This is a genomic window from Halopseudomonas sp. T1L2 (assembly GCF_055397385.1).
On record NZ_AP040865.1, the window covers coordinates 3416824 to 3530625 of the forward strand.

99 protein-coding genes, 1 tRNA gene and 1 riboswitch (1 of these 101 only partly in view) are annotated in these 113802 nt (G+C 62.4%); of the genes, 50 read left to right on the plus strand and 50 right to left on the minus strand.

Features of this window, described 5'->3' with window-relative positions; genetic code table 11:
• The 5 genes from gltB to ACZ5WQ_RS16170 all read left to right on the plus strand — a co-directional run.
• Positions 1-48: the 3' end of a glutamate synthase large subunit gene (gene gltB / locus ACZ5WQ_RS16150; RefSeq protein ID WP_338213074.1), read on the plus strand. It extends 4404 nt beyond the left edge of the window; only the last 48 of its 4452 coding nucleotides appear in the window; the start codon falls outside the window, past its left edge; the stop codon is at positions 46-48.
• A gap of 108 nt (positions 49-156) precedes the next feature.
• Positions 157-1575: an FAD-dependent oxidoreductase gene (locus ACZ5WQ_RS16155; protein ID WP_464382675.1), complete on the plus strand. Its 1419-nt coding sequence runs from the start codon at positions 157-159 to the stop codon at positions 1573-1575.
• Between the two features lie 114 nt (positions 1576-1689).
• A complete protein-coding gene (gene hemE, locus ACZ5WQ_RS16160; RefSeq protein ID WP_341709075.1) occupies positions 1690-2772 on the plus strand; it encodes a uroporphyrinogen decarboxylase in 1083 nt (360 codons plus the stop codon).
• 55 nt (positions 2773-2827) lie between these two features.
• Complete coding sequence (locus ACZ5WQ_RS16165; RefSeq protein WP_464382676.1) at positions 2828-3598, plus strand: ParA family protein; 771 nt, start codon at positions 2828-2830, stop codon at positions 3596-3598.
• An 85-nt stretch (positions 3599-3683) separates the two neighbouring features.
• The gene (locus ACZ5WQ_RS16170; protein ID WP_228245553.1) at positions 3684-4958 is read left to right on the plus strand and encodes a bifunctional O-acetylhomoserine aminocarboxypropyltransferase/cysteine synthase; all 1275 of its coding nucleotides are present in this window, start codon (positions 3684-3686) and stop codon (positions 4956-4958) included.
• Positions 4959-5171: 213 nt separating this feature from the next.
• Here ACZ5WQ_RS16170 and ACZ5WQ_RS16175 read toward each other — a convergent pair whose 3' ends face one another.
• Both ACZ5WQ_RS16175 and selO read right to left on the minus strand, forming a co-directional pair.
• On the minus strand, positions 5172-6959 hold the full coding sequence (locus tag ACZ5WQ_RS16175) for an SLC13 family permease (protein WP_088277097.1): 1788 nt from the start codon (positions 6957-6959) through the stop codon (positions 5172-5174).
• A gap of 131 nt (positions 6960-7090) precedes the next feature.
• Positions 7091-8515: a protein adenylyltransferase SelO gene (gene selO / locus ACZ5WQ_RS16180; protein WP_464382677.1), complete on the minus strand. Its 1425-nt coding sequence runs from the start codon at positions 8513-8515 to the stop codon at positions 7091-7093.
• Between the two features lie 187 nt (positions 8516-8702).
• Here selO and ACZ5WQ_RS16185 point away from each other — a divergent pair, with 187 nt between their 5' ends.
• The 3 genes from ACZ5WQ_RS16185 to ACZ5WQ_RS16195 all read left to right on the plus strand — a co-directional run bounded on the left by ACZ5WQ_RS16185 (position 8703) and on the right by ACZ5WQ_RS16195 (position 13659).
• Positions 8703-10493: an acyl-CoA dehydrogenase C-terminal domain-containing protein gene (locus ACZ5WQ_RS16185; RefSeq protein WP_269688119.1), complete on the plus strand. Its 1791-nt coding sequence runs from the start codon at positions 8703-8705 to the stop codon at positions 10491-10493.
• Positions 10494-10718: 225 nt separating this feature from the next.
• A complete protein-coding gene (locus tag ACZ5WQ_RS16190) occupies positions 10719-12497 on the plus strand; it encodes an acyl-CoA dehydrogenase C-terminal domain-containing protein (protein ID WP_269688118.1) in 1779 nt (592 codons plus the stop codon).
• 151 nt (positions 12498-12648) lie between these two features.
• The gene (locus tag ACZ5WQ_RS16195) at positions 12649-13659 is read left to right on the plus strand and encodes a class 1 fructose-bisphosphatase (protein ID WP_088277089.1); all 1011 of its coding nucleotides are present in this window, start codon (positions 12649-12651) and stop codon (positions 13657-13659) included.
• A 290-nt stretch (positions 13660-13949) separates the two neighbouring features.
• On the opposite strand, the gene ACZ5WQ_RS16200 is transcribed toward ACZ5WQ_RS16195, so the two are convergent.
• Together ACZ5WQ_RS16200 and ACZ5WQ_RS16205 are read right to left on the minus strand one after the other, a co-directional pair.
• Positions 13950-14723: a 2-keto-4-pentenoate hydratase gene (locus ACZ5WQ_RS16200; protein ID WP_464382678.1), complete on the minus strand. Its 774-nt coding sequence runs from the start codon at positions 14721-14723 to the stop codon at positions 13950-13952.
• On the minus strand, positions 14720-15628 hold the full coding sequence (locus ACZ5WQ_RS16205) for a TauD/TfdA dioxygenase family protein (protein ID WP_464382679.1): 909 nt from the start codon (positions 15626-15628) through the stop codon (positions 14720-14722). The genes ACZ5WQ_RS16200 and ACZ5WQ_RS16205 overlap by 4 nt, the downstream gene beginning before the upstream one ends.
• A gap of 127 nt (positions 15629-15755) precedes the next feature.
• Here ACZ5WQ_RS16205 and ACZ5WQ_RS16210 point away from each other — a divergent pair, with 127 nt between their 5' ends.
• The 5 genes from ACZ5WQ_RS16210 to ACZ5WQ_RS16230 all read left to right on the plus strand — a co-directional run bounded on the left by ACZ5WQ_RS16210 (position 15756) and on the right by ACZ5WQ_RS16230 (position 21984).
• Positions 15756-16820 (plus strand): AraC family transcriptional regulator, encoded by a 1065-nt coding sequence (locus tag ACZ5WQ_RS16210; RefSeq protein ID WP_464382680.1) that lies wholly within the window; start codon positions 15756-15758, stop codon positions 16818-16820.
• Positions 16821-16929: 109 nt separating this feature from the next.
• Positions 16930-17268 carry a YegP family protein gene (locus tag ACZ5WQ_RS16215; protein WP_088277081.1) on the plus strand — a complete coding sequence of 113 codons (339 nt, stop codon included), beginning with the start codon at positions 16930-16932 and terminating at the stop codon, positions 17266-17268.
• A 167-nt stretch (positions 17269-17435) separates the two neighbouring features.
• Positions 17436-18911, plus strand: a complete 1476-nt coding sequence (amn, locus tag ACZ5WQ_RS16220; RefSeq protein WP_464382681.1) for an AMP nucleosidase — start codon at positions 17436-17438, stop codon at positions 18909-18911.
• 105 nt (positions 18912-19016) lie between these two features.
• On the plus strand, positions 19017-19952 hold the full coding sequence (locus ACZ5WQ_RS16225; protein WP_464382682.1) for an SdiA-regulated domain-containing protein: 936 nt from the start codon (positions 19017-19019) through the stop codon (positions 19950-19952).
• A 115-nt stretch (positions 19953-20067) separates the two neighbouring features.
• Complete coding sequence (locus tag ACZ5WQ_RS16230) at positions 20068-21984, plus strand: metallophosphoesterase family protein (RefSeq protein ID WP_464382683.1); 1917 nt, start codon at positions 20068-20070, stop codon at positions 21982-21984.
• Between the two features lie 146 nt (positions 21985-22130).
• On the opposite strand, the gene ACZ5WQ_RS16235 is transcribed toward ACZ5WQ_RS16230, so the two are convergent.
• Complete coding sequence (locus tag ACZ5WQ_RS16235; RefSeq protein ID WP_464382684.1) at positions 22131-23444, minus strand: serine hydrolase domain-containing protein; 1314 nt, start codon at positions 23442-23444, stop codon at positions 22131-22133.
• Positions 23445-23564: 120 nt separating this feature from the next.
• On the opposite strand from ACZ5WQ_RS16235, the gene ACZ5WQ_RS16240 reads away from it, so the two are divergent.
• The 8 genes from ACZ5WQ_RS16240 (at position 23565) to ACZ5WQ_RS16275 (ending at position 31214) form a co-directional block, all read left to right on the plus strand.
• Positions 23565-24506 (plus strand): LysR family transcriptional regulator, encoded by a 942-nt coding sequence (locus ACZ5WQ_RS16240; protein WP_160003197.1) that lies wholly within the window; start codon positions 23565-23567, stop codon positions 24504-24506.
• Positions 24507-24746: 240 nt separating this feature from the next.
• Positions 24747-25208, plus strand: coding sequence for a (2Fe-2S)-binding protein (locus tag ACZ5WQ_RS16245; protein WP_088277069.1), 462 nt, complete (start codon positions 24747-24749; stop codon positions 25206-25208).
• Complete coding sequence (locus ACZ5WQ_RS16250) at positions 25205-27388, plus strand: xanthine dehydrogenase family protein molybdopterin-binding subunit (RefSeq protein WP_464382685.1); 2184 nt, start codon at positions 25205-25207, stop codon at positions 27386-27388. Before ACZ5WQ_RS16245 ends, ACZ5WQ_RS16250 begins: the two co-directional genes overlap by 4 nt.
• A 12-nt stretch (positions 27389-27400) precedes the next feature.
• A complete protein-coding gene (locus ACZ5WQ_RS16255; RefSeq protein WP_464382686.1) occupies positions 27401-28624 on the plus strand; it encodes a cytochrome c in 1224 nt (407 codons plus the stop codon).
• Between the two features lie 19 nt (positions 28625-28643).
• Complete coding sequence (locus ACZ5WQ_RS16260) at positions 28644-29819, plus strand: XdhC family protein (protein ID WP_269688111.1); 1176 nt, start codon at positions 28644-28646, stop codon at positions 29817-29819.
• On the plus strand, positions 29820-30113 hold the full coding sequence (locus ACZ5WQ_RS16265) for a putative quinol monooxygenase (protein ID WP_088277061.1): 294 nt from the start codon (positions 29820-29822) through the stop codon (positions 30111-30113).
• Complete coding sequence (locus ACZ5WQ_RS16270; protein WP_269688110.1) at positions 30113-30697, plus strand: nucleotidyltransferase family protein; 585 nt, start codon at positions 30113-30115, stop codon at positions 30695-30697. The genes ACZ5WQ_RS16265 and ACZ5WQ_RS16270 overlap by 1 nt, the downstream gene beginning before the upstream one ends.
• Positions 30698-30716: 19 nt before the next feature.
• Positions 30717-31214, plus strand: a complete 498-nt coding sequence (locus ACZ5WQ_RS16275) for a nucleoside 2-deoxyribosyltransferase (protein ID WP_269688109.1) — start codon at positions 30717-30719, stop codon at positions 31212-31214.
• On the opposite strand, the gene ACZ5WQ_RS16280 is transcribed toward ACZ5WQ_RS16275, so the two are convergent.
• The 10 genes from ACZ5WQ_RS16280 to rpsU form a co-directional block, all read right to left on the minus strand.
• Positions 31211-31705, minus strand: a complete 495-nt coding sequence (locus ACZ5WQ_RS16280) for a M48 metallopeptidase family protein (RefSeq protein WP_228245570.1) — start codon at positions 31703-31705, stop codon at positions 31211-31213. The genes ACZ5WQ_RS16275 and ACZ5WQ_RS16280 overlap by 4 nt on opposite strands.
• Before the next feature lie 114 nt (positions 31706-31819).
• Positions 31820-32770 (minus strand): sodium-dependent bicarbonate transport family permease, encoded by a 951-nt coding sequence (locus ACZ5WQ_RS16285; protein ID WP_088277053.1) that lies wholly within the window; start codon positions 32768-32770, stop codon positions 31820-31822.
• An 85-nt stretch (positions 32771-32855) separates the two neighbouring features.
• The gene (locus tag ACZ5WQ_RS16290) at positions 32856-33209 is read right to left on the minus strand and encodes a DUF7352 domain-containing protein (RefSeq protein WP_269688108.1); all 354 of its coding nucleotides are present in this window, start codon (positions 33207-33209) and stop codon (positions 32856-32858) included.
• Between the two features lie 75 nt (positions 33210-33284).
• Complete coding sequence (locus ACZ5WQ_RS16295; RefSeq protein ID WP_088277051.1) at positions 33285-34202, minus strand: LysR family transcriptional regulator; 918 nt, start codon at positions 34200-34202, stop codon at positions 33285-33287.
• A 153-nt stretch (positions 34203-34355) separates the two neighbouring features.
• Entirely contained in the window at positions 34356-35432 is a 1077-nt protein-coding gene (locus tag ACZ5WQ_RS16300; protein ID WP_464382687.1) for an ArsO family NAD(P)H-dependent flavin-containing monooxygenase, read from the minus strand.
• A gap of 202 nt (positions 35433-35634) precedes the next feature.
• A tRNA-Ile gene (locus tag ACZ5WQ_RS16305) sits at positions 35635-35711 on the minus strand.
• 21 nt (positions 35712-35732) lie between these two features.
• Entirely contained in the window at positions 35733-38765 is a 3033-nt protein-coding gene (locus tag ACZ5WQ_RS16310) for an EAL domain-containing protein (RefSeq protein WP_464382688.1), read from the minus strand.
• A gap of 150 nt (positions 38766-38915) precedes the next feature.
• Positions 38916-40772, minus strand: a complete 1857-nt coding sequence (gene rpoD, locus ACZ5WQ_RS16315; RefSeq protein ID WP_228245531.1) for an RNA polymerase sigma factor RpoD — start codon at positions 40770-40772, stop codon at positions 38916-38918.
• An 86-nt stretch (positions 40773-40858) separates the two neighbouring features.
• Positions 40859-42838: a DNA primase gene (gene dnaG / locus ACZ5WQ_RS16320; protein ID WP_228245530.1), complete on the minus strand. Its 1980-nt coding sequence runs from the start codon at positions 42836-42838 to the stop codon at positions 40859-40861.
• Between the two features lie 220 nt (positions 42839-43058).
• Positions 43059-43274 (minus strand): 30S ribosomal protein S21, encoded by a 216-nt coding sequence (gene rpsU / locus ACZ5WQ_RS16325; protein WP_088274353.1) that lies wholly within the window; start codon positions 43272-43274, stop codon positions 43059-43061.
• 208 nt (positions 43275-43482) lie between these two features.
• Between rpsU and tsaD the strand changes: the two genes are divergently transcribed.
• Entirely contained in the window at positions 43483-44520 is a 1038-nt protein-coding gene (gene tsaD, locus ACZ5WQ_RS16330) for a tRNA (adenosine(37)-N6)-threonylcarbamoyltransferase complex transferase subunit TsaD (protein WP_285677493.1), read from the plus strand.
• On the opposite strand, the gene plsY is transcribed toward tsaD, so the two are convergent.
• Positions 44510-45079 carry a glycerol-3-phosphate 1-O-acyltransferase PlsY gene (gene plsY / locus ACZ5WQ_RS16335; protein ID WP_464383661.1) on the minus strand — a complete coding sequence of 190 codons (570 nt, stop codon included), beginning with the start codon at positions 45077-45079 and terminating at the stop codon, positions 44510-44512. The two genes, tsaD and plsY, sit on opposite strands and share 11 nt — an antisense overlap.
• 69 nt (positions 45080-45148) lie before the next feature.
• Between plsY and folB the strand changes: the two genes are divergently transcribed.
• Positions 45149-45511 (plus strand): dihydroneopterin aldolase, encoded by a 363-nt coding sequence (gene folB, locus ACZ5WQ_RS16340; RefSeq protein WP_088274355.1) that lies wholly within the window; start codon positions 45149-45151, stop codon positions 45509-45511.
• Positions 45508-46050: a 2-amino-4-hydroxy-6-hydroxymethyldihydropteridine diphosphokinase gene (folK, locus tag ACZ5WQ_RS16345; RefSeq protein WP_335600723.1), complete on the plus strand. Its 543-nt coding sequence runs from the start codon at positions 45508-45510 to the stop codon at positions 46048-46050. The genes folB and folK overlap by 4 nt, the downstream gene beginning before the upstream one ends.
• On the opposite strand, the gene ACZ5WQ_RS16350 is transcribed toward folK, so the two are convergent.
• The 11 genes from ACZ5WQ_RS16350 to ACZ5WQ_RS16400 form a co-directional block, all read right to left on the minus strand.
• Complete coding sequence (locus ACZ5WQ_RS16350; protein ID WP_464382689.1) at positions 46029-47267, minus strand: multifunctional CCA addition/repair protein; 1239 nt, start codon at positions 47265-47267, stop codon at positions 46029-46031. The two genes, folK and ACZ5WQ_RS16350, sit on opposite strands and share 22 nt — an antisense overlap.
• Positions 47268-47559: 292 nt before the next feature.
• The gene (locus tag ACZ5WQ_RS16355; protein ID WP_338213093.1) at positions 47560-49113 is read right to left on the minus strand and encodes a SpoVR family protein; all 1554 of its coding nucleotides are present in this window, start codon (positions 49111-49113) and stop codon (positions 47560-47562) included.
• Positions 49110-50381, minus strand: a complete 1272-nt coding sequence (locus tag ACZ5WQ_RS16360) for a YeaH/YhbH family protein (protein ID WP_269688099.1) — start codon at positions 50379-50381, stop codon at positions 49110-49112. The genes ACZ5WQ_RS16355 and ACZ5WQ_RS16360 overlap by 4 nt, the downstream gene beginning before the upstream one ends.
• A 149-nt stretch (positions 50382-50530) precedes the next feature.
• On the minus strand, positions 50531-52453 hold the full coding sequence (locus ACZ5WQ_RS16365) for a PrkA family serine protein kinase (protein WP_088274360.1): 1923 nt from the start codon (positions 52451-52453) through the stop codon (positions 50531-50533).
• 517 nt (positions 52454-52970) lie between these two features.
• The gene (glpE, locus tag ACZ5WQ_RS16370; RefSeq protein ID WP_464382690.1) at positions 52971-53291 is read right to left on the minus strand and encodes a thiosulfate sulfurtransferase GlpE; all 321 of its coding nucleotides are present in this window, start codon (positions 53289-53291) and stop codon (positions 52971-52973) included.
• An 11-nt stretch (positions 53292-53302) separates the two neighbouring features.
• The gene (locus tag ACZ5WQ_RS16375; protein ID WP_088274362.1) at positions 53303-54115 is read right to left on the minus strand and encodes a symmetrical bis(5'-nucleosyl)-tetraphosphatase; all 813 of its coding nucleotides are present in this window, start codon (positions 54113-54115) and stop codon (positions 53303-53305) included.
• Positions 54116-54130: 15 nt separating this feature from the next.
• Entirely contained in the window at positions 54131-54514 is a 384-nt protein-coding gene (gene apaG / locus ACZ5WQ_RS16380) for a Co2+/Mg2+ efflux protein ApaG (RefSeq protein WP_464382691.1), read from the minus strand.
• A complete protein-coding gene (gene rsmA / locus ACZ5WQ_RS16385; protein ID WP_464382692.1) occupies positions 54511-55320 on the minus strand; it encodes a 16S rRNA (adenine(1518)-N(6)/adenine(1519)-N(6))-dimethyltransferase RsmA in 810 nt (269 codons plus the stop codon). The genes apaG and rsmA overlap by 4 nt, the downstream gene beginning before the upstream one ends.
• On the minus strand, positions 55317-56309 hold the full coding sequence (gene pdxA, locus ACZ5WQ_RS16390; RefSeq protein WP_464382693.1) for a 4-hydroxythreonine-4-phosphate dehydrogenase PdxA: 993 nt from the start codon (positions 56307-56309) through the stop codon (positions 55317-55319). The genes rsmA and pdxA overlap by 4 nt, the downstream gene beginning before the upstream one ends.
• The gene (locus tag ACZ5WQ_RS16395) at positions 56306-57595 is read right to left on the minus strand and encodes a peptidylprolyl isomerase (RefSeq protein WP_464382694.1); all 1290 of its coding nucleotides are present in this window, start codon (positions 57593-57595) and stop codon (positions 56306-56308) included. Before ACZ5WQ_RS16395 ends, pdxA begins: the two co-directional genes overlap by 4 nt.
• Complete coding sequence (locus ACZ5WQ_RS16400; RefSeq protein WP_269688093.1) at positions 57585-60251, minus strand: LPS-assembly protein LptD; 2667 nt, start codon at positions 60249-60251, stop codon at positions 57585-57587. The genes ACZ5WQ_RS16395 and ACZ5WQ_RS16400 overlap by 11 nt, the downstream gene beginning before the upstream one ends.
• 198 nt (positions 60252-60449) lie before the next feature.
• Between ACZ5WQ_RS16400 and ACZ5WQ_RS16405 the strand changes: the two genes are divergently transcribed.
• Genes ACZ5WQ_RS16405 through ACZ5WQ_RS16415 form a run of 3 tightly spaced genes read left to right on the plus strand, consistent with a single transcriptional unit; the run spans position 60450 to position 62923 of the window.
• Complete coding sequence (locus ACZ5WQ_RS16405; RefSeq protein WP_285677483.1) at positions 60450-61466, plus strand: aminoglycoside phosphotransferase family protein; 1017 nt, start codon at positions 60450-60452, stop codon at positions 61464-61466.
• Positions 61466-62131 carry an N-acetylmuramate alpha-1-phosphate uridylyltransferase MurU gene (gene murU, locus ACZ5WQ_RS16410; protein WP_285677482.1) on the plus strand — a complete coding sequence of 222 codons (666 nt, stop codon included), beginning with the start codon at positions 61466-61468 and terminating at the stop codon, positions 62129-62131. Before ACZ5WQ_RS16405 ends, murU begins: the two co-directional genes overlap by 1 nt.
• A gap of 3 nt (positions 62132-62134) precedes the next feature.
• Positions 62135-62923, plus strand: a complete 789-nt coding sequence (locus ACZ5WQ_RS16415) for a DnaJ domain-containing protein (RefSeq protein WP_228245517.1) — start codon at positions 62135-62137, stop codon at positions 62921-62923.
• 4 nt (positions 62924-62927) lie between these two features.
• Here ACZ5WQ_RS16415 and ACZ5WQ_RS16420 read toward each other — a convergent pair whose 3' ends face one another.
• Entirely contained in the window at positions 62928-63887 is a 960-nt protein-coding gene (locus tag ACZ5WQ_RS16420; protein ID WP_464382695.1) for a DUF3530 family protein, read from the minus strand.
• Positions 63888-63983: 96 nt separating this feature from the next.
• On the opposite strand from ACZ5WQ_RS16420, the gene rpe reads away from it, so the two are divergent.
• From rpe to ACZ5WQ_RS16460, 8 genes are all read left to right on the plus strand, one after another.
• Positions 63984-64658: a ribulose-phosphate 3-epimerase gene (rpe, locus tag ACZ5WQ_RS16425; RefSeq protein ID WP_088274372.1), complete on the plus strand. Its 675-nt coding sequence runs from the start codon at positions 63984-63986 to the stop codon at positions 64656-64658.
• Position 64659: 1 nt separating this feature from the next.
• Positions 64660-65340, plus strand: a complete 681-nt coding sequence (locus tag ACZ5WQ_RS16430) for a phosphoglycolate phosphatase (RefSeq protein WP_269688090.1) — start codon at positions 64660-64662, stop codon at positions 65338-65340.
• A gap of 176 nt (positions 65341-65516) precedes the next feature.
• Positions 65517-66995 carry an anthranilate synthase component I gene (trpE, locus tag ACZ5WQ_RS16435; protein ID WP_088274375.1) on the plus strand — a complete coding sequence of 493 codons (1479 nt, stop codon included), beginning with the start codon at positions 65517-65519 and terminating at the stop codon, positions 66993-66995.
• A gap of 12 nt (positions 66996-67007) precedes the next feature.
• Positions 67008-67604, plus strand: coding sequence for an aminodeoxychorismate/anthranilate synthase component II (locus ACZ5WQ_RS16440; protein ID WP_464382696.1), 597 nt, complete (start codon positions 67008-67010; stop codon positions 67602-67604).
• 18 nt (positions 67605-67622) lie between these two features.
• Complete coding sequence (trpD, locus tag ACZ5WQ_RS16445; RefSeq protein ID WP_285677479.1) at positions 67623-68669, plus strand: anthranilate phosphoribosyltransferase; 1047 nt, start codon at positions 67623-67625, stop codon at positions 68667-68669.
• Positions 68666-69460, plus strand: coding sequence for an indole-3-glycerol phosphate synthase TrpC (gene trpC, locus ACZ5WQ_RS16450; RefSeq protein ID WP_285677478.1), 795 nt, complete (start codon positions 68666-68668; stop codon positions 69458-69460). Before trpD ends, trpC begins: the two co-directional genes overlap by 4 nt.
• A gap of 589 nt (positions 69461-70049) precedes the next feature.
• Positions 70050-70625 carry a cytochrome b gene (locus ACZ5WQ_RS16455; RefSeq protein WP_228245512.1) on the plus strand — a complete coding sequence of 192 codons (576 nt, stop codon included), beginning with the start codon at positions 70050-70052 and terminating at the stop codon, positions 70623-70625.
• Entirely contained in the window at positions 70622-71197 is a 576-nt protein-coding gene (locus tag ACZ5WQ_RS16460; RefSeq protein ID WP_228245511.1) for a YceI family protein, read from the plus strand. The genes ACZ5WQ_RS16455 and ACZ5WQ_RS16460 overlap by 4 nt, the downstream gene beginning before the upstream one ends.
• A 205-nt stretch (positions 71198-71402) precedes the next feature.
• Here the strand turns inward: ACZ5WQ_RS16460 and ACZ5WQ_RS16465 are convergent, their stop codons facing one another.
• Positions 71403-72317: a LysR family transcriptional regulator gene (locus tag ACZ5WQ_RS16465; RefSeq protein ID WP_285677475.1), complete on the minus strand. Its 915-nt coding sequence runs from the start codon at positions 72315-72317 to the stop codon at positions 71403-71405.
• A gap of 234 nt (positions 72318-72551) precedes the next feature.
• On the opposite strand from ACZ5WQ_RS16465, the gene ACZ5WQ_RS16470 reads away from it, so the two are divergent.
• Both ACZ5WQ_RS16470 and ACZ5WQ_RS16475 read left to right on the plus strand, forming a co-directional pair.
• Positions 72552-73736, plus strand: coding sequence for an acyl-CoA dehydrogenase (locus ACZ5WQ_RS16470; RefSeq protein ID WP_088274389.1), 1185 nt, complete (start codon positions 72552-72554; stop codon positions 73734-73736).
• Between the two features lie 174 nt (positions 73737-73910).
• A complete protein-coding gene (locus ACZ5WQ_RS16475) occupies positions 73911-75089 on the plus strand; it encodes a CaiB/BaiF CoA transferase family protein (protein ID WP_335600274.1) in 1179 nt (392 codons plus the stop codon).
• Here ACZ5WQ_RS16475 and ACZ5WQ_RS16480 read toward each other — a convergent pair.
• The gene (locus tag ACZ5WQ_RS16480; protein WP_104738719.1) at positions 75079-75855 is read right to left on the minus strand and encodes a GntR family transcriptional regulator; all 777 of its coding nucleotides are present in this window, start codon (positions 75853-75855) and stop codon (positions 75079-75081) included. The two genes, ACZ5WQ_RS16475 and ACZ5WQ_RS16480, sit on opposite strands and share 11 nt — an antisense overlap.
• 203 nt (positions 75856-76058) lie before the next feature.
• Here ACZ5WQ_RS16480 and ACZ5WQ_RS16485 point away from each other — a divergent pair, with 203 nt between their 5' ends.
• The 3 genes from ACZ5WQ_RS16485 to ACZ5WQ_RS16495 all read left to right on the plus strand — a co-directional run bounded on the left by ACZ5WQ_RS16485 (position 76059) and on the right by ACZ5WQ_RS16495 (position 81800).
• A complete protein-coding gene (locus tag ACZ5WQ_RS16485) occupies positions 76059-77753 on the plus strand; it encodes an L-lactate permease (protein WP_269688083.1) in 1695 nt (564 codons plus the stop codon).
• A gap of 72 nt (positions 77754-77825) precedes the next feature.
• On the plus strand, positions 77826-78980 hold the full coding sequence (lldD, locus tag ACZ5WQ_RS16490; RefSeq protein WP_464382697.1) for an FMN-dependent L-lactate dehydrogenase LldD: 1155 nt from the start codon (positions 77826-77828) through the stop codon (positions 78978-78980).
• A gap of 12 nt (positions 78981-78992) precedes the next feature.
• A complete protein-coding gene (locus ACZ5WQ_RS16495) occupies positions 78993-81800 on the plus strand; it encodes an FAD-binding and (Fe-S)-binding domain-containing protein (RefSeq protein WP_464382698.1) in 2808 nt (935 codons plus the stop codon).
• Between the two features lie 59 nt (positions 81801-81859).
• Here the strand turns inward: ACZ5WQ_RS16495 and ACZ5WQ_RS16500 are convergent, their stop codons facing one another.
• From ACZ5WQ_RS16500 to ahcY, 12 genes are all read right to left on the minus strand, one after another.
• The gene (locus ACZ5WQ_RS16500; protein WP_104738723.1) at positions 81860-82897 is read right to left on the minus strand and encodes a hypothetical protein; all 1038 of its coding nucleotides are present in this window, start codon (positions 82895-82897) and stop codon (positions 81860-81862) included.
• Entirely contained in the window at positions 82894-84708 is a 1815-nt protein-coding gene (locus ACZ5WQ_RS16505) for a hypothetical protein (RefSeq protein WP_464382699.1), read from the minus strand. Before ACZ5WQ_RS16505 ends, ACZ5WQ_RS16500 begins: the two co-directional genes overlap by 4 nt.
• Before the next feature lie 39 nt (positions 84709-84747).
• The gene (locus ACZ5WQ_RS16510) at positions 84748-85635 is read right to left on the minus strand and encodes an SH3 domain-containing protein (protein WP_228245503.1); all 888 of its coding nucleotides are present in this window, start codon (positions 85633-85635) and stop codon (positions 84748-84750) included.
• 205 nt (positions 85636-85840) lie between these two features.
• Entirely contained in the window at positions 85841-86506 is a 666-nt protein-coding gene (locus ACZ5WQ_RS16515; RefSeq protein WP_464382700.1) for a lysophospholipid acyltransferase family protein, read from the minus strand.
• A gap of 7 nt (positions 86507-86513) precedes the next feature.
• Complete coding sequence (locus ACZ5WQ_RS16520; protein ID WP_228245501.1) at positions 86514-87470, minus strand: phosphatidate cytidylyltransferase; 957 nt, start codon at positions 87468-87470, stop codon at positions 86514-86516.
• A complete protein-coding gene (locus tag ACZ5WQ_RS16525) occupies positions 87470-88126 on the minus strand; it encodes a CDP-alcohol phosphatidyltransferase family protein (protein ID WP_285677469.1) in 657 nt (218 codons plus the stop codon). Before ACZ5WQ_RS16525 ends, ACZ5WQ_RS16520 begins: the two co-directional genes overlap by 1 nt.
• Positions 88123-88554 carry a hypothetical protein gene (locus ACZ5WQ_RS16530; protein WP_464382701.1) on the minus strand — a complete coding sequence of 144 codons (432 nt, stop codon included), beginning with the start codon at positions 88552-88554 and terminating at the stop codon, positions 88123-88125. The genes ACZ5WQ_RS16525 and ACZ5WQ_RS16530 overlap by 4 nt, the downstream gene beginning before the upstream one ends.
• Positions 88555-88692: 138 nt before the next feature.
• Positions 88693-89292, minus strand: coding sequence for a DUF3617 family protein (locus ACZ5WQ_RS16535; RefSeq protein WP_464382702.1), 600 nt, complete (start codon positions 89290-89292; stop codon positions 88693-88695).
• Positions 89293-89425: 133 nt separating this feature from the next.
• A complete protein-coding gene (locus ACZ5WQ_RS16540) occupies positions 89426-91063 on the minus strand; it encodes a DEAD/DEAH box helicase (protein ID WP_464382703.1) in 1638 nt (545 codons plus the stop codon).
• 421 nt (positions 91064-91484) lie between these two features.
• A complete protein-coding gene (locus ACZ5WQ_RS16545) occupies positions 91485-92222 on the minus strand; it encodes a substrate-binding periplasmic protein (protein WP_464382704.1) in 738 nt (245 codons plus the stop codon).
• Between the two features lie 71 nt (positions 92223-92293).
• The gene (gene metF / locus ACZ5WQ_RS16550) at positions 92294-93139 is read right to left on the minus strand and encodes a methylenetetrahydrofolate reductase [NAD(P)H] (RefSeq protein WP_464382705.1); all 846 of its coding nucleotides are present in this window, start codon (positions 93137-93139) and stop codon (positions 92294-92296) included.
• A 130-nt stretch (positions 93140-93269) separates the two neighbouring features.
• A complete protein-coding gene (gene ahcY / locus ACZ5WQ_RS16555; RefSeq protein WP_464382706.1) occupies positions 93270-94673 on the minus strand; it encodes an adenosylhomocysteinase in 1404 nt (467 codons plus the stop codon).
• 20 nt (positions 94674-94693) lie between these two features.
• Positions 94694-94776: riboswitch (S-adenosyl-L-homocysteine riboswitch) on the minus strand.
• Positions 94777-94879: 103 nt separating this feature from the next.
• On the opposite strand from ahcY, the gene ACZ5WQ_RS16560 reads away from it, so the two are divergent.
• A complete protein-coding gene (locus ACZ5WQ_RS16560) occupies positions 94880-95341 on the plus strand; it encodes a c-type cytochrome (RefSeq protein WP_228245494.1) in 462 nt (153 codons plus the stop codon).
• Between the two features lie 159 nt (positions 95342-95500).
• Here ACZ5WQ_RS16560 and metK read toward each other — a convergent pair whose 3' ends face one another.
• Positions 95501-96685 (minus strand): methionine adenosyltransferase, encoded by a 1185-nt coding sequence (metK, locus tag ACZ5WQ_RS16565; protein ID WP_088274415.1) that lies wholly within the window; start codon positions 96683-96685, stop codon positions 95501-95503.
• Positions 96682-97695, minus strand: coding sequence for an ArsR/SmtB family transcription factor (locus ACZ5WQ_RS16570; RefSeq protein ID WP_464382707.1), 1014 nt, complete (start codon positions 97693-97695; stop codon positions 96682-96684). Before ACZ5WQ_RS16570 ends, metK begins: the two co-directional genes overlap by 4 nt.
• Before the next feature lie 220 nt (positions 97696-97915).
• On the opposite strand from ACZ5WQ_RS16570, the gene tkt reads away from it, so the two are divergent.
• The 7 genes from tkt (at position 97916) to ACZ5WQ_RS16605 (ending at position 105426) form a co-directional block, all read left to right on the plus strand.
• Positions 97916-99916: a transketolase gene (gene tkt, locus ACZ5WQ_RS16575; protein WP_335600265.1), complete on the plus strand. Its 2001-nt coding sequence runs from the start codon at positions 97916-97918 to the stop codon at positions 99914-99916.
• 94 nt (positions 99917-100010) lie between these two features.
• Positions 100011-101048: an erythrose-4-phosphate dehydrogenase gene (gene epd, locus ACZ5WQ_RS16580; RefSeq protein WP_285677466.1), complete on the plus strand. Its 1038-nt coding sequence runs from the start codon at positions 100011-100013 to the stop codon at positions 101046-101048.
• A 59-nt stretch (positions 101049-101107) separates the two neighbouring features.
• Entirely contained in the window at positions 101108-102268 is a 1161-nt protein-coding gene (locus tag ACZ5WQ_RS16585) for a phosphoglycerate kinase (RefSeq protein ID WP_335600263.1), read from the plus strand.
• Positions 102269-102410: 142 nt separating this feature from the next.
• Entirely contained in the window at positions 102411-103475 is a 1065-nt protein-coding gene (gene fba, locus ACZ5WQ_RS16590; RefSeq protein ID WP_228245490.1) for a class II fructose-bisphosphate aldolase, read from the plus strand.
• Positions 103476-103523: 48 nt separating this feature from the next.
• Positions 103524-103808: a hypothetical protein gene (locus ACZ5WQ_RS16595; protein WP_228245489.1), complete on the plus strand. Its 285-nt coding sequence runs from the start codon at positions 103524-103526 to the stop codon at positions 103806-103808.
• A gap of 30 nt (positions 103809-103838) precedes the next feature.
• Positions 103839-104312 carry a hypothetical protein gene (locus ACZ5WQ_RS16600; RefSeq protein ID WP_088274429.1) on the plus strand — a complete coding sequence of 158 codons (474 nt, stop codon included), beginning with the start codon at positions 103839-103841 and terminating at the stop codon, positions 104310-104312.
• 19 nt (positions 104313-104331) lie between these two features.
• Complete coding sequence (locus tag ACZ5WQ_RS16605) at positions 104332-105426, plus strand: PQQ-dependent sugar dehydrogenase (RefSeq protein WP_464382708.1); 1095 nt, start codon at positions 104332-104334, stop codon at positions 105424-105426.
• Positions 105427-105430: 4 nt separating this feature from the next.
• On the opposite strand, the gene ACZ5WQ_RS16610 is transcribed toward ACZ5WQ_RS16605, so the two are convergent.
• A complete protein-coding gene (locus ACZ5WQ_RS16610; RefSeq protein ID WP_464382709.1) occupies positions 105431-106459 on the minus strand; it encodes a helix-turn-helix transcriptional regulator in 1029 nt (342 codons plus the stop codon).
• Between the two features lie 198 nt (positions 106460-106657).
• Here ACZ5WQ_RS16610 and ACZ5WQ_RS16615 point away from each other — a divergent pair, with 198 nt between their 5' ends.
• Both ACZ5WQ_RS16615 and ACZ5WQ_RS16620 read left to right on the plus strand, forming a co-directional pair.
• Positions 106658-107863 carry an alkane 1-monooxygenase gene (locus tag ACZ5WQ_RS16615; protein WP_464382710.1) on the plus strand — a complete coding sequence of 402 codons (1206 nt, stop codon included), beginning with the start codon at positions 106658-106660 and terminating at the stop codon, positions 107861-107863.
• A complete protein-coding gene (locus ACZ5WQ_RS16620; protein ID WP_228245484.1) occupies positions 107860-108027 on the plus strand; it encodes a rubredoxin in 168 nt (55 codons plus the stop codon). The genes ACZ5WQ_RS16615 and ACZ5WQ_RS16620 overlap by 4 nt, the downstream gene beginning before the upstream one ends.
• A 12-nt stretch (positions 108028-108039) precedes the next feature.
• On the opposite strand, the gene ACZ5WQ_RS16625 is transcribed toward ACZ5WQ_RS16620, so the two are convergent.
• The 5 genes from ACZ5WQ_RS16625 to ACZ5WQ_RS16645 form a co-directional block, all read right to left on the minus strand.
• Positions 108040-109908 (minus strand): SLC13 family permease, encoded by a 1869-nt coding sequence (locus ACZ5WQ_RS16625; protein ID WP_464382711.1) that lies wholly within the window; start codon positions 109906-109908, stop codon positions 108040-108042.
• A 28-nt stretch (positions 109909-109936) separates the two neighbouring features.
• Positions 109937-111313 carry an ATP-dependent RNA helicase DbpA gene (gene dbpA, locus ACZ5WQ_RS16630; RefSeq protein WP_464382712.1) on the minus strand — a complete coding sequence of 459 codons (1377 nt, stop codon included), beginning with the start codon at positions 111311-111313 and terminating at the stop codon, positions 109937-109939.
• 51 nt (positions 111314-111364) lie between these two features.
• Positions 111365-111529 carry a hypothetical protein gene (locus ACZ5WQ_RS16635; RefSeq protein WP_228245481.1) on the minus strand — a complete coding sequence of 55 codons (165 nt, stop codon included), beginning with the start codon at positions 111527-111529 and terminating at the stop codon, positions 111365-111367.
• Positions 111530-111673: 144 nt separating this feature from the next.
• Positions 111674-112633 carry a sensor domain-containing diguanylate cyclase gene (locus tag ACZ5WQ_RS16640; RefSeq protein WP_269688067.1) on the minus strand — a complete coding sequence of 320 codons (960 nt, stop codon included), beginning with the start codon at positions 112631-112633 and terminating at the stop codon, positions 111674-111676.
• A gap of 21 nt (positions 112634-112654) precedes the next feature.
• Positions 112655-113659, minus strand: coding sequence for a response regulator (locus tag ACZ5WQ_RS16645; RefSeq protein ID WP_228245479.1), 1005 nt, complete (start codon positions 113657-113659; stop codon positions 112655-112657).
• Positions 113660-113802 lie beyond the last annotated feature (143 nt).

Here is a 113802-nt window from a genome sequence, read left to right on the forward strand (position 1 = left end):
GCAAGCCTGCGGGCCCTGCTGACCAGCACGCGAGCGAACCCACAATAAAGCCGCCGCAGACAGGCTGCCGCGCACCGAGCGCCCCAGCCTGCCGCTGGCCCTGATGAGTCTTGCAGTGGTGTGATGAAGCCGCCGCTGCAGTTTAGAGGTTGAGATATGGCAGACCGTTTGAACAACGACTTCCAGTTTATCGATGTAGGTCGTGAAGATCCCAAGAAGCGCCCGCTGCGCGTGCGCAAGACCCAGTTCGTCGAGATTCACGAGCAGTTCAAGCCGGAAGCGGCGTCCGACCAGGCGCACCGCTGCCTCGGTTGTGGCAACCCCTACTGTGAGTGGAAGTGCCCGGTACACAACTTTATTCCGAACTGGCTGAAGCTGGTCTCCGAGGGCAACATCCTCGAAGCCGCCGAGCTGTCGCACCAGACCAACACCCTGCCGGAAGTCTGCGGCCGCGTGTGCCCGCAGGACCGTCTGTGTGAAGGCGCCTGTACCCTGAACGACGGTTTTGGTGCGGTCACCATCGGCTCGGTCGAGAAGTACATTACCGATACCGCCTTCGCCATGGGCTGGCGCCCGGACATGTCCGGTGTCGTGCCGACGGGCAAGCGCGTTGCCATCATCGGTGCCGGCCCGGCCGGTCTGGGTTGCGCCGACGTGCTGGCGCGCGCCGGTGTCAGCCCGGTGGTATTCGACCGTTACCCGGAAATCGGTGGCCTGCTGACCTTCGGTATCCCCGAGTTCAAACTCGAGAAGAGCGTGCTGTCACGCCGCCGCGAAGTATTCGAAGGCATGGGTATCGAGTTCCGCCTGAACACCGAGATCGGTAAGGACGTCATGATCGACGACCTGCTGGCCGAGTACGATGCCGTGTTCATGGGCATGGGTACCTACACCTACATGAAGGGCGGCTTCCCGGGTGAAGATCTGCCTGGTGTATACGACGCCCTGGACTTCCTGATCGCCAACGTCAACCGCAACCTCGGGTTCGAGAAGTCCGCTGACGACTTTATCGATATGAAGGGCAAGAAGGTGGTTGTGCTCGGCGGTGGTGATACCGCAATGGACTGTAACCGCACGTCCATTCGCCAGGGTGCGACCGCAGTGACCTGCGCCTACCGCCGTGACGAAGCCAACATGCCGGGTTCGCGCAAGGAAGTGAAGAACGCCAAGGACGAGGGCGTGAAGTTCCTGTTCAACCGCCAGCCGATCGCCATTGTTGGCGAAGACAAGGTTGAAGGCGTCAAGGTGGTGGAAACCCGTCTGGGTGAGCCGGACGCCCGCGGTCGCCGCAGTCCCGAGCCGATTCCGGGTTCCGAAGAAGTACTGCCGGCCGATGCCGTGGTCATCGCCTTCGGTTTCCGTCCGAGCCCGGCCGACTGGTTTGCTGACAAGAACGTCGAGACTGACAGCCAGGGCCGCGTTATCGCGCCCGAGCAAGGTCAGTACAAGTTCCAGACCAGCAACCCGAAGATCTTTGCCGGTGGCGACATGGTGCGCGGCTCCGATCTGGTGGTCACGGCGATCTTCGAAGGTCGTCAGGCTGCCGAGGGTATCCTCGACTTCCTCGAGGTGTGACAACCCGTCACACATGCAGGGGCGCCTTCGGGCGCCCTTGTTGTTTCTGGCCCTGATCTTTCCCGCCAATTGCCGCTACAATGGCCGCTGACTTTTTCGACTGGATGTGCCCCCATGACCGAACTCAAGAATGATCGTTTCCTGCGCGCGCTGATGCGTCAGCCGGTAGATGTCACCCCTGTGTGGATGATGCGTCAGGCTGGCCGCTATCTGCCGGAGTATCGCGCCTCGCGTGCACGGGCCGGTGATTTCATGGGGCTGTGCATGAATCCGGAGATGGCCTGCGAAGTGACCCTGCAGCCGCTGGATCGCTACCCGCTGGACGCGGCCATTCTGTTCTCCGACATCCTGACCATCCCCGATGCCATGGGCCAGGGCCTGTACTTTGAAACCGGCGAAGGTCCGCGCTTTCGCAAGGTGATCAACAGCCTGGCCGATATCGAGGCGCTGCCGATTCCCGATCCGGAAAAGGACCTGGGCTATGTGATGGATGCGGTGCGCACCATTCGCCGCGAGCTGAACGGCCGGGTGCCGCTGATCGGCTTCTCCGGCAGCCCCTGGACGCTGGCGACCTACATGGTCGAGGGCGGCTCCTCCAAGGATTTTCGCAAGACCAAGGCGATGCTGTATGACCAGCCCGAAGCCATGCACCTGCTGCTCGACAAGCTCGCCCAGTCGGTCACCAGCTACCTGAACGGCCAGATCCTGGCCGGCGCCCAGGCGGTGCAGATTTTCGATACCTGGGGCGGCAACCTGTCTGCCGACGCCTACCAGAAGTTCTCGCTGGCCTACATGCGCAAGATCGTTTCCGGTCTGATTCGCGAGCACGACGGCCGCAAGATTCCGGTCATCCTGTTCACCAAGAACGGCGGCCTCTGGCTGGAAAGCATCGCCGATGCTGGTGCCGATGCGCTGGGTCTGGACTGGACCATGGATATCGGCGTCGCCCGCTCACGGGTTGGTGCAAAGGTTGCATTGCAGGGCAACATGGACCCGACTGTGCTGTACGCCAAGCCGGCGGCGATTCGTGCCGAAGTGGCACGCATCCTCGCCAGTTACGGCAAGGGCAGCGGCCATGTATTCAACCTGGGCCACGGGATTACACCCGAGGTCGATCCGGCTCACGCCGGCGCCTTTATCGAGGCGGTACATGAATTGTCAGCGATCTATCACGATCCGAATGCTATCGTGGTCTGACGATTCCTGCGCCAAGATGGCGCACGACGGAAGCGACTGAACAAGGAGAAGGCGTATGCGCAGGGTAGTGTTCAACCAGAAGGGCGGGGTCGGTAAATCCAGCATCGCCTGCAACCTCGCCGCGGTCAGTGCCGCGGCCGGTTACAAGACTCTGGTGGTTGACCTCGATCCGCAGGCCAACTCCAGTCACTACCTGCTGGGCGAGCGCATGACGGATGTCGACACCACCATCGCCGACTTCTTCGCCCAGACCCTGTCCAGCAGCCTGTTCAGCAAGAAGGCCGAGCACTTTGTCACCGAGACGCCGTTCGAAAACCTCTGGCTGATGCCGGCCAGCCCCGAGCTGGCCGAGCTGCAGCACAAGCTGGAATCGCGCTACAAGATCCAGAAGCTGCGCAAGTTGCTGAACGACCTCAAGGACAACTACGAGCGGATCTATATCGACACCGCTCCGGCGTTCAATTTCTACACCATGTCGGCGCTGATTGCCGCCGATCGCGTGCTGATCCCGTTCGACTGCGACAGCTTCTCCCGGCAGGCGCTCTATGGCCTGTTGAGCGAGCTGGAAGACGTGCGTGAAGAGCACAACGAGGATCTGGCGGTCGAGGGCATCGTCGTCAACCAGTTCCAGCCGCGGGCGGCACTGCCGCAGAAAATGCTTGATGAACTGATTGCCGAAGGGCTGCCGGTGCTGCCGGTGCATCTGAACAGCTCGGTACGCATGCGCGAGTCGCATGAGGCGGCCACGCCGCTGATCTTCCTCGACGGTCGGCACAAGCTGACCCAGCAGTTTATGGCACTGCACGACCACATCGAGAGTCAATAAGTCGTGTCCGCCCGGATTGACCGTCCGGGCTTCCTTCTGCATGCTCGGCGCTGGGCTTGAACAACTCGATAACAAGGACAGCGCAATGAAGCTTGAAACGCTCGCCATTCACGCCGGCTATACCCCAGACCCGAACACCCACGCGGTGGCCGTGCCGATCTATCAGACCACCTCGTACTCCTTTGACAACACCCAGCACGGTGCCGACCTGTTCGACCTGAAGGTGCCTGGCAATATCTACAGCCGCATCATGAACCCGACCAACGATGTGCTGGAGCAGCGGGTTGCCGCGCTCGAGGGCGGCGTGGGTGCGCTGGCGGTGGCCTCCGGTATGGCCGCGATTACCTATGCGATCCAGACGCTGGCCGAAGCCGGCGACAATATCGTGTCGGTGGCCAAGCTGTATGGCGGCACCTACAACCTGTTTGCCCACACTCTGCCGCGTCAGGGCATCGAGACCCGCTTTGCCGCCCACGACGACATCGCCGCGCTGGAAAGCCTGATCGACGCGCGTACCAAGGCGGTGTTCTGCGAATCCATCGGCAACCCGTCCGGTAACGTCATCGACATTCAGGCGCTGGCCGACGCGGCTCACCGCCACGGCGTCCCGCTGATCGTCGATAACACCGTGGCCACACCGGCACTGTGCCGCCCGTTTGAGCACGGCGCGGACATCGTGGTCCACTCGCTGACCAAATACATGGGTGGTCACGGTACCACTCTGGGCGGCATCGTTGTCGATGGTGGCTGTTTCCCGTGGGCCGAGAACGCGGAACGTTTCCCGCTGCTCAATACCGCCGACCCGTCCTATCACGGCGTGGTCTATACCGAGGCCTTCGGCCCGGCCGCCTTCATTGGTCGCTGCCGCGTTGTGCCGCTGCGCAACATGGGCGCGGCGCTGTCGCCGTTCAACGCCTTCATGATCCTGCAGGGGCTGGAAACGCTGGCGCTGCGCATGGAGCGCCACTGCGACAACGCGATGGCGGTGGCCGCGTTCCTGAAGAATCACCCGCAGGTCGCCTGGGTACAGTACGCCGGGCTGGAAGACCATCCCGAGCACGCCCTCGCCAAACGCTATATGGGCGGCAAGCCGGCGTCGGTACTGTCGTTCGGGATCAAAGGCGGGCAGGAAGCCGGCGCGCGCTTTATCGACGCGCTCAACCTGGTGGTGCGACTGGTCAATATCGGCGACGCCAAGTCACTGGCCTGCCACCCGGCCTCCACTACCCACCGTCAGCTGAACGACGAGGAGCTGGCCAAGGCCGGCGTGCCGCGTGACATGGTGCGCCTGTCGATCGGTATCGAGCATATCGACGACATTCTTGCCGACCTGTCGCAGGCGCTCGACGCTTCGCTTTAGTCACCTCCCGCTTTGCGGGAGGTGACTAAAGCGGCAAGCCATAAGCCACAAGCAAAACCCGCGCGGTGTTGAATCGCGCGGGTTTTCTTTTGGTTGGGATAGCACCCTGAATGCTAAAAAGCGTTTGACTGCCTGTAGGCCAATTCATCCTGACTGCGCTTGCAGCTTGCAGCTTGCAGCTTGCAGCTTGCAGCTCGCGCGCGCCTGCGCGCGCTAGGGAAACAGCGGCCAGACGAGCGGAATGATCAGCGACCCGGCTGCCCACATGATCAGGTTCAGCGGTACGCCGATACGCATAAAGTCGGCGAACCGGTAGCCACCGGCGCTGTAGACAAAGGTATTGGTCTGGTAGCCGATCGGGGTGGCGAAGCTGGCGCTGGCGGCGAACATCACGGCGACAACGAAGGGCGTCGGGTCGGCACCGAGTTGCTGGGCTACACCAATGGCAATCGGGGTAACCAGTACAGCGACCGCGTTGTTGCTGACGACTTCGGTAAGCACCGAGGTCAGCAGGTAGATGAACGACAGCATGAACAGCGGGCCAAGCAGCGGTGCCAGGGTCATGACGTGGCTGACTACGGTGTCGACCAGGCCGACCTTGTTCATTGCGATGCTGATCGCCAGCATACCGAAGATCAGGGTCAGGATGCGCCAGTCGATGGCCTTGTAGGCGTCCTCGGTATCCAGGCAGCCGGTGGCAACTACCAGTGCGGCGGCGATCATTGCCAGCCCCTCGATCGGCATGACCTTGAAGGCGGCCAGCACCATCACGGCCAGCACGGCGGCGATGGCAATCGGCGCCTTGTCGCGGCGGTAGGCGCGTTCCTGTACCGAGTTGAGGCTGATCAGCTCGCCGTTGTCGGCAAACTTCTTGATCTGTGCGGGAGTACCTTCGACCAGCATGACGTCGCCGAATTGCAGCTCGAAGTCGTCCAGGTTGTCCTGGATATTCTCGTTATGGCGATGCACTGCCAGCACGTGAATACCGTAGCGCGCAGTCAGGTTGAGGTCGCGCATCGGACGGTGGCTGTAGCGTGAGTTACGACCGACGATGGCCTCGGCCAGCATCACGTCGCGGGTCGAGATGGTCTCGAAGCTGTCCGGGCGGTTGATCGCCAGCAGGCCGTTCTGGCGCAGTTCGACGAAGTCGCGCATGCCGGCATGCAGCACCAGCCGGTCGCCGGCCAGCAGCCGGGTGTCGTTGAGCGGGGTCGACAGTTCGTCGTCGCCACGGAAGATTTTCAGCACCCGGATACCGCTGTTGCCGTTCAGGTTGGCCTGGCTGATGGTCTGGCCAATCACCGGCGAGTCGTGCGGTACCAGCAGCTCGGTCATGAATGTACGGGACTGATCCGGGCGCAGCTGGCGCGACAGGCTCTCGCGTTCCGGCAGCAGGCGGTGACCAATCAGCAGCACGAAGGCCATACCGATACCGGCCAGAATCAGGCCGGGCAGGGTAATGTCGAACATGCCGAAGGGCTCCATGCCCATTTGCCGGGCTACACCGTCGACCAGAATGTTGGTCGAGGTGCCGATCATGGTCATGGTGCCGCCAAAAATGGTGGCGTAGGACAGCGGGATCAGCATTTTTGAAGGCTTGCTGCCAATTCCGGTGGCCAGCGCGATGGCGACCGGCGTGAGAATCGCGACCACCGGGGTATTGTTGATAAAGGTCGACAGCAGCAGGGCGGTCATCATCAGGCTGAACAGGGTGCGCCACTGGCTGCCCCCGCCCATGCGCGCGAGCCAGTTGCCCAGGGTTTCAACGCAACCGGTGCGCTCCAGCGCGGCAGACAGAATAAACATGCAGGCGATGGTAATGGGCGCGCTGTTCGACAACACACCCATTACCTCGGCCGGGCTCAGCAATTGGCTGACCAGCAGCACGGCAACGGCGATGCCGACGACCACGTCGGGGCTGAACCTTTCCCGTGCGAACGCGTAGAACACCCAGCACAACAGCAGTGCCACGCCAATCAGTGGCAGTGAATCCCAGCTCATCGGTACCGAACTCTCTCGTGAGGTATCGGGTCCATGCTTGGACCCTTGCAGGGCGTCACATTAAGAGGCGGCGCTATATTTGTCCAAGCACAAAAACTGATTTTTATATGCTTGCAAGGAATAAGCGAGGCTCAGGATGAACAGCTGATTTCCAGATGCCTGCCCCAGTCCGGCGGCGTCGCCGCATAGGCATCGGCACCGGGCTGTGGCTCGAACGGCCGGCGCAGGATGTGGTGCAGGCGACGTACTTCATCGAAGTCATCCTGTTCGGCGGCGGCGATGGCGTTCTGCGCCAGATAGTTGCGCAGCACATACAGAGGGTTGGCAGCCTGGCGCGCGGCCGGGCTGGCCTGGCAACGGCGCTGGTGCTCGCGATACCAGTTGTCGAAAGCGCTGCGGTCGATGAACTGATCACGCACCAACGGGTTGTCTTCGGCCAGCTTGCGCAGGGTCAGGTGGTAATCGGCGCCACTGGTTTGCATCAGTTGCAGCAGTGCGTCCAGTTGCTCGACGTCTTCCGGGCGGGCGTCGCCCCAGCCGAGTCGTCGGCGCATCAGCGTCAGATAGTGCTGCTCGAAGGTCGGCATGAACTGCGCCAGCTCGGCTTTCAGCGTATCGACCGCAATAAACGGCGTCAGCGTCTGAGCCAGACAGGCGAGATTCCACTGCGCGATCATCGGCTGCCGATGGAAGGCATGGCGGCCTTCGTGGTCGGAGTGGTTGCAGACATGCCGTGCATCGAAGGCGTCGAGGAAGGCGTAAGGGCCGAAGTCGAAGGTAATGCCCAGAATCGACATATTGTCGGTGTTCATCACCCCGTGACAGAAACCCCAGGCTTGCCAGTGGGCGATCATCTCGGCAGTGCGCTGGAGCACACTGCGAAACATCGCCAGCTCGGGTTCCGGCTGGTTGCGGCAGTCGGGGTAGCAGGTATCGAGGGTGAAATCGAGCAACTGGCGCAGCTCATTGTGTTTGCGGGTGTAATAAAAGTACTCGAAGTGGCCGAAGCGAATATGCGAGCGCGCCAGGCGCAGCAGCATGGCACCACGCTCTTCCCGTTCGCGGTAGACCGGGTTGTCGCCGACGGTCACGCACAGGGCACGGCTGCTGGGGATGCCAAGCGCATGCAGCGCCTCGCTGGCGAGGAACTCGCGGATCGACGAGCGCAGTACCGCACGGCCGTCGCCCATGCGCGAGTAGGGCGTGCTGCCGGCACCCTTGAGGTGCAGATCCCAATGCTCGCCGGCCTGGTTTACCGCCTCGCCCAGCAGCAGGCCGCGGCCATCGCCAAGCTGCGGGTTGTAGGCGCCGAACTGGTGGCCGGAATAGATCATTGCCCGTGGTTCGGCGCTGCTCCACAGCTTGTGGCCCGAGAACAGCTCGATGAACAGCGGGTCTCTTGCTTCGGCCGGATCCAGATCGAGCAGCCGCAAGGCGTCCTCGCTGCATACCACCAGTCGCGGGTTGTGCAATGGGTCGGGCAGGACCTTGCTGGAGAAGGTATCGCCCAGTGCGGCGAAGCGGTTGTCAAAGTGCAGATCGGCCAGAGTGGACACAGCGGGTTCCCGAAGCAATGGATGCAGTGCCTATGCTACAGCAGGATGCTTCCGGTGTTATGGCTCTCCATCAGGCGGGGTAATGGACGAGCCAAAACCTTGACCACAGGGACGGGCATCCCTAGTGTTCAAACACCTGTATGAAACCATGCTGCCAGTTCTGTCTGGCGCCCCCTGGAGAGTCGACATGCCTGAATATAACGCCCCCTTGCGCGATATGCGCTTCGTCATGGATGAACTGCTGGACATGACCGGCAGCTATGCTGCCTATGGTCTGGAAGATGCCACCCCTGATCTGGTCAGCGCGATCCTCGAAGAGGGCGCCAAGTTCACCAACCAGGTACTGTCTCCACTCAACCGCAGCGGGGACGAAGAAGGCTGCCATATCGAAAATGGTGTGGTTACCACTCCGAAGGGCTTCAAGGAAGCCTATCAGGCCTACTGCGAGAACGGCTGGGGTTCCATGACCGCATCGCCGGAATACGGTGGACAGGGTCTGCCGTCCTCGCTGGGTCTGATCATCAGCGAGATGGTTGCCTCGGCCAACTACTCGTTCAGCATGTACCCGGGCCTGTCCCACGGCTGTGCTGCGGCGATTGCAGCGCACGGTACCCAGGCGCAGAAAGACCTGTACCTGAGCAAGCTGACCCCCGGCACCTGGACCGGCACCATGTGTCTGACCGAGCCGCATTGCGGCACCGACCTGGGCCTGATCAAGACCCGCGCCGTGCCGCAGGCTGACGGCACCTACAAGGTCACCGGCACCAAGATCTTCATTTCGTGCGGCGAGCACGACATGGCCGAAAACATTGTCCACCTGGTACTGGCCAAGCTGCCCGACGCGCCAGCTGGCACCAAGGGTATCTCGCTGTTCATCGTGCCCAAGTTCCTGCCCGACGCCAACGGCGAAGTGGGCGAGCGCAACAGCCTGATCTGCGGCTCCATCGAACACAAGATGGGCATCAAGGCCTCCGCTACCTGCGTCATGAACTTTGACGATGCTACCGGCTTTTTGATCGGCGACATCAACAAGGGTCTGAACTGCATGTTCACCATGATGAACCACGCCCGTCTGGGTACCGGCATGCAGGGTCTGTGTCACGGTGAAGCGTCCTATCAGTCGGCGCTGGCCTACGCCAAAGACCGTCTGCAAATGCGTTCGCTCAAAGGCCCGGCTGCCCCGGAAAAAGCGGCTGACCCGATCATCGTTCATCCGGACGTGCGTCGCATGCTGCTGACCATGAAAGCGTTCAACGAAGGTAACCGCGCGCTGGCCTACCACACCGCCAGCCTGCTGGATCAGGCTCACTACGCGGCAGAAGAAGAGGCCCGCGCTGATGCCGAGGCCCAGCTGGCCTTCCTGACGCCGATCTGTAAGGCCTTTATGACCGATACCGGTCTGGAAGCCACCCTGCTGGGTCAGCAGATCTTCGGCGGTCACGGATTCATCCGTGAGTGGGGGCAGGAGCAGCAGGTGCGTGATTGCCGTATCGCCCAGATCTATGAAGGCACCAACGGCATTCAGGCCCTCGACCTGCTCGGTCGCAAGGTGCTGGGTAGCCAGGGCAAGTTGCTGAAAACCTTCACCAAGCAGGTTCACCTGCTGTGCAAGGAAGTGGAAGGCAACGCCACCTTTGGCGAGTACGCCAAGAAACTGGCCCAGCTCAACACCCAGTGGGGCGAGCTGACTACCGCCGTTGGTATGAAGGCGATGCAGAACCCCGAGGAAGTGGGCGCAGCGTCCGTTGATTACCTGGCGTTCTCCGGCTACGTTGTGCACGCCTACTTCTGGTTGAAGATGGCACTGGTCGCTCAGGCCAAGCTGGATGCCGGCACCACCGAGGTCGACTTCTACAAGGGCAAGCTGGCGACCCAGGCGTTCTACTACCAGCGTCTGCTGCCGCGCGCCCAGGCGCACGCCGAGGCGCTGAGCGCCGGTGCCTCTACTCTGATGGATATTGCTGTCGAGCAGTTCTGATCCATCCGTTGGTCCAGGAAACCCCGGCTTGCCGGGGTTTTTTATTGTCTGGCGTGCAGGCTTTGGGTAATGCTTGGCACGTCTGACCCTGATCTGCCGATGTTGCTTATGGTGACCAATCAATAATAAAAAGTCATAAAAAGACGCTACAGGTTTTTTTGTTGTCGATATACAATCTCCCGCCTGCGCCGGTATATCCCGGCACTGAATCATGAGGAGATATCCATGGCCGACTATAAAGCTCCCCTGCGCGACATGCGCTTCGTTCTCAACGAGGTCTTCGAGATCTCCAAGCTCTGGGCCGAGCTGCCCGGTCTTGCCGAGATTGTTGACGAAGACACCGCAGCCGCGATTCTGGAAGAAGCCGGCAAGGTAACCGGTGGTGTGGTCGCACCGCTGAATCGCAGTGGCGACGAGGAAGGATGCTCCTGGAACAATGGCGCCGTAACGACGCCGGCCGGCTTCCGGGAAGCCTACAAGACCTACGCCGAAGGCGGCTGGGTTGGTGTCAGCGGGGCGCCCGAGTTTGGTGGCATGGGCATGCCCAAGGTCATCGGTGCCCAGGTCGAGGAAATGGTCAACTCGGCCAACCTGTCTTTCGGTCTGTATCCGATGCTGACCTCCGGTGCCTGCCTGTCGATCCTCAACCACGCCAGCGAAGAGCTGAAGGAAAAGTACCTGCCGAATATGTATGCCGGTACCTGGGCAGGCTCCATGTGCCTGACCGAGCCGCACTGCGGCACCGACCTCGGCATCATTCGCACCAAGGCCGAGCCGCAGGCTGACGGCAGCTACAAGATTTCCGGTACCAAGATCTTCATCACCGGTGGTGAACACGATCTGACCGAGAACATCATTCACCTGGTACTGGCCAAGCTGCCTGACGCACCGGCTGGCCCGAAGGGTATTTCGCTGTTCCTGGTGCCCAAGGTCATGGTCAATGACGATGGTTCGCTGGGTGAGAGGAACTCCCTGTCCTGCGGCTCCATCGAGCACAAGATGGGCATCAAGGCCTCTGCCACCTGTGTGATGAACTTCGACGGCGCTACCGGCTGGATTGTCGACGAGCCGAACAAGGGCCTCAATGCGATGTTCACCATGATGAACTACGAGCGCCTGGGTGTAGGCATCCAGGGCCTGTCGCTGGGTGAACGCTCCTACCAGAATGCCATCGAGTACGCCCGTGATCGTCTGCAGAGTCGTGCGCCGACCGGCCCGGTCAACAAGGACAAGGCTGCCGACCCGATCATCGTTCACCCGGACGTGCGTCGCATGCTGCTGACCATGAAAGCGCTGAATGAAGGCGGTCGCGCCTTCTCCAGCTACGTTGCCATGCAGCTCGATACCGCCAAGTACAGCGAGGACCCGGCCACCCGCAAGCGCGCCGAGGAACTGGTTGCACTGCTGACGCCGGTTGCCAAGGCATTCCTCACCGACATGGGGCTGGAAACCACAGTGCACGGCCAGCAGATCTTCGGCGGCCACGGCTTTATCCGTGAGTGGGGTCAGGAACAGCTGATCCGCGACTGCCGTATCACCCAGATTTACGAAGGTACCAACGGAATCCAGTCGCTGGACCTGATGGGCCGCAAGATCGTCGGCAGCGGTGGGGCGTTCTACAAGCACTTCAGCGACGAGGTCAAAGCCTTCATTGCCAGTGCCGATGCTTCTCTGGCCGAGTTCACCGGCCCGCTGGAAGCGGCCATCGGCAACCTCGACGAACTCACCGCCTGGGTTATCGAGCAGTCGAAGGGTAACCCGAATGAAATCGGCGCGGCCTCGGTCGAGTATCTGCAGGCCTTCGGTTACACCGCCTATGCCTACATGTGGGCACTGATGGCGCGTACCGCCATGGCCAAGCAGGCGGAAGACGAGTTCTACGTGAGCAAGCTGGGCACTGCGCGTTTCTACTTCGCCCGTCTGTTGCCGCGTATCCACTCACTGACCTCGTCGGTCAAGGCGGGCAGTGATGCACTGTATTTGCTGACAGCGGATCAGTTCTAACTCGGATCGTGCCACGAAAGGCCCCGCTTCGACGGGGCTTTTTCGTTTCTGCGCGGCATTGTTGCTGTCGTCGGACCTATTCAGGAGGCGAAGCGCTGCCGGAGCGGGTAAACTGTGCGCGATTTTACTTTTCTCTCCCCGGAGCTTGCTCATGTCCCGTGTATCTCTCAGCCGCTACCTGATCGAACAGACGCGCAGTCACAATACCCCCGCCGACCTGCGTTTCCTCATCGAGGTGGTGGCGCGCGCCTGCAAGGAAATCAGCCATGCCGTATCCAAGGGTGCCCTTGGTGGTGTGCTGGGCAGCATGGGTACCGAGAACGTCCAGGGTGAAGTGCAGAAAAAGCTTGATGTGATCTCGAATGAAATCCTGCTGGAGGCCAACGAGTGGGGCGGCCACCTGGCCGGCATGGCGTCCGAGGAAATGGACAATGCCTATCAGATTCCGGGGCAGTATCCCAAAGGTGCCTACCTGCTGGTGTTCGATCCGCTGGATGGCTCCAGTAATATCGACGTGAACGTCTCGGTCGGTACCATCTTTTCCGTGCTGCGTTGCCCTGACAAGTATGTCGAGCAGACCGGCAGCCTCGATGAGCACGCCTTCCTGCAGCCGGGTACCGAGCAGGTGGCTGCCGGTTACGCCATCTATGGCCCGCAGACCATGCTGGTGCTGACCCTGGGCGATGGCGTCATGGGCTTTACTCTGGATCGGGAGATGGGCAGCTTCTTCCTGACTCACGAAAATCTCAAGGTGCCGACCAGTACCGCCGAGTTCGCGATCAACATGTCCAATCAGCGTCACTGGGAAGCACCGGTCAAGCGCTATGTTGACGAACTGCTGGCAGGCGTCGAGGGGCCGCTGAACAAGAACTACAACATGCGCTGGATTGCCTCCATGGTCGCCGATGTGCACCGCATTCTTACCCGTGGCGGCGTATTCATGTACCCGCGCGATGGCCGCGAGCCGGAGAAGCCGGGCAAGCTGCGCCTGATGTACGAGGCCAACCCGATGTCGATGCTGATCGAGCAGGCCGGTGGCGCCGCGACTAACGGTACTCAGCGCATTCTCGATATTCAGCCGGAGTCCCTGCACCAGCGGGTTGCCGTGTTCCTCGGCTCGAAGGAAGAAGTTGAGCGGGTTACCGGCTATCACCAGGGCTGAGCCGGGTCAGGCCGCCGGCCTGGTCGGGGCCTGATGACCCGATGTAAGCATTTGCTTACGCGTTGTGCTGGCGTTGGCCTATGGGCACACCCTGCGATGCTGCGTAGTATCAAAAGCGCTAGGAGCATCGCAGGAAGCGACCAGAACAACAGGGAACAGGGACGGTGCCTCGGAGGCACAACACATTAGGGATGATCAGGATCCTTTCTGCAAAACCTCGCCTCGGCGGGGTTTTTTCTTGCCTGCGATTTGTCCGGGGATACGTCAGCACGTACCCCCCGTTGCACCGCTCAGCCGCTGAAACGACAGCTCAAACTGCCCAGCGTGCCCATCTCTACTTCGGCCAGATCGCCGGCAGCAACCGGCTGCATGCCCGCCAGCGCGCCGGTCATGATGACGTCACCGTTGCGCAGGTGCTGCCCGGCAGTGACCATTTGATTGATCAGCCACAGGGCTGCATCCAACGGGTTGCCCATGCTGCTGCCGGTGTTTCCGCTGCCCACCTTTTCGCCGTTGAGCTTCAGGGCCACCGGCAGGTCATCCAGCTGCACGCTGTCTGCTGCAACGCACTGGCCCAGCACGTGGGCACCAAAGGACAGGTTGTCGGCTACCGCATCAGCCAGAGACTTCGGCCAGCCCTCATAGGCTGAGTCGCAAACCTCCAGCGCGGGCATCACACCTTCGAGCGCCGCGATCAGTTCGGCGCGATCGGCCAGAGGATCTTCGATATCGCGAGCCAGGCGCATCGCAACCTCAACCTCCAGTCGCGGCGCGATAAAGTCAGCGTGGCGCAGGGTGGCGCCGTCGTTATATTCGTTGGCCGCCAGCAGCACGCCGCGCAGCGGTTCGGCGACGCTGAGTGCCGCTCGGGCCCGGGCGTCGGTCAGCCCCAGCTTGTAACCGGCCGGCCGCGCGCCGTTCAGCTGGCGGGCGATCAGCGCGTGTTGTACCGCGTAGGCGGACGCCAGGTCGGTCAGGGCATACTCGGTGGCGATCGAGCCGCGCGGCATTCCGCTGCTGCGGGCTTCCAGCAGCGCCTCTGCGGCCTGTTCTATATGACTCATGCCGTTTCTCCCCGGCTCGGTTTTTCGCCGACAACCGTGGTGCGGAACATCTCGCGGCGCTTGCCGAAGTAGTCCGAAATGGGCTGATGCCAGACGCAGCGGTTGTCCCAGATCGCCAGTGTGCCCGGCGTCCAGCGCATGCGGCAAGTAAAGGCCGGGGCGGCGGCGACGCTGAACAGGTAGTCGAGCAGCGGGCGTGACTCCTCCGGCTTCATGCCGGCGATGCCGAGGGTATAGGCCGGATTGGCGAACAGTACCTCGCGGCCGGTTTCCGGGTGGCGAATGATCATCGGATGGGTGCGGACATCTTCATCGACGTTTTCGCCGAAGCGGATCTGCATGTTCTCGATGCCGGCGTTATGTACGGCCTTCGGGCCGTAACCGAACTCGGGGGTGTGGGTGCCGTCGAGCTGGCGCAGCAGATTGCGCAGGGTGGGAGACAGCCACTCGCAGGCCAGGTACATGTTGTTGAACAGGGTGTCGCCGCCGCTTTCCGGCACATCGTGGCCGTACAGCAGGGTGAAGGCCGGCGGCCGCTCCTGGAATGACCAGTCGCTGTGCCAGGCGCCGCCGAACACGAATGGGCTGCCTTCGCCGGCTTCCTTGAGCACATGCACCACATGCGGATGATCGGCCATCGGCTGCACATAGGGTTCCTTGCCGAACTTGCCGAAACGCAGCGTCACGGCTTCGAGCTGCTCGACGCTCAGGTTCTGGTCCCGGATGAACAGCACGCCATGGTCCATCAGTGCCTGGCGCAGATCGGCCTGTCCGGCGTCACTGAGGTTGTTGAGGTCGATGTCGTGGATGTCTGCACCCAGTGAGCCTGCCACCGGTACGGTGCGGAAATGGTTGCTGGAGCGGGCCTGATTATTTTTCGCCGTGGTGTAGAAGAACTCGGGCATGGCTGTCACCTGCAGTGGTCTGTCTTGTTGTTGATGTTTTTGTTCTGCCAGGCAAGATTGCGCCTGTGCGCGGTGGCTATCCATGATAATTTCTGCCATGACATGACAATAACTGCCACGAGGTTGTATGAACTGGCGTGAAGTACGTGATGCCACCAACGTGCGCCATCTGCTGAACACCGCGCGCAGTCTTGGCTGTTCCGTTGAAGCGTGTCTGCAGGGCAGCGGGCTGGACGAGGGCGTGCTGAGTGCCGGGGCCAGGATACAGCGCTGGCAGGAACTGGCCGTGATCCGCAATCTGGTGGCGCTGGCGCCGGAACCCGGTCTCGGGCTGCTGGTGGGCAGTCGATATCAACTGACCAGTCTGGGGCTGCTCGGCTACACCATGCTGGCCTGTCGCAATCTGCATGAGGCACTGGTGGTCAGTACCCAGTTTCGTGAACTGACGCTGTCGATCTGTCCGGTTCAGTTGCAGCCCTTTGACGGTGGCGTGCGCATGAGCCTGGACCACAGGGTACTGCCGCCGGATGCACAGGATATGGTTGCCGAGCGCGGGCTGGCAGTCTGGAAGCGCATCTTCGGTGAGTTGCTGCAGCGCCCCTTTGTGCCGTTTCGGGTGGAGCTGGCGCTGTCGCGCCCTGCCACCGCCGAGTGTTACGAGACCTACTTCGAATGCCCGGTGGTAATGGGTGCTGCCAGTAACGCGGTACTGATTGCGGACGCGGACCTGACCAGCGCCCTGCCGCTCGCCAACGAGCTTACCCGCAACGCCTGTGCGGCCCTGTGCCGGCAACTGTGTGATGGGCTTGAAGACGTGGTGTCGCCGTTCGCGCGGCAGGTTCTTCAGGTGCTGATCAGCCATTCGGGTGAACCTCCCGCCGCCGTCGAGGTGGCGGCGGCACTGGGTATATCCGAGCGTTCGCTGCATCGCCGGCTGGCGGCCGAGGGACAACCCTTTCGTCAGCTCGATGAGCGGGTGCGCGCGCGCCTGGCTGAACGCCTGCTGGGCGACAGTGATCTCGGACTGGATGCCATTGCCGCGCAGTTGGGCTACAGCGAAGCGGCCAGTTTTTCCCGTGCCTTCAAGCGCTGGACCGGCGTCTCGCCGTCGCACTGGCGTGCAGCTCAGCGGGCAGCAGCGCTGGGGCTTGAACCGTCTTCGCCGGCAGTTGTTCCGTCTCGGCAATATTAATAGGTCTCGATTGCGAGACAGTACGTATCTCCTGTCTATACTGACCAGGTCGTCCGCATCCGGGCGGATGCGCAGCTAGTCCACCGACGTTGGATAAGGAGTGCTTCATATGTCTGGTTGGTATGAATTGAGCAACAGCACGGACGGGCAGTTCCGCTTTGTCCTCAAGGCGGGAAACGCTGAAACCATCCTCACCAGTGAGCTGTACAAGACCCGCGCCAGCGCCGAGAACGGCATAGCGTCAGTACAGAAAAATTGCACGGAGGATGGGCGCTATGAGCGCAAGGAGGCAAAGGACGGACGCCATTTCTTCAATCTCAAGGCGGCCAATCATCAGGTGATCGGCACCAGCCAGATGTACTCCGCGGCGGCGAGCTGCGAGAAGGGCATCGAGTCGGTCAAGAGCAACGGCACCAGCGACGTCATCAAGGACAAGACCGGCAGCTGAGCTTGGCCTCGTTTTTGCCCCTGCCTGCTTGACGCGCCCTGTCCGGCAGGCTGGCCCGGTTGTGCCCGCTGTTGTCAGAGTGACTGGCCGGAATGTGCGGCCATCGCTTGTTGCAGACCGCACTGAGGGCGCAATATGGGGGCACGTGAACAACCCAGAGGCACCTCGTGAATCAAGTTTGTCCTGACGATTTTGTAAAGGTCGATTCCGCGGAAGCGGCGGTCGACCGCCTGGCCATGCTTTACCAGCAGGCCACCAATGCGCTGCGCAGCGCTCTCAAGCAGTACCTCAAGGATCGCACTCCGCCAAGTGCCGCGCACTGCGCGTTCCGCTACCCTGAGCTGCGGCTCACCTATCACTGCCAGGGTGAAGTGCCGAGCAGTGTGCGCGCCTACGCCAAGGTACAGGTGCCCGGCACCTACGCGGTAACCGTGACCCAGCCGGACGCCTTCCGTACCTACCTGCTGGATCAGCTGCGGCCACTGATGTCCGACTTTACCGTCACTGTGGAAGTGGGCCCGAGTCAGGCCAATATTCCCTATCCGTATGTGGTCGAACAGGGTGACGAACTGGGCGCCTCGGGCGTGACCGCTGCCGAGCTGGCGCGGGTGTTCCCGAGTACCGACCTGTCCGCCGCCAATGACGGCACCGCCGACGGCCTGTACGACTGGGAAGACCAGGACCCGCTGCCGCTGGCGTTGTTTGACGCCGCCCGCACCGACTTTTCGCTGCGTCGTCTGGTGCATTACACCGGCAGCGACTGGCGGCATGTACAGCCGTGGATTCTGCTGACCAACTATCACCGCTACGTGGATCAGTTCATCCGCCACGGGCTGAACATGCTGCAGGCCGACTCGCGCTTTCAGCGCATGGTGCTGCCGGGCAACGTGATGGTCGAGCGCGGTATGTCCGAAGGCGAAATGCAGGCGATCATCGAGTCGGTGGTCTGGCACCGTTTTCAGATGCCCGCTTACCACCTGCAGGGCAATAGCCCGAGCGAAGGCATCACCCTGGTCAACATCGGTGTGGGCCCGTCCAACGCCAAGAACATTACCGACCACCTGGCCGTGCTGCGCCCGCACTGCTGGCTGATGATTGGCCACTGTGGCGGCCTGCGTCAGTCGCAGACCATTGGCGATTATGTGCTGGCCCACGCCTACATGCGTCGCGACGGTATCCTCGACCGGGTGCTGCCGCCGAACATTCCGCTGCCGGCGCTGGCCGAGGTGCAGCAGGCGCTGCAGCAGGCCGCAGCCGAGGTCACCGGCGAGCAGGGCGATGATCTCAAGCGCCGCCTGCGCACCGGCACGGTGCTGACCTACGACGACCGCAACTGGGAGCTGCGCTGGGCCCAGGAGCGGCCGCTGATCAACCTGGCGCGGGCAATCGCAGTGGATATGGAAAGCGGCACCATCGCCGCCCAAGGCTATCGCCTGCGGGTGCCCTACGGCACCTTGCTGTGTGTATCGGACAAGCCACTGCACAGCGAGATCAAGCTGCCGGGCGCGGCGGGCGCCTTTTACGAGCGCGCCGTGACTCAGCATCTGCATATCGGCATTCATGCGCTGGAGCTGATGCGCAGCCAGCTCGATTCGCTGCATTCGCGCAAGCTGCGCAGTTTCGACGAGCCGCCGTTCCGTTAGCCAGCACTGCACTGTCACTGCCCTGTCACCGCTGTCGCCTAGTATCGGCCCGACAGCGAACAGGAGCAGGTTGGATGAAGCGGCATAACAGCAAGGGGCGTCTCCATGTCGGGCACGCTTGAATGGGGCGGGCCGCTCAGGCGCAGACGCTGGCCGCAACGCCTGCTGTTACTGCTGCTTGCCGCGAGTGTGATGGCGGCAGTCTTTGCGTGGCGATACACGCTGGTCGAGTTGACCGGATTCCGCTTCAGCGGTGCGGCGATCAGCGACGGGCGCGGCGTGTTCGGGCTTGCGGATTACCGGGTGAAGCATCAGGCACAGGTCATTGCCGGCATCGGCAATGACCTGTCCGGCATCACCCACGATGCCGATAACGACCGGCTGCTGGCGATCACCAACGCGGGCCCTGTTCAGGTACTGGCCCTTGACCGACAGGGCCGGCTGCTTGGCCTCTATCCACTGATCGGCTTCGAGGACCCGGAAGATCTGGCCTGGCTGGGCGACGGGCTGCTGTTGATTGTTGAAGAGCGGGTGCAGCGGTTGAATGTGGTCCGTCTTCCCGCGCATCCTGCCCCGATCAGGCGTGATCAGGCGCGGCAACTGACGCTGGGACTGGCCTTGTCGGATGACAACAAGGGTTTTGAAGGTGCCGCTTACGACCACCGGCGTGATCTGCTTTACGTGGTCAAGGAACGTGACGCCCAGCAGCTCTACCGCATCAGCGGCCTGCGTCCCACCCTGGCTGGAAATCTGCAACTCGATATCCGGGATCTGAGTGCCTGGGTCGATGCCGCCGGTGTGTCAAAAGACCTTTCCGCCATCACCGTCGAGCCTGACAGCGGCCACCTGTTGCTGCTCAGTGATGAGTCGCAGGTGGTGTTTGAACTGGGCTCTGACGGGGCGCTTCTCGACCGCCGCAGCCTGCGGGCTGGTGGCGGCCTTGATGCCGACATCCCGCAGCCGGAAGGCGTGGTGCTGGATAGCCGCGGCGAGCTGTTTGTCGTCAGCGAGCCCAACCTCTTCTATCGCTTCGTGCGGTAACTCCGCTGCTCCATGCAACATTCTTGTGATCAGAGTGTAACCGCTCTGTCTCGGGGCTTTCACAGCGCATCGGTAGCCTTTGCGACTCACTCATATGGTTCGTTAAGGATGCGCCATGTTTATTCGTACAGGATTGGTTTGTTTACTGGCGGCAGGTCTGTTGACCGGCTGCCTTTCGTCGGAAAGCAGTAGCAGCAGCGATGCTGGAGGGCCGCCGGTTGCGCCGGAGGCACCGACCCTGCGGGTCGGGATCATTCCCGATACCCAGGGCGGAGGTCAGAATGCGTCGGTGATGCCGATGCGTGCGTTGATGGAGTTTTACCGTGAGCAGGACGTCGACCTGCTGCTGATTGTCGGTGATCTGTCTGAGGAGGCCACTCCTGCCGAGTATGCCCAGTGGCGCAGTGTTGTCGACGATTACCGGGATGACTTCGTCATGCTGCCGTTGCAGGGCAACCACGATATCAAGGGCACTGATCAGGACTGGTATGACAACGTCAGTGACCTGATTCCGGACGACGCCATTCAGATGGCCGGTCAGGCAGACAAGAACTATGCCCTGGTGCGGGACAACGTGCTTATTGTCGCGGTTTCGTACGGACAGATTCCGTTCGCCTATGACTTTGTTCGGGAGATGATCGAAACCTACCGTGATCAGGTTGATCACATCATCGTGTCTTCCCATAACACCATGGTCGGCAGCCGTTACGGCAACATCCGCGAGCGTGCGGTAGAAGCCTATGACACCTCCGTCGGGGATCAGCAGTTTCTGCTGGTGCACGAGGATTATCGCCAGTTGTTTGCCGATAATGACGTCATCTATGTCGCCGGTCATGAGCATCAGTACCTTCGCAGTCTGATTTCGGGGTACTACGGTGGACACTACACCGAACTGGTCAGCGGTAACGCGTCCTACAAGGGCTACGACAGCCGCTATGGCGAGAGCGAACTGATCCAGCAGGTGGTCATGACCAAAATCAACGACGGCAGTGTCGATGGCACTCTCGACGTCAACGCCTCGATTCTGACGTTCAATGGCACACTGGTCGATTATCGCTCCTACTACGAAAGCCACACGATTCGCAGCAACGAAGATGGCATGCGCGAGCTGGCAACGCCGGACTGGAAGCTGATCGACCGCTTTACCCGCTCCGCCGAGCGTTGCGACAAGATCGTGTTTCCGGCGAGCATCCCCGCCGGCAATCAGTTGAACATGACCCATGACAAAAGTTACCGCACCAGTCTGTGTGTGGCCGGATCGGGAGAGGCGGCGCGGATTCTGGATGGCGAGAACCGTATATTCAATCGCTACGACACCCGCACCCGTACCACCAGCGTCGAGCCAGGTGTCTCAACCGCGCAGAGCAACTCTGCACTTGCCGCTCGCTACTACCGCTGGCTGCATATTCCCCATGCCAGCTATAACCCGAACCTGAACAACAGCCAGCGCGTGCGCCTGATCAACGCGGGCACGGAAGACGAAGAGGTGGAAATCCGCCAGACGACCATCGACCTCAAAAAGCAGGTATCGCTCAGCTGGGTAGCCGCGCGTGAGGGAGCAAAAAGTGCGGTTCTGCTGGTCAGCGGAATTCAGGGCCAGGATGGCACCTACAACGGTGCGCGTGGGGCGCAGAAGAGCCTGGCCGTCGACACCGGTTTCGCCGGCAGCTACGGAGATGGCAGCGAGCTGGGCAAACAGCCCTATTTGTTGCCGGAAGGCCGGGTCAACAGCAACTGGACGCTGGATGATGATTCGCGTGGTGATGACTTCGTGCTGCAATTCAACGTGCCGTCCGGCGCGGATGCCAGCAGCCTGCAGTTGGCTCGCTGGAATGATGCAGAGGGCAGCTGGGAGCCGGTGGTAGCAGCCGAGTGCCTCAGTGCACTGGACTACGACAGCAGCTATCTGACCAGCCTGCCGGCTGATGTGGGTGCCGAGTGCAGCACTGCTGCCGGCCTGGTGTCGGTAGGCGCGCCGCACTTCTGGGTGCGGCTGGATCGTGAGGGCGCCTTTGCCCTGATTGATCGTTGAGTGCAGCGGCTACCTGTGCGATGCAGGTAGCCCGGCTTTTTCCATGCCGCGCCGGATGCCCCTGGTATCCGGCGCGGTGCTTTTACGGGGCAACTGGATCGACCGGCAAAGCTGACCTTGCAGGCATGGCGCCTTTGCCAGTCCTGTTACGGTTTGCGCATCAGGTGTTGTGCCAGCGCGTTGTAGGCCGGTAGCGAGATCGGGTCGTTGGCGCCGTTGGCCGCCACCGGGTTGGAGGCGAAGCGGGCGATCACCATTTCTGCCTTGGGGTCGACGTAGATGGTCTGGCCGTGGATACCGCGCGCCGCAAACACGCCATGGTCGTTGTTCGACACCCACCACATACTGCGGTAGCTCCAGCCGGGCAGGGTGGCGTAACCGGCGGGGGCGAATTTGCTTTGATCACCGCCTCGGCGGATATCGGCAACCACCGCTTGCGGAATGATCTGCTGGCCGTTGAAGCGACCGTTGTTGCGCAGGGTTTCGCCGAACCTGGCCATGTCACGCAGGCTGGCATTCAGGCCGCCTCCAGCGAACTGGGTGCCGATCTGGTCAACCACGATGTAGGCGTCCTGTTCGGCGCCCAGCTTGCTCCAGATCCGCTGTTGCAACAGGTCGGCGAAGGAACTGCCGGTGGCGCGCTGAACGATCCACGCGAGGACGTCGGAGTTGACCGTCTTGTAGGCGAACACCTCGCCGTGCTGCCCCTCGGGCTGTACCTTCTGCAGAAAACCGTACAGGGATGTGGCGCCGTCATAGTCGGCCGGGCGCGGTATCAGGTTGCCGGCCCTTGAGTATTCCCAGATTTCGGCGCTCGGGTCGGAGTAGGTCTCGGAATAGCGAATGGCCGTGGTCATGTCCATCACCTGACGCACGGTGGCGTCGCCAAAGCCACTGTCTTTCAGCTCGGGAACGTAGTGCGAGACCGGAGCCTGCTCGTCCAGCACACCCTCTTCAACCAGCATCGCCGCCAGGGTGCCGATAAACGACTTGGTGACCGAGAAGGCCATGTGCGGGCGGTCGGCCTGCAGGGCGCCGAAGTACCGCTCATAGACCACCTGGCCGCGGTGCAGCACCACGATGCCGTCGGTGTAATTGGCTGCCAGCGATTGCTCCCAGCTCATCTGCGAGCCGTCGGCCAGCTTGAACTGCACCGCGTCAATGTCATCCCGGCGGGCGTCGGGCAATGGGCTGACGGCACCGGTGCCGCGGCCGACTGTCGCCGTCGGCAGCAGTTGGCGAATATGCGAGAAAGACCAGCGGGTCTGTGGAAACAGCAGGTAGTTGCGGGCGTTGATCTGTTTGTCGGCTGCCGGCGGGAAGCCCTGCATCCAGCCCATGACGTTCGGATCGCTGGCGCGGGCGTCGAGCGGTTGCTGGTCCGCCAGTGCCGGGCCGGCCAGCAGGCCGCCGAGCAGCAGGGACAGGCAGGTGTGCTGCCATCGGGTTGTGCGTTTCATGGGGTCCCCCCTTTTATCTTGTTGTTCTTGGCGGGCTGGCTGGGCAGCAGCCCCTTGGGTGGCAGTATTGGTTAGTGCTATACATCAGGTCCAATGCATATATTGCGAGTTATTGATGCAATGAGTTCATTAATTGATCTGAAGCGTCTCACTCACATGGTTCTGCTCAGTGAGGAGCTGCATTTCTCCCGGGCGGCCAAGCGTGCGCACCTGTCGCAAACAGCTTTCAGCCGCAGCATTCAGTCGCTGGAAAACGACCTGCAGCTGCGCCTGTTCGACCGGGGAACCCGCAGCGTGCAACTGACTGCGGCGGGCAGGCAACTGCTGGAGCAGGCCCGTGACCTGTTGCGACGGGCCGAGAGCCTGAGTGCGTCGGCGCAGTTTCTGGCCGATGCCGAGGGGGGCGAGCTGAACTTCGGCGTTGGTCTGCTGGCAGCGCACAGTTATATGCAGGAGGTGCTGCCGCGGCTGCGGCGTGATTGCCCGGGGCTGCGGCTGAATGTGGAGGTCGACCACTGGCAGAATCTGCTGCGTCTGCTGGAGCAGGAGCGCATCGAGTTTCTGGTCGGAGGTACCGGGCCGTTGCAGCCTCCGCCGGGTCTGGCGGTCACGCCACTGCCGGCTCGGGCCACCGCGATTTATTGTCGTGCGCAGCATCCGCTGCTGTCAGCCGGCCGTCCGGTTCGGGCCGAGCTGCTGGTTGACTACCCCTGGTCTGCCGCCTTGCTGGATGATGCCTCTTTGCCGCAGTTGCTGGCGTTGCTGGGGCTGTCATCCGAGGTCAGGCCACGGGCGTTGATGAGCTGCAACAGCCTGTCCCTGTTGCGCCATACCGTGCTTAACACTGACAGCCTGCTTTTTACCTGGGATGGCTGGCTGCAGGAGGATCTGGCTCAGGAAGCGCTGGTTGACCTGACGGCCTGGCTGCCGCCTGATCTTCCGGCGCTGCAATACCGTCTGCACAGCCACCTGATGCAGCTCGCCGATCGCAGTTTGTCACCACCTGCAAAGCGCGCCATTGCGATGATTCGCGAGGTCGCCGAACGGGAGTGTGGGCAGTAGTGCCAACGGGGCCGGCCGCTGGGCAATAGCGCAAGGCTTTCGGGGTTTTGTGCTATCGGCCCTGCCGTCGTGCTGGTTATCCTCCCTGCATTCTGTCCGTTTTTCACGACATTGGCGGCAGCTGTCCCGGCGTTTGTCATGCGTCTTGTTGAGGGCGTTCTGCGTCGCAACGTCCCATGCCTGCCTCGAGTGCTACAGTGAACGGAACTCCAATAACCTGCGTTGCCTGACGAGGTACTTATGATCCAGTTGTCCGTTAACGGCGAGCGGTATGAGCTCGACGTTCCCGCCGACATGCCACTGCTCTGGGTAGTGCGCGATGTGCTCGGTCTGACCGGCACCAAGTTTGGCTGCGGTATCGCCCAATGCGGCGCCTGTACCGTGCATCTGGACGGTGAAGCCGTGCGCTCTTGCGTGCTGCCGGTGGGTGCTGTGGCCGGCCGTGCGGTGACCACCATCGAGGCGGTTGGCGAGTCGGCGCTGGGCAGTCAGGTGCAGCAGGCCTGGCTGGAGCACGAGGTGGTGCAGTGTGGCTACTGCCAGTCCGGTCAGATCATGTCGGCCACCGCGCTGCTGCAGCGCCAACCCAACCCCAGCGATGCGGAGATTGACGCCGGTATGGCGGGCAATATCTGTCGCTGCGCGACCTACACCCGCATTCGTGCGGCCATCAAGGACGTCGGCAAGGGGGATCAGGCATGAGCAGGCAATCACGGCAGGTCTCTCGGCGCGGCTTCCTGAAAGGCTCCGGCGCAGTGATGGGCGGCCTGGTGCTCAGCACTTGGTTGCCGGGATTTATCCCGGACAGCGTCGCGGCCGAAGCGACCGCCGCCGGCCGTCTCGGTGATCAGACGCCGCGCGGCTACGGGGCCTATGTGCGCGTCGGCCACGACGGCAAGGTGACCGTCATATCGCCGAAAATCGAGATGGGGCAGGGGGCGCATACCGGTATCGCCATGATGCTGGCCGAGGAGCTGGAAGTGCGACTGGCTGATGTCAGCGTCGAGGATGCACCACCGGACGCCGAACTCTACACGGACTCGATCATGCAATTTCAGGCTACCGGCGGGTCGACGTCCACACGGCATGCCTGGCAGCCCCTGCGCGAGGCCGGTGCCACCGCGCGGCTGCTGTTGATTCAGGCGGCTGCTCAGCGATGGTCGGTCGACCCTGCCCAGTGCGAGGCGCGCGAGGGCGTGGTCTACGGGCCGGGCGATCGTCAGGCGGGCTATGGCGAGCTGGTCGATCTGGCCAGCACCCTGCCGCTGCCAGCCAGCATTACCCTGAAAACCCCGGATCAGTTCCGCCTGATCGGCACCCCGGCGCGCCGCATTGATACCCCGAACAAGGTCAACGGCAAGGCGAAGTTCACCATCGACCTGCAGGTGCCGGACATGCTGGTTGCCTCCAGCCTGGCCTGTCCGGTTTACGGCGGCACCCTGAAATCGGTTGATGCCAGCGCGGCGCGGCAGGTACCGGGTGTACGCGATGTGGTCACGCTGGATAACGCTGTTGCGGTGACTGCAACCAACTACTGGGCCTGTCAGCAGGGGCTCAAGGCGCTGAAGATCGAATGGGATTTGGGCGAGAACGCCTCGATCAGCTCGCCCGAGCTGGATGCGGCGCTGCAAAAGGCTTCCAGCGCAGACGGCGTGGTTGCTCACAGCAGCGGCGATGTTGCAGCAGCGCTGGAGGCGGCCAGCAGCCGTTTTGAAGCGGTGTACGAACAGGCGTTCCTGTCCCATTCGCCGCTGGAGCCGATGACCTGCGTAGCGCACGTGCGCCCGGATGGCTGTGACCTGTGGGTCGGCACTCAGGTGCCGGTGTTTGCCCAGCAGACTGCCGCCAGCATCACCGGGCTGAAGCCGGAGCAGGTGGTCGTGCACAACCAGCTGATTGGTGGCGCCTTCGGCCGCCGGCTGGATTACGACTTCATCGCCCAGGCGGTGGCGATTGCGCGGCAGGTGAGTTACCCGATCAAGCTGATCTGGAGTCGCGAAGAGGACATGACCCACGATATGTACCGTCCGCACTACGTCGACCGGCTGACCGCCGCACTGGACGCCGACGGCAAGCCGCAGGGCTGGCAGCATCGCATTGCCGGCGCGTCGGTGCTGGCGCGCTATGTCGGCAGCCTGCCGCCGAGCGGCGTGGATGCCGATGCGGTGGAAGTGGCCATTGACCCGCTCTATGCGCTGGACAGTCTGCAGGTCAATTACATCCGCGAGGAGCCCAAGGTGATTCCGGTCTCCTGGTGGCGCGGAGTAGGGCCGCTGCGCAGCACGCTGGCGGTGGAGTGCTTTATCGACGAGCTGGCGCACAACGCCGGCAAGGATCCGGTCGACTACCGGCTGGCGCTGATGGACAAGCATCCGCGGGCCCAGGCGGTGCTCAAGCTGGCTGCCGAGAAGGCCGACTGGCAAACGCCGTTGCCGGCCGGGCAGGGGCGTGGCATTGCGGTCAGCGCGGTGTTCGGCAGCTTCGTCGCGACCGTGGTCGAGCTGGAAATGCAGGCGGACAAGGGCATCCGCATCAAACGTCTGGTCAGTGCCATCGACTGCGGTCTGGTGACCAACCCGACCTCGGTGCTGGCGCAGATTGAAGGCGGCACCCTGTTCGGCCTGTCGGCCTCGCTGTTCAATGAAATCACGATTGAGCAGGGCCAGGTGCAGCAGCGCAATTTCAACACCTACCGGCAGTTGCGCATCGGTGAAGCGCCCGGCGTCGAGGTGCACATTGTGCCCAGCACAGAGTCACCCGGCGGAGTCGGCGAAACCGGGACCGCACTGATTGGTCCGGCGCTGCTCAACGCGTTGGCGGCTGCATCCGGCGAGCGTCTGCGGCGTCTGCCGCTGAGCCGCGCTGGTTACTTCCCGGTTTAAGGAGCTGAACCCATGCATCTGAGCAAATCCGTGATTCTCGGGCTGGGGCTGGCTGCCTCGGCGCTGTCCGTGCAGGCCGCTGACGATGAGCTGATCGCCCGTGGCAAGTATCTGGCCGCCGCGGCCGACTGTGTGGCCTGCCACACTGTCCCGGGCGGCAAGCCGTTCGCCGGGGGTGTCGAATTCAAGCTGCCGTTTGGCTCGCTGTATTCGCCCAATATCACCCCGGACAAGGCGACCGGCATTGGCGACTGGACCGACGCCGACTTCCTCGGCGCCCTGCATGAGGGCGTCGGCAAGGACGGCAAGCGCTACTACCCGGCCTTTCCGTACACCTCCTACACCCTGATGCCGGACGACGAAGTGAAGGCCATCAAGGCCTATCTGTTCAGCCTGGAACCGGTCAGCAATACGGTGCCGGAGAACACCCTGAGTTTCCCCTACAACCAGCGCTGGGGCATGTTCTTCTGGAACCTGGTATTTCACGATAACGAACGCTTCGAGCCTGATCCGAACCAGTCCGAGGAGTGGAATCGTGGCGCCTATCTGGTCGAAGGGCCGGGTCACTGCGGCGAGTGCCATACCCCGCGCAACTTTGCCCAGGCGCTGAGCAGCAGCCAGCCGCTGGCGGGCAACCTGGTGCAGGGCTGGCAGGCCTACAACATCAGTTCGGACGAGACCTATGGCATCGGTGCCTGGTCGCCGGCCGAACTGGTCAGTTATTTCAGCAAGGGGTATGCCCCGGGCAAGGGCGTGGCCAGCGGGCCGATGGGTGATGTAGTCAATCACAGCCTGCGCCATCTGACCCCGGACGACTTGTCTGCCATCGCGACCTACCTGCTCAGCACCCCGGCGCAGGCCACCGGCATCGCCCGGCCCGAGGTGGTGCCGGATGCGACCCCGGTAGCCGATGGTGCGCTCGGCAGCAAGCTGTTTGCCGGCAACTGCGCCGGTTGTCATGCCTGGGACGGCAGCGGCACCCAGTCGCCGATTGCCGCGCTCGGCGGCCTGAAAACCGTCAATGATCCGGCCGGCACCAACCTGCTGGGTATCCTGCTGCGCGGTCACGGCGGCCCGGGCGCACGGGTAGACCAGCAGATGCCATCCTTCGCTGCGGGCTATCAGGATGCCGAGCTGGCTGCGGTCGGCAGCTTCGTGCTGCAGCACTTCGGTCAGAGTGGCAGCAGCCTCAGTGCTGAGGATGTTGCGGCCAAGCGCGGTAACACCGGCCACTGAGCCGACAGCGGGAGGTGTGATGTCTGCAGTGGAACAGCTGCTCAAGGCGGTCGATGAGGCCGCCCTGCAGGGCGACGATGCGGTGCTGGCAACGGTGGTCAAGGTCGAGGGCTCGGCCTACCGCCGCCCCGGCGCGCGGATGCTGATCAACCCCCTGGGGCAGACCGAGGGGACTGTCAGCGGCGGCTGCCTGGAAAGCGAGGTGGCGCGCACGGCGCGCTGGTTGACCGAACGCGGGCCGGCGCTGCGCAGCTACAGCACCGCCGAAGATGATGAAGATGGCGATGCGGCAGTGCGTTTTGGCCTCGGCTGCAACGGTACCGTGCACCTGCTGTTCGAGCGTGTCGATTCCGCGGCCTGTCAGCTGTTGCTGGATGGCTGCCGGGCGCTGATCAATGGCGCTGTTGGACTCAGTGTGGCGACCGTCGTCAGCGCATCACAGCCTGAGTTGCTCGGGCAGCGACTGCTTCTGACTGCCGATGATCAGCTGCAGGGCTGCCTGCCCGATGCCTGGTCGGCGCCGTTGCTGCCACTGCTGCGCCTGGCGCGCTCTGCCCGACGTGCTGCGTTGCATCGCTTTCTTCAGCCCGGTGGCGCGGTTGAGGTGCTGATCGAGCACCTGCGCCCGGCGCAGCGGCTGGTGATTTTCGGTGGCGGGCACGATGCCCAGCCGCTGGTGCGGATGGCCAAACTGCAGGGCCTGCATGTGACGGTGATTGACAGTCGGGCGCATTTTGCCCGGGGCAGTCGCTTTCCGGAGGCCGATGCGGTGTTGCTCGGGCAGTTGGACAACAGCTTCGCACTGAAGGATTTGCTGGCCGACGCGGCGGTAGTGGTCATGACCCACAGTCTGCAGCAGGATGCCTGGTGGCTGGCGCAGGCGCTGGCGTCGTCGGCGTGCTACATCGGCCAGCTCGGACCGCGTGAGCGCACCGAGCGGCTGCTGGCCGGCATGGCGCAAGCCAACTTGCCGGGCGTCGAGCGGCTGCATTACCCGGTCGGTCTCGACCTGGGGGGCGATACCCCGGAAGCCGTCGCGCTGGCGATTCTGGGCGAGATCACAGCAGTACTCAACGAACGCGCCGGTGGCCAGCTGCAGCAGCGGCGGTCTGCTATCCACGAACCTTCTGCAATTCATATCCATGACGGGTGCGAGCAGGATTTGCCAGCACCCTCCACTATCGAGAGCAATTAAATGTCCGAAATCATTACCGTCGTAGCGGTGCTGCGCGCCGTTCCTGGCGCAGCCGAACAGGTCGCAGCCATCCTTGCCGACGCGGTCGAGCCGTCGCGCGCCGAGGCCGGTTGCCGAGGTTATGTGCTGCACCACGACCGCAGCGATGCCAGTCGCTTCGTGTTTGTTGAGCAGTGGGCCGGGATGGAGGCCATCGAAGCGCACCGTCAGGCGCCGCACTATCAGGCAATGGGCAAGGCGCTGGCAGGCCTGATTGCCGAGCGCGAAGTGATGCTGCTGGACGCCAAGGCCTGATGCCAGGGGTTGCCGCCCTGATGCTTGGCGCCGGGTTCTCCCGGCGCTTCGGCGGCGACAAACGGCAGGCACGTCTGGCCAGCGGCCAGACGGTACTCAATCGTGCACTGGAGAACGCACTGGCGGCCTTCGGCGCGGTAACTCTGGTGCTGCGCAGCGATGATGACCCGCAAGCACTGGCGCTGCCGGAGGCGGTCGACGTGCTGTTCAACCCGCATAGCGCGCAGGGCATGGCCAGCTCGCTGGTACTGGGTATTGAATATCTGCGGCACGGTGATGCGGAGGCAATCGCCGTGCTGCTCGCCGACATGCCGTGTATCCAGCCGACCACCCTGCAAGCGTTGGCGCAGCGGTGTGGTCCGGAGGATATTGTGCTGCCGAGCTGGCAGGGTCAGCGCGGCCATCCGGTGTTGTTCGGCCGGCGTTTCTGGCCGCAGCTGCTGACCCTCAGTGGTGACCGCGGCGGACGCGAGATTGTGCGCGCCCATGCCGATTGCGTTAAGGTGCTGGCGGTGGAGGATGCCGGTGTCTGTCTCGATCTGGACCAGGCCGCAGACCTTGCCACGCTGAATCCGCTTGTCTGATCCACGCAGGAGATCCCCGGTGCCATCGGTATATCTGGCCGGTTTTGACGTGTTCTATCCCGACGCACAGGCGCGCGGCGAGTATCTCAAGGCGCTGTGCGCCACGCATGGCCTGGAAGGGCTCTATCCGCTGGATGCGGCCCTGCCGGAGGGGCTGAGCGACCCGGCTGGCTGGATCTGTCAGGCCAACCTCGACAGCCTGCGCCGCGCCGACGCGGTGCTGGCCAATCTGGGCCACTTTCGCGGTAACGAGCCGGATTCCGGCACCGTCTTCGAGGTGGGCTTTGCCTGTGCGCTGGGCAAACCGGTGTGGGCGTACTTCCCCGATCAACAGCCTATGATCGAGCAACTGCCGCGTGATGAGCAGGGGCTGTGTCCGGACGGCTTTGTGGTCGAGAACTTCGGCCTGCCGCGCAACCTGATGCTGGCCTGCAGCTGGGTCGGTGCCAGCAGAACGGCGCCCCAGGCCGTTGCCGAGTTGGCCGCCTGGCTGCACGCCAACCCGCAAACGCGCTAGCCGTCTCGCAGGGTCAGGAACAGCCGCAGGTCCAGCTCCAGCTGGTGATAGTCCGGCTCCATGTGCCGGCACAGCTGGTAGAACGCCTTGTTGTGTTCCTTCTCGCGCAGGTGCGCCAGTTCGTGCACCACCACCATGCGCAGCAGCGGCTCGGGCAGGCTCTTGAGGATGGCCGAGATCTTGATCGCGTTCTTGCTCTTCAACTTGCCGCCCTGCACCCGGCTGACAAACTGGTGTTGCCCCAGCGCATTGTCGATCACGTGCATGCGGGTATCGAACAACACCTTGCTGATCGGCCCGCTACTGCGCATGTGCTGCTGCTTGAGGCGCTGGGTGTAGTCGTAGAGTGCAGCGTCGGTCTGGATCGAATGCTGCTCGCCGGACGGGTAACGTTGCTCAAGCCAGGCGCCGAGCTGGCCACGATCGATCAACTGCTGGACCTGCTGGCGCAGATCGGGGCTGTAGCCCGCGAGGTATTTCAGGGTTGCCAGGGTGTTGTCCTCCGCGGGTCATCCAGCTGTTGATGTGGATTCTGTTGCGCGCAGTATCGGTGCTCCGGCAGCCGCTGTCACGGGCAGCCTCCGGGCTGCCCGTACATTGAGCCGTTAGCCGGTCAGCCGCTGCAGGATGCTAGCGTACAGCTCAATGCCCACCAGCACGTTGAACGGGAAGGTGACGCCCAGCGAGGCTAGCATTACCAGCCCGATGTCGGCCTCTTCAATGGCGTGGCGCACCGCGACCGGAGCGGCGATGTAGGAGGCGCTGGCGGTCAGGGTCGCGAGGATTACCGTCGTGCCCGGAGCCAGCCCCAGCAGCAGCCCGGTCGCCATGCCCGGCAAGCTCAGCAGTGTGGGCATGCACAGGGCAAAGGCGATAACCCGCCAGTGCTGCAGTCGGACCTTGCGCAGGGTTTCTGCAGCTACCAGACCCATTTCCAGCAAGAACAGCGCAAGAATCAGGGAAAATCCGCTGGTCAGCGCGCCAGTGACCTGGCTGCCGCCTTGCTTGCCGTACAGCAGGCCAATCACCACACCGCCCACCAGCAGAATTACGCTGCGGTTGGTCAGCGTCTCCTGCCAGAGCGGCGTACTCGCAACCGTTTGGGCCGGGCCGGATGGGCTACCGAGTCGGCGATACAGCCACAGCCCGGTGATAATTGCGGGCAGCTCCAGCAGCACCAGATACAGCGTGACCTGCCCGCTGACCATCATTCCGCGTGACTCGGTCCAGGCTAGCGCCACCGCAAAGGTACCGGCGCTTACCGAGCCGTAGTGGGCGCAGAAACTGGCCGCATCCGCCCCGTTCAGGCGCACCAGATAGCGCAGCAATGGGTACAGCAGCAAGGGAATCAGAAAGCCCAGCGCGGTAACGGCAAGCACTTCCCCCAGCAGCGACCAGTGCAGGTTGCCGTGCAGGGCCATGCCACCCTTCAGGCCGATGGTCAGCATCAGCAGCAGCGACAGGATGTCGTAGACCGCCTTGGGGATGGCAAGGTCCGAGCGCAGGGAGCCGGCGATCAGACCAAGAATGAAAAACATGACGATGATATCGGGCATGAAGCATGTTCCGCAGGGGCTTGATTAAAAAGCGTAGGCCAAAAAAGAGCCCCTGTGCGGGGCTCTGGTCGGTGAGTTTCAGGCTTCAGGCGCTGAGCCTGAGTGCGTTCTCTGCAGGCGGTCTGTGCACCGAGCGTTCCTCGTCCGTTGCGCTGGCAGCATTGTTCACCACCTGATAGACATGGAAGGCCTCCGGGCCAAAGGGATCAACGGCCGTGTCTACGTAGCAATGGCTAACCGGCACCGGCACACCCGAGCCAACCACCATGAACTGATGCTCGCTTACCGGCAGGTCGATCTTCAGTGGCTCTTCGACCCACAGGTATACGCGTTTCTGGGCAACCACATACTCGCAGCGCACGATCCGGAACCCCTCGCGCAGGGCCAGGCTGGTCACCTGCTTGTCATTGGCCAGTTGATACTGATGGATGGTTTTCATGACCTGTCTCCGAACAGTTTTGACGGATTCAGGGTCAGCTAAATGAGGGTCTTTATAAATCGATCTATTTGGAATTTATAGTTCGATTTTTTCGATGCTATCGTCCAGCTCGGGCCGAGACTTCAACAGTGCCTCAATGGCCGGGTTGCCGCTGGAGCGCGCGCGGGTGACGGCGTAGAGCGTCTCTCTGACCTCGCCAATCGAGCCGATACACTCCACTTCGTACTGGCGACATACCTCATCGTGAATCACCGTCGGGGCGGCAAAGTAGCCCAGCCCTTGGCGGCCGAATACCTTGATCAACGCACTGTCGTCGACCTCGGCCACCACATTGATGCGGATCCGCTTGGCTGCAAACCAGTTCATCAGCTCGTTGATATAGGGCGCATTGAGAGAGGTCGTCAGAAAGGGCTGGCGGTCCAGGCTCAAGGGAAAGCCGGGCCTGAGCCGCGCGGCCAGCTCCGGGGTGGCAAACAGGGATATGGACGAGCTGGCCAGCCGCGTGGCGCGAAACTGGCCGGCGTCCTTGAAGTCGGGCTGGCGGTCGGTCAGCAGAATATCCAGCTCCCGTTGGCCGAGTTGGCGCAGCAACTGCCCCGTCTCCCCGGTCTGGCAGACCAGATGCACCGGCCGCGGCTGCGACAGCGCAGGCTCGGTCAAATGGTAGGCGATCAGTTTGTGGATGGAGGCGGCGATGCCGATAGCCAGCGTCAACGGGCGATTTTCCGGCGGCTGCTGCAGAACCTCGGTCAACGACTGCACAGACTGGAAAATGTCGTCGGCGTAGGAAAACACCGTCTTGCCGAAGTCGGTCAGCTGCAGCGAGCGGTTGGCTCGCTTGAACAGCGCACCACCCAGCGACGCCTCCAGCGTTGCCAGCTGGCCGCTCAGCGTCTGCGGCGACAGGTCAAGACTCTCCGCCGCCCGCACAATCGACCCCGTTCGGGCAATCATCCAGAAATACTGCAAATGGCGAAGATTCAATTGGTCCACGGGCCGCACTCTCGGTCTGTCAGGGGCTGGCTGCTTGTTGGGGCGATAGTATCAGCAGTTTTGCGGGAGTGGGCGAGGGGCGGCGTTAGTGCGGCGCTGAGGGTTGGTGGCTCGGCGTTCTTGCGCACTTGGGTTCCTAACAAGAGCTTGTCCTCAGCTCTCTCCGTCAGCCAGAAACTGCGCTATCTCGGTGGCCGTACTGCGGGCGGTGCGCGTGACGCCGATCAGGGTTGCGGAAGCTAGCCCGGTCCACTCGCCATAGCCCACCAGCCATAGCCTGGGTTCGTGGGTGGCGCGGGTGCCCTGAACCTCGACGCGGCCCTCATCGTTGATGAGCCCCAGACTCGCCAAGTGGCCCAATGCGGGCCTGAAACCGGTGCACCAGATCACGGCATCGACCTCGGTCTCGGAACCATCGGGCCACACCACACCGTTGCGGGTGAAGCGAGTGAAGGGGCGAATTGCGTGCAAAACGCCGCGCTCTCTTGCGTCGACTACGGGCGGCACCATCACCACATCACCCAGGCCACCCACCGGCTGGTCGATGACGCGGCCTTCCTGCTGGGCTTTCCAGCGTTCGGTTGCGCGCTCGAACAGCACGCGCCCGTCAACGTCATCAGGCAGGAACAGAGGCTCGGTAGCGGTCACCCAGGTGGCGTCTGCCACTTTGGAGACCTCGGCAAGAATCTGTGCGCCGGAGTTGCCGCCGCCCACAACCAGTACGCGCTTGCCGGCAAAGGGCTGGGCCTCGACATAGTGGGCCGAATGCAGTTGCTGGCCTTGAAACGACTCGGCGCCGGGATAGGCGGGAATATAGGGGTTGCTCCAGGTGCCAGTGGTGCTGACCACGGCTCTGGCCTGCCAGTGCTGCTGCCCGGCGCGTACGCGCAGCCCTCCCTCAATCCGTTCGAGTGCAGTGACACGCACTGGGCGCTGAAGCGGAAACTGGTAGCGCTCCTCGTAGCGGCTCAGGTAGTCGATCACGTGGTCGCGGGCAGGATGGCCGTCCGCTACCGGTGGCATCATCCAGCCGGCGATGGAGCTCCAGGTGGCGGGAGAGAACAGCCGCAGCGAGTTCCAGCCGTGCCGCCAGGCGCCGCCAGGCCCGTCTTCTGCATCGAGAATCAGGTATGACAGGCCGGTACGTCGCAGGAAGTACGCCGTAGCCAGACCCGCCTGGCCACCGCCGATGATGATGACATCCAATAGGGTCTCAGGGTTGGCTTGCATTCCGGCTCTCCTGCACATGAACGCTTGGAGTGTATCAACCTGCATGAACGCTTGGCTGATGTAAGGCAAGTGTGCGGTGATTCTTTGCTAGAGATATTGGTGCAGCGAAAGGCTTTGATTGACGTATGCGCGGTAGCTGGCGGCTATGATTAGAGGACAGTCTATGGTCCGGAAACCACGGGATGCTGCGGGGAGGGGAGAGTGGTGGGCCCACCAGGACTTGAACCTGGGACCAAGCGATTATGAGTCGCCTGCTCTGACCAACTGAGCTATAGGCCCACGCTGTTATAGCGTCGGGGATTATACGGGCTGTGATGGCTGGTGACTAGGCGCTCGGCGGAGGAAGGCGTTGGCAAATTCGTCGGCGGGAAGCGGGCGGCTTACCAGGTAGCCCTGGATGCTGTCGCAGCCCTGTTCAAGCAGCAGTTCGCGCTGCAGTTCGTTCTCCACGCCTTCGGCGATCACGGCCATGCCAAGGTTGTGCGCCAGTACGATGATGGTCTGGCTGATGGCGGCATCGTGGTGGTTGCCGGGTAAACCGGCAACAAAGCTGCGGTCAATCTTGAGGGTGTCGAGCGGTAGCTCCTTCAGGTACGCCAGTGAGGAGTAGCCTGTGCCGAAGTCGTCGATGGACAGGTGGATGCCCATGCTGCTGAACAGATCGAGCAGGACGATGGCTTCGCGGTTCTGGTTCATCACGAAGTCTTCGGTAATCTCCAGTTCAAGCTGGCTGGCGGACAGGCTGTGTTTGGCTAGGGCGCGTCGAATATCGTTTACCAGGTGGTCCCCGATCAGTTGGGCGCCGGAGACGTTGATGGCCATGCGCGGTGCGGTGAGGCCCTGGTCGTGCCATTGGGCGAGCTGGGCGCAGGCGATGTTGAGGATGGTGCGGCCCAGATCCACGATCAGGCCGGTTTCTTCGGCCAGAGGGATGAATTGGTCGGGTTCGACCATGCCCCGCTGGGGATGGTTCCAGCGTACCAGTGCTTCGGCGCCGTCCAGCTTGCCGCTGCTCAGGTCCAGTTTGGGCTGGTAGTGAAGCACAAACTCGTTGCGTTCCAGGCCGCGGCGCATGTCGTTTTCCATCTCCAGGCGCTGGTGGGCGCTGGCCGTCAGGTCGCTGGTATAGAACGCGTAGCGGTTGCGCCCCTGGTTCTTGGCCCGGTACATGGCGGCATCGGCATGCTTGATCAGGCTGTTGACGTCGTCGGCGTCGGTTGGGAACAGGCTGATGCCGATGCTGGCGCTGACGAAGAGTTCGTGGCCGGCGCAGATGAACGGGGCGCGGAAGACGGCAAGTAGCTTGTCGGCAATGGCGGCGGCGTCGGTGTCGGTACGCAGATTGGGAAGCAGGACGATGAACTCGTCGCCGCCGTGCCGGGCGACCGTGTCGATGTCACGCAGGACCGAGCACAGGCGCTGGCTGACCAGTTGCAGCAGGCTATCGCCAACCGGGTGGCCCAGGCTGTCGTTGATTTGCTTGAAACGGTCAAGGTCGATAAACAGCAGGGCGCCGATGTGTTCCTCGTGATTGAGTGCCTGGCTGTGCAGCGACTCTCGCAGTCGTGCCTCGAACAGGGTGCGATTGGGCAGACCGGTCAACGGGTCATGGTGGGCCTGATGGTCGAGTCGCGCCTGGGTGTGCTTGAGCGGTGTGATGTCGCTGAACACCGCAACCAGATGGCTCAGGCTGCCGTCGACGTTAAGCACCTGGCTGACGTTGGACCAGGAGGCGTAGAGTTCGCCGTTGGGGCGGCGGTTCCAGGACTCTCCCTGCCAGTGCCCCTGTTCCCGGATGGCGCGAGATGCCTGTGCGACTACCTCCTGATCTTCAACGTTGGCTGACAGCATCCGCAGTGGTTGGCCAATGGCGTCGGCGGCGTCGACACCTGTAATCTGGCTGAAGGCGCGATTGACTGCGGCGATATTGCCGGAGGAATCGGTGATGATCACCCCTTCGGTGGTGTTCTCGAAGACGGTTGCGGCCTGGCGTAACGAGTTCTCCATTTCCAGACGCTCGGTTACGTCACGGGCGATGCTGAGCATGCACTCCTGATCGTTGATGGTGAGCGCCTCGGTACAGATTTCGACCCAGCGTACCTGGTCGGTTGCCGTCGTGATCTGCGAGAGCATGTCGCGCACCCGTCCATCGCGTCGCAAGGTCTCCACCATGCGTGTTCGGTCAGCGTCATCACGCCAGATTCGCAGGGCGAGCGTGCTGCTGCCGATGGCCTGGGCTCGGGTGTAGCCGGTGATGCGGGTGAAGCCCTCGTTGACGTCGAGCAGCATGCCGTCGCTGGCCTTGGTGATCAGCAGGCCGTCCGGTGAAGCGTGGAAGGCGCGGGAAAATTTCTGCTCGGACAGGCGCAGTTGTTCCTGGGTGAGCTTCAGGGCCGAGATGTCTCGAATCACGGTAACCAGGACCGGCTGGCCGTCGATGCTCACCGGTCGGGCCGAGAGCAGACCGGTAAAGCGGCTGCCGTCAGCCCGCCGGAACTCCAGTTCAACGTTGCTCTTGGTTCGGGTCAGCAGGAGCGCGAGCAGCCTGGGCCCTGTGCCCGGTTCGTTCCACAGGTTCAGCTCCGTTGCGGTATGGCCGACGGCGTCGCTCATGCTGATGCCGAACTGCTCCTCGAAGGTCTGGTTGACGGCCATCAACCGGCCCTCTTCGGCGTCAGCCAGAACGATGGTGTCCGGGCAGTTGTGAAAGACCGACGAGAATTTCTGTTCCGAGCTGCGCAGGGCCTGTTCGGCGAGCTTCTGTTCCTGAATGTCGATCAGCAGGCCGTGCAGTGAGGCTGCCTCGTATTCCTGGCTGGTGACGCGGTTGATGATGGCGCGCACCCATACATAATCACCACACTCGCGATACAGGCGGAAATCGAAGCTTTGCTGCTGATGGGTCAGTGCATGGTCGCGCAGGCTGTCCAGAACGCGGCGATGATCCTCCGGGTGCAGGTGGTCGGCCAGAAAGTCGGGGCTTAGCCAGTTGCTGGCGGGGTAGCCAAGCAGGTCGGCTGCGTGGGGCGAGGTATAAATGAAACGCAGTGAGGGGTAGGACATTTCCCATGTGACGACGTGCAGCTTCTCAACCAGGGTGCGGTAGCGGTGTTCCTGCTGTCTGAGCAGCTCCAGTGCTTCCTGGCGCTGCATCACGGCGCGCCTGCGCAGCTGATTAAGGCCGTGCGCCGCCAGCAGAAGTATGCAGGACAGCAGCAGCACGCCAGCCTGCGTGATCTGCAGGTCGGGTGCCATGGGGATATTGATGGCACTGCATCCTGCGCCGGCCATTGCCAGCCCTGCGGCAACCAATCCCTTTGCGGCGATGTTCATTCGACGGGAAACCTGTATCCATGGCTACTCGATATTGTTTCGCCAGTTTAGCCCCAGGATGCGGTGCATGCCCACCCCCCGCTGGCGCAGGGCCACAAACAACAACGCCCGGCACAGGCCGGGCGTTGCTATTGACTGCATGCAGGTGACTCAGTCGTCGAGGAAGCTGCGCAGGTGATCGCTGCGGGTCGGGTGACGCAGCTTGCGCAGTGCTTTGGCTTCGATCTGACGAATCCGCTCACGGGTAACATCGAACTGCTTGCCGACTTCCTCGAGGGTATGGTCGGTGTTCATGTCGATGCCGAAGCGCATGCGCAGTACCTTGGCTTCACGGGCAGTGAGGCCGGACAGTACGTCGCGGGTCGCTTCCTTGAGGTTCTCCACGGTCGCCGAATCGATCGGTGATTCCATGGTGCCGTCCTCGATGAAATCGCCCAGATGCGAATCTTCGTCATCACCGATGGGGGTTTCCATCGAGATCGGTTCCTTGGCGATCTTCAGGACCTTGCGGATCTTGTCCTCGGGCATCTCCATGCGCTCGCCCAGCTCTTCCGGGGTCGGCTCGCGACCCATCTCCTGCAGCATCTGGCGGGAGATTCGGTTGAGCTTGTTGATGGTCTCGATCATGTGTACCGGAATACGGATGGTACGGGCCTGATCCGCAATGGAGCGGGTGATGGCCTGACGAATCCACCAGGTGGCGTAGGTCGAGAACTTGTAGCCGCGACGGTATTCGAACTTGTCTACCGCTTTCATCAGGCCGATGTTGCCTTCCTGAATCAGGTCAAGGAACTGCAGGCCGCGGTTGGTGTACTTCTTGGCGATCGAGATCACCAGACGCAGGTTGGCCTCAACCATCTCTTTCTTGGCACGACGCGCACGCGCCTCGCCGATGGACATGCGGCGGTTGATGTCCTTGATTTCGGAGATGGTCAGGCTGGCGTTTTCTTCCAGCTCGGCCAGCTTCTTCTGGGCGCGCAGGATGTCACCCTTGAGGGCTTCCAGGCCTTCGCTGTAGCGCGGGCTGTCAGCCAGCAGGGAGTCGACCCAGCCTTCATTGACTTCGTTGCCGGGGAAGCTGCGCAGGAAGTCGGCGCGCGGCATGCGTGCGTCGCGGACACACAATTGCATGATGGCGCGTTCCTGCTTGCGGATCTGGTCCTGGGCATCACGGACACGGTTGACCAGCGCTTCATACTGTTTCGGGATCAGCTTGATCGGCATGAACAGGGTGGCCAGGGCCTCTTGCTCGGCAACGGCTTTGGGGCTGTTGCGCGGGTGCTTCTTCAGCACCTTCTGCAGTTTTTCCAGCTGTTCCTTGATGGCGGTAAAGCGCAGGCGGGCCACTTCCGGATCGGGGCCACCATCGCCTTCGTTGTCATCGCTGTCGTCGTCCGAGTCTTCCTCGTCGTCTTCCTCGTCGTCGTCCTTCTTGGTTTCCTTGGAGGCGACCGCGGGTATGTCGTCGCTGTTGACGCCGGACATGCCGTCGTCATCGGGATCGATATAGCCGCTGAAAATGTCGGACAGGCGACCGCCTTCCTCAACCACGCGAGCGTAGTCGGCAAGGATGCCGTCGACGGTGCCGGGGAACATGGAGATGGCCGCCATGACTTCACGGATGCCTTCCTCGATGCGCTTGGCGATTTCGATTTCGCCTTCGCGAGTCAGCAGCTCGACCGTACCCATTTCGCGCATGTACATGCGGACCGGGTCGGTGGTGCGACCGATATCGGTTTCCACGGCAGCCAGGGCAGCGGCAGCTTCTTCGGCGGCAGCTTCGTCGGCATCATTATCGGCCAGCAACAGCGCATCGGCATCGGGTGCGGTTTCAAAAACCGTGATGCCCATGTCGTTGATCATGCGGATAATGTCTTCCACCTGTTCCGGATCGGAGATATCCTCGGGCAGGTGATCGTTGACCTCCGCATAGGTCAGATAGCCCTGCTCGCGACCGCGGGCGATGAGCTCTTTAAGACGGGATTGCTGTTGCGCTTTTCCGGACATAACAACCCTTGTGGATGCCTAGGTGTGCAAAAAATAAGCTGCGGATTATACCCTGATTTCGCCTGCTGACGCCACTTGAGGCGCGGTCAGCCGTCGTTTTTCCGGGTGTTTCGTGAGCCCAGCAGGTCTCGCAGCTGTTGCTTTTCCTCGGCAGAGAGCGGTTCGGTGACCGATTTGTCGAGGAGGTGCTGAAGTCGTCGCTCGTTTTGTTGAGCGGTTAGTCTGTTAATGGTGTCGAAAAACTGTTGTTCAAGGTTCACGCCGGGACTGGTCAGCAGCCACTCCTGTTCTGCCAGGCGATTCAACTGCTCCCCCATCGCCGTGCCGTGCCAGCGCGCCAGCAGTTCAATTGTAGTCAGCCCGGGCTGTTTCTGCGCAGCGTCAACCAGCGCTACCAGCAGCCTTGCCTCGTCGTCGTCCTCGTCGGCCATTTGATTGGCCTGTTGGGCATGTGCGGCCAGGTGCGGGTGGTGCAGCAGGGTTCGCACGGCTTGCAGTAACGGGCTGTCTACTTCCCTGCGCAGCGCCTTTTTGCCGCCGCTGCGACCTTTGCGTTCGCTGTCGCGCGGAGTGAAACGGCGGCTCTCCGATGTGGCCGGCGGTTTGCTGTCCATACCTTCCGGCAGGTAGTAGTCGCCGTCGGAGTCATCCCTTTCCGACCAGTCGCCCCAGGCGTCCATTGGTACGGCTTCGTCATGGCGCGGGTACGCATGGTTGCCTGCGTCGTTGCCCGCAGGCTGCTCTGTCGCCGTCGGCATCGCTGCCGGTTCAATGCTGTCCAGGTCAAGCCCGGTCTGTTGTTGCAGCGACTGCCTCAGCAGGCGGCGCAACATGCTGCCGGGGATCTGGTCAATCAGCGGCAGGGCCAGTGAGGCCATGTGCGCCTTGCCTTCCAGGCTGTCGGCGCCGGTTTCTTCGGCAAGGTGCCGGAACAGATAGTCGGTAAGCGGCAGCGCTTCACGTTCCAGTCGACGACGGAAGGCGTCGGTGCCTTCTTCGCGCACCATGGTATCCGGGTCCTGGCCATCCGGCAGGAACAGAAAGCGCACATGGCGACCATCTTCCAGCACCGGGAGCGCCGAATTGAGTGCGCGCCAGGCGGCTTGCCGTCCGGCGCGGTCGCCGTCGAAACAGAAAATCACATTGTGCACCAGTCGGAACAGGCGCTTGAGGTGCTCTTCGCTGGTGGCGGTGCCCAGTGTGGCAACAGCATTGGTGATGCCGTGCTGCGCCAGTGCGATCACGTCCATGTAGCCTTCGACGACCAGAATCTCGTTCAGTTGCCGATTCTGTTGCTTGGCTTCATAAAGCCCGTACAGCTCCTGTCCCTTGTGGAAGACCGTGGTCTCCGGGGAGTTCAGGTACTTGGGCTTCTCGTCGCCCAGTACGCGGCCGCCAAAGCCGATGGTGCGGCCGCGGCTGTCGCGAATCGGAAACATGATGCGGTCGCGGAAGCGATCGTACCGGCCGCCGCTGTCCGGGTTTTCCACTACCAGGCCGGCATCGATCAGGGCTTTTTGTTCACTGGTGTCGCGGGCCAGGTGCGACATCAGGTTGTCCCAGCCGGGCGGGGCGAGGCCCAGGTCGTACATTTTGGCGATCTGTCCCGACAGGCCGCGTCCTTTCAGGTAGCTGACCGCCCGCTGGCGCGCCGGATGCTGACGCAGTTGCTGCCGATAGTAGGCGGCAGCCTGCTCCAGCAGGGCGTATAGCGGGTTGTCCTTGCGCGGTGTTCGGTTGTTGCTCTTGCGGCCGTCGCTGCGTTCTTCGTGCGGCACCTCGACGCCGGCCTGGCGTGCGAGTTCTTCAACCGCCTGGGGGAAATCCAGGCGATCGAAATCCATCACGAAACTCAGTGCGCTGCCGCCGGCGCCGCAGCCGAAACAGTAGTAGAACTGCTTGTCCGGGCTGACGCTGAACGACGGTGACTTCTCGTTGTGGAACGGGCAGAGTGCAGAGTAGTTCTTGCCGGTCTTCTTCAGCTTCAGCCGCGCCCCGACGACTTCGACAATGTCGATGCGTCCGAGCAGGTCATCAATGAAGCCCTGAGGAATAAGTCCGGCCATGCTGTCTGCGGTGCCCCTGCGAGAGTACGTCGTTGCCGGCGTGCTGTACTGTTCGTGGCTTTATGCGCTGGCAAATGCACAAAGACGCAAAAATCCAGCCAATTCCTTTCGGAAGGCCGGAAAGATGCGTGTTCCAGTGCTGTTCAGTCTGGTGATGCGAGCGCGGTGCGCTGCATCGGTGGGCCTGTGGTCAGGCCCGATCAGAGCTGAGTATTGGAACTCAGTACAGGCGCTCGCGACGACGCTGTTCGCGCTGAACTTTCTTGGCGTGACGCTTTACAGCAGCAGCTGCCTTGCGCTTGCGCTCGGTAGTGGGCTTCTCGTAAAACTCGCGACGACGCACTTCAGCCAGAACACCGGCTTTTTCGCAGGAGCGTTTGAAACGACGCAGGGCCACGTCGAAGGGTTCGTTCTCTTTAACTTTGACGGCAGGCATTTCGTACCTTTCTCAAACGTTGGTAGTCATGGCCGTAGGCAATATTGCCTGCGGCGATTGCATTTCAAGGGACGCGGATGTTACCGCCTTCATCTGTAAAAAGCAAAGCCTATGACGTCCATCAGGGTAAAAAACTGGCCTGTGGGCGTCTGGCTGATTATGATGCGCGGCAGATGACATTCATGTAATTCGAGGCACAGGGCCAAGCATGCGCGTTCTGGGTATTGAGACTTCCTGCGACGAAACCGGCATCGCGCTGTACGACAGTGAGCGAGGCCTGCTGGCGGACGCGTTGTTCAGCCAGATCGACCTGCACCGGGTGTACGGTGGCGTGGTGCCTGAGTTGGCCTCGCGCGATCACGTCAAGCGCATGGTACCACTGATGCGCGAGGTGTTTGCCAAGGCCGGTTTGCAGCCGGGTGAGGTTGATGCGGTGGCCTACACGGCCGGTCCCGGTCTGGTGGGGGCCCTGCTGGTTGGCGGTGCCTTTGCGCGGGCGCTGGCCTTTGCCTGGGGCGTGCCGGCGTTGGGTGTTCACCATATGGAGGGGCATCTGCTGGCGCCCTGTCTGGAGGAGCATCCGCCCGAGTTTCCGTTCGTCGCCTTGCTGGTGTCCGGCGGCCACACGCAACTTGTCCGGGTAGACGGTATCGGCCAATACCAGTTGCTGGGGGAGTCGCTGGACGACGCCGCCGGGGAAGCCTTCGACAAAACCGCCAAGCTGATGGGGCTGCCGTATCCGGGCGGCCCCGAGATTGCACGGCTGGCCGAGCAGGGGCGCCCCGGTGCCTTTGTATTTCCCCGTCCGATGACTGACCGCCCCGGCCTGACCTTTAGTTTCAGTGGCCTGAAAACCGCCGTGCTGACGGCATGGCAGGCGTGTTCGCAGCAGGGGCAGCCGGATCAGCAGACGCTGGCCGATATCGCGCTCGGCTTTGAAACGGCGGTAGTCGAGACGCTGACCATCAAGTGCCGCCGGGCACTCAAACAGACCGGGCTCAAGCGCTTGGTCATTGCCGGCGGCGTCAGCGCCAACCGCCGCCTGCGACAGCAGCTGGAGAGCATGACCGCCGAGTTGAAGGGCAACGTGTTTTATGCACGCCCGGCGTATTGCACCGATAATGGCGCAATGATCGCCTATGCCGGATGCCAGCGGCTGCTGGCCGGCCAGCAGGATGAGGGCGGTATCGAAACGCGGGCGCGTTGGCCGATGGAGCAGTTGCCGCCGATTGCGGTCAAGGCCTGAAGCGGTTTTCTACTCCTGCCAGCAGCCGGCCGATGTTGAGGCGGTGGCGCAGCAGAATAAGCAGCACTATCAGTGTGACCGGCAGCAGCAGTGCCGGGGCCAGCCAGGCGAGGGCTGGTGGCAGCGTCAGGCTGGCCAGCAGCGATGCCAGTGAGGCGATCCGCTGCCAGTAAAAGGTCAGGCCCCAGGCCAGCGCTGCGATCAGGGCCGCAGGCCAGCAGAACATCAGCATGACGCCGGCAGCGGTGGCAACACCCTTGCCACCCTGCAGGCGATGAAAGATAGGCAGGATATGGCCGCACACGGCGGCCAGACCGACCCAGCCCTGTTGCAGCAGAGAAAGGTCGGCATAGCGTGCCAGCGCCACGGCCAGTGCGCCCTTGCCGAGATCGCCGGCCAGGGTGGCCAGCGCCAGAGAGCGGTTGCCAAGGCGCAGCATGTTGCTGGCGCCGGGGTTGCCGGAGCCCAGTTTGCGCGGGTCCGGCAGGTGACGCAGGTGGCTGATCAGCACGGCAAAGGAGACCGAGCCGAGCAGATAGGCGATGACCAGCCAGAACAGAAACTGGGTATGCATGCAGCGGATCCCGGGCAAAATGACGTTTGATTGTAGTCGACACGGGAGCAACCTGTGGATCAGGTTTTTATCAAAGGGTTAGCGGTAGATGCCGTCATTGGCGTCTATGACTGGGAGCGCACCATCCGCCAGCGGCTGGTGTTCGATCTCGATATGGGCTGGGACATCCGTCCGGCTGCCGCGGGCGACACGCTTGAGCACACCCTCAACTACGCGGCAATCAGCGAGCGCGTGCAGGGCTTTGTCGAGCAGAGCAGCTTCCTGCTGGTCGAGACGCTGGCCGAGCAGCTGGCTGCGCTGCTCATGAACGAATTCTCCATTCCCTGGCTGCGTCTGCAGGTCACCAAGCCGGGCGCGGTGCCGGCGGCATCCGGCGGCGTCGGGGTGTTGATCGAGCGGGGAGTCAAACCCGCGTGACCATCGTCTATCTGGGTGTGGGCACCAACACTGAACGCGAATATCACCTGCAGCGCGGGCTGGATGCGCTGGCCGAGTTGTGCGGCGAGTTGCAGTTGTCGCCGGTGTTTGAAAGCGACGCGGTCGGGGTGCTCGGCAAGCGCTTCTACAACATGGTGGTCGCCGTCGAAACGCGGCTGGCGCTGGCGGATCTGAATGCGGCGCTGAAGGCGATCGAGGCCGCCTGCGGCCGGCGTGAGTCGCCGCAACCCGGGCGCATCACGCTGGATATCGACGTGCTTTGTTATGGCGATCTGGCCGGTGTGCATGACGGCATTACCCTGCCGCGCCCGGAAGTCACCCGCAACGCCTTTGTGCTCTGGCCGTTGGCATTGGTCGCGCCGCACAGCAACCTGCCCGGCAGCGGGCAGACATTCGGTCAGCTCTGGGAGGGCTGGCAGGGGAACCAGGCGCTGTGGCCGGTCGCCTTCTCATGGCGTGGTCGGTCACTGACGCCGGTCGAACTGCTGGCGGGGTATCAGCCGCGCGAGGCCTTGTAGTCGCTTAACGCTTCCAGCCGCGCCTGCTCTAGGGCGCGGCCCATCTCGGCGCCCTGCAGGCCCTTATCCAGTAACGGCTGAATATCCACTGCGCGCGCGGCCAGTGCCGCGCCGCGCAGGTACTCGGCCTGCGGGTAGGGGCGTTGTTCAAACCCGGTGCGACCCTGGGCGTCGGCCACGCATACCGCCAGAAACTGCTCGAAGCGCTCGCCGCGGCGGTAGATATCCAGCGCCTTGAACAGCTTGAGCAATGTCTGCGGGCGCAGCTCCAGTGCTCTGTGACAGTGGGTGTGGTACTCACAGGCCAGCAGTGCCAGTTCCTGACACTCACGCGGTGCCTTGCAGCGCTGGTTGACGGCTTTGACGGCCTTCAGGCCGCTGGTCTCGTGGCCGTGATGCTTTGGCCAGTGCTCCGGGCGCGTCAGTCCCTTGCCAAGGTCATGCAGCAGGCAGGCCCAGCGGGCCGGCAGTGGCAGCTGGTCTCTGGCGGCGATCTGCAGTACCTGCAGGACGTGGACGCCGGTGTCGATTTCCGGGTGATGCGCTTCCGGCTGCGGCACGCCAAACAGGGCGTCGACTTCCGGCAGCAGTTCGGCCAGTGCGCCACAGTCGCGCAGTACCTGAATGAACACATCCGGGCTGGGTTCCATCAGGGCGCGGCTGATTTCCATCCAGCTGCGCTCGGCGGTCAGGCTCCGCAGCTCGCCTGATTCGCTCAGCTGGCGCATCAGCACCATGGTCTCATCGGCCACACGAAAGCCAAGGCTGGCGTAACGGGCGGCGAAGCGCGCAACCCGCAGCACCCGCAGCGGGTCTTCGGCAAAGGCGGGGGAGACGTGGCGCAAGACTTTGGCCTGCAGGTCGCGCTGGCCGCCGTAGGGGTCGATGATCCGGCCGTCCTCGGCCCGGGCCATGGCGTTGACTGTCAGGTCCCGGCGGATCAGATCCTCTTCCAGGGTGACGTCCGGGCTGGTGTGGAAGAGAAACCCGCCGTAGCCGACGCCGCTTTTGCGCTCGGTGCGGGCGAGTGCGTACTCCTCGCCCGAGGTCGGATGCAGAAACACCGGAAAGTCCTGGCCGACCGGACGGAAACCCTCCTGCTGCAACTGCTCCGGCGTCGCGCCAACCACAACCCAGTCGCGGTCTGTTACCGGCAAACCAAGCAGTTGGTCGCGGACGGCGCCGCCGACCAGGTAGGTGTAGTAACTCTCAGGCATCGACACGGACTCTGGCTAAAGGGGAGTAGCTTCAAGCTTCAAGCTTCAAGCTTCAAGCTGCAAGCTGCAAGCAAAACCCGCGCGGTGTCTAGTCGCGCGGGTTTTCTTTTGGCTGCACATGACCGCAGAAACTTGAGCAACACTTGACGGCATAGCCGCCGAACTCACCCTGATTAAGCTTGCAGCTTGCAGCTTGCAGCTTGCAGCTTGCAGCTTGCAGCTTGCAGCTTGCAGCTTGCAGCTTGCAGCTTGCAGCTTGCAGCTTGCAGCTTGCAGCTGGCGCATCGCGCCCCTATATGGGCGGAATATTCAGGTCGAAGCGCGGCAGGCGTTCTTCCTCCGGTTTGGGGCGGGGCGGGATGTGGGCTTCGGCCACGATTCGTTCTCCGTCGACGCTTTCCAGGTGAATGTCGAACCCCCACAGGCGATGCAGGTGGCGGAGCATTTCGTCGGTGGATTCGCCGAGCGGTTTGCCCTGATGGCGCTGGTGGCGCAGGGTCAGGGAGCGGTCGCCGCGGCGGTCCACCGACCAGATCTGGATGTTCGGTTCGCGGTTGCCAAGGTTGTACTGCGCTGCCAGCAGTTCGCGTACCGCGCGGTAGCCGCTGTCGTCGTGAATGGCGGCGACTTCCAGGTGGTCGTCGGCTTCGTCGTCGACGATGGCAAACAGCTTGAAGTCGCGGATCACCTTGGGCGACAGGTACTGCAGGATAAAACTTTCGTCCTTGAAGGTGCGCATGGCGAACTTGAGGGTTTCCAGCCAGTCACTGCCGGCAATGTCGGGGAACCAGCGGCGATCTTCGTCGGTCGGGTGTTCGCAGATGCGGCGAATGTCCTGCATCATCGCAAACCCCAGCGCGTAGGGGTTGATGCCGCTGTACCAGTTGCTGTCGAACGGTGGCTGGTAGACCACGCTGGTGTGGGACTGCAGAAACTCCATCATGAAACCGTCGGTGACCTTGCCTTCGTCATACAGGTGGTTGAGCAGGGTGTAGTGCCAGAAGGTGGCCCAGCCCTCGTTCATCACCTGGGTCTGGCGCTGGGGGTAGAAGTACTGCGCGACCTTGCGCACGATGCGGACGACTTCGCGCTGCCAAGGCTCCAGTAGCGGTGCGTTCTTCTCGATGAAATACAGCAGGTTTTCCTGGGGTTCGCTCGGGTAGCGGGGGTGTACCTGCTCATCCTGCGCGTGGTGCGGGTTGACCGGGATGGTGCGCCACAGCTCGTTGACCTGGCGCTGCAGGTGCTCCTCGCGCTCCTGCTGGCGTTGCCGTTCTTCCGCGGCAGAGATCGGGTAGGGCCGCTTGTAGCGGTCGACGCCATAGTTCATCAGGGCGTGACAGGAGTCGAGCAGGTCCTCGACGGCGTCAATCCCGTAGCGGTCTTCGCATTCGCTGATGTACTGCTTGGCGAACACCAGGTAGTCAATGATCGCGCTGGCGTCGGTCCAGCTGCGGAACAGGTAGTTGCCCTTGAAGAACGAGTTGTGGCCGTAGCAGGCGTGGGCAATCACCAGTGCCTGCATGCACATGGTGTTCTCTTCCATCAGGTAGGCAATGCAGGGGTCGGAGTTGATGACGATCTCGTAGGCCAGCCCCATGTGACCACGGCGGTAGCCTTTTTCGGTGGCGAGAAAATGCTTGCCGTAGGACCAGTGGTGATAGCCCAGCGGCATGCCTACCGAGGCGTAGGCGTCCATCATCTGCTCTGCAGTGATGACCTCGATCTGGTTGGGATAGGTATCCAGTCCGTAGACCTCATGGGCGATACGGCCGATCTCCTGGTCGTACTCGCGGATCAGCTCGAAGGTCCACTCCGAGCCGGTGGATATGGGGTTCCGGCTCATGTCGCCATCCTCTTCTGGAACAGCTTGCGAAACACCGGGTAGATGTCCCCGGCATCGACAATCTGCTGCTGGGCGAAACTGTCGGCAAAGTGCTCGGCGACCGCTTCATACTCGTGCCACAGGGTCTGATGCTCGCGTGGGGTGATTTCCACGTAGCAGTAGTACTGCATCGCCGGCATGATCTGGCGCACCAGCAGGTCGCGGCAGATCGGCGAGTCGTCGTTCCAGTTGTCGCCGTCGGATGCCTGGGCGCAGTACAGATTCCACTCGCCGGGCGGGTAGCGCTGTTCAATGATCTGCTGCATCAGCCGCAGGGCGCTGGACACGATGGTGCCGCCGGTTTCGCGCGAGTAGAAGAATTCTTCCTCGTCGACCTCCTTGGCGCTGGTGTGGTGACGGATGAACACCACTTCGATGCGCTCGTAGTTACGGCGCAGGAACAGGTAGAGCAGAATGTAGAAGCGCTTGGCCAGATCCTTGGTGGCCTGGGTCATGGAGCCGGAGACATCCATCAGGCAGAACATCACTGCCTTGGACGACGGCGTTGGCTGCTTGACGATCAGGTTGTAGCGCAGGTCGAAGGTATCGAGAAAGGGAACGCGCTCGATGCGTGCCTCGAGGCTGGCAATTTCCTCCTGCAGCTGCGCAATACCGGTAATGTCATCCGGATGCTCACGCTTGAGTTGCTCCAGCTCGGCGCGGGCCTCGCGCAGCCGCTTGCGGCTGCCGCCCGAGAGTGCGATGCGCCGTGCCTGCGCCGCGCGCATGGACCTTACGATATTGATCCGCGAGGGGTTGCCCTGCTGGCTGATGCCGGCGCGGACCGGCTTGAAGGTGTCTGTGCCGGTCAACTGGCGCTTGACCAGGTTGGGCAGGGCGAGATCCTCGAACATGAAGTCGAGGAATTCGTCCTGGGTTATCTGAAAGACGAACTCATCCATGCCTTCGCCGCTGTCGCCCGCCTGACTGCCGCCCTGGCCCCCACCGCCACCCTGCGGGCGGGCGATGCGGTCGCCGGTGGCGAACTCGCGGTTACCGGGGTGCACCTGGGTCTGGCGACCGCCCTTGCCGTGATGAAAGATCGGCTCGTCGATGTCGCGGTTGGGGATGCTGATACTTTCGCCGTGCTCTATATCGGTGATCGAACGACGCCCCACGGCCTCTTCAACCGCCTTCTTGATGTGTGATTTGTAGCGCCGCAGGAACCGCTGGCGGTTCACGGTGCTCTTGTTCTTGCCGTTCAGACGACGGTCAATCACGTAGCTCATTCAGGGCCCTCCGGGCCAGCCGCAAGCCATAAGCTGCAAGCTTGAAGCTGGCCGTGCTGCTTTGAGGCGCAGCGCATGGTCTCAGGCGGCGCCGCGCTGCTTGCCGCTTGTCGCTTGCGGCTTGAAGCTGCCCAGCGACGGCGCAGCCGTCACTGCGCCTTACGCACCCGCAGGTACCATTCCGACAGCAGCCGCACCTGCTTTTCGGTGTAGCCGCGCTCGACCATCCGGTGGACGAAGTCGTTGTGCTTCTTCTGATCTTCGGTCGAGGCCTTGGCGTTGAAGCTGATGACCGGCAGCAGGTCTTCGGTGTTGGAGAACATTTTTTTCTCGATCACCACGCGCAGCTTCTCGTAGGACAGCCAGCTCGGATTCTTGCCGTTGTTCTGCGCGCGGGCACGCAGCACGAAGTTGACGATTTCGTTGCGGAAGTCCTTCGGGTTGCTGATGCCGGCCGGCTTCTCGATCTTCTCCAGCTCCTCGTTGAGCGACGCGCGGTTGAGGATCTCGCCGGTTTCCGGGTCGCGGTACTCCTGATCCTGAATCCAGAAGTCGGCGTACAGGACGTAGCGATCAAAGATGTTCTGGCCGTACTCGCTGTAGGACTCCAGATAGGCGGTCTGGATTTCCTTGCCGATGAATTCGACGTAGCGCGGTGCCAGGTACTCCTTGAGGAAACGCAGGTAGCGCTCGCTCACGTCATTGGGAAACTGCTCCTGCTCAATCTGCTGTTCCAGGACGTAGAGCAGGTGTACCGGGTTGGCGGCCACTTCGGTGGTATCGAAGTTGAACACCTTGGAGAGGATCTTGAAGGCAAAGCGGGTCGACAGGCCGTTCATGCCCTCGTCGACGCCCGCCGAGTCGCGGTATTCCTGAATCGACTTGGCCTTGGGGTCGGTGTCCTTCAGGTTCTCGCCGTCGTAGATGCGCATCTTCGAGTAGACATTGGAGTTCTCCGGTTCTTTCAGGCGCGAAAGCACGGTGAACTGGGCGAGCATCTTCAGGGTGTCAGGTGCGCAGTGGGCATTGGCCAGCGAGCTGTTGGTCAGCAGTTTTTCGTAGATCTGAATCTCGTCGCTGACGCGCAGGCAGTAAGGCACCTTGACGATGTAGATGCGGTCGATGAACGCTTCGTTGTTCTTGTTGTTGCGGAAGCTGTGCCACTCGGACTCGTTGGAGTGGGCCAGAATTACGCCATTGAACGGAATCGCGCCCATGCCTTCGGTGCTGTTGTAGTTGCCTTCCTGGGTGGCGGTCAGCAGTGGGTGCAGTACCTTGATCGGTGCCTTGAACATCTCGACGAACTCGAGCAGGCCCTGGTTGGCACGGCACAAGCCGCCCGAGTAGCTGTAGGCGTCCGGGTCGTTCTGCGGAAACTCTTCCAGCTTGCGGATATCAACCTTGCCGACCAGTGAAGATATGTCCTGGTTGTTCTCGTCACCGGGCTCGGTCTTGGCGACAGCAATCTGCTGCAGCACCGAGGGGTAGAGTTTGACCACGCGGAATTGGGAAATATCGCCGTTGTATTCGTGCAGGCGTTTCACCGCCCAGGGCGAGATGATGCTGTTGAGGTAGCGCCGCGGGATGCCGAAGTCCTCTTCGAGGATGGCCCCATCCTCGGTGGCATTGAACAGGCCGAGTGGCGACTCGAACACCGGCGAGCCCTTGATCGCATAGAACGGTACCTGCTGCATCAGCTCTTTGAGCTTCTCCGCCAGGGAGGACTTGCCGCCGCCAACCGGGCCGAGCAGGTAGAGAATCTGCTTGCGTTCTTCGAGCCCCTGGGCGGCGTGCTTGAAAAAGGACACGATGTGCTCGATGGCGTCTTCCATGCCGTGGAAGTCGGCGAACGCCGGATAACGCTTGATGACCTTGTTGGAAAAGATGCGTGACAGGCGTGGGTCGAGGGAGGTGTCGACCAGTTCGGGCTTGCCGATGGCCATCAGCAGGCGCTCGGCGGCGGTCGCGTAGGCGGTAGGGTCAGTCTTGCAGAGTTCCAGGTATTCCTGAAGGCTGTACTCCTCTTGCCGGGTGGCTTCAAAGCGGTTCTGGAAATGGCTGAATATGCTCATGACACGACCTCGCTGTTACCAGTTAAGAGGTCTGGCGCTTCCGGGCAGCAGCCCGCATGACGCGCTTTACCGGGCGACGGCATTTCCTGATGCGTGAATCCCCCAAGGCGCAACTGCGAGCACGGTCAGGAGTCTGTCGGAGGCGCCGGGCGGCCAATCGATGACTGGTCGTACGGTGGATCCGGCAGGCTCCCGTGTTTATCGGAAGCCGGCAGACCGACGTTCTCTTTCTTGATTCGCCTGACCTCAGGATAGTTGCAAATACGCAGTGCAACAGAAGATTTCTCAGGAAATTTTGTTGCAGGAGTGTGACGGCACGGCTGGCGTGGCTTGCGGGCTATTCGTTCAGTGTGGGTCGGGTGAGGAGCGCGGGGCTGTAGGATGGAGAAAGCGCAGCGTCTCCACCGGATAGGCGTGGGATCGGCGCTGCGTTTGAGCAAGGGCTCGTGTGGCAGCGCTGGCGCTGGCGGACACGCTGCGCTTGGTCCGCCCTACTGGGCGGTCAAGAGGCTGGGCCTCAGCCGCAGCTTACCCGCTCCGGATAAGTCTGCCGCCATAGATCAAAGCCGCCGTCCAGGCTGTAGGTGTCGGCAAAACCGATGCTGGCCAGATAGGCCGCTGCGCCCTGGCTGGAGTTGCCGTGGTAGCAGCAAACGATCAGGGGCGCCTGCTGGTCGGCGTTGGCGACGAAGTCGGCAAGGTTATCGTTGTCCAGGCGGATGGCGCCGGGGATGTGGCCAAAGTCGAAACTTTGCGGGTCGCGGATGTCGACCAGTTGGGCGTTGCTGGCGATCAACTGGCTGGCGGTTTGCGGGTCGATGCGTTTGAAATCGCTCATGCTGGTTCCTCTCAGGTCGCGCAGTCGCAGTGATGCAGTTCGTGGGTATCCAGGTTCATCAGGGTCATGCGGCCACCCCATACGCAGCCGGTGTCCAGCGCATGTACGCCCTGCACACCGGTGCGGCCTTCGATCGCTGCCCAGTGGCCGAAGATGACCTGAATGTCAGGGTCGCGGCGCGGGTAACGAAACCACGGCGCAAAGCCCTTGGGCGTGGTATCCAGCCCTTCCTTGGATTTGAACTCCAGCGTCCCGTCCGGCTTGCAGAAGCGCATGCGGGTCAGGTAGTTGGTAATCGCACGCAGCCGGTCGATGCCCTTGAGGCCGGGCTTCCAGCGCGCCGGTTCGTTACCGTACATCTCGTCCAGATAGTCTGGCAGACGCTTGTCGCAGCGCAGGATGATTTCCACCTCGGCGGCCAGCTCCATTGTCTGCTGTACGCTCCAGATTGGCGGGATGCCGGCGTGGGTCATCACATAGCCCAGCTCTGCGTCGAGGTGGGCAAGCGGCCGCTCGCGCAGCCAGTCGAGCAGGGCGACACGGTCGTCGGCCTTGAGCAGGGGTTTGAGGGTGTCTGACTTGCGCAAGCGACTGCCAGCTCGGCTGGCGGCCAGCAGGTGCAGGTCGTGATTGCCCAGAACCGCAACGCAGGCGTTGTCGAGCTGCTTGAGAAAGCGCAGGGTGCCAAGCGAGTCGGGACCGCGGTTGACCATGTCACCAACGGACCAGAGCACGTCCCTGGACGGGTTGAAGCCTACCTCGCTGAGCAGGCATTGGAGCGGCTTGAGGCAGCCCTGGATGTCGCCAACGGCGTAGATGGTCATGGGCGTACGAGTCGATCAGTTCAGTGCGTTGGGTTGGGCCAGACGAAAGCGCGGAATGCTGGCGCTGAACGTGTGGCCATCGCTGGCGCGCATGTCGTAGCTGCCTTCCATGGTGCCAACCGGGGTCTCAAGCATGCAGCCGCTGGTATAGGTGTGCTCGTTACCGGGCTCGATCAGCGGTTGCTCGCCGACCACGCCGGGGCCATCAACACGCTGCTGCTTGTTGTTGCCGTCGGTGATCAGCCAGTGACGATGCAGCAGCTGCGCGGCCACCAAGCCCTGATTGCGGATGCTGATGGTATAGGCAAAGGCAAAGCGCTTCTTCTGCGGATCGGACTGCTCCGGCAGGTAGCGGGTCCGCACCGTCACCTCGACGGCATATTGCGGCTCGCCGCTCATGCGTCGCCTGCCCGCTTGCGAGTCAGGCGGTTGGCCAGACGCACGAAGCCGGCCAGGTCGACCTGTTCCGGGCGGGTGCCCGGGTCGATGCCTTCGGCTTCGATCTCTTCTGCGCTGAGCAGCGACTTGAGTGTGTTGCGCAGGGTCTTGCGGCGCTGGTTGAAGGCGTCACGCACCAGGATTTCGAGCACTTCCACGTCGTCGGCCGGATGCGGCAGGGTGGCGTGCGGAATCAGCCGGATGATCGCTGAATCGACCTTGGGCGCCGGGTTGAAGGCGCCGGGGCCGACGTCAAACAGGTGCTCCACCCGGCAGTGGTACTGCACCATGATGCCGAGGCGGCCGTAGTGGTTCATGCCGGCGGTCGCAGCCAGCCGTTGCACCACTTCCTTCTGCAGCATGAAGTGCATGTCTTCGACGCAGTCCGACTGCTCCAGCAGGTGGAACATCAGCGGCGTTGAGATGTTGTAGGGCAGGTTGCCGACGATGCGCAGCTTCTCGCCGTCGGCGGCCAGCTCGCGGAAGTTGAACTTGAGGGCATCGCCCTTGTGCAGGCGGAAGCGATCGAGAAAACCGAACTGGCCCATCAGGATCGGGTGCAGATCCTTGTCCAGCTCGACCACGTCAAGGCGCGCGCCGCTGGCCAGCAGGCCCGAGGTGATGGCGCCCTGACCGGGACCGATCTCGACCAGATGATCGGTTTCACGCGGACGGATCGAGCGAATGATGCGGTCGATCACGCCGGCGTCGTGCAGGAAGTTCTGACCAAAGCGCTTGCGCGCCTTGTGTTGGGGAAATTGACTCATACAGCCCTCCGGGCGTTGATCATCTGGATGGCGGTATCGATGGCAACCTGCAGGCTGCCCGGGTTGGCCTGACCGGTCCCGGCCAGATCCAGAGCGGTGCCGTGATCAACCGAGGTGCGGATGATCGGCATACCGAGGGTAATGTTGACGGCGTTGCCGAAGCCCTTGTGCTTGAGTACCGGGAGGCCCTGATCGTGATACATCGCGAGCACCGCATCGGCCTGATCAAGATGCTTGGGGGTGAACAGGGTATCCGCCGGCAGGGGGCCGATTAGCTCAACGCCCTCGTTGCGCAGGCGCTCGAGCGCCGGAATGATGATATCCAGTTCCTCGCGCCCCAGGTGGCCGTCTTCGCCGGCATGCGGATTGAGGCCGCAGACCAGGATACGCGGGGCGCTCAGGCCGAATTTGTTGACCAGATCGCTGTGCAGGATGCGCACCACGCGTTCGATCAGCGGCCCGGTAATGGCATCGGCGACCTGCCGCAGCGGCAGGTGCGTGGTTGCCAGGGCGACGCGCAGGCCGGGGCAGGCGAGCATCATCACCACCTGGTCGGTCGCGGTCTGCTCGGCAAAGAACTCGGTGTGGCCGGAAAACGGCACGCCAGCCTCATTGATGATGCCCTTGTGTACCGGTGCGGTCACGATGGCGTCAAACAGACTGCTCAGAGCGCCTTCGCCAGCGAGGCGCAGGGTTTCCAGCACGTAGGCCGAGTTGCCTGCGTCGAGCTGGCCCGGGGTACAGGCTGTGCCGAGGGTGACCGGTAAAACGTGAAGCTGGCCTGCGGCCTGGGCAACGGGCAGCGCGTCGGGATCAAACGGCAACAGCTCGACCGGGAGGCCGAGCTGTTGGGCGCGATCACGCAGCAGTTGCGGGTCGGCGATGATGACCCGTTCGCAGGGCGATGGGTGCTGCGCCAGCATCAGGCATAGATCGGGGCCAATACCCGCCGGCTCGCCGGCGGTTATGGCAAGGCGCGCTGTGCTCACCCGTTCTTGATCTCGACGTAGGCCTCGTCGCGAATCTGCAGCAACCAGGTCTGCAGTTCTTCCTCGTACTTGCGACTGCGGATCAGGTTGATCGCCTGCTGCTCGCGCATGTCGTCGGTCATGTCGACGCTGCGGGTGCCAAGCACCTCGAGAATGTGCCAGCCGTATTGGGTCTGGAACGGACGGGACAGGGTGTTTTCCGGGGTGGTGGTCATGACTTCGCCGAACTCGGGGGTCATGGCATCCGGGGTAACCCAGTCGAGGTCGCCGCCATTGAGCGCGGTGCCCGGATCTTCCGAGTAGGCCTTGGCCAGCGCGGCAAAGGACTCGCCAGCCCTGATGCGATCATAGAGGCGCTGGGTCAACTGCGCCGCCTCGCCTTCGCTGCGGATTTCGCTCGGCTTGATCAGGATATGACGGACGTGGAACTCCTCGACCATCTGACCTTCGCCACCACGGCGGTCCAGCAGCTTGAGGATGTGGATGCCGGCCGGGGAGCGCATCGGCTGGGTCACGCCACCAACCTCCAGCGCATCGACTGCACGGGCGAATGCGGGCGGCAGCTGCGCTGCCTTGCGCCATCCCAGTTCGCCGCCTTCCAGTGCGGTGTCTCCGGCGGAGCGGCTGGCAGCCAGGGTGTTGAAGTCGGTACCGCTCTGCAGTTGGCGGTAGATATCGTTGGCCGCGCGACCAACCTTTTCCACTTCGCCCGGGCTGGCGCTTTCGGCCAGCGGCAGAACGATCATCGCCAGGCGGTAATCCGCCGAGGTCTGATACTTGCCGACTTCGGAATTGAGGAAGTTGCGCACTTCCTGATCGGTCACCTGGATGTTGTCCCGTACCCGACGCTGGCGAACCCGGTTGATGATCATCTCGCGGCGGATCTGCTCGCGGACCTGATTGAAGTTGACGCCGTCACGGGTCAGGGCTTCACGGAACTGCTCCAGTGTCACGCCGTTGCGGGCGGCAATCTGCTGCACCGCCTGGTCGAGCGAGGCATCATCGATGGAAATGCCGGCACGTTCGCCCATCTGCAGCTGGATGCTCTCCAGAATCAGGCGGTCAAGCACCTGCGAGCGCAGCTCGCTCTCGGTTGGTGCCGGGGTATTGTTCTGGGCGAACTGCTGGCGCACGGTGGCCATGCGTTCTTCAACCTGGCTGGCCATGACCACGTCGTTATCGACGATCGCGGCAACGCGATCCAGCGGTTCTACGGCGGCCTGGGCTGTGCTGCTGAGGAAAATGCCCGCGCACAGGCTAAGGGCCGTCATCAACTTAAAATGCATTATCTTCACGCTCTCTGTAACCGGGGATACCATCGTCAAGGAGGCTGTCCACCTCATTGCCGCTCACACTGCCAAGCCCCTTGAGGACGAGCTGCAGGAAGATGCCGCGGTTGGCATCGTCAGTGGCGACGGATTCAAACTCGTTGTAATCAACCCAGTAGCGGTTGATGACACGCAGCTTCCAGCAGCAGCTGTCGTACTCCAGACCGCCAAACGCTTCGAGGGTTCGATCCTGGTCGAAGTCATGCTGCCAGCGACCGATCAGACTCCACTGCGGGTTCAGCGGCCACATGAACGACAGATCGGACTGATCGATACGGCTGTCCGGGTCGCGCTGGAAGGTGCCGGTCAGTGCGTTGTAGGTGTTGATGTTGTTGCGGTAGCGATAGCCCATGTTCAGCACCTTGCGGGGCTCTGGCTGATAGTGGGCAAATACGCTTCCCGCATCGCTGGTGCTGTCGTCCGGATCCCAGATGACGTCGGCGTTCACGCGCCAGGCGTCACTGACCTGGTACATGGCTTCAGCCGCGTAGGCTGAGGACGAGGATTTGTCTGCTTCACGCGCTACTCCGTCGGTATCAAGCAGCTGCACGTTGCGGTCGCGGAAATAGAACACCTGACCGAAACTGGCTCGGGCGCGCTCGGTGCCGTTTGCCTCCAGGGCGCGGCTGGTCAGGCCCAGAGACAGCTGATTGGCGTCGGCGACCCGGTCGTTGCCGCTGAAGCGGTTGTCGCGGAACAGCGAGCTGTAACTGAAGGTGTTCTGGTTGGTGTCGAACAGCGGCTGGTCGTCCTGATCCTCGTCTGCTGCGTACAGGTAGAAAGCGCGCGGTTCCAGCGTCTGGCGCAGGTTGCGGCCGAACCAGCTGGTGGCGCGATCAAAGTACAGCCCGGTATCCAGGCTGGCGACAGGGATGGTGCTGGACGGGGTGTTATTGGCACCGTCGTAGTCGAAGCCGTCGGCCCGCGAGTCGAAGTTCAGATCGTAATAGGTGCTCTGGGTGCGCAGCTTCGGTGTGATGAAGGCCCAGCTGTTGCGCCAGGGGTAGCTGATGCTGGGGCTGACTACCACACGGTGGCCGGTCGCTCGCTGCAGACCGACCAGGTTCTCGTCCGGAGTCAGGATCGGCTGGCCGGCGCTGTCGAGCTGGATGCCATCCTTGCCGGTCAGCAGGCCGCTGCCGAGATTGCGATCAAAGTAGGCGTATTCGGCGTTATAGCCAAAGCGCAGGCCGGTATCACCCAGCCAGTTGGCACCGTCGAGGCGCAGTTGCGGCAGGCGCTCGTAAGGGGTAACCGAGGTAATGGTGGCCAGCTCGTAGCCGTGAACGGCAGCCTGGAAGCGCCAGCCGTCACCGCGATAGGTCAGGCCTGCCCGCTGATTGACGTAGGTGCCGGAACGGGCATCCAGCGCGGTGTTCAGGTCCTGGAAGTAGAACGGGTCGCTGATGTCGGTGTAATCGACCTCGGTACTCCAGCGGCTCTGCAGCCCGCCTTCGTGCTGCCAGCCGTACAGCCAGCGATTCTCGCCATAGTCACTGTCGTTGAGGAAGGCGGCTGTCAGGGTGCCTTCGTTGTCGTCGTGCAGATAGCGGAAGTCGCCTTCCATCTGCAAGCCGCGCTCGGACAGATAGCGCGGATACAGGGTGGCGTCGTAGTTGGGTGCGATGTTGATGTAGTACGGCGTCTCGATCTCGGTGCCGTTGTCGGACGAGTAGCTGAACGAGGGCACCAGCAGACCGGTCTGACGGCGGTCGTCGATCGGGAAGTACATGTACGGGGTATAGAACACCGGTACGTCCTTGACCCGCAGGGTAACGTGCTTGGCTTCACCCCAGCCGGTTTCGCGGTCCAGCTCGATGTCCTTGCCGTGCAGGGACCAGGTGTTCTGTCCCGGCTCGCAGGTGGTATAGCTGCCGTCGCTGATGACGATGACGGCATCATCGCGGCGACGCAGGGTGTCGGCGGTGCCGCGGGCGCGGGCGTCGTGAACCACGTATTCGACGCCGTCAATGCGGGTTTCGCCATTGTCGATGCGCATCGATGCGCTGTCGCCGAGAACCAGTACGCCCTGGTCACGCAGGCGGACGTTGCCCTCGAGCACGGCCTGGGCATTGGCCTGGTCAAAGCTGGCCTGATCTGCGCGGGCCTGCAGGCGGCCCTGGCGCAGCAGCACATCGCCCTGCAGTACGCCGGTCTGATTACCCTGTTCAAAGCGGCTGGAATCGGCGGAGGCGTAGACCGGAAGCTGGTCGAACGGCGTAGAGTCGTCCCGGCCGCTGCGTTCCGGCTCCACATAGGTGCCGCCACAGTAGGGGGCGATGGCGGCCAGCTGCTCGCTGCTCAACTGCTCACGGGGTACCCAGTCAAGGCGACTGAAGTCCGTACTCGGGGTGGCCGGGCCGCCACTCAGCGTCGCTGCCGGTTCAGCTGCCTTGACCACGCTGTCGGTGACCGGGGCCGGCGCAGGTGCCGGTCTGGGCGGCCTTGGGGGCAGGTTGCCCGGTGCCTGCAGCGGCTCGCAGGCCCAGCTGTTGCCGGCTGGCCGGCATTGAACCTGGTTGGCTGCTACAGAGCTCAGCGGCTGCAACAGCAGCAACGAGCTGGCCAGCAACATCGGAAAGGAGGAGCGAAAGGGAGGAGTACGGTAGGCCATTATGTAATTGTCCGGGCTTCCAGTCGGTGCGTGCTCGCGACGCCTTGTGCGAGGAGAATGCAATCTGCATGCTGTGTCAGTCGAGCAAGATAACGGATAATAAAGCATCAAGCGATGCCTGATCTAGGAATGGACTGAATTAATGATGCTGCTTTCCGGCTTCGCCGGCGGTGGCGAAGACGCAGAAGTGGGAGAGCGATGGATTCACGACAGCAACAGATGCAACTTTGGCTGGATCAGGTATTGCCGCAGGCTGCCGCTGCACTTGGATGGACAGACCTGCCCGCCGGCGTGCTGTCTGCGGCCAGTGCCGATGCCAGTTTTCGCCGCTACTTTCGCTGGCAGGCCGGTGAGCGCAGCCTGATTGTCATGGATGCGCCGCCCGAGCACGAGAATACCGAGCCCTTTGTGCGCATTACCCGGCTGTTGCAGGACGCGGGCGTGCGGGTGCCGCGGTTGTTCGCCGAGGACCTGCCGCAGGGCTTTCTGCTGTTGGAGGACATGGGCGCCAAAACCTACCTGCAGACCATCGAGCAGGGCGTTGCGCCGGCAGAGCTTGAGCGGATGTTTGCCGCAGCGATCACCAGCCTGATTCGCTGGCAGCTCGCCAGCCGCCCCGGTGTGTTGCCCGACTACGACGAAGCGGTGCTGCGCCGTGAGCTGGCCCTGTTTCCGGACTGGTACGTCGGGCGCGAACGGGGGCGAAGTCTGTCTGCCGAAGAGCAATCGTTGTGGGATCAGGTACAGGCGCTGCTGCTCGACAGCAATCTTGGCGAGTCCAGGGTCTACGTTCACCGCGACTATATGCCGCGCAACCTGATGACCGCCGAGGGTGAGCCGGGTGTGCTCGACTTTCAGGACGCGCTTTACGGCCCGGTCAGTTACGACGCTACCTCGCTGTTTGCCGATGCCTTTTTCAGTTGGCCCGCGGCGGAGCGCAGCCAATGGCTATCGCGCTACTGGCAGCAGGCGCGGGCCGCCGGGGTGCCGGTGCCGGATGAGCTGGATACGTTCCTGGCCCAGGCGCGCCTGATGGGCGTGCAGCGTCACCTGAAGGTATTGGGTATCTTTGCCCGGATCTGCCACCGCGACGGCAAGCCGCATTACCTGCAGGATGCACCGCGCTTTGTCCGTTACCTGCGTGATGCCTGTGCCGCCGACACTCGGCTGGCCCCGCTGGCTGCGCTGCTCGACAGTCTTGGGCTGGAGCCATGATGAGAGCCATGGTGCTGGCGGCCGGCAAGGGCGAACGGATGCGGCCGCTGACCTTGCATACGCCCAAGCCGCTGCTGCCGGTAGCCGGTAAGCCGCTGTTGCAGTGGCACCTTGAGGCCTTGCGCGCGGCCGGGGTGAGTGAGCTGGTGATCAATCACGCCTGGCTGGGCGAGCAGATCGAGCGTTATTTCGAGGATGGCAAGCGCCTTGGCGTGAATATTCGCTGGTCTGCCGAGGGTGAGCCGCTGGAGACCGGAGGGGGGATTCGCAAGGCGCTCCCGCTGCTGGGTGATGCACCCTTTATTCTGGTCAATGGCGATGTCTGGACCCGCTATGACTTCGCGCAGCTGGCGCTGTCCGAAGGCATGTTGGCGCATCTGGTGCTGATCGATAATCCCGTGCATAACCCGAGTGGCGACTTTTTGCTTACCGATGGCATGGTCGGCAACCCGGCTGCCGGGCAGGCGGGCCTGACCTACAGCGGCATTGCGGTATTGCACCCCGAGTTGCTGGCGGGGCATCCGGAAGGGGCCTTTGCGCTGGCGCCACTGCTGCGTGCGGCAGCGGCGCAGGGGCGGGTCAGTGGCGAGCATTTTCGTGGTGCCTGGATTGATGTCGGCACGCCGGAGCGGCTGGCCGATGCTGAGCGTGTGGCGAGGGGCTGAGCGATGCTGTGGCCGGTAACCGTATTGGGTGCGCTGGTGGGCGGTCTCGGCGGCGCTGTGCCCGGCGCTGTCCTTGGCGCGGTAGTCGGGCACGCGCTGGATCGTCATTGGCAGCTGCGTCACTGGCGCGATCTGCCGGAGCGTCTGGCTCAGGTACGTGGCGCCGGTAACAGTTTCGAGCGTGTGCTGTTTCTGTGCGTGGGGCGGCTGGCCAAGGCCAGTGGCCGTGTGACCCAGGCCCATCTGCAGCTGGCGCGGGATCTGATGCAGCAGTATCGGCTGGACGGTGACGCCAGGCTGCGAGCCATGCACGACTTCAACGAAGGCAAGCGTAGTGATGACCTGGTCAAACTGGTACGCGCCCTGTGTCGCCGTGAGCCGGGGCGCGCGGCGGAACTGATGGATTGTTGCTGGCGGATGGCGGTGCTGCCTGGTCGCCTGAACGACGAGGTTCAGGGGCTGCTGGCAGGGTGGTCAAAGGTTGCCGGGCTGGGGCAGGCCGAGCAGCAGCGCATGCATCAGCGTCATCAATACAGTCGCCAGACTCAGGGCGGTCGTGCAGCGGTTGCGCAGGAGGACCGCATTCAGCAGGCGGCCAGCATACTCAAGGTCAGCCCCGATGACTCACCGGAGGCGATCAAGCGCGCCTATCGTCGTCAGCTCAGCTTGCACCATCCGGACAAGCTGGCCGCCCGTGGGGGCAGCGCCGCCCAGCAGCGCGGGGCGGGTGAAAAAATACGACAGATTCAGCAGGCCTACGAGACATTGCGTCGTCATCGCGGCTTTCGCTGAGCGCTCAGGGAGCGGCCACTGGCGGTGGCGGCGGTTGATAGTGGCTGGTGAGCCAGGTGCGCAGGTGCTTGTCCAGCATGTCGGCGGCAAAGGCGGATCGCTCCAGTGGCGCGAGATCCAATTGCTGGTAGGTCTGCTGCCCCTTGCGGCGGGCGATACGCAGGTGCTCACCTGCCATCAGCCGGTCGGGGGTGACTTCCAGATTCAGCATGTCCAATAGTGGACGCGTATTCGTTTCCAGCAAGCTGTCGAGGGTCGGCTCCGGGGCTGATGCCGGCTGCCGGGTCTGATACAGCATCAGGGTCGCTGGTGGCTGATCGGCAGCGCCGGTGCTGGCGGTCAGCAGCGCCCAGTAGGCTGATTCGTTGCGGGCAATGAGGTGTACCTGATGGGCGCCTTCACCCTCAAGTACTTGCAGGCCGGCGCGGATGAGCGCCGTGACCCGTTCGCTGTAGCGCGCCTCGGGCGGCGGCTCTGGTGCGGCATCGACCTGATCGCTGGCGGCCAGCATGGCATCGGCCGGCACGATCTCCGGCGTCGCCTCCTCGCTCGGTGCGGCCGACTCGACCGGTTCCGGCGGGACGTCAACAATGGGCTCGCGCGGCGCTTCGGGCAGGCTGATGGCCAGGGTGTGCCAGCCGGCGTCGCTGAGACTGATGCGGGCGGGGCCGATCAGCTCGGGCCAGTTGGCGTGCTCTCCAGCCCCGGCAATCAGCAAAATGCCGCCGAGTGGCTCGGGGCGTGCGGCAGGCAGAAACAGTCCCAGCCGTGACTCGCCGGCGAACTCGAGCTGCCGTTGTTCGCTGATTGGCGTTTCGCGCTTGAGTGTCTGCTGGTACTGAAGGTCGCGGGACAACGCGTGCGATCGCTCGGGGGCAGTTGCCTCCGGTGACGGCGTTGCTGGCTCCTGGGCCTGGGCGATACCGGCAAGGCAGAGCAGGGCAATGAGGATTGGCGCGCGCATGGGGTCCGTCTCGGTCCGAAGTCCTGATGAGTATAACCACGACGGATAGGGTAAACTGGCCGGCATTTCCGTGTCTGCCCCTGCCGAGGTTCTCCCATGCTCGATTACGCCATTGCGCCGTCCATTCTGTCCGCCGACTTTGCCCGCCTGGGTGAGGATGTTGATCGGGTGCTGGCCGCCGGTGCCGACATCGTCCATTTCGATGTCATGGACAACCACTACGTGCCGAACCTGACAATCGGGCCGATGGTCTGCTCGGCGCTGCGTAAGTATGGCGTCACCGCACCTATCGATGTGCACCTGATGGTCAAGCCGGTCGATCGCATCATTGGTGATTTCCTCGAGGCGGGTGCCAGCTACATCACGTTCCACCCGGAAGCCTCCGAACACATCGACCGCTCCCTGCAGCTGATCAAGGACGGCGGCGCCAAGGCCGGTCTGGTATTCAATCCTGCGACCTCGCTGGATGCGCTCAAGTACGTGATGGACAAGGTCGACATGGTGCTGCTGATGAGCGTCAACCCGGGCTTTGGTGGCCAGAAGTTCATCCCGGGCACCCTGGACAAGCTGCGTGAGGCGCGTGCGCTGATCGATGCCAGTGGTCGCGAAATTCGTCTGGAGATCGACGGTGGCGTCAACGAGCAGAACATCCGCGCCATCGCCGAAGCCGGTGCCGATACCTTCGTCGCCGGTTCGGCGATCTTCAACAAGCCGGATTACAAGGCGGTGATCGACAGCATGCGTGCGGAGCTGGCACAGGCCAAGCGCTGAGATGTCGTTGCTGCGCGAGCTGTTCGGTGGCGAGCTGCCGAACCTGGTGATGTTTGATCTGGACGGTACTCTGATTGACTCGGTGCCGGATCTGGCGGCGGCGGTGGATGTGATGCTGGGTCAGCTTGGTCGTGACGCCGCGGGCGTCGAGCAGGTCCGTCACTGGGTCGGCAACGGTGCGCGAGTATTGGTGCGTCGGGCGCTGGCCGGCGATATCGAGCACGCGCACATCGGCGAGGCTGAGACCGAGCAGGCGCTGGCGCTGTTTCTCGAGGCTTACGCCGGCGATCACTCGCGCAGCACGGTTTACCCGGGCGTTCGCGCGTTGCTTGACCGGCTGCAGGGTGAGCAGGTGCCACTGGCACTGATCACCAACAAGCCGAGTCGCTTCGTGCCGGAGCTGCTGGCGGACAAACAACTGGACGGTTATTTCCGCTGGCTGGTTGGCGGCGACACCCTGCCGGTGCAGAAGCCCGACCCGGCTGCGCTTCATTGGGTCATGCAGCAGGCTGGTGTTGAGGCTGGGCAGGCGCTGTTTGTCGGCGATTCCCGCAGTGACGTACTGGCGGCGAAGGCGGCCGGGGTGCCGGTGGTGGCGGTCAGCTACGGCTACAATCACGGCCGGCCGATTGCCTCGGAGAACCCGGATTTGCTGGTTGATTCGCTTGACGCGCTCATATAGGCTTGCTCGGGTGTCCCGACCAGTGATGGATCAGCCGTGTTTGTCAGCAATCGCAAACTGATGAGAGTTATCAAGGCGCTCGCCCGCTGGCGTTGGCGTACCTGAACTGTCCTCGCTCGCTCCCGAGTGCGAGCACCCCTGTTTGCGTATGACTTACCCTGCCTTTGAGGCTGATCATGACCCGAGACGAATTCCTTCGCCTGGCTGCCCAGGATTGCAACCGTGTACCCGTTGTACGCGAGGTGCTGGCAGATCTTGAAACCCCGCTGTCCACCTATCTGAAACTGGCCGACGGTGCCTACTCCTACCTGCTGGAGTCGGTGCAGGGCGGCGAGAAATGGGGGCGTTATTCCATTATCGGCCTGCCGGCGCGTACCGTGCTGCGCGTCGATGGCCATACCGCAACCGTGCTGGTCGACGGCGTCGAGCAGGAGCGCCACGAGTGCGCCGATCCGCTGGATTTCGTCGAGACCTTCAAGGCCCGTTACCGGGTGCCGAGCATTCCGGGTCTGCCGCGCTTCAATGGCGGGCTGGTTGGTTATTTTGGCTACGACTGTGTGCGCTATGTTGAGCCGCGTCTGGCCGCGACCGTTAACCCGGATGTGCTGGGTACCCCGGACATCCTGCTGATGGTGTCCGATGAGGTTGTCGTATTCGACAACCTGGCCGGCAAGCTGCACGCTATCGTACTGGCCGACCCAAGCGCCGATGATGCCTTCGAACAGGCCAATGCCCGGCTCGATCAACTGCTTGAGCAGCTGCGCCTGCCGACCCCGGCGCGCAAGCTGATTGATTTGGCTGCGCCGGTCGATACCGACCTGGAATACCGCGCCAGCTTCACCCGTGAGGATTACGAGCGGGCGGTCGACACCATCAAGGAATACATCCTTGCCGGTGACTGCATGCAGGTGGTGCCGTCCCAGCGCATGAGCATCGACTTCAAGGCCGAGCCGATTGATCTGTACCGGGCGCTGCGCAGCCAGAATCCGACGCCTTACATGTACTTCTTCAACTTCGGCGACTTCCACGTGGTTGGCAGCTCTCCCGAAGTGCTGGTGCGCGTCGAAGAAGGTGAAGTCACCGTCCGCCCGATTGCCGGCACCCGCCCGCGCGGCGCGACCGAAGAAGCCGATCTGGCGCTGGAGCAGGACCTGCTGTCCGACGCCAAGGAAATCGCCGAGCACCTGATGCTGATCGACCTGGGCCGCAATGACGTTGGCCGTGTGGCGCAGATCGGCAAGGTCAAGGTGACCGAGAAGATGGTCATCGAACGTTATTCCAACGTTATGCACATCGTCTCCAACGTGCAGGGCCAGCTCAAGCCGGAACTGACCGCGATGGACGCGCTGCGCGCCATTCTGCCGGCGGGCACCCTGTCCGGCGCGCCGAAGATTCGCGCGATGGAAATCATCGACGAGCTGGAGCCGGTCAAGCGCGGCGTCTACGGCGGCGCGGTCGGCTACTGGGCGTGGAACGGCAATATGGACACGGCCATCGCGATTCGTACCGCGGTGATCAAGGATGGCGAACTGCACGTACAGGCTGGTGGCGGCATTGTGGCTGACTCGGTGCCCGCGCTGGAGTGGGAAGAGACCATCAACAAGCGTCGCGCCATGTTCCGTGCGATTGCCCTCGCTGAACAATCGGCCCGGTAAAGGAGAAACGCCATGCTGCTGATGATCGATAACTACGACTCCTTTACCTACAACGTGGTGCAGTACCTCGGCGAGTTGGGTGCCGACGTCAAGGTTGTGCGCAACGACGAACTGACCGTCGCCGAGATCGAAGCCCTCAATCCCGAGCGCATCGTCGTCTCGCCCGGTCCGTGCACGCCCAACGAAGCGGGAGTCTCGGTGCCGGTGCTCAAGCACTTTGCCGGCAAGCTGCCGATTCTCGGCATTTGCCTCGGCCACCAGAGTATCGGCCAGGCCTTTGGCGGTGATGTGGTGCGTGCCCGTCAGGTCATGCACGGCAAGACCAGTCCGGTCTACCATGAAGGCTTGGGCGTGTTTGCCGGCCTCAATAATCCGCTGACCGTGACCCGCTACCACTCGCTGGTAATCAGCCGCGACACGCTGCCCGGCTGCCTGGAGCTGACGGCCTGGACCCAGCATGAAGACGGCAGCGTTGACGAAATCATGGGCGTGCGCCACCGCGAATACATGATCGAGGGCGTGCAGTTTCATCCCGAGTCGATCCTGTCCGAGCAGGGGCACGAGATGCTCGCCAACTTCCTCAAGCAGCAGGGCGGCATGCGCCGCTGACCAGCAAGGAGAGACGGTATGGATATCAAGACAGCCCTCGGCAAGGTGGTCGATCAACTGGATCTGTCCACCGAGGAAATGCAGGACGTCATGCGCCAGATCATGACTGGCCAGTGCACCGACGCACAGATCGGCGGCTTTCTGGTTGCCCTGCGCATGAAGAGCGAGACCCTCGACGAGATTACCGGCGCAGCCAAGGTCATGCGCGAGCTGGCCTCCGGGGTGAAGATCAACGCCGAGCGCCTGGTCGACACCTGCGGCACCGGCGGTGACGGCGCCAACATCTTCAACGTGTCGACCGCCGCCGCGCTGGTGGTAGCCGCTGCTGGCGGCAAGGTCGCCAAGCACGGTAACCGTGCGGTATCCGGCAAGAGCGGCAGCGCCGACCTGCTGGAGGCGGCAGGCGTGAACCTCAATCTGACGCCCGAGCAGGTTGCGCGCTGTGTCGAAAGCGTCGGTGTCGGCTTCATGTTTGCGCCAGCCCATCACGGCGCGATGAAGCATGCCATCGGCCCGCGCCGCGAACTGGGCATGCGCACCATCTTCAACATGCTCGGCCCGATGACTAATCCTGCCGGGGTCAAGCATCAGGTCATCGGTGTATTTACCCAGGCGTTGTGCCGGCCGATTGCCGAGGTGCTCAAGCGCCTCGGCAGCGAGCACGTGCTGGTGGTGCACTCCAAGGATGGGCTGGACGAGCTGAGTCTGGCGGCGACCAGTCATATCGCCGAGCTGAAAGACGGTGAAATCCGCGAGTACGACGTCAGCCCGGAAGAACTCGGCATCAAGAGCCGCTCGCTGATCGGTCTGACGGTCGATGACGCGGCGGGCTCGCTCAAGCTGATCCGCGATGCGCTCGGCAAGCGCGAAACCGAGGCCGGTGAAAAAGCGGCCGATATCATCATTCTCAATGCCGGTGCGGCGCTGTACGCGGCAGATCATGCGACCAGTCTGCTCGAAGGCGTAAAGCTCGCCTCCGATGCGCTTTATTCAGGTCTGGCGCGGGAAAAACTCAACGAACTTATCGCCTTCACCGAAGTATTCCGAGAGGAAGCAGCACAATGAGCGTGCCGACCATCTTGCAGAACATCGTCGCGCGCAAGCACGAGGAAGTGGCAGAGCGTCTTCAGCAGCGTAGCCTGGCCGAGCTGGAGCAGCTGGCTGCTGCAGCCTCGCCTGCCCGAGGCTTTGCCAAGGCCATTCAGGACGCCGCTGCGGCGCAGCGTCCGGGCGTGATTGCCGAGATCAAGAAAGCGTCACCGAGCAAGGGCGTGCTGCGCGAGGATTTCCAGCCCGCCGAGATCGCTGCCAGCTACGAAGCAGGTGGTGCGGTCTGCCTGTCGGTGCTGACCGATGTCGACTTCTTCCAGGGCCATGACGATTACCTGCAGCAGGCCCGTGCCGCCTGTTCGCTGCCGGTGATCCGCAAGGACTTTATGGTCGATCCGTATCAGATCGTCGAAGCCCGTGCGCTGGGTGCCGACTGTGTGCTGCTGATCGCTGCCTGTCTGGACGACGTGCAGATGGGCGAGCTGGCAGCGACCGCAAGGCAGTACGGTCTGGATGTGCTGGTCGAGGTGCACGATGCCGCCGAACTGGAGCGCGGCCTCAAGCTGGATACCCCGCTGATCGGCATCAACAACCGTAACCTGCATACCTTCGAGGTGACGCTCGACACCACTCTGGAGCTGATCCCGCAGATTCCACGCAACAAGACGCTGGTCACCGAAAGTGGCATCCTGCATCGCACCGATGTGGAGCTGATGCTCGCACATGAGGTCTACGGCTTTCTGGTTGGTGAGGCCTTTATGCGCGCGGCCAATCCGGGGCAGGAGCTCAAGCGACTGTTTTTCTGATCTGCGACGTCAGCATTGAAAGAACCTCCTTCGGGAGGTTTTTTTGTGGTTTGGCGCTTCCGTTCGGGGAAGATAGATAGGATCTTAGACTACTGCGTTTATCCGCCTGCTCGGATGGTGGAGTGTGCACTGTGGTTCGTCCCGTTTACGCGGGCGAGTAGCGGAGGGTTGGCGGGAAAAAGAGCGGCAGTCTGTTTGAGGCTCGCAGAGCCGAGTTCTGCCGATCCCCGCCAAGCCGAGCAACGCAGCGAACCCGAAGGGCCGCGTAGCCGGGTGCCCGGGGGGATCGCCAAGGGGGGCTGGGCAAGCAGCCCCCCTTGGCTCGCCGTGAAGGCGAAAGGCGGATTTAGCTGCCGCGCGATGTCGAAAACGTCCAACTGATTGTGTTCTTCTTCACGTTGGCCCATCACAAAAACATCGAAAAGCGTCCTCCCTGAGTGATCCTTTCAGGGATGCGTCTTTCGGTGCCCTCAACAAAGCATACTGCCAGGCTGAAATATCGAGAAACCTGTTTGGTGGGAACCAATTTTTGCGCTTTTTATCTTATTCAGCCGATGGGATTATCTCGCCCATCGCAGGTGAGGTGACTATGCAGTGGCGTAACAGCAAGGACAGATTCGGCTGGCTGGCAATGAGCCTGCACTGGGTCATGGCGGTGATGGTCCCAGGGCTTGCAGCTGTCGGTCTGTGGATGACCAGCCTCAACTATTACAGCCCCTGGTATACCAGTGCGCCGTTCTGGCACAAAAGCGTAGGGCTGGTGTTTGCGGCTCTGTTGCTGGTTCGTCTGCTTTGGCGCTGGTTGTCTCCGGCGCCGGCAGCGTTGCCCACTCACTCGCGCGTCGAGCGAATGGCAGCAGGCACTGCGCAGTGGCTGATGTACGCCGCTATGCTGATCATTGTGATCAGCGGCTATCTGATTTCGACCGCCAAGGGTAGCGGCGTTAGCCTGTTTGGCTGGTTCGACGTGCCGGCGCTGATCAGCGGCTTGCCGGAGCAGGCCGATCGGGCGGGTGCCGTGCACTACTGGCTGGCGCTCGGGTTGCTGGGGCTCGCCGGGCTGCATGCGCTGGGCGCGCTCAAGCATCACCTGATCGACAAGGATAATACTCTGCGGCGCATGCTCGGCATGCGGCTGCGCAACTCGACGGAGAATGGCAAATGAAGAAACTGATGGTTGCAGCCACCCTCGGTGGTTTGATGATGGCAGGTGGCCTGGCGCAGGCCGCGGACTACCAGATCGACAAGCAGGGGCAGCACGCCTCGGTCAACTTCAAGATCAGCCACCTGGGCTACAGCTGGATCTACGGCCGCTTCAACGACTTCGACGGCACCTTCAGCTGGGACGCTGCCAAGCCTGAGGCCAGCAGCGTCAACGTCACCCTGAACACCGCCAGCGTCGACACCAACCACGCCGAGCGTGACAAGCATATCCGCAGCGCCGACTTCCTCAATGTCGAAGAACACGGCACTGCCACCTTTGCTTCCACTGCCATCGAGATGACTGGCGAAGATACCGCCAAGGTAACCGGCGATCTGACCCTGAACGGTGTCACCAAACCGGTGGTGCTGGACGCGCGCTTCATCGGCGAAGGTGACGACCCATGGGGTGGCTACCGCGCCGGCTTTGATGCGACCACGACGCTGAAGCTGGCCGATTTCGGTATCACGTACAACCTCGGGCCGGCGTCTGAAACCGTCGACCTGATCATTACTGTCGAAGGTATTCGCCAGTAATCGCGGTAACTAGTTCATGTGTGCTTCAGGGGCCTTCGGGCCCCTTTTTTTTTGAGCTGCAAGCTTCAAGCTGCAAGCAAAACCCGTGCGGGGCTCCATCGCGCGGGGGTATTCAGGCGGAGGTAGCTGCTCGACGCTACGGACACTCTCAGGACGCCGCCGCCCATCCGGTTCTGCTTGCAGCTTGCAGCTTGCCGCTAACAACTTACATCTTGAAGCTTGCCGCCTCCTTAACCCAGGCGCGCGCCTGCTGCAGAATCCAGTCGCGGAACGCCAGCAGCGCAGCCGATTCGGCCTTGCGCTCGGGGATCACCAGGTAGTAACCGTTGTCGGTCTCGAAGCTGCGTGGGCAGGGGCTGATCAGGCGGCCGTCTGCCAGTTCCTGGCGGATCAGAAATGGCGGGATCAGCGCGATGCCCATGCCGTGCATCGCGGCTTGCGCGAGCATCGAGAACAGTTCCAGCCGGGTACCGTTGAGGTCGTGTTCGACGCGCATGTCAGCGGCGGCGAACCACTGGCGCCAGGCATAGGGGCGGGTGGTCTGCTGCAGCAGTGGCAGTTGGGCGATGTCCTCGGGCGTCAGCTCGCGCGCAGGGGCGATCAGCTCCGGGCTGCACACCGGAATCGGCGCTTCGGGCATCAGGTAGTGGGTTTGCGTACCGGACCAGTCGCCATCACCGAAATAGATGGCGGCATCGAATTCGGTATCGGCGAACAGGAACGGCCGCGTACGGTTGGTCATATTGACGGTGATCTGCGGATGCTGGCGCAGGAAGTGACTGAGCCGCGGCAGCAGCCACTGGGTACCGAAGGTGGGGACCAGGGCCAACTCCAGGGTGGCGGTGCCCTGATTACCCATCACCGACAGGGTGTCGCGCTCGACAGCATCCAGCCGGCTGGCGATTCGACGGCTGTATATCTGTCCGGCGTCAGTCAGTTTCACACCGCGGCGGGTACGGCGAAACAGTTGAATATCAAGGAATGCTTCGAGGTTGGCGATCTGGCGACACACCGCGCTCTGGGTCAGCGAGAGTTCCTCGGCAGCCTTGGTGAAGCTCTCATGGCGAGCGGACGACTCGAAGCAGATCAGGGCCTGGGTCGGAGGGATCTTGCGGCGCATGGGGCGGGCTCCTTCGGAGCAGCGATAAGCTATAAGTATCAAGCGGCAAGCTGTCCGTGCGCTGAGCCGGGGTTGCTTGCAGCTTGTCGCTATGCAATTGTTCGGAGTTCCAATTTAGCACAGGTGTCTGCATAAAAGACGCTTGTTTGCTGGTTTCTCTGTGCGTAGAGTCACTGACACATTATGGTTCCCCAGTGGAACCCCATCACCCGTAAAACGAATATCGGAGAGCTCATGGCCGCATCCAAGGCAAGTTTCAACTGGGAAGATCCGCTGCTGCTGGATCAGCAACTGACTGAAGAAGAGCGCATGGTGCGTGACAGTGCACGCCAGTACTGCCAGGACAAACTCATGCCGCGGGTGCTGAACTCGTTCCGTAACGAGCAGACCGACGTGGAAATCTTCCGCGAAATGGGCGAGCTGGGCCTGCTGGGTGCAACCATTCCGACCGAGTACGGCGGAAGCGGCTTGAACTATGTCTGCTACGGTCTTATCGCCCGTGAAGTCGAGCGCGTTGATTCCGGTTACCGTTCGATGATGAGTGTGCAGTCCTCGCTGGTGATGGTGCCGATCAACGAATTTGGCAGTGAAGAGCAGAAGCAGAAGTATCTGCCCAAGCTGGCCAGTGGTGAGTTCATCGGCTGCTTTGGTCTGACCGAGCCGAACCATGGCTCCGATCCGGGCTCCATGGTCACCCGTGCACGCAAGACCGAGGGCGGTTACCTGCTCAAGGGTGCCAAGATGTGGATCACCAACAGCCCCATTGCTGACGTGTTCGTGGTCTGGGCAAAAACCGACGACGACGTCATCCGTGGCTTCATTCTGGAGAAAGGCTGGAAAGGTCTGAGCGCGCCGGCGATCAAGGGCAAGGTTGGCCTGCGTACCTCCATCACTGGTGAGATCGTGATGGAAGACGTGTTCGTTCCGGAAGAAAACATGCTGCCGCACGTGACCGGTCTGAAAGGTCCGTTCACCTGCCTGAACTCCGCCCGTTACGGTATCTCCTGGGGCGCGCTGGGTGCCGCCGAGTTCTGCTGGCACACCGCCCGTCAGTACACCCTGGACCGTCTGCAGTTTGGTCGTCCGCTGGCGCAGACTCAGCTGGTACAGAAGAAGCTGGCTGACATGCAGACCGAAATCACCCTGGCTCTGCAAGGCTGCCTGCGTCTGGGCCGCATGAAGGACGAAGGTACTGCTGCGGTGGAAATCACCTCGATCATGAAGCGCAACTCCTGCGGCAAGTCGCTGGACATCGCCCGCGTTGCCCGCGACATGCTGGGTGGCAACGGTATCTCCGACGAATACGGTGTGATCCGTCACGTGGTCAACCTGGAAGTGGTTAACACCTATGAAGGTACCCACGACGTACACGCGCTGATCCTCGGCCGTGCGCAGACTGGCCTGCAAGCCTTCTTCTGAAGGCGGGCAGGCAGCTGCAAGCTTTAAGCTGCAAGCGACAAGCCGTTCTGAGTTGGTTCGGCTTGTCGCGTTCTCCTCACGCTGCATTGGCGTACCGCTAGTACCCTTATCTTCGTATCCCGCACGGCCAGCTTGTGGCTTGAAGCTTGCCGCTTGAAGCTTGGAGCTAAAGACATGAGTGCATTATCCGGTTTACGCGTCCTCGACCTGTCCCGCGTGCTGGCTGGCCCATGGGCCGGGCAGATGCTGGCTGATCTGGGGGCGGATGTGGTCAAGGTGGAACGGCCGGGGGCGGGTGATGACACCCGTGCCTGGGGGCCGCCGTATCTGCGTGATGCCGATGGTCGCGATACCTCCGAGGCGGCGTACTTTCTGTCGGCCAACCGCAACAAGCGCTCGATTACCATCGACTTTACCCAGCCCGAGGGGCAGCAGCGGGTGCGTGAGCTGGTGCAGCGCGCAGATGTGCTGATCGAGAACTTCAAGGTTGGCGGGCTGGCGGCCTATGGGCTGGATTACCAGAGCCTGCAGGCGCTCAATCCGCGCCTTATCTACTGCTCGGTGACCGGCTTCGGCCAGCAGGGGCCGTATGCCAAACGCGCAGGCTATGACTTCATGATTCAGGCCATGGGTGGCCTGATGAGCATCACCGGCAAGGCAGACGGGGAGGATGGTGCCGGGCCGGTCAAGGTCGGCGTGGCGCTGACCGATATTCTCACCGGGCTCTACGCCAGCAATGCCATTCTCGCCGCACTGGCTGAGCGTGAGCGCAGCGGTCAGGGCCAGTACATCGATCTGGCGCTGCTGGATGTGCAGATCGCCTGCCTCGGTAACCAGGCGCTGAACTATCTCACCACGGGCGTGCCGCCCAGGCGGCTGGGCAACGCTCATCCGAACATCGTCCCGTATCAGGATTTCCCGACCGCCGATGGTGACTTCATCCTGACGGTGGGTAACGACGGCCAGTTCCGCAAGTTCTGCGAGGTGGCGGGGCACCCGGAGTGGGCGACTGATCCGCGCTTTGTCAGCAACGCTGCTCGGGTTGCCAACCGCGCCGAGCTGATTCCGTTGATCCGCCAGGTGACGGTATTTCGCACCACCGCCGAATGGATTGCGGCGCTGGAGCAGGCGGGCGTGCCCTGCGGGCCGATCAATGATCTGGCGCAGGTGTTTGCCGATCCGCAGGTGCAGGCGCGGGGTACGCGCATTCGCATGGCCCACCCGCTGGCCGGTGAGGTGGACCTGGTCGCCAACCCGATCAGACTGTCGCGCACGCCGGTTGACTACCGGCGCCCGCCGCCGCTGCTGGGTGAGCACAACAGCGAGGTGTTCGCTGACTGGCTCAGCGACTGATCGGCCGCTCGCGTCTCTGCGCGCGCGCCAGCCGTCTGCTTTCCTCCTCCCGCTCTTCCAGCACGTCCTGCACGTAGCTGATGTGCTCGCTGGCGATGCGTCTGGCATCGTCGGCGCGGCCCTGCATGATGGCGTCGAACAGCGCCTGATGCTGCGCGACCAGCATCCGCCGAGTTTCGCTGCGCAGCGCATACATGCCGCCGATATTGGTTACCACATTGCGTTTGAGCAGGTCGAACAGGCCGCGAATGGTGTGCAGCAGCACCAGGTTGTGGCTGGCTTCGGCAATTGCCAGGTGAAAGCGCGCGTCGGCGGCGCCTTCCTCGGCGCGTGACGCCTTGCCCTCGCGGGCGTAGCAGGCCTGCAGGGCGTCAAAGGCGCTCTGCAGGTGCTGGCGGTCCAGATCGGTAGCGCGCAGCGCGGCGTAATAGGCGCAGTCGGCTTCCAGCGTGTGGCGGAACTCCAGCAGGTCTCGGTGCGCTTCCGGATGACCTTCGAGCAGGCTGAGCAGGGGATCGCTGAAGCTTGAACCGAGTGAATCGCTGACATAGTTGCCGCCGCCCTGGCGGCTGATCAGCAAGCCCTTGGCGACCAGTTTCTGTACTGCCTCGCGCAGCGACGGGCGGGACACGCCGAACTGCTCGGCCAGCGCGCGCTCGGCCGGCAGGCGCTGCCCCGGCTGCAGCGTGCCCTCAAGGATCATGGTTTCCAGTTGCTCGACGATGTTGTCCGACAGTCTGCGCTGTCGAATCTGACCTACTTCCATTTTTGTTCCTTTGGTCTGACCAATCGCCTGTAGAGGGTAACCAGCATGACCTTTACAGGCAACCCGTCAGGATTGATCTATACCAAAGTCTAGCGTTATGGGTTTGACATGGCTCTGGTGCTTTTTTAATCTGGTCATCCATTTTTGTAAATTGGTCTTACCAATTGGTGCTCGACCGCCAATAACAACTACAGGAGCGCTCCATGTCTTCCGGTTTCCTTGCCCTCATGGCTTTTGCCCCGATCCTGCTTGCAGGTGTATTGCTGATCGGTCTGCGCTGGCCGGCGCGTCGCGCCATGCCGCTGGTGTATCTGCTCAGCGCCGGGATCGCGCTGTTTGTCTGGGATATGAGTTTCAACCGGGTGCTGGCGTCGACCCTGCAGGGCCTGGTCGTCACCGTGGGGGTGCTGTGGATCATTTTTGGCGCGATTCTGCTGCTGAACACCCTCAAGCATTCGGGCGGTATCACCGCGATTCGTGCCGGGTTTACTACCATCAGCCCTGACCGCCGCATTCAGGCGATCATCATCGCCTGGCTGTTTGGCTGCTTTATCGAAGGTGCGTCCGGCTTCGGCACCCCGGCGGCGATTGCCGCGCCGCTGCTGGTGGCGATCGGTTTCCCGGCGATGGCTGCGGTGCTGATGGGCATGCTGGTGCAAAGCACGCCGGTGTCCTTTGGTGCGGTCGGTACGCCGATCATTGTCGGGGTCAACACCGGGCTGGATCACGCCGCGATCGGCGAGCAGCTGGCCGCCAACGGCTCAAGCTGGGACGCCTACCTGCAGCTGATCACCAGCCAGGTAGCCATCGTGCATGCGCTGGTCGGTACGGTCATGCCGCTGGTTATGGTCATCATGCTGGTGCGCTTCTTCGGCAAGGACAAAAGCTGGCGCGCGGTATTCGAGGTGCTGCCGTTTGCTCTGTTTGCCGGCCTGTCGATGACCATTCCCTATCTCATCAGCGGCTTGCTGCTCGGCCCCGAGTTTCCGTCGTTGATCGGTGGTCTGGTCGGTCTGGCAGTGGTGACCAGCGCCGCGCGTTTCGGTTTTTTGGTACCCAAGCGTCAGTGGGACTTTGCGCCCCGCGACAGCTGGCCGGAGGCCTGGATGGGCACGATCGAGATGAAGCTGGAAGAGCTGACTGCGCGCCCCATGAGCAGCTTCCGTGCCTGGCTGCCCTACCTGCTGGTCGGTGTGCTGCTGGTGATCAGCCGGGTGTTCCCCGAGGTCAGCACCGCGTTCAAGTCGGTGGCCATCAACTTTACCGATATTCTTGGTGAGACCGGTGTCAGCGGTGGGGTTCAGCCGCTCTATCTGCCGGGCGGCATCCTGGTCATGGTGGTGATCGCGACCTTCTTCCTGCATCGCATGAAGGTCCGTGAGCTGGGCAAGGCGCTTGGCGAGTCCGGTGGCGTGCTGCTGAGTGCCGGTTTTGTGCTGCTGTTTACCGTGCCGATGGTGCGTATCCTGATCAACTCCGGAGTGAACGCGGCTGACCTGCCAAGCATGCCGATTCTGATGGCCCGTTATGTGGCCGACAGCGTCGGTGGCATCTACCCGTTGCTGGCGCCGACCATCGGTGCGTTGGGCGCGTTCCTCGCGGGCTCCAATACCGTCTCGAACATGATGTTCAGCCAGTTTCAGTTTGGCGTGGCCAGCAACCTTGGCCTGTCGACCGCGTTGATCGTGGCGGTGCAGGCCGTGGGGGCCGCTGCCGGCAACATGGTGGCGATCCACAACGTGGTGGCTGCCTCGGCAACTGTGGGTCTGCTCGGCCGTGAGGGCACCACCCTGCGCCGGACTGTCTGGCCGACTCTGTACTATGTGCTGATGACTGGTGTGATTGCGCTGTTTGCTGCCTATGTGCTGGGTGTCAGCGATCCGCTGATGGCTGGTTGATGTGTTGACTGCTCGCGCCCCGGCCCTGGCTGCCGGGGCGTTGCCCGTTGAAGAACCGATGAGAGTTTGCTGATGATCATTTCTGCCTCGACCGATTACCGCGCCGCCGCTCAGCGCCGACTGCCTCCCTTTCTGTTTCACTATATCGACGGTGGGGCCTATGCCGAGCACACGTTGAAGAAGAACGTCGAGGATCTGGCCGGTATTGCTCTGCGGCAGCGGGTGCTGAAGAACATGTCGGAGCTGAGCTTGGAAACCCGTCTGTTCGATGAAGCCCTGAGCATGCCGGTGGCGCTGTCACCGGTCGGCCTGACCGGCATGTACGCCCGTCGCGGTGAAGTGCAGGCGGCGCGCGCAGCAGCTGACAAGGGCATTCCCTTTACCCTGTCGACCGTCTCGGTCTGTCCGATTGAAGAAGTTGCACCGGCGATCAGTCGCCCGATGTGGTTTCAGCTCTATGTGTTGAAGGATCGCGGATTCATGAAGAATGCGCTGGAGCGCGCCAAGGCCGCCGGCGTGACCACCCTGGTGTTCACCGTCGACATGCCGGTGCCCGGTGCGCGCTATCGTGACGCGCACTCGGGCATGAGCGGCCCGAACGCCGCGATGCGTCGTTACCTTCAAGCTGTGACCCATCCGCGCTGGGCCTTTGATGTGGGGCTGCTCGGCAAACCGCACGACCTGGGCAATATCTCCGCCTACCGGGGCAATCCGACAGGCCTGGAAGACTACATGGGCTGGTTGGGTGCCAACTTCGATGCGTCCATCTCCTGGAAAGATCTGCAGTGGATTCGTGACTTCTGGGACGGCCCGATGGTGATCAAGGGCATTCTCGATCCGGAAGACGCCCGCGATGCGGTGCGCTTTGGTGCCGACGGTATAGTGGTATCCAACCACGGCGGCCGTCAGCTCGATGGCGTACTGTCCAGCGCGCGAGCGCTGCCGGCGATTGCCGATGCGGTTAAAGGTGACCTGAAGATTCTGGTCGACTCGGGTATTCGCACAGGTCTGGACGTCGTCCGTATGCTGGCGCTCGGCGCCGACTGCACCATGCTCGGCCGCGCCTTTATCTACGCGCTGGCGGCTGATGGTGAGGCGGGCGTGAGCAGTCTGCTGGAGCTGATCGAAAAAGAGATGCGGGTGGCAATGGTACTGACCGGTGCCAAATCCATCAGTGAGATCAACGCCGATCTGCTGGTGCGTGAACTGCAGCATCTGAGCAAGTAATACGGAGATAGCATGAGCCTGCCTGCCGACTTTCTGACCGGCGCCCGTCGCCTGATTCCGCCCGAGCGTCTGTTCGACGATCCGCTGTCGACCCTGGCGTTTGGCACCGACGCCAGCTTTTATCGGCTGATTCCCAAGCTGGTGGTGCGGGTCGAGTCGGAGGCAGAGGTGGTGCGTCTGTTGCATCTGGCCACCCGGCATAAGGTGCCGGTCACTTTCCGTGCGGCGGGCACCAGTCTGTCCGGACAGGCGATCAGTGACTCGGTACTGATCGTGCTGGGCGATTACTGGAACGGTCGGGAGATTCGCGACGGTGGTAATCAGATTCGCCTTCAGCCTGGCGTAATCGGCGCGCAGGCCAACGCTGTACTGGCGCCGCTGGGGCGCAAGATCGGGCCGGACCCGGCCTCGATCAACGCGTGCAAGATCGGCGGCATTGTTGCCAACAACGCCAGCGGCATGTGCTGTGGCACGGCGCAGAACAGCTACCAGACGCTGGCTGGTATGCGTCTGGTGCTGGCCGATGGCACCGTGCTGGACAGTGAGGACGAACGCGGTGTGGCGGCCTTCCGCCAAAGTCACGGCGCGCTGCTTGAGCAACTGGCCGAGCTGGGCCGCGAAACCCGCGCCAATACCGCGCTGGCCGAGCGGATTCGCCACAAGTATCGGCTGAAGAACACCACCGGGTTGTCGCTTAACGCGCTGGTCGATTTTGACGATCCGCTGGATATCCTCACCCACCTGATGGTCGGCTCTGAAGGCACCCTCGGTTTTATCAGCTCGGTGACCTACAACACCGTTCCCGAATACCCGCACAAGGCCAGTGCGCTGATCGTGTTTCCGGATGTGGACACCTGCTGCCGCGCAGTACCGGTGCTCAAGCAGCAGCCGGTGGCAGCGGTGGAGCTGCTGGATCGCCGCAGTCTGCGCTCGGTGCAGGATCAGCCGGGGCTGCCGGGTTGGGTGGCTGCGCTGTTGGATGGCGCCTGTGCGCTGCTGATCGAGTCGCGCGCCGCCAGTCAGTCGCTGCTGCACGAGCAACTGGCGCAGATCCGCGCGGCGCTGGCCCCGTTCCCGGTCGAGCAGCAGGTGGATTTTACCGAAGATCCGGCGGTCTCCGGACAGCTGTGGGCGATTCGCAAGGGCACCTTCCCGGCGGTTGGTGCAGTGCGCGCGACCGGAACCACCGTGATCATCGAAGACGTCACCTTCCCGGTCGAGCAACTGGCGGCCGGTGTACACCGGCTGATCGAATTGTTCGAGAAGCACGGGTACGACGAGGCGATCATCTTTGGCCACGCGCTGGAGGGCAACCTGCACTTCGTGTTTACCCAGGGCTTCGAGGACCCGGCGCAGGTCGCCCGTTACGAAGCGTTCATGGGCGATGTGGCCGAACTGGTCGCGATCGAGTTCGGTGGTTCGCTCAAGGCCGAGCACGGCACCGGCCGCAATATGGCGCCGTTCGTTGAAAAGGAGTGGGGCAGCGACGCCTATCAGTTGATGTGGCGCATCAAGCGGCTGCTTGACCCGCAGGGCATCCTGAACCCGGATGTGGTGCTGTCCGATGACCCGCAGATTCACCTGAAAAACCTCAAGCCGCTGCCGGCCGCGAACGACATCGTCGACAAGTGCATCGAGTGCGGCTTCTGTGAGCCAGTCTGCCCGAGCAACGGCCTGACCCTGACGCCGCGCCAGCGCATCGTCATCTGGCGCGATATTCAGGCAAAAAAGCGCGCGGGTATCGATACCCGTGAGCTGGAAACCGCCTACCAATATCAGGGCATCGACAGCTGCGCCGCGACCGGCCTGTGCGCCGAGCGCTGCCCGGTGGGCATCAATACCGGCGATCTGGTGCGTGAGCTGCGCGCCTCGCAAGCGGCTTACCCGGATCGCGCCAACTGGCTGGCCAAGCACTTTGCCGGTGCACTCAAGGGCGTGCGGTTTACCCTGCGCGCCGCAGATCTGGCCCACCGCCTGCTCGGCGCACCGCGTCTGCAGCGCTGGAGCGAGGGCGCGCGCAAGCTGTCTGGTGCGAGCCTGCCGAGCTGGACGCCGGCAATGCCGCAGCCGGTCAAACTGATTCCGCCGCTCGATCAATGGCAAAGCGGCAAGCCGCGGGTGGTTTACCTGCCGGCCTGTATCTCGCGCAGCATGGGGCCGGCGCGCAGCGACAGCGAGCAGATGCCGCTGATCGACAAGACCTGGGCGCTGCTGGAAAAGGCGGGCTATGAAGTCGTACTGCCGGCGCAGCTCGATGGCTTGTGCTGCGGCCAGCCGTTTGCCTCCAAGGGCTATCCCGAGCAGGCCGAGGCCAAGCGCAACGAGCTGCTTGCAGCGCTGCGCGAGGCTAGCCGCAACGGTCAGGATCCGATCTACTGCGACACCAGCCCCTGTACGCTGAGTCTGATCAATGGCGAGGCCGATGGGTTGGATATCTTTGATCCGGTGCGCTTTATCCGCACCCATCTGTTCCAGCGGCTGGAGTTCACTCCCCAGGCCGGGGCGGTCGCGGTGCACGTAACCTGCAGTACCCAGCATCTGGGCGAGGGGCAGGCGCTGATCGAGATCGCCCGGCGCTGCAGTACCAACGTCGTGGTGCCGGAAGGGATTCACTGCTGCGGCTTTGCCGGCGACAAGGGCTTCAACCTGCCCGAGCTGAATGATCATGCACTGCGCACGCTCAAGCCGGTGGTGCAGCATTGCAGCGAGGGGGTATCAACCAGCCGTACCTGCGAGATCGGGCTGTCCAGCCATAGCGGCGTGGACTATCACAGTCTGGTCTATCTGGTGGATCGGGTTACCTGTCCGAAGAGTGACTGAGGTCATTAAGTGTTTTGGTGGAATGCTTCCGTCACCGAGGGTGACGGAAGCGCTTATGACTAGAGGCTATCAATTTGAAGATTCATGCGCGCTAGCATCCGACTGCTGGTCCTTGAGTCGTCGAGTTTGCTCAGGTCACGAAGCCGAACGGTCTCCTTCGGCTCGATGCTGAGCTCAAAACCATCCTCCTTGCCCAGCAAAATGTCGCTAATCAATTCGCATACATCTTCCAGGTCTCTGGCCAGGTCTCCGCGCTCGCATTGCTTTACCTGTTGCTCGACCTGCCGTTCGTAGTGCTCGCTGCGTTGCTTATCCGCGTCGCCGCGTGTTGGGTCAAGTGGTGTGTTATAGCGCTGTTGTAAGGCGATGCTGCGGGAGACAAGCCCTCTGTCCTTCATGGTAAAACGGATCGCTTCAATCTCAATCCTGTCAATGGTCTGTCCAAGCTCTTCAAGGCTCTGCAGTATCTGGTAGCCATTTTCTGCAGATGTCAGTGTGCGCTGCAAGCCTCGCAGCTGGCGATTCAAGCCCCGCTGGCCTGCCAGCCGGTAGCTGATTTGGCTGTCAAAAAGTTCTGGCAGAGCAACGTTGATTGCGGTTTCCACGACGCCCGCATCATCATCGACATCGACAAACAGGTCCACGTCGAACGGTGGGACGAAAGTTAGTCCACTATTGAGCGCAGGTTGGAATCCGCCTACTGCGTTAGCGAAACCGCGGTCGATATTTCGCCCGGCTATCGCGCTGAACTGCCTGAAGTCAGAGAAGGCCTCTTGCTCGGCGTTGACACCACGGAATTGTAGGCGAATTCGGGTGCGTTCATCCTCGTCGAGCAGGTCGCTAACAATGATTTCCTTTGCTCGGATGGCGGCGTTACTGTCGCCGATGTCCAATTCCACGTCGAATATACTGACGCGCCCGCCAAATGGGCTGGAGGATACTTTGGACCAGTGCAGCCTATTTTCTATTTGTGCATCATAGGCCCAGTCTTCCAGTTTCTTTTCTGCCTTATTGCCGGCGTATACGGATAGCCCGGCGTAGGTGGCGGCAATCAGAGCAGCGGCTCCTCCGGCAATCAGAAAGATCTTTTTGTTCATCGTGCTGCTCCTGTGGTCGCGGCTTGATCCGGTCTTGCGCGCTTGATCAGCTCCTCCGCTTCTTCGGGAGTCCAGTCAGGGTTCCCGATCCGGTAGCGGGTGAGTGCCAATGGGTCTTTCAAGTCTGCACATTGTTCTTCTGAGCAAGATTGGATGCTGTCAGCTGTAATCAGGGTCAGCGGTAGGTTTTGGTCGTCTTTGCGCTCGGGATCCAGCTGGGCGCTGCCCTTGATCAGATGCCATCCTTGTTCGATCTGGTCGGTATGCTCATTGCTCAATAGCACCGCTTGATAGGGATACCCAATTAGCCAGCCATCATCCTGTTCCTTGCCGATCTCTACTATCTGGCTATAGGTGGCTGTTCCGCCGCGCATCATCCGCAGGTAGCTGCCAGACCCGGTTGGGCTGTAGCTGGCGTCCTCGGTCATGCTTGCGTACAGTTCTTCGGGCCGGCGGACGTCGTTTCGCAGCTGACTGTACAGGCGAAGTTGTTGCTCTGCCTGCTGGGCCATCAGTTCACGCTGGCGCTGCTCCTCGCGCAAGCGTTCTGCCTCGGCTCTGCGTTGTTCTTCCGATTCCTTACGTTCGAAAGCAAACAAGTGGTTGGTGGCACGCTGCGGGTTGTATTCCCACTTTTTGCTGCGGTAGTGGCGCGACAGGCTGATATCGTAAAGCCAGAAGTCCCTGTTTCTTTCCATTAGCCCTTTGTTCAGGTCGCGCATGGCGTACAGGTGGGTGTTTCGAATGCCTGGTGCGACCTGGTCAAGGCGAGTGGCGGCTAGATCGACCGTGGTCTTGATCGAGTCCAGTTCGCGGAAAAGGTCGCGGTTTTCCGTCAAAGCAATCACAGTGGCGTTGTTGGATTGCCATTGACCGTTGTAGCTGCGGTTCAGTCGGAGCAGGTAGTAGGTCTGGCTGGCGGGCTCGCTGTGCAGTAGCTGCAGCAGGTTCCTATCCTGATCGAAGCCGACGATGGGTAGAGCCGGTGGGGGAGCATCGAACGCCAGACCAGCCAAGAAATGAGCGTCACCAGTTCTACTGAGCAGCACACCGTCGCTGCGGGTCAGCGTCAGCGAACCGGGGCCTGAGGCATAACCATCAGCGTCGCAGGTGACGCCGGAAGACACCGCCCTGACGTTCTCGGTGCCATCTTCAAGCTTATCGGCAAGGCGGAAGCGGCAGCCGTTCTGATCGCGCACCTCGGTCAGGAAATCGACCTGAGCAAACGCGTCCTTCTGCAGTGGCGGCGTCCAGCCTGCCACGCTGAAAACAGTCGGTGGCGCGGCAACTGCGGTGGCTGTTGCTGGTTCGGTGGGCGACTCAGGTGCTGGCTCAGTGGCGGACGCCGCTTCTGCGACCGGACTCGGTGTCGGTTCGGCAACCGGTGCCGCGACAGGAACAATAGGAGCCTTGGATACTGGTGGCGGACTGGCGGTGGCCGTGGTTGCACTTTCAACGGCTGGAGTGGCCGCAGAGGCGACCGGGTCCGGCGCGGGTGCGGTGGTTTGCGCGATCCAGCCTCCGGCCTGCGATGCGCTGCCGTTGTTTAATGTACTGCCGCTGCTGTCGGTGCTGACCCAGCTGAGTTGGCTCGCAGCCGGACACTGGCTTGCCAGCAGCCCGCCAAGTTTAGGCAGCAGGCGGCCTACTGCGCTGGGGTCGGTTACGTCGCTGGTAAAGGCAAAGCGCAGTTGCAGTGCGTCGCTGCACCATTGCGCGTTGTCAGCATGTACCACGAATACTTCAAGGTTTTCTGCCTTCGAGTATGCCAGGCGGTAGTCCGCGGCATGGGCTGTTGACGCCAGTGCCAACAGACTCGGGATAACGATGCGTCTCATGCGGCCTTCCTTTTAGATCAGTTCCCAAGCGCCATCATCGGCCTGGCACGCTTTTACGGTCTGAGAGTCAGTGCTTTCGGCTGTTCGAATGTTGTAGTTGAGAGTTCGGCAGGTAGTTTGTGCTGCGACTTGTTGCTCAACTGGCACGGCGTCCAGGTCGAAAGCGTCAAGATCGATGCCTTTGCTTGCTGCGGTAGCAACATCGAGGCTGTCCAGATCGGTGGCTGTGTCGGCGACCGATGGGTTGGTGCTGTCGGTCGTTGTGGCGGGCACCTGCTCAACAAGTGGTGCATAGACGTAGCCTACGGTGACACCGCGGCGACCAACCATGATCCAGTTATTATCGGTCCTGCCTATCGCGGTAAATGTAGTGCCTGTGGGCAAACTGGCGACGCGCTCCGCATTAATGTCCGGTGCGTTGCGAACATTAGCCGATTTGGTGGAGCGATACGGCTGATTGATCAGCGACATGTTTGGTACGGCCGCTACGCTGGGCGCCCGTTTCACTGCAACTTGGCGCTCGACAGTCTCGCTACTGACGGCAGTAATAGTTGCGCTAGCACCACTGTGGCTGGAGGTCCACTGACGGCTTTGGCCATCAGCTGAATATTGGAGGGCTTGCTGGGTCTGTTGCGCGAGTGCCTGACGATCCCGCTCGTCCAGCTTGGAGCCAATTGTTTTGCCAAGATAGCCACCGGCAAGTGCGCCCGCAATGATGGCGGCGGTGCGACCGTTGCCATCGCCCACTTGGCTGCCAAGCAGCGCTCCGGCGGTTACGCCAATGAGTGTTCCAATGTTTTCCTTGTTGGCCCACTGATTTTCAGACAGGTTTGCGCAGCCTGCGCTGGTGGCGATTGCAGTGCCGAGGGTGATGGCGAGGGAAATCCGATTTGCTTTCAAAGGCCTGGTCCTGTGCGTATGTATGATCAATGCGAACAGGGGAAGGATAGGCAGGCTCCTGCTGCCGGCGATCATCCCTGAGCGCGGCATTATTATCTATAAAATGTAGTGGCAAAACAATGGCGTCAACACTATGGCGTCCCCGGCTGAAGTCGCTTGTTTATTGACGGCCGCGCCTCGCGCAGTCGCTATCGGCGCGCGAGGCTTACTCATCCTCCCAACGCGCATCCCGTTTGGTGATGCACTGAGCCAGCAGGCCTTCCAGCGAGGTCTGCAGGTCTTGCATGAAGGCGTTGCTGTCTTCACCCGGTTGCAGCGCTTCACCAATCACCACGTCGGCGTTGAACGGCACGATCATCGAGCCGCCCTTGGGCAGGGCGCGCCCGAGGCCGTGCATGGCAATCGGCACCACCTCAGTGCCGGCGTGGCTGCGGGCGAGGTGGTAGACACCCTTGCGCAACGGCTGCAGCTGCTCCGGGTCGCCGCGACTGCCCTCGGGGAACAGCAGCAGAATCTGACCATCGGCCAGCGCCTGCTGGCACTGTTCGAAGACCTGATCCTTGTCGACCTGACCCTGCCGGTCGAGCGGGATGATGCCGATCAGGTTCAGCGACAGCCAACTGGTGAAGCGGTTGCGCAGGAAGTAATCCGCTGCCGCCACCGGGCGTACCCGGTGCAACTCGCCGAGCGGATACAGGGCCATCAATACAAGGGTGTCCAGGTGGCTGTTGTGGTTGGCGGCCAGAATCGCCGGGCCGTGGCTCGGCAGGCGTTGCTTGTTGTAGATGTTCAGGCCAAGCAGCAGGTACACCACGGGCTTGACGATCAGCAGAAAGAACAGCTGTTTGGGCAGGCGCTTGATCACGGACATGGCGGCCTCAGTAGGTGGTGTAAACGAGGAAGTGGAAGAACAGCGGCGCGGTATACATCAGGCTGTCGATACGGTCGAGGATGCCGCCGTGGCCCGGAATCAGCTGGCTGGTGTCCTTGATGCGCAGGTCACGCTTGACCGCCGATACGGTCAGGTCGCCGATGAAGCCGGCCAGACCGATCAGCAGGCCTGCGGCCAGTCCGAGACCCCAGCCGATTGGCGTCAGCCAGGGAGCCAGCACGGCGCCGAGCAGGGTGGTGGTGGCGACGCCGCCGAGAAAACCGGCCCAGGTCTTGTTCGGGCTGATTGCCGGGACAATCTTGCGGTTGCCGAACTTCTTGCCCCAGATGTACTGGGCCACGTCGTTGAACTGGGTCAGGAACACCAGATACAGCACCAGACCTACACCACCGCCCGCCGGGTTTTCATCGGCGGGCAGCATCAGCAGATAGGCGACATGGCTGATGGCGAACACCGTGGTCATGGTTGCCCACTGATAGGAGCCGACCGCGCGAATGAAGCCCTTGGTTTCACCCAGCATCAAGAGGCCGAAGGGAATGAGCAGGAACAGGTAGACGGGAATGAAGACGATAAACATCCCGTACCAGCCTAGTCCAACCCAGTAGTACTGCAGCGGTACGGCCAGATACAGCGCGAGGATCAGGCGGCGGTCGGTGACGCGGACCGGCAGGATCGAGAAGAATTCACGCAGCGCGATAAAGCTCAGGATGGTGAAGAAGACCAGCGAGGCGGTGGGGCCAATCATCAGTGCGGTAAACACCACGCCGACCATTACCCACCAGGAGTTGATGCGCTGTTTCAGCTCCAGATAGCCGTCGTCGCTCAGGCGCGGGCGCAGGATCAGTTGGGTGATGCTGGCGATCACCAGCATGGCGACCACCACCAGCATGGCGTTCAGGGTATTGGGTGTGAGGTCGAGCATAAAGGGCAGGCCGATATCCATTATTCAATCCCCCGGCGTTCCAGTCGCAGATAGGCGCCGATCAGACGGCGCAGCACCGTCAGGCCACTGCCAACGGCGATGATGATCAAGCTGACCCACAGAATCAGCCCCGGGTGCTGCCACAGCGGATCGAATACCGACAGTACGCAGGCGCCGGTCAGCAGGGCCATGCGTTGCTGCTTGGCCATCGGCCCGCGAAAGTCGGCTGGCAGCCCGAGCGAGACACCGAGTACGCGTACATAGGCGGTCATCACGGCCAGCAGTGCGCCAAGCCAGGCCAGCCACTGGGCCGACTCGAAACCGGGCAGGGCAAAGCCGCAGGCAACGATCAGCAGCGGATCGGCAATGCGATCCGGGACATCGTTGAACAGCTCGCCCGCCGGCGTCTGCTTGCCGCCCTCCATCGCCACCATGCCGTCGAACAGGTTGCACAACAGGCGCAGCTGGATGCACAGGGCGGCGACGATCAGCCAGATCGAGCGCTCGCCGCCCGCCTGCTGACCGGACCAGACGAGCGCAGCCGCACCGGCCAGTGCGCAGATCACACTGAGCACGGAAATCTGATTGGGGGTAACGCTGCGCTGGCTGAGCCAGGCGGCGAAGCGGGTCATGATCCGCTGATCGCGGATCTTCAGTGGGCGGCGATTGCTGGTCATGGTGTCTCGTTGTTGAGGGTGAGGGTGAGGGCGCGGGCCTGGTGATGCAGGCGCACGCTCAGAAACAGGCAGTAGGCAAAGGCCATGCTGCTCGGAGGAATGATGGTTTGCCAGAGCGCGGGCGTTTGATGCCAGCGGTGCAGCAGGTAGAGCAGGGTGAAGCTGACGCCGACGATCAGCAGTGCCGGCAGCAGCATGCGCAGCGGGTTGTCCGGCAGGCGGCGAAATAGTGTGGTGACGGCCATGGCCATCAGCAGGGTGAGGATGCCGCTGAAGGTACCTTGCAGCAGGCCGGCCATCAGCGCATGTGACGTATCGTTGTGCCAATTGGCAAACAGGGCCCAGGCGCCCCAGATCAGGAAGGCGAGCAGCGCTGCGACCAGACGGCCGCGCCAGCTGTTGGCGTTATCCGGGGTTGTTGCAGACATGTACGCTCCCTGTCACTGCACGACGCCGGCACAGGCCGGGTGGGGGAGAATAACCCGATGACGTCAGGCAGGCGAGCCCTGCTCTGCACTGATGTGAAGCAGCGCAAGACTCTTTGTGGTGGGCACGGTTGACGCAGCTCAGTAGGGCGGGGCGTTGCCGCAATCGCTGGATTGCCAGCGGCTGATCTGCCGATGAGACAGGGTTACCTCGCCATCGCCGGGGCCGGCATCCGGGCCGAGTAAGCCGGCCGGCAGCGCATAGGCGCCCTGGCCGTTGAAAGTAGAGCGCATTTCAGTGCTGGAGAGCATTTCAATTGTGCCGCTCATGTCGCCGGTGAACCCGTCAGGATCGTTGCAGCGACCGGTGAACTCCAGGGCGTCAGCGCTGGACTGGCTGATCTTGAAGTCGCATTTGGGCATATTCTCCCGTGCATCGCGCAGCAGGGCTTGCGGGTCGGTCAGGGTTTTTGCTATGTCGGCTGTAATGCATTGGCGCTCCCCAACCTGTTCTTCAGTACCGAGCATTTCCTCGGCCATGGCCCGTTGCTCCGGAGGGAGGCTGTTGAGCATGTTGGTGCGCATCTCGCGCATACGCGCCTGCATATCGACACCGTTGATCAGGGTGATACTTTCGCTGATCCACAGGCCCGGTTTTGGCGAGGTGTCGAGCTGCTGGGCGCAGAGCAGGGCAGGAGCAAGGGCGAGGGTGGAGAGCAGTGCAAGCCGTGGCAGAGTCATGAAACGGTCCTTGTGACGTAAATACCTTCAAGGACTATAGCCGCTGATGAAGCTGCTGTGCAGCGTTGATGATGCGGGGCGTGATCGTTGCACAAAAAAACGGGGGCGCATGGCCCCCGTTTCGTTTTCGACCTCAGCGTGGGCCGAGCAGTGCCGGCTTTTCGCGCTGCGGGCGGCCACCCGATTTGCGATTGCTTGGCTTGCGCTCTTCAACCTCCGGCTCGATGCGATTGCCGAGTGCCTGACGACGGCGTTCAATCGCAACCGGATCTTCCGGAGCATGAATGCCGGGCATGACGCGTGGCTGGCCGGCTGCGCGCTGTCGTTGCTGATGCGGGCGTTGCTCGCCGCGCTGGCGGTCGTCGCGACGCTGGCCGCGTGGCTGGCCGTTTCCGCCGTTACCCTTGCCGCCGTTGCCGGCATTCCCGCCGTTCGCGCGGGCGCCCTGGCCTTGGCCTTGCGATTGGCCCTGGCCTTGGCTGGTGCGTTTGGCGGTCTGGCCACCCTGGCCGCGGTTGTTGCGCGCACCGCCATTGCTGTTGCTGCGCGCGTTCTGGCTACGCGGGCGCTCGCTGCGTTCCCCACGCTCACGCTCCGGGCGATCACTGTTCAGTTCGGCTTGGGCCGGCGGCTCGAAGCCCTCCAGTGAGCCCTCCTCGATGCGCTGCCTGGTCATGCGCTCAATCGAACGCAGCAGCTTGTCCTCGTCCGGGCTGACCAGCGACACCGCTTCGCCGCTGCGACCGGCACGGCCGGTGCGGCCGATGCGGTGGACGTAGTCTTCCGAGACGTTGGGCAGTTCGAAGTTGATCACGTGAGGCAGCTGATCAATGTCCAGGCCGCGGGCGGCGATATCGGTAGCTACCAGAATGCGCAGGGTGTTGGCCTTGAAGTCGGCCAGTGCCTTGGTGCGTGCGCTCTGGCTCTTGTTGCCATGAATCGCCGCCGCCGGCAGACCGTTCTTGACCAGGTACTCGGCCAGGCGGTTGGCTCCGTGTTTGGTGCGGGTAAAGATCAGCACCTGTTCCCAGGCGCCCTGGGTGATCAGATGGGCGACCAGCGCACGCTTGTGGCCGGCAGCAACGCGGTAGACCTTTTGATTGATGCGCTCGACGGTGGTATTCGGCGGCGTGACTTCGATACGCGCCGGGTTGTCGAGCAGCTTGTTGGCCAGATCGGTGATGTCTTTCGAGAAGGTCGCGGAGAACAGCAGGTTCTGACGCTTGGCCGGCAGTTTGGCGATGACCTTCTTCACGTCATGGACAAAGCCCATGTCGAGCATGCGGTCGGCTTCGTCCAGCACCAGTACCTCTACCTGCGACAGATCGACAGCCTTCTGACCGACCAGGTCAAGAAGGCGGCCCGGGCAGGCAACCAGAATATCGAGGCCGGGAGCGATGGCTTTCATCTGCGGGTTGGCGCCAACGCCACCAAAGATGCAGGTGGACTTGAGTGGCAGCTCGGTAGCATAGGCGCGAATGCTGTCGTGCACCTGAGCTGCCAGCTCACGGGTCGGGGTAAGTACCAGCACGCGAACCTGTTTGGCGCCCGGGCGCTTGCCGGCGGGCTCGCCAGCGGGGAATAGACGTTCGATAACCGGAAGTGCAAAACCGGCGGTCTTGCCGGTACCGGTCTGTGCCGCAACCATCAGGTCGCGGCCTTCGAGAACAGCCGGAATCGCTTGCAGCTGAACCGGGGTGGGCGTGGTGTAACCAGTGGCTGCCACGGCGCGTACCAACGCGTCCGACAGGCCCAAGGAGGCAAAGGACATTCAGAATAACCCTGTGATGGCCGTTGCGAACGTGCAGAGGGCAGCGGGCAGGTGTCTGGCACCGTGCGGCTGCCGCGTGTCCGTGCGGCCTGGAATGAAAGAAAGCAGTGTGTGACGTCGCACGCGCGCTACAAGGGCTCAGCGACACCGGCGCTTGGCAATGGCGTACGGGAAATGCCCCGGACAGACCGTGCCGAACAGTCGATTGGTGCTTGAGCGCTCGCCCTGAGTGACTGTCGCGGCCAACCGCTCTCTGCGTGGCGGTGGTGCGACGGGTCTTGGCAGGTCTTCGATAGTGCGCCTGATGCGCAGTTGATCGGAAGGCCAGAGAGCATGCGGAGTTGTTCAGTGCTTCCTGAAGCCCGGCGAGTATAACAGAAAGGGAGCCGCCGCATAGTGCCGACTGGCAGGCGCTGCCTGACTATTGCAGACCATAGCGATACAGCAGGTGCAGGTAGTCGTCCGACTGCTTGAATTGCTGCAATGCCTCGCTGAAGCGCTTTGCGAGGTCGGCCAGCGCCGGCGTTCGCGCGAATGCCAGGTAGAGCTCGCCGCTGCTCAGTTGAGTGTCATGGTGGGCGATCCGATCATTCAGTCCGAGTTGTCTGATGGTGTACAGGCCGACCCTGCGGTTGATCGGCAGCATATCGATGCGACCATGCTCCAGCATCAGCAGACAGGCTTCGATTGCAGGACAGGGCCAGCGCTCGAAGTAGTTGGCGGCCTTGAACTCATCGTTTCCGTAACTGTAACCGGCGGAGATACCGATACGCAGACCGCGCAGGTCTTCGATTCGGGTGAACGGAAATGGCTGGCTCTTGCGATAGAACAGCACTGTCTCGCTGTAGGAAAGCGGCTCGCTGGGATAGTGGTACGTCTGGCGGCGCTGGTCGTTGATGCCTATATCGAGAATGGCGTCGGCATTGCCCTCGCGCACCTCATGCTGGGCCCGCTTCCAGGGCATCATTCGCCATTTGGGGTCATAGCCCAGCTCACGCAGCAGCCTGTCGCTGACCTCGTAGTCGACGCCACGGATAGTGTTGTTCTCTTCAAATACGTAGGGTGGCCATGGCTCGCTGACAATGGTCAGCTGTTCGGCTTTGAGTGGGCTGGCTAACAGTGCCAGGGCGACGGCCAGAAGGCCATGAAATCGGTTCATGGTCGCAGTCTAGCGTGCTTTTGCGGTGCTCGCATGTTCGGGCTGCCGGGGTCGCCGGTAGCCCGTCCGGCTCAGCGATCGCCCTGCAGATTGCGCACAACGGCAAGGCTGGGTTCGGCCTGGTTGAGGGTGTAGAAGTGCAGGCCCGGTGCGCCGCCGTCGAGCAGGCGTTCGCACAGCTGGCTGATCACCTCGGTGCCAAAGGCGCTGATGCTGTCGCTGTCGTCACCGTAGGCTTCCAGTTGCTTGCGAATCCAGCGCGGAATCTCGGCGCCACAGGCGTCGGAGAACCGCGCCAGTTTGGTGTAGTTGGTGATCGGCATGATGCCCGGAATGATCGGGATGTCGACACCCGCCTGACGTACCCGGTCCACGAAGTGGAAGTAGCAGTCGGCGTTGAAGAAGTACTGGGTGATCGCGCTGTCGGCACCGGCGCGGGCCTTGCGGATGAAGTTCTGCAGATCGGTTTCAAAGTTTGGCGCCTGCGGGTGCGACTCCGGGTAGGCGGCGACCTCGATGGTGAAGTGATCGCCGGTCTCGGCGCGGATGAACTCGACCAGCTCGTTGGCGTAGCGCAGCTCGCCGCTGGCGTGACCCATGCCGGAGGGCAGGTCGCCGCGCAGGGCGACGATGCGCTGGATGCCGTTGGCACGGTAGTCGTTGATCAGGGTGCGCAGGTCTTCGCGCGAGTCGCCGACGCAGGACAGGTGCGGTGCGGTCGGAACCTTCACCTCGCCGTCCAGCTGCAGCACGGTGCGGCGGGTGCCGTCACGGGTGGATCCGCCGGCACCGTAGGTGACGGAAAAGAATTCAGGGCCTGCCGCAGCCAGGGTCTGGGCGGTGGCGAGCAGTTTTTCGTGGCCGGCTTCGGTCTTGGTCGGGAAGAACTCGAAGCTGATGGGGGCGTTGGTCGTCATTATCTCTCTACTCTTGGAAGGGCGTCAGCTTCAAGCCTCAAGCTGCAAGCGGCAAGCAACCCCCGGAAACCGGTGCCCGCCAGCGAGGCGGGCAGGGCTCTTGAGGCTTGCAGCTTGCGGCTGACAGCTATCAATAGCGATAGCTGTCGGGCTTGAACGGGCCTTCGACGGTGACGCCGATGTAGTCGGCCTGGGTCTTGGTCAGCTGGGTGACGACGCCACCGAAGCCCTTGACCATTTCCAGTGCGACTTCTTCGTCCAGCTTCTTCGGCAGCACTTCAACGGTCAGCGCGGCGGCCTTGTCGGCTGCAGACAGATCGGCGAACTTGCGCTCGAACAGGTGGATCTGTGCCAGCACCTGATTGGCGAAGGAGCCGTCCATGATCCGCGAGGGGTGGCCGGTGGCGTTACCCAGGTTCACCAAGCGGCCTTCGGCCAGCAGGATCAGGTAGTCGTCGTTGGTGGCGTCAATGGTCTTGCCGGTGCGGTGGATCTTGTGCACTTGCGGCTTGACCTCTTCCCAGCCCCAGTTGGCGCGCATGAAGGCGGTATCGATCTCGTTGTCGAAGTGACCGATGTTGCAGACCACCGCGCGTTTCTTCAGTGCTTTCAGCATGCCGGCGTCACAGACGTTGGCGTTACCGGTGGTGGTGACGATCAGGTCAATCTTGCCCAGCAGCGCGGCGTCGATGCAGGCGTCGGTGCCGTCGTTGATGCCGTTGTGGTACGGGGAGACGACTTCGAAACCGTCCATGCAGGCCTGCATGGCGCAGATTGGGTCGATTTCGGTGACCTTGACGATCATGCCTTCCTGGCGCAGCGACTGTGCAGAACCCTTGCCCACGTCACCGTAACCGATGACCAGCGCCTGCTTGCCGGATAGCAGGTGGTCGGTACCGCGTTTGATCGCGTCGTTCAGGCTGTGGCGGCAGCCGTACTTGTTGTCGTTCTTGCTCTTGGTGACCGAGTCGTTGACGTTGATTGCCGGGACCTTCAGGGTGCCCGCTTTCAGCATGTCGAGCAGGCGGTGCACGCCGGTGGTGGTTTCTTCGGTGATGCCGTGGATCTTGTCCAGCATCGCCGGGTATTTCTTGTGCAGGATTTCGGTCAGGTCGCCGCCGTCGTCCAGCACCATGTTAGCGTCCCACGGCTGACCGTCCTTGAGGATGGTCTGCTCGATGCACCATTCGTACTCTTCTTCGGTCTCACCCTTCCAGGCAAATACCGGGATGCCGGCGGCAGCGATCGCAGCAGCGGCCTGATCCTGGGTTGAGAAGATGTTGCAGGAAGACCAGCGTACTTCGGCGCCCAGGGCAGTCAGGGTTTCGATCAGTACGGCGGTCTGGATGGTCATGTGGATACAGCCCAGAATCTTGGCACCCTTGAGCGGCTGCTCGCCGGCGTACTTGCGGCGCAGGCCCATCAGCGCGGGCATTTCCGACTCGGCGATGATGATCTCGCGGCGGCCCCAGTCGGCCAGGCTGATGTCGGCGACCTTGTAGTCGGTAAAGGCGTTATTGATCACGGCACTCATCTGATTTCTCCATTCGTGGTTGCGAATGGGCGCGGTTAAATGTCGCACGCCCCGGACGAGCCTGGCAGCGGCTGGAGCCGCTGCTGCAGCGCCCCTCGTCCGGGGCTGAAGTTACCCGGTCAGGCTGTTCGCACAGGAACACGCCTTGGCCGGAATCGGTTCAGAGGCGATACTGTCGCCCCTCCTGTATGTCGTCTGGATGAAACATGATCGCTGTTCCATACCGAAAACTCGTTGTCGCCCTGTTGCTCGGCGCGGCTTTGGCCGGCTGCAACAATGAACCTGACCCCAACTCGCACGAAGGCAAGCGCCAGGCGCTGTTCAAACAGATGCTGCGCCAGACCGAGCCGATGAGCGGCATGCTGACCGGGCGCGTTACCCCCAGCATGGGCGAGTTCATGAACAAGGCCGATACCCTGGCCCAGCTCGCCGATCAGCCCTGGGAGCACTTCCCGACCCCGGGCGATGACCCCGAGCCGAACCGCACCAAGGACACCGTCTGGTCCGATCCCGAAGGCTTTGCCCTGGCCATTGATGACTTCAAGGCCAAGGTCGCCGACCTGCATGCCGTTACCTCTGTCGGCATCAAATCCCTGGACCAGGCAGCTGATGAGCTGCGTGCGGTCCAGCAGTCCTGCAAAAGCTGTCATGACAGCTATCGCCAATAAACCCAGCTGGAAGCCTTAAGCTGGAAGCTTCAAGCAGTCCGAGTTGTATTGGGCTGCTTCTATCGGTCTGCCCGGCGCTTGATAGTGCTGGGCGTAGATCCACGCTGACTTGGCTTCCAGCTTCCAGCTTCCAGCTTCCAGCTTCCAGCCGCTACGCCGTCAGGCGTCCGCGCGCAGCGCGTCAGCCTTGTCTGTCTTCTCCCACGGGAAGGCTGTGAAGGTGTCACCCTTGACGGTCATCTCGAACGGGTTGCGGCCGAAGTGGCCGTACGCGGCGGTGGCGCGGTACATCGGGTGCAGCAGGTCGAGCATGCGGGTGATCGCGTACGGACGCAGGTCGAAGTGCTGACGGACCAGCTGGATGATCTTCTCGTCGCTGATCTTGCCGGTGCCGAAGGTGTTGATCGATACCGAGGTCGGCTGCGCCACGCCGATGGCGTAGGAAACCTGAATCTCGCACTTGTCGGCCAGGCCGGCAGCGACGATGTTCTTGGCGACGTAGCGGCCGGCGTAGGCGGCGCTGCGGTCAACCTTGGACGGATCCTTGCCGGAGAACGCGCCGCCACCGTGGCGAGCCATGCCGCCGTAGGTGTCGACGATGATCTTGCGACCGGTCAGACCGCAGTCGCCCACCGGGCCGCCGATGACGAACTTGCCGGTCGGGTTGATGTGGTACTGGGTGGCGGCGTGCAGCAGTTCGGCCGGGATCACCTTTTTGACGATCTCTTCCATCACCGCTTCGCGCAGGTCCGCCTGGCTGATGTCCGGGTTGTGCTGGGTCGACAGCACGATGGCGTCGATACCGGTGACGATGCCGTTCTCGTAGCGGCAGGTGACCTGCGACTTGGCATCCGGGCGCAGCCAGCCGAGGCTGCCGTCTTTGCGGGCTTCAGCCTGACGCTCGACCAGTCGGTGCGCGAAGGTGATTGGTGCCGGCATTAGCACGTCGGTTTCGTTGCTGGCATAACCGAACATCAGGCCCTGGTCGCCTGCGCCCTGATCTTCCGGCTTCTGACGGTCAACGCCCTGGGCGATGTCCGGTGACTGCTTGCCGATGATGTTGATCACGCCGCAGGTGGCGCCGTCGTAGCCAACGTCCGAGGAGGTGTAGCCGATGTCGCAGATCACGCCGCGCACGAGGTCTTCCAGATCAACCCAGGCGCTGGTGGTGATTTCACCGCCGACGATGGCAACACCGGTCTTGACCATGGTTTCACAGGCGACCCGGGCAAATTTGTCTTCGCTCAGGATGGCGTCCAGAACGGCGTCGGAAATCTGGTCAGCCAGTTTGTCCGGATGGCCTTCGGACACGGATTCGGAGGTGAAAATCGAGTAATCGCTCATGGGTCTTTCCTGTCCTCGGGAGAAGGGGATTCGGGTTTGGCCAGCTGCAGCAGTTGCAGCTGAAAGCCGTTACGCAGGCCGATGTACTGGCTGTTGCCCGGACGCAGTCCGGCAGCCTCGGCCCAGCGCGCAATATCATCCTGGTCAAAGCCTAGCCACAGATCGCCGCAGCTGTCGCGTACCCAGCTCTGGTCGTGGCTGCACAGCTCGGTCAGCACCAGGCTGCCACCGGGTTTGAGCAGTGCGGCAAAGCGCTTGAGCGCTTCAGCTGGCGCCGGCATGTGGTGCAGCACCATGTTGCAGACCACGCAGTCAGCCAGCGGCAATTGCTGCGGCAGCAGGGCGTCGGCGAGCAGGCAGTCGACGTTGGTCAGGCCGGCTTCCTGGCATTGCTGGCGCGCCCGCTCGAGCATGGCGTCGGCGTTATCGAGCGCGACCACGCGCTGGAAGCGGCTGGCCAGGCTGGGCAGAAAGCCGCCTTCGCCCGGACCAATCTCGATGGCCAGTTGCCGGGCCGGCAGCGGCAGGGCGTCGATCAGGATCAGCAGCGGCTCGCGGTAGATGCCAAAGTGGGCGATCAGGTCCTGCTGCGCCGGGGTGCCATCGGCAAAACGGGCAAAGAACTGGCGTGACAGCTCTGCACGCTGGGCGTGCACTGCAGCAATGGCTTGCTGCAGTTGGGCGTCATCCGGCTGGCTGTCGAGTTCGTTCAGCAGTTGGCTGTGCAGCCGATGCCAGGGCTGTTCAGTGACCGGCAGGCTGCGGCGGTAGAAGATCGAGTTGCCTTCGCGGCGCGTGCTCACCAGCCCTGCGTTTGCCAGCACCTTGAGGTGGTGGCTCATGCCGGACTGGCGCATGCCGAAGATCTGCGCCAGTTCCAGCACGCCGAACGAGTCGCTGCGCAGCACCCGCAGGATATCCAGCCGCAACACATCGCCAGCGGCCTTGCAAAAGGCGGCCAGATCGTCGGTCTGACTGGGGGTGGCGGGAAGGTGCGCAATCTGGTTCATGCGGCGCAGTTTAGTTTTGATCGGGCGTCGCCGCAACGGCTATATCAAAAAACTTTGATATAGGCCCCTCCGTTCGTCCGGCGAGCGAACGATAACCGCACTCGGAACGGTGTTTTCATTGCCCGAAACGGCCGTTTGCGCGAAAATGCCCGCCTTCTTTTCCCGGCCAGCCGCGTGTTGCGGCAAACGCCCCATGCCTTGCCAACCACAGGAGTTGTTCATGCCCAGTCGTCGTGACCGTGCCAATGCCATTCGTGCCCTCAGCATGGATGCCGTGCAGAAAGCCAACAGCGGCCACCCCGGTGCGCCCATGGGTATGGCGGATATCGCCGAAGTGCTGTGGCGCGACTATCTGAAGCACAACCCGGCCAACCCGAATTTCGCCGACCGCGACCGCTTCGTGCTGTCCAACGGTCACGGCTCGATGCTGATCTACTCGCTGCTGCACCTGACTGGCTACGACGTCAGCATTGACGACATCAAGAACTTCCGTCAGCTGCACAGCAAAACGCCGGGCCACCCGGAATACGGCTACACCCCGGGCGTTGAAACCACCACCGGCCCGCTGGGGCAGGGCATTGCCAATGCCGTGGGCATGGCGATCGCCGAGAAGGTGCTGGCTGCGCAGTTCAACCGTGAAGGTCACGAGGTTGTCGACCACAACACCTACGTGTTCCTCGGCGACGGCTGCATGATGGAAGGCATCTCCCACGAAGTCTGTTCACTGGCCGGCACTCTGGGTCTGGGCAAGCTGGTTGCGTTCTACGACGACAACGGCATCTCCATCGACGGTGAAGTCGAAGGCTGGTTTACCGACGACACGCCCAAGCGCTTCGAGTCCTACGGTTGGCAGGTGATCCGCAATGTCGACGGCCACGATGCCGACGAGATCAAGACCGCCATTGAGACCGCACGCAAGAATACCGAGCAGCCGACCCTGATCTGCTGCAAGACCATCATCGGTTTCGGTTCGCCGAACAAGCAGGGCAAGGAAGAGTGCCACGGCGCAGCACTGGGCGAGGCGGAAATCGCTGCTACCCGTGAAGCGCTGAACTGGCCGCACGCCCCGTTCGAAATTCCGGCTGACATCAAGGCCGAGTGGGACGCCCACGAGGCCGGCGCCAAGGCCGAAGCCGCCTGGAACGACAAGTTTGCCGCCTATCAGGCTGCCTTCCCGGAACTGGCTGCCGAGCTGCAGCGTCGTCTGGCTGGCGATCTGCCGGCTGACTTCAGCGCCAAGGCTGATGCCTACATCGCCGAGGTGGTTGCCAAGGGTGAAACCATCGCCAGCCGCAAGGCCAGCCAGAACACCCTGAACGCCTTTGGCCCGCTGCTGCCGGAAATGCTCGGCGGCTCCGCCGATCTGGCCGGCTCCAACCTGACCCTGTGGAAGGGCTGCAAGGGCGTCGAGTCTGCAGACGCGTCCGGTAACTACCTGTTCTACGGTGTGCGCGAGTTCGGCATGACCGCGATCATGAACGGTATCGCCCTGCACGGCGGCTTCGTGCCCTACGGCGCGACCTTCCTGATCTTCATGGAATACGCCCGCAACGCGGTGCGCATGTCGGCGCTGATGAAACAGCGTGTAATCCACGTCTACACCCACGACTCCATCGGTCTGGGTGAAGACGGCCCGACCCACCAGCCGATCGAACAGCTGGCCAGCCTGCGCGGTACGCCGAATCTGGACACCTGGCGCCCGGCTGACGCGGTTGAGTCGGCGATTGCCTGGAAGTACGCGCTGGAGCGAGCCGACGGCCCGAGCGCATTGATCTTCTCGCGTCAGAATCTGCCGCACCAGGAGCGCGATGCCGAGCAACTGGCCAACGTTACCCGCGGTGGTTACGTGCTGAAGGACTGCGACGGCGAGCCTGAACTGATCCTGATCTCGACCGGCTCCGAAGTCGGTCTGGCGGTCAACGCCTGGACCGCCCTGACCGAACAGGGCCGCAAGGTTCGCGTGGTGTCCATGCCGTCGACCAGCGTGTTCGACCAGCAGGACGCCGCCTACAAGCAGTCGGTGCTGCCGCTGGAAGTGGGTGCTCGTATCGCCATCGAAGCCTCCCACGCCGACTTCTGGTACAAGTACGTCGGCCTCGACGGCCGCATCATCGGCATGCAGAGCTTCGGCGAATCCGCTCCGGCTGCGGCGCTGTTCGAGGAGTTCGGTTTCACCCTCGACAACGTGCTGGCAGCGGCTGAAGAGCTGTTGGAAGACTAAACCAGCGGCAAGCCTCAAGCCTCAAGCTGCAAGTGGCGCTCTGCCTGCTTGCAGCTTGCAGCTTGCAGCTTGCAGCCAGGCGGAGCCTGCTGTTATGTCCCACCCGCGTCCCTATAAAATCGCTCTGAACGGCTACGGCCGGATCGGTCGCTGCGTGCTGCGCGCGCTGCACGAGCGCGGTGATCTGGATGTGCAGGTGGTGGCGCTGAATGATCTGGCCGACCGTGACAGTATTGAATACCTGACCCGCTTTGACTCCACCCACGGCCGCTTTCCGGGCGAGGTGCGGGTCAGCGGTGACTGCTTGCAGATCAACGGGCAGGCGATTCAGGTATTGCGCGAGGCGGAGCCGGAAGGGGTTGACTGGCGCGGGCTGGATATCGATCTGCTGCTGGAATGTTCCGGCCAGTACACCACCCGTGAACAGGGGCTGCGCTTTGTTCACGCCGGGGTGCCGCGGGTGCTGTTTTCGCAGCCGATGGCCAGCGAAGAGGCGGTCGATGCAACGCTGGTGTATGGCGTCAATCACGCCAGCCTGCCGCGCGACGCTCGTCTGGTGTCCAACGCCTCCTGCACCACCAATTGCAGCGTGCCGCTGCTCAAGTTGCTGAACGAAGTGATCGGGCTGGAGTACGTTTCCATCACCACCATTCATTCGGCAATGAACGATCAGCCGGTGATCGACGCTTACCATCACGCTGACCTGCGCCGCACCCGTTCGGCATTCCAGTCGGTTATTCCGGTCTCGACTGGTTTGGCACGCGGCATCGAGCGGCTGCTGCCGGAGCTGGCCGGGCGCATTCAGGCCAAGGCGATTCGGGTACCGACGGTAAATGTGTCGGCGCTGGATATCACCCTGCAGACCGCGCGCGACACCAGCGCTGCTGAAATCAATGCGCTGCTGCGGGCCGCCGCCGAAGGCGACTATGCGGGACTGCTCGATTACACCGAGCTGCCCCACGCCAGCTGCGACTTCAACCACGACCCGCACTCGGCGATTGTCGATGGCAGCCAGACCCGCGTGTCCGGCCCGCGACTGGTGAACTTGCTGGTCTGGTTTGATAACGAATGGGGTTTTGCCAACCGCATGCTGGATGTTGCCCAGTACTGGCTGGCGCAACCTGTCGAATGACTTGAGCGCGGCCAACGGCGGCGCAACTGATTAACCCTTATTGAACGAAGGAGCGGGCTATGACCGTACTGACCATGAATGAGCTGGACCTGAACGGCCAGCGTGTACTGATTCGTGAAGACCTCAACGTGCCGGTCAAGAACGGCAAGGTCGCCAGCGACGCGCGTATCGTTGCCTCGCTGCCTACCATCAAGCTGGCGCTGGAGAAAGGCGCTGCAGTCATGGTCTGCTCACACCTGGGCCGCCCGGAAGAGGGTGTGTTCAGCGAAGAGAACAGCCTGGCACCGGTTGCTGCTTACCTGAGCGAAGCGTTGGGTCGTGAAGTGCCGCTGGTGCGCGACTATCTCGGCGGTGTCGAGGTCCAGCCGGGCGAGCTGGTGCTGCTGGAAAACGTCCGCTTCAACAAGGGCGAGAAGAAGAACACCGACGAGCTGGCTCAGCAGTACGCGGCGCTGTGCGATGTGTTCGTTATGGATGCCTTCGGCACCGCCCACCGCGCCCAGGGTTCGACCCACGGCGTTGCCAAGTTTGCCAAGGTCGCCTGCGCCGGTCCGCTGCTGGCCGCCGAGCTGGACGCGCTGGCCAAGGCGCTGGACAAGCCGGCCCGCCCGATGGTGGCCATTGTTGCCGGCTCCAAGGTTTCGACCAAACTGGACGTACTGACAGCGCTGTCGGACAAGTGCGACCAGCTGATCGTTGGTGGCGGTATTGCCAACACCTTCCTCGCGGCCGCCGGTTACAAGGTTGGCAAGTCGCTGTACGAAGCCGACCTCGTTGATACCGCCAAGTCCATTGCCGCCAAGGTCAGTGTGCCGCTGCCGGTTGACGTGGTGGTTGCCAAGGAATTTGCCGAGTCCGCTACTGCCACTGTCAAGGCCGTCGCTGACGTGGCTGACGATGACATGATTCTCGACATCGGCCCGCAGACTGCAGCGCAGTTTGGCGAGATGCTCAAAGCCTCCGGCACCATCCTCTGGAACGGCCCGGTTGGTGTCTTCGAGTTCGACCAGTTCGGCGAAGGCACCAAGGCGCTGGCGCACGCCATCGCTGCCAGTGAGGGCTTCTCGATCGCCGGTGGTGGTGACACCCTGGCTGCCATCGACAAGTACGGTGTTGCCGAACAGATTTCCTACATCTCCACCGGTGGTGGCGCCTTCCTCGAGTTCGTCGAGGGCAAGGTACTGCCGGCTGTCGAGATTCTGGAGCAGCGTGCGCGCTAAGCACAGCTGCAAGCCTCAAGCTGCAAGCGGCAAGGGGTGACCAGCCTCAGGTCAGGCGGGTAGACTGTCGGGATCGCCCGGACAGCTTGCCGCTTGGGGCTTGTCGCTTGCCGCAACGACTTTTTTAACGGAGAGATTGATTATGGCTCTTATCAGCCTGCGCCAGATGCTCGACCACGCCGCCGAATACGGTTACGGCGTGCCCGCTTTCAACGTCAACAACCTGGAGCAGATGCGCGCCATCATGGAAGCGGCCGACAAGACCGATTCCCCGGTGATCGTGCAGGCCTCTGCCGGCGCCCGCAAGTACGCTGGTGCGCCCTTCCTGCGTCACCTGATCCTGGCTGCCATCGAGGAGTTTCCGCATATTCCGGTGTGCATGCACCAGGATCACGGTACCAGCCCGGACGTGTGCCAGCGCTCGATTCAACTGGGCTTCAGCTCGGTGATGATGGACGGCTCGCTGAGGGAAGACGGCAAGACCCCGGCCGACTACGACTACAACGTCCGCGTGACCCAGCAGACCGTGGCGTTCGCCCACGCCTGCGGTGTGTCCGTGGAAGGCGAGCTCGGTTGCCTGGGCAGTCTGGAAACCGGCATGGCGGGTGAGGAAGACGGCGTTGGCGCCGAGGGTGTGCTGGATCACAGTCAGCTACTGACCGACCCGGAAGAAGCCGCAGCCTTCGTCAAGGCCACTCAGGTTGATGCTCTGGCGATTGCCATCGGTACCAGCCACGGCGCCTACAAGTTCACCAAGCCGCCGACGGGCGATGTGCTGTCAATCGAGCGCATCAAGGAAATCCACAAGCGCATCCCCAACACCCACCTGGTAATGCACGGTTCCTCCTCGGTTCCGCAGGAGTGGCTGAAGGTGATCAACGAGTTCGGCGGCGACATCAAGGAAACCTATGGCGTGCCGGTCGAAGAGATCGTTGAGGGCATCAAGCACGGCGTGCGCAAGGTCAACATCGATACCGACCTGCGTCTGGCGTCCACCGGTGCCATGCGCCGCATGATGGCCGAGCACCCGAGCGAGTTCGACCCGCGCAAGTTCTTCGCCAAGACCATCGACGCCATGCGCGACATCTGTATCGCCCGCTACGAAGCCTTTGGCACCGCCGGCAATGCCTCGAAGATCAAGCCGATCTCCCTGGAAGGCATGTTCCAGCGTTACGCCAGTGGCGAGCTGGAAGCCAAGGTTAACTGAGCACTAAAGGGGCGGCGCAAGCCGCCCTTTTTGCAACAGGACACAGATATGAGCAATCAGGATGAACAGGACGACGAGTCCTTCGCCGAGGCCCGCCTGATCGAAGCGATCGAGAATCAGCTGGCTGCCGGTGAGCCACCTGCTGCGCTGGCGACCATGAACAAGCTGACGCTGGTCGGTTATGCGCGCGAGGATATTCTCGAGCTGATGGCGCAGGTTCTGGCCCACAGCATCAACCAGATGCTGGAGCAAGACGCTGCCTTTGATACTCCCGCCTACGAGCAGGCCTTGCGCAATCTGCCGACCCTGCCCGATGGAACTGACGCGAGCTGAGTGCTCGCACTGCGTAACAGGATAACGACAATGAAATTGATGACCGTACTGCGGATCGTCTTCCTCTATCTGCTGGCCGTGCTGGTGGCGACCCTGCTGGGCTCGCTGGTCCAGACCCAGTTCAATCTGGCCGCACTGCAGGCCATGGACGTGCCGGTTGATCTGGCGACCCGTGCGCAGAGCAGTCTGCATGACCTGCTGACCTTTACCCCGATTTTCGTCGTCATGGTTGCGGCGACCCTGCTGCTGGCGCTGCCGCTGGCCGAGGCACTGGGGCGCATCTTCAAGCCTTGGCGCTGGCTGCTGTATTTTCTGGGTGGGTTTGTCGGCATCTGGGCGGCCTTCACCCTGGCAAACACGCTGCTGCCGATGCCGACCTTTATCGCGGCGACTCGCGAAACGTCCGGCCTGTTGAGCATGATGGCGGCAGTCGGTCTGGGCAGCGCGCTGTTCGGCCGTTTGACCAAACCCAAGGCGCGGCGCGGGCTGCGTGTGCTCGGTTAATCCTGCAAGGAGACAGTTAATGAACAGGTTCACTCTGGTCGGCGCCGCCCTGGCGCTCTGTGCAGGCCCGGTTGCGGCGGCGGACTATCAGATCGAAACGGTCGCCGAGGGACTGAGCAATCCGTGGTCACTGGCGTTTCTGCCGGATGGCGGCATGCTGGTCACCGAGCGTGCCGGCCACCTGCGCCTGATTGGCGCTAACGGAACGCTGCGTGCCGAACCGGTAGCCGGTGTGCCCGAGGCCTTCGTCAACAGTCAGGCGGGTCTGATGGATGTGGCGCTGGCGCCTGATTTCGCCGAATCTGGCGAGCTGTTCCTCAGCTACAGCTGCGGCACGCTGGAAGCCAACCATACTTGTCTGGCGGCGGCGACCTTCAATGGTTCGGCGCTGGAAAATACCCACGAGATCTTTCGTGTTCAGCCAGCCAAGCGCGGCAGCGCGCATTATGGCGGGCGCATCGCCTTTCTGCCGGACAATACCCTGCTGCTGACGCTTGGGGATGGCTTTGATTACCGCGAGCAGGCGCAGAACACTGGCAATCATCTGGGCAGCATCGTGCGCCTCAATCGTGATGGCTCGGCGCCGGCTGACAATCCCTTCGTTGCCCAACAGGGGGCGCTGCCGGAGCTCTACAGCATCGGCCACCGTAATGTGCAGGGGATCGTGGTAGACGGCGAAGGTCGCGTGTTCAGCCACGAACACGGCCCGCGCGGTGGCGACGAGCTGAACCTGATTCAGGCCGGTCACAACTACGGTTGGCCGAAGATCACCTACGGTGTCGACTATAACGGCTCGCAGATCTCGCCCTACACCGAATTGCCCGGGCTGGAGCAGCCGCTGACCTACTGGGTGCCGTCGATTGCGCCGTCCGGGATGGCGCTGTATCAGGGGGATCTTTTCCCTGCATGGCAGGGCAACCTGCTGATCTCGGCGCTGGCCGGCAGGGAAGTGCGCCGCGTGGTATTGGATGGCGATACGGTCAGTGCACAGGAGTCCCTGTTTACCGAGCTGGGCCAGCGCTTTCGTGATGTACGCAGCGGCCCGGACGGCGCCGTCTATCTGCTGACCGACAGCCCCGCTGGCAAGGTGCTGCGCGTAGTGCCGGCCAACTGACGCCCTAGCGGGTTGCCTGGCTGTGCTGCCGGTAGGCGCGCGGCGGGCAACCCAGCCAGCGCCGGAAGGTGCGGCTGAAATTGCTGGTGTCCTGATAGCCGAGCCGCTCGGCTATCAGCTCGACACTCAAGTCCGTGTGTTCCAGCAGCCAGCAGGCCTGCTCGCTGCGCACCTCATCCAATAGTTGCTGATAACGCACGCCCTCGTTGCCCAGGTGGCGAATCAGCGTGCGCGCGGTCATGTGCTCCTGCGCCGCCATTTGGGCCAGGGTTGGGTAGTGGTACTCGCAACTGAGCAGGCGTTGCTTGATCCGCTCACTCAGGTCGCCGCCCCGGCGCTGGTGCTGCAGCTGATGCTCGCAGTCGCGCAGGGCCTGACGATGGGCATCCGGATCCGCTCCAAGGCACGCCTGGGCAAACAATCCTGCCGGCAGATGCAGGCGCAATGCATCGCTGCCGAATATCCATTTCCCGGCATAGCCGGCGACCTGATCGGCCCAGTCCGGTCGCGGCAGCGGCCACTCAAGGGTAACCTCCTGCTGCAGTGGCAAGCCGCTGACCGTTTCCAGCAGCCGCAGCATGCCGGTAGCAAAGTGCCCCAGCAGGTATTCGCGAACCTGTGCCGGCGACTGCTCCTCATCCAGACGCAGCACCGGCGGCTCGACCTGCTCGATGACGAAATGGCCCAGATGCTGGCGCAGGCTGGAGTAGTGTTCGACCACTTCCACAGCGGCCCCGATGGTCGGTGCGGTGACGGCGGCATAGCCCCCGGGGCCATGGGCCGAGACGTCGGTGTGCATGCCGACCGCGAATCCCAGGCCGGGGTGGCCGGTCAGGGCGATGGCGCTGTCGAGCAGCTTGGTCAGGGTTTCCAGGCTGAGGAACTGACTGTCCTGCTGGAGGATGTCCCAGTCGACGTCGCTGGCACTGCGAATGGCGTCGGGGCTGAAGCCGAGGCGACGCAGCTCGGCATGGACCAGACGGGCGTAGACGGTATGTGCTGCTGGACTCAGCCAGGACTGATCGGGGGGCATGGTCGGCCTTGCTGTTGTTGTTGGTAGGGTCGCGTCCAATGGCTGTCACAATATGACGGTTTATTGCCGCTTGCAACGGGTGGCCGTCGATGACCGCAGGCGCATGATGTGTCGAGGTATTTGCCGGTTGCCGTTGCCTGTGCCGCAATCCATGCCGGTGCCGTATCCCTGAAAACACAACAACAAGAGGGTAAAAGCATGACGTCTACCGCTGCTGCTCCAAGCGGCCTGGCTGGCTATGTTGATCGCAAGCGCCGGCTCTGGCTGTTTTCCCTGGGGGTGCCGATGCTGGCACTCGTTGGGCCGCTGCTGTATGTGCTGGTTTCGCCGCAGGTCATCTGGCTGTGGGTTTCGACCATCTTTGCCTACGTTGTCATTCCCGCGCTGGACGCTGTGCTCGGTGAAGACCTGAGCAATCCGCCGGAAGAGGCGGTACCCGCGCTGGAAGCTGACCCCTACTACCGTTACGTAACCTATGCGCTGGTGCCGATTCTGTGGGTCAGCTTTCTGGTCAACATCACCTTCCTCGGCTACTACGACTTGCCCTGGTACGGCACCCTGGCGGTGATCATTTCAACCGGCGGCAGTCTGGGGTTTGGCCTTAATCTCGGCCATGAAATGGGCCACAAGAAGACCGGGCTGGAGCGCTGGCTGGCCAAGATTACCCTGGCCCTGGGTTTTTACGGTCACTTCTTTGTCGAGCACAACCGCGGCCACCACCGTGATGTGGCAACCCCGGAAGACCCTGCCTCATCGCGCATGGGCGAGAGCATCTATCGCTTTGTCTTCCGTGAGATGCCCGGTGCCTTCTTTCGTGCCTGGGATCTGGAAGCGCAGCGCCTTGAACGCTGCGGCAAGTCGGTCTGGAGTCTGGATAACGAGGTGCTGCAACCGGCACTGATCAGCGCGGTGCTGTATGGCGGCCTGATTGCCTGGCTGGGTATCGAGATCCTGCCGGTGATGTTGCTGATTGCCTTCTGGGGCGCGTTCCAGCTGACGCTCGCCAATTACATCGAGCATTATGGCTTGCTGCGGCGCAAGGAGCCAAGTGGGCGTTACGAGCGCTGCCAGCCGCATCATTCATGGAACAGTAATCATCTGTTCTCGAACTGGGCGCTGTTCCATTTGCAGCGTCACTCTGATCACCACGCCCATCCGACCCGGCGCTATCAGTCGCTGCGGGACTTTCCGGATCTGCCGCGGCTGCCAAGCGGCTACTTCGGCATGTATCTGCTGACCTACTTCCCGCCGCTGTGGTTCAAGGTGATGGACAAGCGCCTGCTGGATGCAGTCGGCCGTGACGCTTCGCGCATCAACTTTCTGCCGGCCAAGCGCGAGATGCTGATGCGTCGTTACGGGCTGGTCGATGCGACAGCGCCGGAGGGTGCGGAGGTGGCCGCATGAGCCGCTATCAATGTCCGGAGTGTGGTTACGAGTACGACGAGGCGGCGGGTGACCCGCATCAGGGTTATCCGGCCGGCACGCACTGGGAGGCGTTGCCGGACAGTTTTACCTGCCCGGATTGTGCCGTGCGTTACAAGGAAGACTTCAAGCCGGTTGAAGAGTGATGCCGCGGCCGCCTACAGCGGCCATACCCACAGCAGCATGGGAATGCCGATGGCGATCACCAGCAGTTCCATCGGCAGCCCCAGCCGCCAGTAATCGCCAAAGCGGAAACCGCCGGGGCCAAGAATCAGAGTGTTGTTCTGATGACCGATCGGCGTCAGGAAGGCGCAGGAGGCGCCGATGGCGACCGCCATCAGAAAGCTGTCCGGATTGACCCCCAGCTGACTGGCAATGCTGAGCGCAATCGGACACATCACTGCCGCGGTGGCGGCGTTGTTCATGAAGTCGGACAGCGTCATGGTGACCACCAGCATCAACGTCAGCGCAATGACCGGATTGCCCTGGGCAACATGCTCCAGCAGGGTGCGAGCCAGTACGTCGGCGGCGCCGGTGTCGGCCATCGCCGCCGCCAACGGCATCAGCGCGCCGAGCAGAATGATGATAGGCCAGTCGATCGCCTCGTAGATGCGCCGCAGCGGAATCACGCGGGTCAGCATGTAACCCAGGACGCCAGCGGTAAACGCCACGGCGGCGGGCAGCACGCCGAAGGCGGCGAGTGCCACGGCGGCAATCATGATCGCGACTGCGGTGATTGCCCGGCGACGATCGGGAATCAGGATGCTGCGCTGGGCCAGCGGTACGCAACCGTACTCGGCGGCAAAGCCGGCAATGGATTCGGCGTCGCCCTGCATCAGCAGCACGTCGCCGGCTTCGATTTCGGTCCAGCGCAGGCGGCGAATGGAACGGTGGCCCTGGCGCGAAATCGCCAGCAGGTTGATGCCGAAGCGGGTGCGCAGGGCGATGTCCGATGCGCTACGCCCCAGAATCGCGGCGCCGGGCTGGGCAACCAGTTCCTGCAGAGCGATATCGTCGCTGTGGCGGGCTGCCGGTTTCTCCTGCTCCTTATCCCGCTCTGGCTCCGACGGCGCCGCAGTGTCGGCGGCGCGGTCCGCCTCGGCTTCGTCTGCTTCATCCTTGCTGTCCTTGTCTGGCTCGACCGCCTCTTCGAGTTTCAGCCCCAGGCGGGTCAGCGAGGCGCCCAACGCGTCGGGCTCGGCCTCAATGACCAAGATGTCGCCGGCGTGCAGTCTGCGGCCGGGTTGCGGCGCGATGACGCGAAAATCGTTGCGTACCATGCCGACGATCTGGGCGTCGCCGTCGTCCAGCATCTGTTCGACTTCGCGCAGCTGTTTGCCATCGGCCTTGCTGTCGGCATCAATGTGGACCTCGGTGAGATAGGTGCCGGTGTCGAAGTTGCCGGCATCCGTCTGCGGGCGGTTCGGCACCAGCCAGCGTCCGGCAATGACCGCAAGCAGCACGCCGCCGATGGCGATGGCGAGGCCCACCGGCGTGAAGTCGAACATGCCGTAGGCACCCAGCTCGGTCTGCGCGCGGAAGCCGGATACGATCAGGTTGGGCGGTGTGCCGATCAGCGTGGTCATGCCGCCAAGAATGGTGCCGAAGGCCAGCGGCATCAGCACCTTGCCGGGCGGAATATTGTTACGACCGGCCAGCTGCAGGGCGATCGGCATCAGCAGTGCCATGGCGCCCACGTTGTTCATAAAGGCGGAGAGGGTGGCGCCCAGCAGGGTCAGCACGCCGAGGCCGAGCAACATGCCGCCGCGCTGGGGCAGCGCGCGCTGTGCCAGCGCTTCGACGGCGCCGGTGGTCTGCAGCCCCTTGCTGAGGATCAATACCGCGGCCACGGTGATGACCGCCGGATGACCGAAACCGACAAAGGCCTCGGTGGCCGGTGTCAGGCCGCACACCACGCAGGCCATCAGCGCCGCCAGCGCGACCACATCGTGGCGCCAGCGGCCCCAGAGGAACAGCCCGACGGTACAGGCGAGGATCAGCAGAATCAGTTGCTGGCTGGCGTCCATGCGTGGGCAGGCCTCCCGGGTTGGTTGTTCAGATCAGCCGCACCTTGAAGCGGCGCCTCTTGATCTTGCCGTCTTCCAGGCGCTGCAGCGCGAGTTTGGCCTGATCACGGCGGATGGCGACGAGGGCCTGATAGTCGCTGATGCTGATCTTGCCGATCGCATCACCAGTCAGGCCGGCCTCGCCGGTCAGGGCGCCGAGCAGATCGCCGGGGCGCAGTTTGTCCTTGCGGCCACCGGCTACTGCCAGTGTACGCATGGGGGCAATCAGCGGCCGGTCCGGGCGCTCCGGCAGGCGTTCGATGTCCTGCCAGTTCAGCTCGCCGTAGGCTTCCTCAATCGGCTTCAGGCGCTTGAGTTCGCGCGGGGCGACCAGACTCAACGCCAGACCGGATTGGCCGGCACGACCGCTGCGACCGATGCGGTGAACATGGGCGGCCGGGTCGGCAGCCAGCTCGACATTGATGACTGCCGCGACGCCGGCGATGTCGATGCCGCGTGCGGCGACGTCGGTGGCGGTCAGCACGCTGCAGCTCTGGTTGGCGAACAGCGCCAGGACCTGATCGCGCTCGCGCTGCTCCATGTCGCCGTGCAGGGCCTGGGCGCTGATGCCTTCCTTGTTCAGGTAATCGGCCAGTTCCTGGCACTGCTGGCGCGTATGACAGAAGGCGATGCAGGGTTGCGGGCGGTTGGCTGCGAGCAGGCGCAAGACGGATGCGAAGCGCTGCTCCGGCTGAATCTCGTAGAAGCGCTGCTCGATCGGGTTTTCCGGCGCGGACTGCTCAATTCGCACCTGCGCCGGATTGCGCTGAAACTCGTCGGTCAGCTGTTCCAGGCTTTCGGGGTAGGTAGCCGAAAAAAGCAGCGTCTGGCGGCGGCTCGGGGTCTGCTGGATGATCTCGCGAATGGCGTCGACAAAGCCCATGTCGAGCATCCGGTCGGCCTCATCCAGCACCAGGCAGTTCAGCTTGTCGAGGCTCAGGGTGCCGCGCTTGAGGTGATCCTGAACCCGGCCCGGCGTACCGACGATGACGTGGGCGCCCTGCTCCAGCGACGCTGCCTGCGGGCCGAAGGGAACGCCACCGCTGAGTGTCACGATCTTGATATTGCCCATGCCGCGGGCCAGCTTGCGCAGCTCATCGGTGATCTGGCCCGCCAGTTCGCGGGTCGGGCTGAGTACCAGTGCCTGACAGCCGAAAAAGCGCGGGTTCAGCGGCGTCAGCAGGCCGATGCCGAAGGCGGCGGTCTTGCCGCTGCCGGTAGGCGACTGGGCGATCAGGTCCTGACCGGCCAGAATCGGTGGCAGTGCCTGTGCCTGAATCGGCGTCATGCGCTCGTAGCCAAGCTGGGTAAGTGTCGCCAGCATGCTTTGCGGCAGTGGCAGGGTATTGAACTGATCGGAAGTCACGGCAGGCGCCCTTTGGACCGGGCGCTGCAGTGTAGCAGAGATGACTGGTACTCAGCGACGGATGCGGGTCTTGCGAAAACCGCCGTGGCTGGGAAAGGTGCCGGTGTCGCCGGTCAGCCAGAATCGCGTCGCCCGGTAGGCCGCTTGCAGTTTGCCGGTGTGATAGCTGCGGGCCTTGGCATAGGCCCAGCGCCAGCCGCGTTTTCGATCGTCCATGGTCGTTTGCCAGTATCGTACGGTGCAAAACGGAGCTGTTTTGCAGGATTAATGGTAATCAGGCCCGGCTCTGTCGTGCCCGGGCTGCCGGAGAATAACGGTATTTTGATATCACTGACAACCGCTGTTGTCAGTGATCGCCTGCTATGCCTGAGGAGCCAGTGTGACCCGGTTTCGTCCTTGCTCCTTGGAGGCATACAGGGCTTTGTCTGCGCGCTCCAGCAGTATCTGGTAGTTGGCCATGTCATCGCTGATAGTGGCTACACCGAGGCTGATGGTGTAGCTCAGCGGTGAGCCCTGATAGTCGAGTACCTGCTGCTCAACCGCCTGACGCAAGCGTTCGGCGAACTGGGCTGCGCCTTCCAGATGGGTGCCCGGCAGCAAGACGACAAACTCCTCGCCGCCGTAGCGTCCGGCGAAGTCGGTTTCGCGGGCCAGCCGGGAAGTGATTTCGGCCACCGAGCGGATGACTTCGTCGCCGGTCTGATGGCCATAGGTATCGTTGACCCGTTTGAAGTGATCGATATCGAAGATGACCAGGCTCACCGGGCTGTCGTAACGCTGGTGACGGGCGAACTCCCGCTCCAGGCAGCTCTCCCAGTAGCGTCGGTTGAGCAGTCCGGTCAGTCCGTCGCGCAACGCCAGCTCCTGCAGCTTGGTATTGGCGGACTCGAGCTGACGCTTGTTCACGGCAACGCCGGTTACATCGTAGATGATCAGGCAGACATGGTCGGTTTTGCCGGTGGCACTGCGCAGTGGCAGGATGGTGACGTTCTGGTACATCTCGTCGGCCAGGCCGGTGATTGGCTGGTAGCTCTTGAAATGAACCAGATTGGGGCGTTGCTCCCAGATAGTGAAGGCGCGGGTGCCTAGCATCACGGCCGTTTCGACCTTGTGGGTAAACCAGCTCTGGTCGATCTCCGGAAACAGCTCGAACAGCGAGTGGCGCGAAGCCTGCTCGGCGCTGACACCGGAGTGGTTCTCCATGAAGCTGTTCCAGACTTCGACGTTGTAGTCGCGGTCGAGTACGACCACGCCGACGTCGATGCTCTGGACGATATCGAGCAGCCAGTGAAGTTCATTGATATCGAAAGTGTCGGCCATGTGCTGCGTCTTCTTCCTTGATCAGTCGATCATGTAGTCGAGCCGCTCCCGCAACTTGGGTACCGAATCTTCGGTAAACAGCAGCAGCAGATCGAAATGAATGTCCAGGTTCTCGAGACCGTAGCTGATTTCGACAGCCAGCGTGCGTTTCCAGCGCCGCTGATTGATACGAATCAGGTCTTCGATCGGGCAGTGCTGGCCGAGCACCAGTGGATGCCCCTGCGACAGCGTAATGTTGAGCTGTTCGGACAGACCGTTGAGGCAGGCGCCGATGATGATACTGGCCAGGTCCAGCAGCATTTCAAGCTGGGCACCCTCATCGCGCTGGGTGTTCAGCAGGCGGGCAACATCATCGATCTCCGAGTCGTGGAAGATCAGCAGTGCCTCGCCGGCAATACCTCCACCAATATAGCCTTGGCAGATGGCGGACAGCCGGGCGTCGCGCTGGGCGTCTGCCAGGGCCATGTGCAACTCGCCCACCTCGAGAATGTTGACGTTGGGGATCGGCAGTTTGATGAATACACCCAGCACGCGTGCGAGCAACTCGGCGGCGCGGCCCATGGCGACGTTGGACACCTCGCGGAAGGCGTCGCGGAACGAGACATTGGGCAGCGTGCGGTAGACGTCTTCTTCTGCCGTCGCTGCTGTCGCCATCGGGACATCAACGCCGAGTGTGTTCAATGCCTCGGCCAGTTGCATCGGGTCAGCCGGCTTTTTGATGAAAGCGCGTGCACCGAGTGCCTTGGCTCGGCGTACTGCTTCATCCTGTACGTCGCCGGAAACCACGATGACTTCAGGTGTCAGGCCTTCCTCGCGTAATGCCGCCAGCACGCCAAAGCCATCCAGCTCCGGCATGGTCAGGTCAAGCAGCACGATCTGTCCGTTGCCCTGGCGGATGGCCTCAAGGCCCTCGACACCGTTGGCGGCCTGGCTGATGCGGAACGGCCAGTTGGCCGGCAGCGCACGGATAAGCTGCTTCCGAGCCATGTTCGAGTCGTCGCATACAAGCAGAGGAATGGCACTCACGGCATGATCCTTGTTGCTAAGCTGTCCGGCAGAGTTCAGTTGAGGGCAGGGTGGCCGATAGAAGGCAGATAGCCATCAATAAGTCTATTGGCCAAGCATGACAACTTATTGACCTGTTGAGAAGGGATATCAGGGTATATGTT

Excerpts from the sequence above, each read along its gene's own strand:
- ACZ5WQ_RS16155 (WP_464382675.1), top strand. The coding sequence starts at position 157 with ATGGCAGACCGTTTGAACAACGACTTCCAGTTTATCGATGTAGGTCGT.
- hemE (WP_341709075.1), top strand. The coding sequence starts at position 1,690 with ATGACCGAACTCAAGAATGATCGTTTCCTGCGCGCGCTGATGCGTCAG.
- ACZ5WQ_RS16165 (WP_464382676.1), top strand. The coding sequence starts at position 2,828 with ATGCGCAGGGTAGTGTTCAACCAGAAGGGCGGGGTCGGTAAATCCAGC.
- ACZ5WQ_RS16170 (WP_228245553.1), top strand. The coding sequence starts at position 3,684 with ATGAAGCTTGAAACGCTCGCCATTCACGCCGGCTATACCCCAGACCCG.
- ACZ5WQ_RS16175 (WP_088277097.1), bottom strand. The coding sequence starts at position 6,959 with ATGAGCTGGGATTCACTGCCACTGATTGGCGTGGCACTGCTGTTGTGC.
- ACZ5WQ_RS16185 (WP_269688119.1), top strand. The coding sequence starts at position 8,703 with ATGCCTGAATATAACGCCCCCTTGCGCGATATGCGCTTCGTCATGGAT.
- ACZ5WQ_RS16190 (WP_269688118.1), top strand. The coding sequence starts at position 10,719 with ATGGCCGACTATAAAGCTCCCCTGCGCGACATGCGCTTCGTTCTCAAC.
- ACZ5WQ_RS16195 (WP_088277089.1), top strand. The coding sequence starts at position 12,649 with ATGTCCCGTGTATCTCTCAGCCGCTACCTGATCGAACAGACGCGCAGT.
- ACZ5WQ_RS16200 (WP_464382678.1), bottom strand. The coding sequence starts at position 14,723 with ATGAGTCATATAGAACAGGCCGCAGAGGCGCTGCTGGAAGCCCGCAGC.
- ACZ5WQ_RS16205 (WP_464382679.1), bottom strand. The coding sequence starts at position 15,628 with ATGCCCGAGTTCTTCTACACCACGGCGAAAAATAATCAGGCCCGCTCC.
- ACZ5WQ_RS16210 (WP_464382680.1), top strand. The coding sequence starts at position 15,756 with ATGAACTGGCGTGAAGTACGTGATGCCACCAACGTGCGCCATCTGCTG.
- ACZ5WQ_RS16215 (WP_088277081.1), top strand. The coding sequence starts at position 16,930 with ATGTCTGGTTGGTATGAATTGAGCAACAGCACGGACGGGCAGTTCCGC.
- ACZ5WQ_RS16225 (WP_464382682.1), top strand. The coding sequence starts at position 19,017 with ATGTCGGGCACGCTTGAATGGGGCGGGCCGCTCAGGCGCAGACGCTGG.
- ACZ5WQ_RS16230 (WP_464382683.1), top strand. The coding sequence starts at position 20,068 with ATGTTTATTCGTACAGGATTGGTTTGTTTACTGGCGGCAGGTCTGTTG.
- ACZ5WQ_RS16235 (WP_464382684.1), bottom strand. The coding sequence starts at position 23,444 with ATGAAACGCACAACCCGATGGCAGCACACCTGCCTGTCCCTGCTGCTC.
- ACZ5WQ_RS16240 (WP_160003197.1), top strand. The coding sequence starts at position 23,565 with ATGAGTTCATTAATTGATCTGAAGCGTCTCACTCACATGGTTCTGCTC.
- ACZ5WQ_RS16245 (WP_088277069.1), top strand. The coding sequence starts at position 24,747 with ATGATCCAGTTGTCCGTTAACGGCGAGCGGTATGAGCTCGACGTTCCC.
- ACZ5WQ_RS16250 (WP_464382685.1), top strand. The coding sequence starts at position 25,205 with ATGAGCAGGCAATCACGGCAGGTCTCTCGGCGCGGCTTCCTGAAAGGC.
- ACZ5WQ_RS16255 (WP_464382686.1), top strand. The coding sequence starts at position 27,401 with ATGCATCTGAGCAAATCCGTGATTCTCGGGCTGGGGCTGGCTGCCTCG.
- ACZ5WQ_RS16260 (WP_269688111.1), top strand. The coding sequence starts at position 28,644 with ATGTCTGCAGTGGAACAGCTGCTCAAGGCGGTCGATGAGGCCGCCCTG.
- ACZ5WQ_RS16265 (WP_088277061.1), top strand. The coding sequence starts at position 29,820 with ATGTCCGAAATCATTACCGTCGTAGCGGTGCTGCGCGCCGTTCCTGGC.
- ACZ5WQ_RS16270 (WP_269688110.1), top strand. The coding sequence starts at position 30,113 with ATGCCAGGGGTTGCCGCCCTGATGCTTGGCGCCGGGTTCTCCCGGCGC.
- ACZ5WQ_RS16285 (WP_088277053.1), bottom strand. The coding sequence starts at position 32,770 with ATGCCCGATATCATCGTCATGTTTTTCATTCTTGGTCTGATCGCCGGC.
- ACZ5WQ_RS16290 (WP_269688108.1), bottom strand. The coding sequence starts at position 33,209 with ATGAAAACCATCCATCAGTATCAACTGGCCAATGACAAGCAGGTGACC.
- ACZ5WQ_RS16300 (WP_464382687.1), bottom strand. The coding sequence starts at position 35,432 with ATGCAAGCCAACCCTGAGACCCTATTGGATGTCATCATCATCGGCGGT.
- ACZ5WQ_RS16310 (WP_464382688.1), bottom strand. The coding sequence starts at position 38,765 with ATGAACATCGCCGCAAAGGGATTGGTTGCCGCAGGGCTGGCAATGGCC.
- rpoD (WP_228245531.1), bottom strand. The coding sequence starts at position 40,772 with ATGTCCGGAAAAGCGCAACAGCAATCCCGTCTTAAAGAGCTCATCGCC.
- dnaG (WP_228245530.1), bottom strand. The coding sequence starts at position 42,838 with ATGGCCGGACTTATTCCTCAGGGCTTCATTGATGACCTGCTCGGACGC.
- rpsU (WP_088274353.1), bottom strand. The coding sequence starts at position 43,274 with ATGCCTGCCGTCAAAGTTAAAGAGAACGAACCCTTCGACGTGGCCCTG.
- tsaD (WP_285677493.1), top strand. The coding sequence starts at position 43,483 with ATGCGCGTTCTGGGTATTGAGACTTCCTGCGACGAAACCGGCATCGCG.
- ACZ5WQ_RS16350 (WP_464382689.1), bottom strand. The coding sequence starts at position 47,267 with ATGCCTGAGAGTTACTACACCTACCTGGTCGGCGGCGCCGTCCGCGAC.
- ACZ5WQ_RS16355 (WP_338213093.1), bottom strand. The coding sequence starts at position 49,113 with ATGAGCCGGAACCCCATATCCACCGGCTCGGAGTGGACCTTCGAGCTG.
- ACZ5WQ_RS16360 (WP_269688099.1), bottom strand. The coding sequence starts at position 50,381 with ATGAGCTACGTGATTGACCGTCGTCTGAACGGCAAGAACAAGAGCACC.
- ACZ5WQ_RS16365 (WP_088274360.1), bottom strand. The coding sequence starts at position 52,453 with ATGAGCATATTCAGCCATTTCCAGAACCGCTTTGAAGCCACCCGGCAA.
- glpE (WP_464382690.1), bottom strand. The coding sequence starts at position 53,291 with ATGAGCGATTTCAAACGCATCGACCCGCAAACCGCCAGCCAGTTGATC.
- ACZ5WQ_RS16375 (WP_088274362.1), bottom strand. The coding sequence starts at position 54,115 with ATGACCATCTACGCCGTTGGCGACATCCAGGGCTGCCTCAAGCCGCTC.
- apaG (WP_464382691.1), bottom strand. The coding sequence starts at position 54,514 with ATGAGCGGCGAGCCGCAATATGCCGTCGAGGTGACGGTGCGGACCCGC.
- rsmA (WP_464382692.1), bottom strand. The coding sequence starts at position 55,320 with ATGAGTCAATTTCCCCAACACAAGGCGCGCAAGCGCTTTGGTCAGAAC.
- ACZ5WQ_RS16395 (WP_464382694.1), bottom strand. The coding sequence starts at position 57,595 with ATGCATTTTAAGTTGATGACGGCCCTTAGCCTGTGCGCGGGCATTTTC.
- ACZ5WQ_RS16400 (WP_269688093.1), bottom strand. The coding sequence starts at position 60,251 with ATGGCCTACCGTACTCCTCCCTTTCGCTCCTCCTTTCCGATGTTGCTG.
- ACZ5WQ_RS16405 (WP_285677483.1), top strand. The coding sequence starts at position 60,450 with ATGGATTCACGACAGCAACAGATGCAACTTTGGCTGGATCAGGTATTG.
- murU (WP_285677482.1), top strand. The coding sequence starts at position 61,466 with ATGAGAGCCATGGTGCTGGCGGCCGGCAAGGGCGAACGGATGCGGCCG.
- ACZ5WQ_RS16415 (WP_228245517.1), top strand. The coding sequence starts at position 62,135 with ATGCTGTGGCCGGTAACCGTATTGGGTGCGCTGGTGGGCGGTCTCGGC.
- ACZ5WQ_RS16420 (WP_464382695.1), bottom strand. The coding sequence starts at position 63,887 with ATGCGCGCGCCAATCCTCATTGCCCTGCTCTGCCTTGCCGGTATCGCC.
- rpe (WP_088274372.1), top strand. The coding sequence starts at position 63,984 with ATGCTCGATTACGCCATTGCGCCGTCCATTCTGTCCGCCGACTTTGCC.
- ACZ5WQ_RS16430 (WP_269688090.1), top strand. The coding sequence starts at position 64,660 with ATGTCGTTGCTGCGCGAGCTGTTCGGTGGCGAGCTGCCGAACCTGGTG.
- trpE (WP_088274375.1), top strand. The coding sequence starts at position 65,517 with ATGACCCGAGACGAATTCCTTCGCCTGGCTGCCCAGGATTGCAACCGT.
- ACZ5WQ_RS16440 (WP_464382696.1), top strand. The coding sequence starts at position 67,008 with ATGCTGCTGATGATCGATAACTACGACTCCTTTACCTACAACGTGGTG.
- trpD (WP_285677479.1), top strand. The coding sequence starts at position 67,623 with ATGGATATCAAGACAGCCCTCGGCAAGGTGGTCGATCAACTGGATCTG.
- trpC (WP_285677478.1), top strand. The coding sequence starts at position 68,666 with ATGAGCGTGCCGACCATCTTGCAGAACATCGTCGCGCGCAAGCACGAG.
- ACZ5WQ_RS16455 (WP_228245512.1), top strand. The coding sequence starts at position 70,050 with ATGCAGTGGCGTAACAGCAAGGACAGATTCGGCTGGCTGGCAATGAGC.
- ACZ5WQ_RS16460 (WP_228245511.1), top strand. The coding sequence starts at position 70,622 with ATGAAGAAACTGATGGTTGCAGCCACCCTCGGTGGTTTGATGATGGCA.
- ACZ5WQ_RS16465 (WP_285677475.1), bottom strand. The coding sequence starts at position 72,317 with ATGCGCCGCAAGATCCCTCCGACCCAGGCCCTGATCTGCTTCGAGTCG.
- ACZ5WQ_RS16470 (WP_088274389.1), top strand. The coding sequence starts at position 72,552 with ATGGCCGCATCCAAGGCAAGTTTCAACTGGGAAGATCCGCTGCTGCTG.
- ACZ5WQ_RS16475 (WP_335600274.1), top strand. The coding sequence starts at position 73,911 with ATGAGTGCATTATCCGGTTTACGCGTCCTCGACCTGTCCCGCGTGCTG.
- ACZ5WQ_RS16480 (WP_104738719.1), bottom strand. The coding sequence starts at position 75,855 with ATGGAAGTAGGTCAGATTCGACAGCGCAGACTGTCGGACAACATCGTC.
- ACZ5WQ_RS16485 (WP_269688083.1), top strand. The coding sequence starts at position 76,059 with ATGTCTTCCGGTTTCCTTGCCCTCATGGCTTTTGCCCCGATCCTGCTT.
- lldD (WP_464382697.1), top strand. The coding sequence starts at position 77,826 with ATGATCATTTCTGCCTCGACCGATTACCGCGCCGCCGCTCAGCGCCGA.
- ACZ5WQ_RS16495 (WP_464382698.1), top strand. The coding sequence starts at position 78,993 with ATGAGCCTGCCTGCCGACTTTCTGACCGGCGCCCGTCGCCTGATTCCG.
- ACZ5WQ_RS16500 (WP_104738723.1), bottom strand. The coding sequence starts at position 82,897 with ATGAACAAAAAGATCTTTCTGATTGCCGGAGGAGCCGCTGCTCTGATT.
- ACZ5WQ_RS16515 (WP_464382700.1), bottom strand. The coding sequence starts at position 86,506 with ATGTCCGTGATCAAGCGCCTGCCCAAACAGCTGTTCTTTCTGCTGATC.
- ACZ5WQ_RS16520 (WP_228245501.1), bottom strand. The coding sequence starts at position 87,470 with ATGGATATCGGCCTGCCCTTTATGCTCGACCTCACACCCAATACCCTG.
- ACZ5WQ_RS16525 (WP_285677469.1), bottom strand. The coding sequence starts at position 88,126 with ATGACCAGCAATCGCCGCCCACTGAAGATCCGCGATCAGCGGATCATG.
- ACZ5WQ_RS16530 (WP_464382701.1), bottom strand. The coding sequence starts at position 88,554 with ATGTCTGCAACAACCCCGGATAACGCCAACAGCTGGCGCGGCCGTCTG.
- ACZ5WQ_RS16535 (WP_464382702.1), bottom strand. The coding sequence starts at position 89,292 with ATGACTCTGCCACGGCTTGCACTGCTCTCCACCCTCGCCCTTGCTCCT.
- ACZ5WQ_RS16540 (WP_464382703.1), bottom strand. The coding sequence starts at position 91,063 with ATGTCCTTTGCCTCCTTGGGCCTGTCGGACGCGTTGGTACGCGCCGTG.
- ACZ5WQ_RS16545 (WP_464382704.1), bottom strand. The coding sequence starts at position 92,222 with ATGAACCGATTTCATGGCCTTCTGGCCGTCGCCCTGGCACTGTTAGCC.
- metF (WP_464382705.1), bottom strand. The coding sequence starts at position 93,139 with ATGACGACCAACGCCCCCATCAGCTTCGAGTTCTTCCCGACCAAGACC.
- ahcY (WP_464382706.1), bottom strand. The coding sequence starts at position 94,673 with ATGAGTGCCGTGATCAATAACGCCTTTACCGACTACAAGGTCGCCGAC.
- ACZ5WQ_RS16560 (WP_228245494.1), top strand. The coding sequence starts at position 94,880 with ATGATCGCTGTTCCATACCGAAAACTCGTTGTCGCCCTGTTGCTCGGC.
- metK (WP_088274415.1), bottom strand. The coding sequence starts at position 96,685 with ATGAGCGATTACTCGATTTTCACCTCCGAATCCGTGTCCGAAGGCCAT.
- ACZ5WQ_RS16570 (WP_464382707.1), bottom strand. The coding sequence starts at position 97,695 with ATGAACCAGATTGCGCACCTTCCCGCCACCCCCAGTCAGACCGACGAT.
- tkt (WP_335600265.1), top strand. The coding sequence starts at position 97,916 with ATGCCCAGTCGTCGTGACCGTGCCAATGCCATTCGTGCCCTCAGCATG.
- epd (WP_285677466.1), top strand. The coding sequence starts at position 100,011 with ATGTCCCACCCGCGTCCCTATAAAATCGCTCTGAACGGCTACGGCCGG.
- ACZ5WQ_RS16585 (WP_335600263.1), top strand. The coding sequence starts at position 101,108 with ATGACCGTACTGACCATGAATGAGCTGGACCTGAACGGCCAGCGTGTA.
- fba (WP_228245490.1), top strand. The coding sequence starts at position 102,411 with ATGGCTCTTATCAGCCTGCGCCAGATGCTCGACCACGCCGCCGAATAC.
- ACZ5WQ_RS16595 (WP_228245489.1), top strand. The coding sequence starts at position 103,524 with ATGAGCAATCAGGATGAACAGGACGACGAGTCCTTCGCCGAGGCCCGC.
- ACZ5WQ_RS16600 (WP_088274429.1), top strand. The coding sequence starts at position 103,839 with ATGAAATTGATGACCGTACTGCGGATCGTCTTCCTCTATCTGCTGGCC.
- ACZ5WQ_RS16605 (WP_464382708.1), top strand. The coding sequence starts at position 104,332 with ATGAACAGGTTCACTCTGGTCGGCGCCGCCCTGGCGCTCTGTGCAGGC.
- ACZ5WQ_RS16610 (WP_464382709.1), bottom strand. The coding sequence starts at position 106,459 with ATGCCCCCCGATCAGTCCTGGCTGAGTCCAGCAGCACATACCGTCTAC.
- ACZ5WQ_RS16615 (WP_464382710.1), top strand. The coding sequence starts at position 106,658 with ATGACGTCTACCGCTGCTGCTCCAAGCGGCCTGGCTGGCTATGTTGAT.
- ACZ5WQ_RS16620 (WP_228245484.1), top strand. The coding sequence starts at position 107,860 with ATGAGCCGCTATCAATGTCCGGAGTGTGGTTACGAGTACGACGAGGCG.
- ACZ5WQ_RS16625 (WP_464382711.1), bottom strand. The coding sequence starts at position 109,908 with ATGGACGCCAGCCAGCAACTGATTCTGCTGATCCTCGCCTGTACCGTC.
- ACZ5WQ_RS16635 (WP_228245481.1), bottom strand. The coding sequence starts at position 111,529 with ATGGACGATCGAAAACGCGGCTGGCGCTGGGCCTATGCCAAGGCCCGC.
- ACZ5WQ_RS16640 (WP_269688067.1), bottom strand. The coding sequence starts at position 112,633 with ATGGCCGACACTTTCGATATCAATGAACTTCACTGGCTGCTCGATATC.